Origin of the sequence: Deinococcus depolymerans, assembly GCF_039522025.1 — a bacterium.
In the GTDB taxonomy this organism is placed as follows: Bacteria; Deinococcota; Deinococci; order Deinococcales; family Deinococcaceae; genus Deinococcus; species Deinococcus depolymerans.
Genome location: NZ_BAAADB010000015.1, coordinates 1 through 103,757, shown reverse-complemented (window position 1 = coordinate 103,757; position 103,757 = coordinate 1). Strand labels below are relative to the sequence as shown.

Sequence of the window (103,757 nt, the reverse complement as noted above, 5' to 3'; positions counted from 1 at the left end):
GCGGGGTTCTGACAGACGAAACTCTCGAGTGGGAGCTCTTTTGACACGTCCGGGGATAGGCCCCGGACGCTCCCATTTCAGTGGTGTCGGGCATAGTTCCAGCCAACTACCGCGAAAGGGGTCCGGGGCCGTTTCGCCTGGACCCCTCGCCCTTCTGCCCTTCTGATACGGACTGCCGTTTGTTTCGCCTACAATCCGGAACTTCACCGGATTGCCGACTCCACGTCCGGAACCCGTGTTGCTCCTTCTCTGCGCAGCAGCTCTCCGAGTCCGTATGAGAGCGAATGCCGGTTTTCCCATCTCCTTCATGCGCCGCTCAGGTTAAGATCGGTTCACGATGCTCATGCAGACCGCCCAGCGAACGCTGGGAGCCCTGGCGGCCCTGGTGGCCCTGGGACTTCCCGCCACGGCCCAGTCCTCCGCCGAGCAGCAACTGGTTGCCCGGCTGAACCAGGTGCGCGCCCAGGGCGTCACCTGTCCCGGCAGCGGCGCCCGCCCCGTCGCGGGCAGCCTCACCTTCACGCCCGCCCTGGCCGCCGCTGCGCGCCAGCAGGCCGGGTACATGAGCGCCACCGGCCGCATCACCCACACCGGGACGAACGGCAGCACCCCGCGCATTCGCGCCGCCAGCACCGGCGTGAACGCCGTCAGCGTCACCGAGATCGTGTTCATGGGCGGCAGCCAGAACCCGGAAAGCGCGGTCCGCTGGTGGCTGAACTCTCCCGTCCACTGCTTCTGGATGAACGAACGCCGCTACACCCACGTCGGCGCCGCCGTCGTCCAGGGTTCGCGCGGCACCGCGTACGTGATGGTCCTGAGCAGCCAACCCCGCTGACGGCTGAATGGGGGAGGATGGATGTTGGAACCGTCCTCCCCTCGCTCGGGCGGGACGCGGCGGAGATCCTGAAACTCCGTCCTGCACCCCGCCTCCCGCCCGCGCCTACCGGGCGGTCCAGCCCAGGTCCAGGTCCAGCACCGCGCCGGTCATGCCCCACGCCGCCGGGCTGACCACGTAACTCGCCAGCGCAGCGACGTCTTCCGGATTCAGCAGGCGCTTGATGGCGGCGGGTTCCAGCATCACCTTCTGCTCGACCTCCTGCACCGTCAGGCCGCGCGTGCGGGCCTGATCGGCCATCTGGCCCTCGACCAGCGGCGTGCGCACGTACCCGGGGCAGATGGCGTTCACGGTCAGGCCCTGCTCGCCGGCCTCCAGCGCGGCCGTGCGGGTCAGGCCGATCAGGCCGTGCTTGGCACTGACATACGCACTCTTGAAAGGACTGGCGACGTGACCGTGGATGCTCGCCACGTTCACGATCCGGCCCTGCCCGCTGCGTGTCAGCTGCGGCCACGCGTACCGGCTCAGCAGGAAGGGCGCCGTCAGCATGACGTGCAGCATCGCGTCCCAGGTGTCCTCCGGGAAAGCCGCGACCGGGTCGATGTGCTGGAAGCCCGCGTTGTTCACCAGCACGTCCAGGCCGCCCAGCGCCGCGACCGTCTCGTCCACCGCGCGGCGGCAGTCCTCGCGGCGCGACAGGTCCGCCCCGATGAACGTCAGGTCATGGGCGCGCGCCACCTCACGGGCCTGCGGGCGGTCCAGGTCCAGCACCGCCACCTGCAGTCCGTCCTGCGCGAGGCGCTGCGCGATTGCCAGTCCGATGCCACTCGTGCCGCCTGTGACCAGCGCGGTCCTCCCCTGCGTGTCTTGCGTCATGCGCGGAGTCTAGGTCCCGCGCGTCACGCGGACGTTACTCCTCTCGCGGGCCGCACAGTGCCTGCCACAGCCGTTGCGTGTCCGGCAGGGGCCGCAACCCCAGTTCCGCGAGCGCCGCCTGCAGGGACGCGTACGTGCGGCCCACCGCCGCTCCCCGTCCCAGCGCGTGACTGGCGCGCATCAGCGCCCGCGCGGCCGGCTCGTGCGCCGCGTCGAGGATCAGGGCGCGCTCCGCCGCCAGCGCCGCCCGGTCGGGGCGGGCCACGGCCAGCGCCGCGCCCGCCTCGTCCGCCAGCGCCACCGGCAGCGTGGCCGCGTAGCGCTCCGCCTCGCGGTTCACGGCGTCCAGATCCAGTTCCGCCAGTGCGGCCGGCAGGGGCAGCAGGGCGTCGAGGCGGCCCGGCGTTCCGGCCGGCCGCGACAGCCACGCCCAGGCGTCCAGCAGGTCCACGTGCAGGTCGGGCCCCGGCCGCAGCCGCAGCCAGTCGCCGCGTTCCAGGAACACGCCGCTGCGCGCGCCCTCCTCCAGCACCTGCCCGAGCGCGTGCAGTGTCACGCGGAAATTGCGTTCACCCACGCCGGGCTCGGCGTCCGGGAACAGCGCCTCCTGCGCCGCCTCGCGCGCCAGTCCGTCCGGGTGAACGGCCAGCAGCGCGAGCAGGTCGCGGGCCTTCGCGCGGCCCCACTCGCGCACCCGCCCGTCATCCCGCGTGACCGCCACGCGGCCCAGCACCTGCACCCGCACCTCGAACCCCGGGGTGTCGGCCACGTCCGGCACGTCCGGGTACCCGAGCAGGTGCGCGGCGCCCGTCAGGGACCCGCGGGCCGCCGGAACGGCCGCCCCCAGCCGGGCGAGCAGCGCGGCGCGGCCCGCCCGGGTGCCCACCGGAGCGAACAGCGACGGGCGCCCCAGCAGGAACGGGTACGCGGCGACCGCGCCCGCCGCCTCCAGCGCCAGGGAGGCCGCCGGGACCCCCTCCAGCGCGAACAGTGCCAGCGTCGCCGCCGCCTGACCGAACCGGTCCCCGCATGCCCGGAACAGCGCCTGCGCCTGCTGCAGCCCCGCCGCCGCCAGGGCGGCCTCCGGTCCCTGCGCCAGTCCCAGCGCGGAGGTCAGCACGAGCAGACCCTCCATGTACCCGTCCCCGGCAGTCTGCCCGCGCGCCTCGGCCACCAGGGTCCCGGCGCGTTCCGGCTGACCGGCACGGCCCGCCAGCGCGGCCAGCCCCATCAGCGGCTCGACCCGCAGGCGACCGGTCACGCCCTGCGCCTGCTGCAGCGCCGCCGCGTAGCTCTCACGCGCCGCCCCGAACTGCCCGGCCGCCTGCTGCGCGTGCCCCAGCCGCGCCCGCGCCAGCGACTGCACGAACGGACTTTCCAGCCGCTCTCCCTCCTCGAGGCCGCGCCGGGCGCAGGTTTCGGCCTGCTGCAGCTCACCACGCGCCGCGTGCAGGAAACTGGCCAGCAGCAGGCCCTCACGGTGGTTCTGCGCGGCCCGCGCCCCACCGGTCTCGCCGTCCGCGAGGGCCTGCGCGCGCTCCAGCGCCGCGTCCAGGTCCCCGCAGCGCAGCGCGTACCGGGCGCCGCCGCGCAGGTCGGGTTCCAGCGCGACCGCCTGCGCCGGCTGTCCCGCGTTCAGCAGGTTCTCGGCCCGCAGGCGGCGCACCTCGCGCTGTCCCGTTCCGTCCGGGTCCACCAGTGCGGCCGCCGTGTCCAGCGGCGCCCAGGCCAGCGCCGGCTGCACCGTGTCCAGCGCCAGCCGCACCTCGCCCAGCGCCCGGTCCAGCGCTCCCGCGCGGGCGTACTCGGCGCGGGCCTCGTCGTACCGGCTCGCGAGACGCAGGGCGTCTCCCGCCAGTGCGTGCAGCGCGGGCGTCCAGTCGGGCCGCGGCAGCCGCGCGAGGCTGCGGTCGACCAGCGTCACGCGCCCCTGCGCCAGCCACAGGCCGCCCCACTCGGCCAGCAGCGCCGCCGCCCGCGCCGAGTTTCCCGCCAGCAGGTGCGCGGCCAGCGCCCGCCGGCGCCGCCCGGTCTGCTCGAAGAACGCCGCGCCGCGCGCCGCGATCTCGCGCGCCTCGGCGGGCGGCAGCAGGCCCCGCAGGTGCGCGCGCAGCAGCGGGTGCGCGCGGTACGAATCGCCCAGGCGGGTCAGGAAGGTCCCGCTGCCGGCCAGCGCCTCGAGCAGCGCGCCGGCCTGCGGTTCGGGCAGCGCGGCCTCCAGCAGCGCGGCGCTGAGTTCCTCGAACACGCTGCCGCGCGTCAGCAGGGACCGCAGGCTGGGTTCCAGCGGTCCCAGGACCTCCTGGGCCAGGTAACTGAACAGCGTGCCCAGCGACGTTCCGTTCCCGTCCAGATCGGCGAGGTCCGCCGGGGTGATCCGGCCCTGCGCTGTCGCCTGCGCCAGGAACCGCGCCGCGATCGGCCAGCCCTCGGTCACGGCGTGCGCGGCCCGCACCTGCGCGCCGGACAGCACGAGGCCCTGCGCGGCCCACAACGCCGCGATCTCGGGCGGCGTGAACGCCAGGTCCGCCGCCGACAGACGCCCCGCCCCGCCCGACAGTTCCAGCCGGGTCAGGTCCGGCAGGGGCAGGGCCGTGCGGGACAGCAGCGCCACGCGGCCCTGCCCCGGGTTCAGCAGGGCCCGCAGCAGGTCCAGGCCCGGCGTGCCACTCAGGGCCTGCGCCTCGTCGAGCACCAGCAGCCCGCCGCAGACGTCCAGGGTGTCCGCCGTGAGCGCCGCCACCCGCCTGGGCGAGGCCCCCTGTGCCAGGGCGGCGCCCACCCGCTCCCCGCCGGGCAGGGCGCCCACCGCCAGCGCCAGTCCCGCGGCGCACACCAGCGGATCGGCGTCGTCGGCGTCCAGCGTCAGCCACGCCACCGGGCCCGGCAGGCCCGCCGCGGCCGCCGCGAGCGCTGTGGTCTTGCCGTACCCGGCCGGCGCGGTGACCGACAGCACCCGGGCGTTCAGCAGCGCCCCGGTCAGGCGCGGGCGGTCCACGGCGCCGCGCACGGCCGGTAGCCTCGCGCGGCGCACCGAGGTCAGGTCCCTCCAGTTCAGGGTCACGCCGCGAAATCTACCGCATGTGTCCGCCCGCCGCAGCTCATCCGCACTGCCGTCCGTTTCGTTGGCATCCCGTCAGCGCACCGGGGTGCCAACGCCACGCCCGGAGGGACGCCGCTCTCCTGCTCGCCCTGCGGCGCCGCTCGGCGCGTCCGCTCGGGTTGAAAGAGGTGGCAACCCGTCCAACCGGAGTCCGGATCAGACGGACTCCGGTTGAATGGCTTACAAAGCCATTCAATCCGAGCGAAGCGACTCGGAGAGCTGCGCCGCAGAGGAGGAGCTGGGCGGGTTCCGGACGTGGAGTTGACAGATCGGTGGTGTTCCGATCTGTGAACGAAACAAACGGCAGTCCGGATCACAGCGCCAGGTACGCCGCTCGCACCGCCGGGTCGGCCAGCAGCGCCGCGCCCGTGCCCTCCCTCACCACCTGCCCGTTTTCCAGCACGTACGCGCGGTGCGCCAGCTTCAGGCTGAGGTTGACGTTCTGCTCGACCAGCACGACCGTCACGCCCTGCGCGTTCACGGCCTTCAGGGCCCCGAACACCGTCTGCGTCATCAGCGGCGACAGGCCCAGGCTGGGTTCGTCCACGACCAGCACGCTGGGGCGGGCCATCAGTGCGCGGCCCACCGCGACCATCTGCTGCTCGCCGCCCGACAGCGTGCCCGCCAGCTGCCCCGCGCGTTCCTGAAGGCGGGGGAACAGCGTGTACACCTCGCCCAGCGTCTCGGCGGCGCGCGCCCGCGCCGGGGCACTCATGGCCGCCCCGAGTTCCAGGTTCTCGCGGACCGTCATGTGCGGGAACAGCTCGCGGCCCTCCGGGACGTGCCCCAGGCCCAGCGCCACCACGCGACTCGGTTCGGCCCGCGTGATGTCCACCCCGCCCAGCGTGATGCGGCCCGCGCTGGGCTTCACGACGCCACTCACGGCACGCAGCGTGGTCGTCTTGCCCGCCCCGTTCGCGCCGATCACCGCCACGAACTCGCCCGGCGCGGCGTGCAGCGAGACGTCCCACAGCACCTGCACCTTCCCGTACCCGGCGGCCAGCCCCTCGATCCTCAGTTCCTGCCCCACGTCATTCGCTGTAGGGGACGTCCGATTCAGTGTGTCGGTCATACCGGATTCATCCGATTCCCGACCTTCCGGAACACCACCGGAAGTCCGTCCATCTCCTGAAGTCCGCTCGTCATTGCTTCTCCCTCCGGTCGGGTTCGTCTCCGACTCACCGCAATTCCTGTCATGCGTGCAGCCCCTCTTCCGTGCCCAGGTACGCGCTGACCACGCGCGGGTCGGCCGTCACCTCGCGGTAGGTGCCCTGCGCGAGCACCTGTCCCTGATCCATCACGACCACCCGGTCGGCCAGATCCCGCACGACCGGCATGATGTGCTCGATGAACAGCACGCTCACGCCGCTCTCGCGCACGCCGCGCACCAGAGCGACGGCCTCCTGCGCCTCGCCGGGACGCAGGCCCGCCATCACTTCGTCCAGCAGCAGCACGCTGGGGTTCGTCGCCAGGGCGCGCGCCACCTCCAGCCGCTTGTCCTGCAGCAGCGTCAGTTCGTGCGCGGCCCTGTCGGCGTGCGCGGCCAGTCCGGTGCGTTCCAGCAGCGCCCAGGCCCGCTCGCGCGCCTCCGGCAGGCGCTGACCGGGCTTGCCGAACAGCGCGCCCACCGTGACGTTCTCGTGCACGGTCATCTCCGGGAAGGGCCGCACGATCTGGAACGCGCGGCCCAGCCCGGCGTGACAGCGGGCCTCCATCGGCTGATCGGTCACGTCGCGGCCCATCAGGTGCAGCCGCCCCGCCGACGGGCGGTACACGCCGGACAGCAGGTTCAGCAGCGTCGTCTTGCCCGCCCCGTTCGGCCCGATCACCGCCAGGATCTCACCCTGATGGTGCGTGAAAGACACGTCCTGCACGGCCTTCAGGCCACCGAAGCGCTTGGAGAGGCCCTCGGCGCGCAGCACCTCGGCGCCCTGCGGGACGGGGGAGAGGGCGCCCCCGGATGCGGCAGCGGTCACAGGTCACCTCCGTGTTTCTTGTTGCGGCGCAGGCCCATCAGGCCGCGCGGCAGCCACAGGATGCTCAGCATCAGCACCAGCCCGTACACCACCAGGTACCCGTTCTTCACGCTGTTATGCAGCAGTTCCTCGGCCACGCGCAGCACCGCCGCGCCCAGCACCGGCCCCAGCGTCGTGTACAGCCCCCCGAAGATGGAGGTGGTCAGCGGCGCGATGGAGTTCGCCAGACTGAAGGTCTCCAGCGGATTGATGAAGAAGGTCTTCCCGGCGTACAGCACGCCCGCCAGCGCCGCCAGCGACGAGCTGATGAAGAACGCCAGCAGCTTGAAGCGCACGATGCTCACGCCCAGCACCCGCGCCGTTTCCTCGCCCTGCCGGATCGCGGCGAACGCGAAGTGCAGCCGCGTCAGGCGCACCGCGAGGCTGACCAGCACCGTGAAGGCCAGCAGGCCCCACGCGAGGAAGTACTGCGCGCGGCTGTTCCCGCCCAGCAGCGCGGGCACGAGCAGGCCGGTCGCGCCGCCCGCGACGCCCTCGGGGAGGTTCTGGATGACCGTGCGGACCACCTCCGTGAAGGCCAGCGTGGCAATCGCGAAGTACATGCCGCTCAGGCGCATGGTGACCGCGCCCAGGATCAGGCTCACGCCGCCCGCCAGCAGCGCCGAGGCGGGCATGGCCAGCAGCCACGGCAGGCCCGCTTTCAGCAGCAGCGCGTACCCGTACGCGCCCAGCCCGTAGAACGCCGCGTGCGCGAGGCTCACCTGCCCGCTGCGCGCCAGGATGTCCCACGACAGCGCCATGATCCCGGCCACCAGCGTGAAGAACGCGATCTGCAGCAGGAACTCCGCGCGACTCCCCAGCGGCAGGAACGGAAACAGCGCCGCCAGCAGCAGGAACGCCAGCAGCGGCAGCGCGGCTCCCTGGGTGATCTCGCGGCGTGGAGCCGCGCCCGCAGGCGACCCCTCGGCCTGACGGGCACTCATCGCGCCCCCCGGAAGGACCGCAGCACCAGCGTCCCGAAGATCATCAGGAAGAACACCGCGTCGCTCCAGCCGCCGCCGCCCGGCACGTACGTCTGCACCAGCGCCTCGCTGACGCCCAGCAGCACCGACGCCCACAGCACGCCCGTCAGGTTCCCCAGGCCCGCCATGACGATGATCGCGAAGGCCTTCAGCGCGAACACCAACCCCACGGTCGGCGACGCGAACAGCAGCACGCTGACCAGCACGCCCGCCACTGCCGCCAGCGCGCAACTCACGCTGAAAGCGATCAGGTACACGCGGTCCACGTTGATGCCGATCAGCTGCGCGCCCCGGCGGTTCTGCGCCACGGCGCGCATCTGCCGGCCCAGCGTGGTGCGGTACAACACCCCGTACAGCGCCCCCAGCAGCGCCGCCGCCAGCCCGAACGCCAGCGCCTTCGGGCCGCCCACGCTCAGCTCGCCCAGTTGCAGGCTGCTCGCCTGGTACGGCGTGCTGACCGTGCGGGTGTTCCCGCCCAGCAGCATCAGCGCCAGGTTCTGCAGCAGGATGCCCAGCCCGAAGGTCAGCAGCATCTGGTTCAGTTCCGGGGCCAGCAGCACGTGCCGGATGCTCACCCGGTACGTCAGGGCGCCCACCCCGTACACCGCGACCGCGATCACCGGCAGGCTCAGCAGCGGGTCCAGGCCCAGCAGCGCGCTGCCCGCCCACGCCAGGAACGCCCCGATCATCAGATACTCCCCGTGCGCGAAGTTCACGATGCCCACCACGCCCACCGCCAGCGCCAGCCCCGACGCGACCAGCGCGTACAGCCCGCTCTGCAGCAGGCCGTTCACCAGCGTCTGTGCAAACAGTTCCATGCCATCTCCTCCCTCCACCCACAGAAAAAGCCCTGAGGCCCGAGCCTCCGGGGGGTGCCCCCGGAACTCACGGCCCAGAGCTCAGAGCGCCGGTCTCAGCGGCCGTACACCATCGGCTGCTGCGCGAACTTGATCGGGAAGACCGGCACGCGCGCGTCCCCGAGGTACTGGAAGTGCAGCCAGTTCCCGGCCTTGAAGCCCTGGTACTTGGTTTTCAGGCTGGGCGTGAACGTCAGCGGCCCGAAGGGAGTGGGCACGTTGGTTTTCGCCAGCTCGGCCGCGACCCTGGCCTTGTCGGTGCTGCCGGCGGCGTTGATCGCGGCGGCCAGCGTCTTGAGGTTCACGTACGCCAGCGGCGCGAAGTACTCGTCGGTGACGGTGCCGTACTTCTTGCGGTACGCGGCGACGAAGGCGCGGCTTTCCTTGTTGGGACTGCTCGACAGCCACAGGCTCAGGCCCGCCACGTTGTCCGACAGCTTGTTCTTCTCGAAGCCCACGGGCCAGCTGGGCGGCGTGCCGTACAGCAGGCCCAGCTGCAGGTTCTGCTGCTTGACCTCGGTGGCGAGCGGCAGGGCGTCGGTGTCGTACCCGACCCAGTACAGGATGTCGGGCTTGGCGGCCTTGGCCTTGCTGACCAGCGGCCCGAAGTTGCCGCTGCCGGTCTTGAACTTCTCGGTCATGACGACATTGAAGCCCGCCTTCTTGAACGCCGCGACGGTCGCGTCGATGCCGGCGCTGCCGAAAGGGCCGTCCTCGTAGGCGATGGCGATGTTCTTCGCCTTCTTGTACGTCTTGAGGTACCGGAAGTACCCCAGGATCGCCTCGAAGTTGTAGTACGACCACGGGTGGTAGTGGAAGAAGTACGGGTGGTCCGCGAAGGCGTCCTCGACCGGCACGGCGGCCGCGCCGATCCACGCCATGAAGGTGCCGTACTGCTTGGCGGGGCCGCTGATGGCGATGCTGGTGGCGCTGCTCACGCCGCCCGCCATGAAGTCCACCTTCTCGACCGTCACCAGCTTCACGAACTCCGGCACGGCCTTGGCGGGCGCGCTGCCGTCATCGGCGAACTCGAGTTCCAGCGGTTTTCCCAGCACGCCGCCCGCCCGGTTGATCTCGTCGAGGGCCAGCCCGTAGCCGCTGCGGGCCGCCTGACCCGAAACGCTCCCGGCTCCGCTCAGGGGAAGAAGCACACCGACCTTCACTGCGCCCGCGCCGGACAGCGCGAGCAGGACGCCCGTCATCAGGAATGTTTTCATGTTCGCCCGGCAGTGTAGGCGCGGCGCGTCACGGGCGCGTTACACCCCCCCGCTCCCGCGGCTGTGACCGGCCCGTAACGCCCTGCACCTAGCCTGCCCGGTGATGCGAGACAGTCAGTGGACCTGGACGCCGGGCGCTCCGCCCGGAACCGCCGAACTGCGCGGAGACCTGTGGACCGGGGGAGAGCGGGTTCCCGTGCGACTGGGCGCCCTGACCTGGGGCCGCCTGAACGCCGCGCGCGACAACGCGGTCCTGGTGTGCCACCACTACACCGGCACCATGCGCGCCGCCGGCCCCGGCCCGGACGGCACGCCCGGCTGGTGGGACGCCCTGATCGGTCCCGGCCGGGCGCTGGACACGGAGCGCTTCTTCGTGGTGTGCCTGAACTCGCTGGGAAACGTGCAGGTGCGCGATCCTGGGATCCTGACCACCGGCCCCGCCACCACCCACCCGGACGGGCGGCCCTGGGGGCCCCGCTTTCCCGAGTGGACCATGGCGGACCTGCACGCCGCGCAGTGCGGACTGCTGCGGGCCCTCGCCGCCCCCCGCTGGCACGCGGTCGTGGGGCCCAGCTTCGGCGGCATGCAGGCGCTGCAGTGGGCGGCGCGCACCCCGGCGCTGGCCCCGCGCGTGGCGGCAGTCGTGACCAGCCCGGTCGCGGGCCCGGTGCTGCGCGGCGTGTTCGGGCCGCTGCTGCGTGCCGCCGCGCAGGGCGACCCGGACGGGGCGCTGCACGAGACGCTGCGCCTGATCACCTTCTTCGGCCTGGGAGCGGACGGCATGGACCTGCTGTTCCGCGGGGCGGATGTGGACGCCTACCTGCGCACCCGCACCGCCACGGCCGACCTGCGGCACGTGCTGGACGTCGGCCGGGCCGTGCAGACGCATGACCTGCTGGCAGTCGCCCCGCTGGACGAGCTGTGCCGCCGCTGGCGCGAGCAGGGCACCCGGCTGCTGAGCGTGAACGTGCGCGGCGACCAGTTCTTCCCGGCTGCCGAGATGCGGGACTTCGCCGCGCAGACGCGGGCGGCGGGCGTGGCGCACACCCACCTGGAATTCGACTCGCCGCGCGGACACCTGGGCGGCCTGACCGACACCGCCGCCTTCGGGGACGCCCTGCGTGACCTGCTGGAGACGGCGCCGACGCCGCCCGCACTGGACCTGTCCGGGGTGCGCCATGTCTGAAGCAGGAGCGCAGACCGTGACCCGCACCCTGGTGGCCCTGCACGGCAATTTCGCCTCGTCCCGCTGGTGGGTGGACCTGCGGGACGGTCCGCCCGGCGGGTGGCGGGTGCGGGCCCCGGACCTGCCGGGTTTCGCGGGCACGCCGCACGCGGGACCGGTGTCGGTCGCCGGGTACGCCGACTGGGTACAGGACTGGCTGCGCACGCAGGGCGTCAAGCGGCCCGTGCTGCTGGGCCACTCGCTGGGCGGCGCGGTGGCGCTGGAGGTCGCCGCGCGCGACCCGCAGGCCCTCGCGGGGCTGGTGCTGGCGGCCAGCGCGCCTCTGACCGGCCTGGTCACGCCCGAGGAGAACTACCCGGTGCTGGAACTGCTGCGCTCCGCGCCGCCGCTCCTGGAGGCCAGCCTGGGCGCGCTGTTCCCGTCGGGGCGGCCCGCGAACTTCCGGGACCTGCTGGCGGACGGGGCGAACATGGCGCCGGCGCACTACAGCGGGAATGCCCGCGCGCTGGCCGCGTGGCAGGTGGACGCCGCGCGCCTGACCGGGCTGCCGGCCCTGGTGCTGGGTGGCGAACTGGACCGGCTGATCACGCCGGACATGGTGCGCGCCCAGGCGGCCGCGCTGGGTGTGGAGGCCGTCATCCTGCCCGGCCGGGGGCACGGGTTCCCGCAGGAGGACCCCGCCGCCCTGCGCACGCTGCTGGAGGGGTTCCTGGACACCCTCCCCGCATCCTAACGACCGTTCGTTCTACACTGGAGCCGACATGAACAAGGTGTACCCCGACGCCCACGCGGCGCTCTCCGATATCGTCGCTGACGGCCAGACCATCGCCGTGGGAGGCTTCGGCCTCTGCGGCATCCCGGAGCAGCTGATCCTCGCCCTGCGCGACAGCGGCGCGACCAACCTCACCGCCGTGAGCAACAACGCCGGCGTGGACGGCTGGGGCCTGGGCCTGCTGCTCCAGACCCGCCAGATCCGCCGGATGATCAGCTCCTATGTCGGCGAGAACAAGGAATTCGAACGCCAGTACCTCGCCGGGGAACTCGAACTGGAATTCACGCCGCAGGGCACCCTCGCCGAGCGGATGCGGGCCGGCGGCGCGGGCATTCCCGGCTTCTACACGAGGACGGGCGTGGGCACCCTGGTCGCCGAGGGCAAGGAACACAGGGACTTCGACGGCCAGACGTACATCCTCGAACGCGGCATCGTCGCCGACGTCGCCCTCGTCAAGGCCTGGAAGGCCGACCGCGCCGGGAACCTCGTGTACCGCAAGACCGCCCGCAACTTCAACCCGATGGCCGCCACCTGCGGCAAGGTGACCGTCGCAGAGGTCGAGGAAATCGTGGAGGTCGGTCAGATCGACCCGGACGACGTGGACACCCCCGGCATCTTCGTGCAGCGCGTCGTGCTGAACGCCACCCCCGAGAAACGCATCGAGCAACGCACCGTCCGCGCCGGGTAGGTCCGGCTGCGGACGAGGTCACACTGGAACGTCCGGCCGGTGTGACCTCGACGCCGCCGATGCCCACGCCTATGCCTCCTGCCACCACCCGTCGAAGGGCGTGACCGGCACGGCCCGCTTGTGGCGGGTGACGCGGTACAGGCGTTCGAGCCGCTGCGCCACCTCCGGCGCGACCGGCTTCCCTTCCAGGTAGTCGTCGATCTGGGTGTACGTCAGGCCCAGCGCGACCTCGTCCGGAAGGCCGGGGCGGTCGTCTTCCAGGTCGGCGGTGGGAACCTTCTGCCACGTCTCGGGCGGGGCACCCAGGTGCGCGAGGAGCTGCGCGCCCTGGCGTTTGCTCAGGCCGGTCAGGGGCGTCAGGTCCACGCCCCCGTCCCCGTACTTCGTGAAGAAACCCGTGATGGCCTCGGCGGCGTGATCGGTGCCCACCACGAGGTGGTTCAGCTGCCCGGCCAGCGCGTACTGCGCGACCATCCGCTCGCGGGCCTTGATGTTCCCACGCACGAAATCCCGCAGCTCCCCCTCCGTTCCCGCCCCGGTCAGCGCGGCCGCGGCGGCGACCGAGGCGGCGTCCACCGCCCCCTTGATGTTCACGGTCACGCTGCGGTCCGGGCGGATGAACGCCAGGGCCCGCTGCGCGTCCGCCTCGTCGACCTGCACGCCGTACGGCAGGCGCACGGCCACGAACGTCGCGTCCACGCCCTCCCCGCGCAGGCGCTCGGCGGCCAGCTGGCACAGTCGCCCCGCCAGGGTGCTGTCCTGCCCGCCGCTGATGCCCAGCACGAACCCCCGTGCCCCGGCCACGCGCAGGTACGCGCCCAGGAACGCCACGCGCCGCTCGACCTCCCGCGCCGGGTCAATCTCGGCCTGGACGGCCAGTTCACGCCTGATGGTCTGCTGCATGTTCACGCCGGGCAGTATTTCATGCCCGGTCACGCGGCCGGGGTCCCGGCACACCACATCTTCCGGCACGCCGGGCCGGTATCCGCCCTACACTGACGGGTGTGAACGATCGCCCCACCCGCCTGCGTCTCCCGGACGACGCCGTGGCTGCGCCGCCCCCGGACACCCAGACGGTCGATCAGGTCATCGAACACCTGCGCCTGGGACCGTTCCAGTACCGGTTGCTGCTGATCTGCGGTCTGACCTTCGCCGCGGACGCCATGGCCGTCCTGGTCATGGGATTCGCGTTGCCCGGCGTGCAGGCGCACTTCGGGCTGAGCGCCGGTTCCCTCACGTCCACCCTGCTGACCGTGGCGACCTTCGCGGGGATGCTGATCGGCGCGCCGCTGTGGGGGCGGATGGCCGACCGGCTGGGACGCCGTCCGGTGTTCCTGACCACCGTGACCATGGGAGTCGTGTTCGGGATGCTCGGGGCCTTCGCGCCGAACGTGTGGGTGCTGCTGGCCGCGCGGGTCCTGACCGGATTCGCGATCGGCGGGACCATGCCGGTCGATTACGCCCTGATGGCCGAGTTCATGCCGGCCGCACTGCGGGGCCGGTTCCTGGTGATCGTGGACGGCTGCTGGGTGATCGGCACGGTCCTGCTGACCCTGGTGGCCGCCACCACGGGCGCGTGGTTGACCGCCGGTGACGGCTGGCGCTGGCTGCTGGCGCTGACGGCCCTGCCGGGCGTGGTGGGACTGTTCGTGCGGCTCGGCGTTCCCGACTCGCCCCGCTGGCTGGCCGCGCGGGGCCGCCTGGAGGAAGCCCGCGCCGCGCTGGCGCAGGTGGCCCTCCTGAACCGCCGCGCCCTGCCGCCCCAGCCGCTGGCGCCGCCGCTGCCGGCCTCGCGCCGCGCCTCACGCTTCGCGGCGCTGTTCGGTCCGGCGCTGCGCGACCGGCTGTTCCTGCTGGGCGCCGCCTGGTTCGGCATGAGCCTGGGCTACTACGGCGTGTTCTCGTGGCTGCCGACCTACCTGCGTGCCAACGGCTTCGCACTGAGCGAGACGTACGCCACCACGCTGCTGCTGGCCGCCGCGCAGGTGCCGGGATACCTGCTGTCCAGCCTGCTGGTCGAGTGGGTGGGCCGCCGCGCGACCCTGGTGGGCTTCATGCTGCTCAGCGCGCTGGGCGCCTACCTGTTCCTGCTGGCCGCCACGCCCACGGCGGTGCTGCTGACCTCGGCGCTGCTGTCGTTCTCGCTGCTGGGCACCTGGGGCGCGCTGTACGCCTACACCCCGGAGCTGTTCCCGACGCTGCTGCGCGCCTCCGGGATGGGCATGGTCAGCGCCTTCGCGCGGCTGGGCAGCCTGATCTCGCCGTTCGCGGGGGCGCTGCTGCTGGGCGGGCAGCTGGTGCAGGCGCTGACGGTGTTCGCGGCGCTGTTCGCGCTGTCGGCCGCGTGCGTCTGGGCCGTCGGGATCGAGACGCGCGGGCAGCCGCTGCGGGACCGGGAGACCGCGTGACGCCCACCACGCCACCAGACGTCGCGCCACCAGACGTCGCGCCGCCGGGCGGGACGCTGTTCACGGACCTGTACCAGCTGACCATGATGCAGGGGTACTTCGTGTCGGGCCTGCACACGCAGGACGCCACCTTCGACCTGTCGTTCCGCCGCGCCCCCTACCGGGGCGGGTACGCCGTGTGGGCCGGACTGGAACCCGCCCTGGAGTACCTGAGCGGCCTGCAGTTCCGCGAGACGGACCTCGCGTACCTGGGCGGCCTGGGCGTGTTCCGCCCGGACTTCCTGGCGGCGCTGCGCGACTGGCGCTTCACGGCCCGGGTCACCGCGTTCCCGGAGGGCCGCGCGGTCTTCCCGCACGAGCCGCTCCTGACCGTGAGCGGCCCGCTGTGGGAGGCGCAACTGGTCGAGACGGCACTCCTGAACATCCTGAACTTCCAGACCCTGATCGCCACCAAGGCGGCCCGCTGCCTGCGCGCCGCGCAGGCCGGAGCGCCCGGAAGCGAGATCGTGGAGTTCGGCGCGCGCCGCGCCCAGGGACCCGACGGCGCACTCGGCGCGGCCCGCGCCGCCGTGATCGGCGGGGCGACCGGCACCAGCAACGTGGAGGCCGCCGCCCGCTACGGCCTGCGCGTGACCGGCACGCACGCGCACGCCTGGGTGGAGAGCTTCCCGGACGAACTGAGCGCCTTCCGTGCCTACGCCGCGCTGTACCCGGACGCCACCACGCTGCTGCTCGACACCTTCGACACGCTGCGCAGCGGCCTGCCCAACGCCCTGACCGTCGCGCGGGAACTGCGTTCTGCCGGGCACGAACTGCGCGGCGTGCGGCTCGACAGCGGCGACCTCGCGTACCTGTCTGCCCGCGTGCGCGAGACGCTTGACGGCGCGGGCTTCCCGGACGTGCGGATCGTGGCGAGCAACGACCTGTCCGAGGACGTGATTGAGAGCGTCATCCGCGGCGGCGGGCGCGTGGACGTGTACGGCATCGGCACGCAGCTCGTCACGGGCGGCGGCGACGGCGGCGGCGCGCTGGGCGGCGTGTACAAACTCGTGGCGCTGGGCGGGCAGGACCGCATGAAACTCACGGGCGACCCGGCCAAGACCAGCGTACCCGGCCGCAAACGCGTCTGGCGTGCCCGTGACGGGACAGGCCGGTACGCGCTGGACGTCGTGACCGGCGACGACGAGGCGGCCCCGCGGTCCGGTGAGCGCGTCAGCGATCCCGGCAACCCCCTGCGTTCCCGCCGCGTTCCGGACGGCCTGACCTGGGAGGACCCGCGCGTGGTCGTCATGGACGCCGGGCGGCGCACCCGCCCGCCCGAACCGCTGCCGGACCTTCAGGCCCGCACGCAGGCGGAACTCCGGCGTCTGCCGGACGGCACGCGCCGCCTGCTGAACCCCCACGCGTACCACGTGAGCCTCAGCGCCGCGCTGCAGGGCCGGCGGGACGCGCTGATCGCGGCGCTGCGCGACCGGCACGGACTGTAGAGGCAGCCGTGCCGCCCCCCTCCCGCCCACCCGGCGCGCTCGCCGTGTACATCGGCCGCTTCCAGCCGCCGCACGACGCGCACCTGCACACCATCCAGGCAGCCTTGGACCGGCACGCGCACCTGCTGGTCCTGACCGGCAGCGCGAACCTCGCCCGCTCGGCCCACAACCCCTGGACCGCCCCGGAACGAGCCCGCCTGATCCGCACCGCGCTGCGCGAGTCCGGTCACGACACCCGCCGCCTGAGCGTGCGCCCCCTGCCCGACGAGTTCGACGCCGGGCGCTGGGCCGCGCAGGTGCAGGCCGCCGTGGCCGCTGCCCTGGACCGCCTCGGGCCGCGCCCGGTCGTCCTGACCGGCTTCGAGAAGGACGCCAGCAGCGGTTACCTGCGCTGGTTCCCACAGTGGCAGGCCGACCCCGTCCCCGCCCAGACCGCCGACGGGACGGGCGTGCTGAACGCCACGGACCTGCGCGCCGCGCTGCTGGGCAGGGGAGAGGTTCCCCCGCACGTCCCGCCCGCCGTGCAGGCCTTCCTGCGCGACTTCCTGCACACCCGCACCGCCGCCCGCCTGAGCGCCGAGTACCACGCCGTGCAGGCCACCCGCGCCGCCCTGAACGGCACGCCCACGCCCCGGCACGAACGGCTGGATTTGCACACCGACCCGCACATGGTCTGGCTCACGCGCCGCGCCGGTCCCATCGGGCGCGGCCTGTGGGCGCTGCCCGCCACCCCCCTCCCGCCCGGCGACCTCTCTGCCCAGGCCGCCGTGTTCGCGCACCCGGCCCGCTCGCCGGTGTGGCCCACCACCGCGCACGTCGTCCGCGTCACCGCCCCGCCGCCCGGCACGCGGCCCGTCCCGCTGGCCGCCGCACTGGCCCGCCCGCACGCCTTCTTCGAGGATCACCACGTCATCCTGACCCGCCTGCTGCGCCCCGAATGACCCGCCTGTAGCGGCCCCGTGATGCCCCCCCGGCATCATGACCTCATGCGCGCCGGGTGGGGGGTGCCTGTCCCCGCCGTCCGGTCGGGGCGCTTGACAGGCCCGGCCGGTGCGCCGCAAGCTGCCCCTGACTTTCACAATTTCGCCCCTACTGACTTCAAGGAGGTCACCCATGCCCTGGACCCGAGACGAGATGGCCGCCCGCGCGGCCCGTGAACTGCAGGACGGCTACTACGTGAACCTGGGAATCGGCCTGCCCACCCTGGTCGCCAACCACATTCCCGACGGCGTCAGCGTCATGCTGCAGAGTGAGAACGGCCTGCTGGGCATCGGCCCGTTCCCCACCGAGGCCGAGGTGGACCCGGACCTGATCAACGCCGGGAAGCAGACGGTCACGGCCCTGCCGGGTGCGAGTTTCTTCTCCAGCGCGGACAGTTTCGCCATGATCCGGGGCGGACACGTGAACCTCGCGATTCTGGGGGCCATGCAGGTCAGCGAGCGGGGCGACCTGGCGAACTGGATGATTCCGGGCAAGATGGTCAAGGGCATGGGCGGCGCGATGGACCTCGTGGCGGGCGTGCAGCGCGTGGTGGTCCTGATGGAGCACGTGGCGAAGGGCGACGCGCACAAGATCCTGCGCGAGTGCGACCTGCCGCTGACCGGGCAGGGCGTCGTGAACCGCATCATCACGGACCTGGGCGTGCTGGACGTCACCCCGGACGGCCTGAAGCTGGTGGAACTCGCGCCCGGCGTCACGCTGGACGAGTTGCAGGCGAAGACCGGCGCGGCTGTCCACGCCTGAACCGCTCCTCCCCCTCGGCGCCCCCCGTGTCCCGGTGGATGCGGGGGGCGTGTCATGAATCCCACCACACCCTAACGACCGTTTGTTAGACTGTGGGCAACAATGACCCAGCCAGACACCAGCGCCCCCCCGGCGCCCCCCGCCCGTAGCGCGTGGCAGGATGCCCTGGAACGCCTCGCCACCGACCGCCTGACCGTCCACGCCGGTGGCGGTGCCAGGGCCCAGCAGCGCCAGCACGACAAGAACCGTCTCACCGCCCGCGAACGCATCCGCCAGCTCATCGACGACGGCACTCCCTTCGACGAACTGATGACCTTCGCCGGCTGGGAGATGTACCAGGATGTCGGCGGCTGCCCGTCCGGCGGGACCGTCACCGGCATCGGCCAGATTCAGGGCCGCCCGTGGATGATCATTGCCAACGACGCGACCGTGAAGGCCGGCGCGTTCTTCCCGATCACCGCCAAGAAGGTCATCCGCGCGCAGACCATCGCGCTGGAGAACCACCTGCCGGTCGTCTACCTCGTGGACTCGGCGGGCGTGTACCTGCCCATGCAGGACGAGATCTTCCCCGACCAGGACGACTTCGGCCGCGTGTTCTACCTGAACGCCCGCATGAGTGCGCGCGGCATCCCGCAGATCGCCGCGATCATGGGCAACTGCGTCGCGGGCGGCGCGTACCTGCCCGTCATGTGCGACACCCTGATCATGACCGAGGGCAGTGGCCTGTACCTCGCCGGACCCGCGCTGGTCAAAGCTGCCATCGGACAGGTCGTGGACAGCGAGGAGCTCGGCGGGGCGGGCATGCACGCCTCCATCGCCGGAACCGTGGACTACAAGGAACCCGACGACGCCGCCGCCCTGAAACGCATCCGCGCGCTGGCCGACCTGTACGCCCAGGGCGAAGGCGCCCCCTTCGCCCAGCGCCGCCGCGAGACGCTGCCCGCCCCCGAACGCGACCTCACCGACCTCGTCGGCTTCGACGGCAGCAAGACGTACGACGTGCGCGACCTCATCACCGCCCTGGTCGATGGCGGCGAATTCCACGAGTTCAAAGCCGAGTACGGCGAGACCCTCGTGTGCGGCTTCGCCCGCGCCGGTGGCTACCCGGTCGCGTTCGTCGCCAACCAGCGCACGGTCATCAAGAAGAAACTCAAGAGCGGCGGCGAACCCGGCCTGCGCACCCGCATCGAGGTCGGCGGCGTCATCTACGGCGACAGTGCCGACAAGGCCGCCCGCTTCATCATGGACGCCAACCAGGCCGGCGTGCCCCTGGTGTTCCTGAGCGACGTGACCGGCTTCATGGTCGGCCGCGACAGCGAACAGGAAGGCATCATCCGGCGCGGCGCGAAACTCGTGAACGCCGTGAGCAACACCGTCGTCCCCAAGATCACCATCATCACCGGCGGGTCCTTCGGCGCGGGGAACTACGCCATGAACGGCAAGGCCTACGCCCCCCGCTTCCTGTTCGCGTGGCCCAGCGCCAAGTACGCCGTCATGAGCGGCAACGCCGCCGCCAAGACCCTGCTGGACATCCAGCTCGCCGCCCTCAAGCGCAGCGGCCACCAGCCCGACGACGAGGAACTCCAGCGCCTCTACGACGAGGTCAAGAGCAAATACGACACCGAACTCGACCCCCGCTACGCCGCCGCCCGCCTCTGGGTCGACGAGATCATCCCCCCCAACGACACCCGCGACCGCCTGATCCGCGCCCTCGAAGCCTGCGCCCAGAACCCCCACCAGGACGAATTCCGCGTCGGCGTGTTCCAGGTGTAGGGGGCGGATGGCTGAAGGCAGATGGCCTATGGCCTACAACGCCCCAGCCCCGCCTTCGCCATCCGCTATCTGCCATCCGCCATCTGCCCCCCGAAGGAGCCCACCATGACCAGCACCCTGAACCGTCCCGACGCCCTGAACCCGAACACGCAGCCCATGAACGACGAGCAGCGCACGATCATCAGCGCGCTGAAGAGCTTCCTGAAGAACAAGGTGGAACCCGGCGCGGCCGAGCGTGACCAGACGAGCGAGTTCCCGATGCAGATCGTGCGGGAACTGGGCGAGATGGGCATCATGGGCGCGCAGACGCCCGAGGAGTACGGCGGCACCGGGCTGGACACCGCGACGTTCGCGCAGATCATCGAGGAGATCGCCGCCGTGGACGGCAGCCTGTGCCTGACCGTCGCCAGTCACAACAGCCTGTGCCAGGGGCACATCCTGATCGGCGGGACCGAGGCGCAGAAACAGAAGTTCCTGCCGGCCCTGGCGAGCGCCGAGAAGCTGGGCGCGTGGGGCCTCACCGAGCCCGGCAGCGGCAGTGACAGCGGCGGCATGCAGAGCAACGCCAGGGAGCAGGCGGACGGCAGCTGGATCCTGAACGGCAGCAAGAACTTCATCACGCAGGGCAGCGTCGGCGGCACGTACGTCATCCTGGCCCGCACCGACGCCCCCCGCCCCGGCAAGGGCAAGAACGACGGCATCAGCGCGTTCGTGTTCAACCGCGACGAGGTGCAGGGCTTCTCAATTGGCCGCAAGGAAGACAAGTTGGGCCTGCGCTCCAGCGACACCGCGCAGCTGATCTTCGAGGACATCCACCTCCCCGCTGACGCCCTCCTGGGCGAACGTGGCAACGCCTTCAAGGACGTCATGAAGGTGCTTGACGGGGGCCGAGTCGGCATCGCCGCCATGGGCCTCGGCCTGGGCCGCGCCGCGTTCGAGTACGCCGCCCGCTACGTCAACCAGCGCGAACAGTTCGGCAAACCCATCGGGCACAACCAGAACCTCGCGTTCCGCCTCGCCGACATGGACACCAAACTCGAGGCCGCGCGCCTGCTGATCCGCAAGGCCGCCGACCTCAAGGACGCGGGCATGAACTTCACCGTCCCGGTCGCCCGCGCCAAACTCTTCGCCACCACCGTCGGCGTCGAGGCGTGCGACGAGGCCATCCAGATGCTCGGCGGGTACGGCTACATCAAGGAATACCCCGTGGAACGCATGTGGCGCGACAACCGCCTCACCCGCATCGGCGAGGGCACCGACGAGGTGCAGCGCCTCGTCATCAGCCGCGACGTGCTGAAACGCTTCGCGGACTGAGGCGAAGGGGCCGGGGGCCGGGGGTCAGTCCTCCGGCTCCTCCAGTTTCTCCAGGAACCCGTCGTACAGGAACGCGATCTGGTCCGAGAAGCCGTACCCGAACCCGTCGGCGTTCTTCACGAGGCGTTCCAGCCGCTTGAAGGGAATGTCTTTCAGGTCGAGGGTCGCGGCGCGTTTCAGGGCCGACTCGAAGACGCCCTCCATGCTGCTGTAGTTGTTCTCGGGCCAGTCGCCGTACGCGTGCAGGCACAGCACGCCGGCCTCGACGTAACGCAGTTCCGCGTCCAGGGCCTCGGCGGGCGCGGCGACCTTCAGGTACGCGGTCAGGGCCTTCTTCGCCCCGCCGACCTTCATGCTGGGCAGGCGGCCGGAGGTGCGGAACGCCTTTTCCAGCTCGGTTTCCAGCCGGTCCAGCAGACCACTGTGGTCGCCCTCCAGCAGCGCGGCCAGCTGGCGTTTGTTGTCGGCGCTGGCGCGGTACAGCGTGACGATCAGCTCGCGGAGTTCCGGGGCGTCCATGTCGCCCAGCGTCTGGCGGAGTTGCGTGAGGGTCAGGGCCATGCCGTCAGCGTACCGGCTGGCGGGTGCGACAATCAGCCATGAAAACAGGACGGTTTCTGACGGTCGGTGCGGCGCTGGCGCTGGGTGCGTGGGTCCTCTCGACCAGACGCGCCGCCTCGTACGCCCAGCTGCACCCGGAGTTGCGCTCTCCGTTCGTGCGCTTCCGCTCGCCGCCGTTCACGCCGGGCGTCGTGGCGGTCATGGGGGCATTGCAGGCCCGCGCGAAGGCTCCCGCGCTGCCGGACGGGGTGACGGTGGAGGAGCGGCGCATTCCCGGTCCGCCCGGTGCGCCGGACGTGACGGTGTTCGTGTACCGGCCCCCGAACCTCCCGGCGAACGCGGCGGCGATCCTGAACATTCACGGGGGCGGGTACGTGACCGGCTCGGCGGCGGCGTACCACCCGCAGAGTGCCGCGTACGCGCGGGAACTCGGCGTGCTGGTCGTTGGCGTCGAGTACCGCCTCGCGCCGGGCACGCCGTTCCCCGGCCCGCTGGAGGACTGCTACGCGGCCCTGACGTGGATGGCCCGTGACGCGGACGTGCTGGGCCTCGACCCGGCCCGCATCGCCCTGGTGGGCGACAGCGCCGGGGGCGGGCTGGCCGCCGCGCTCGCGCAGCTCGCGCACGACCGGGGCGAGGTCACGCCCGCCTTCCAGCTGCTGTACTACCCGATGCTGGACGACCGCACCGCCCTGAACGCCGATCACGCCGGGCGAGGCGAGTTCATCTGGCGGCCCGCCTCGAACGTGCTGGGCTGGACGTCGTACCTGGGCCGCCCACCGCGCATGGACGATGCCCCCGAGTACGCCGCGCCCGCCCGCCGCGCCGACCTGACGGGCCTGCCGCCCGCGTGGATCGGCGTGGGCACCCTCGACCTCTTCCACGGGGAGGACCGCGAGTACGCCCGTAGACTCCGGGCCGCCGGGGTGCCCTGCGAGTTCGTGGAGGTGCCCGGCGCGTACCACGCCTTCGAACGCTTCGCACCGGACTCGGCGGTGGCGCGTGGCTTCACGGCCTCCGCCCTGGACGCCCTGCGGCGCGGGCTGGGACTGACGTGACCGTGGCGAAATACGTCCTGACCTTCGAGGACGACTTCAGCGGCCCCGAACTGCACCCCGGGCGCTGGCTGCCGCACTACCTGCCGCAGTGGGCCAGCCGCGAGGCGTCCGCTGCCCGCTACGCCCTGCCGGGCACGGGCCTGCACCTCCAGATCACCGGAGACCAGCAGCCCTGGAACCCCACCTTCGACGGGGCGCTGCGCGTGTCCAGCCTCCAGACCGGGTGCTCCGCCGGGCCGGTGGGCAGCCCGGTGGGCCAGCACCGCTTCCACCCGGGCCTGCGGGTCACCGAGGCGCAACCCGAGACGTGGCTGTACACCCCGCAGTACGGCCGGTTCGAGGTTGCCCTGCGCGCCGACCTGCCCCCCGGGTACCTGGGCGCGTTCTGGATGATCGGCGTCGAGCGGGAACCGGGGCAGTCCGGCGAGATCTGCATCTGCGAGGTGTTCGGCCACGAACGCGACCCCGACGCCTTCCGCGTGCACTTCGGCGTGAAACCCATCCACGATCCGGCCCTCACCCTGGACATGCGTTCGGCCCGGATTTCCGGCAGTCCCGCCGACCTGCACGTGTACAGCGCCGAGTGGACCCCGCACGACGTCACGTTCCGCGTGGATGGGCAGGTCGTGGGCCGCGTACCCCAGTCGCCCGCGTACCCGATGCAGTTCATGCTGAACATCTACGAACTCCCGCACCTGCTGCCCGGCGGCCAGCGGCGCGGCCCCTGGCCGAAGACGCTGGAGGTCGCGTGGGTGCGCGGCTGGCAGCGCGACACGGGAGAATTCAGAGGGGCCCTGGGGTGTCCTCAACGCCTCTGAATCGAGCGGAGGGGGGGAGCGGTTGGAAGTGGAATTGAGGGGTATCTGTTCAGCGCCAGGGTGGAACTGAACACCGCGGTCACAGCGGAAGAGCCACCCGTGGGCGGATCGTGACTTCCTCGCGGTGGCGTTCGATGACCAGCCCCACGTCGCTCAGCGTGACGGTGTCCAGCATGGGCTGGTAGTACTGAATGCGGCGGGCGACGGCCGGCAGGTGGTATGTCCAGTACAGGCCCATCAGCGGGTTGATCCACAGTTCGCTGCCGTGCGTGCGGCTGGTGGCGTGGTGGTCGCCGTACTGCCCGTCGATGGCGCTGACGATGCTGCTGTTCACGATGCTGGTGTAGCGGGGCATCATCTGGAACACGGCCTCGCAGGCGTCCTTGTACTTCTGCACGGGGGGCATGTCGGGGGTGAGACTGAACGCGCCCAGGTACGCGCCACCCCGGGCGAGTTCGGCAGTGGCTTCCAGGTAGTCGGCGTGTGACACGCCATGAAAGTGGTCCACACCGAAGCCCAGGCAGGCGAGCAGCTTCTTCGGGCCGCGCAGTTCGTTCACGGCGACGAGGCTGGTGGCGTCCTCGTGCGGGGTGCCCAGCCCGGACTCGTCCCCGCGCATGAGTGAATCGGTGCCGCCATCCACGAGGATGACCGTGTCGATGTTCAGGTGTTTCACGAGGGCCTCGTAGGCGCTCTTCAGGGGCTGCACGCCCACCTTCCGCAGGGCGTAAACGGTGCCCGGTTCACCCTGCGTGACCAGCCAGCGACTCAGCCAGTATTCCGGGAAGTACTCGCCGGGCTGTACGAACAGGTCCGGCGTGACGGGCACGACCGCGTGCGGCAGCGGGCCGTTCGGGCCGAGACCCAGGCTGGTGAACGAGTAGTTCGCCAGGAACACCTCCTTCCCCTCGGCCTTCAGGGCGAAGTACAGCGGCAGGCCGCAGTACACGTCGAACCCGCCGCCCATGCCCGCGATCAGCACGCGGCGCGAGTCCTGAAGTTCCCGGAAGATGGGTGGCTGGAGGGCGTTCATCTGCACCCATTCTCGCAGGCAGTGGTCCTGCATGTCTGCCGAACGGTGCAGACTGCTGCCAGACACTTGTCAGAGTCTGTCAGACGGATTCCGTTTGTTTCGTTAACAGATTGGAACACCACCAATCTGTCAACTCCACGTCCGGAACCCGTTTTGCTCCCTCTTGCATCCGCTCGGATTGAACGGCTTTGTAAGCCATTCAATCGGAGTCCGTATCAGACGTGGGTCGCCTGCGCTGTTCCGCCTGGGTCGGGACGTTTGTCTGGATTGCGTGCTGCACGGCGCGGCGGGTGTGAGTCCGGGGTGTGAACCCTTCGTAAGCTTCGTGCCATCTCTGTCAGGCCCGGGTCATTACACTGGGAGGCATGAAGGGCCTGCGTGAATTTGTTGACTGGCTCCGCGAGGTGCTGAAAGGCAGCCCGCAACCGCAGCCGGTGCCGATCCCCGTGCGCGTGCGTGACCGCCGCTAGGGGCCTCCTGTTTCCCGCTCCCTGCTCACGGACACTTGACCGCTCACCCGTTTCCGGGTGGGCGTTTTTCATGTGTTGGTGGGGTGGGGCAGGCAGGGCGCTGTGCGCGGCGGCTCATACGGACTCCGATTGAATGGGCTGCAAAGGCCATTCAATCCGAGCGGACTCGTAGAGCTGCGCTGCAGAGCGAGCAGGAGAGAAACGCCCCTCCGGACGTGGAGTTGACAGATTGATGGTGTTCCGATCTGTCAACGAAATAAACGGAATCCGTATCAGGCGCTATTCTGCCGGGCGTGGCTGACGGCGATCATGGCATGAGTGAACTGCGCGCACTGGTGACGACGCGGCCCCCGGCGGAAGTGGAAGGGATCGAGCGGGCGTTCGTGTTCGCGCGGGACGCGCACGCCGGCGTGAACCGCAAGAGCGGCGAGCCGTACATCACGCACCCGGTGGCGGTCGCGGTGATCCTGGCGCGGCTGGGCATGGATACCGACAGCATCATGGCGGGGTTGCTGCACGACACGGTCGAGGACGTGGAGTACGTGACCTTCGAACTGATCGAGCGGGAGTTCGGGCCGGACGTGCGCCGCATCGTGGAGGGCGAGACGAAGGTCAGCAAGCTCTCCAAGCAGGGGTCGCAGGCGGCGGAGGTCAGTGACGCCGGGCGGGACGTGCAGGCCGAGAACCTGCGGCAGATGCTGATCGCCATGACCGGCGATATCCGCATCATCGTGGTGAAACTCGCCGACCGGCTGCACAACATGCGCACGCTGGGCAGCATGAAGCCCGAAAAGCAGCAGCGGATCGCGCGGGAGACCATGGACATCTTCGCGCCGCTCGCGCACCGGCTGGGGATCGGGCAGATCAAGTGGGAGCTGGAGGACCTGAGTTTCCGCTACCTGCAGCCCGACGAGTACGAGTACCTGCAGTCGCGCCTGCGGACCCGGCAGGACGAGCGGGACGCGCTGATCACCCGCGCCGTCCGGGAACTGCGCGAGGCGCTCGAGGACGACCTGGAGTTGCCCGAGTGGGTGGCGGACATCGACATCGCGGGACGCAGCAAGCACCTGTGGAGCATCCACAACAAGATGCAGCGGGAAGGGAAGGCCCTGGAGCAGATTTTCGACCTGCTGGCCATCCGGGTGATGCTGACCCCGCGGGACCTGATCGTGCCGCCCGGCACGGACGACGTGCGCCGCGAGCGGGCCGAGGCGACCCGCGAGAAACGCATCTGCTACCACACGGTCAGCATCGTGCATTCCATGTGGACGCCGCTGCCGGGGCGCTTCAAGGATTACATCGCGGTGCCCAAACCGAACGGGTACCAGTCGCTGCACACGACCGTGATCAGCCAGAGCGGGCAGCCGATCGAAGTGCAGATCCGTTCGCGGCGCATGCATGAGGTCGCGGAGTTCGGCGTGGCCGCCCACTGGATGTACAAGCAGGGTAACCAGCTGGCGCAGAAGGACCGCGAGAACTGGATCTCGCAGCTGCGCGAGCTGCAGAACGAGATCAACGACGCCTCGGACTACATGGACGCCGTGAAGACCGACATCCTGTCGCAGCGGGTGCGGGTGTTCACGCCCAAGGGACTGGCGATCAGCCTGCCGTCCGGCAGCACCCCGGTGGATTTCGCGTACCACATTCACACCCGCATCGGCGAGACGACCGTGGGGGCGCGCGTGAACGGCAGCATCGTGCCGCTCTCGTACCGGCTGGGGAACGGCGACATGGTCGAGATCGTGACCAGCAAGAACGGCCACCCCAGCAAGGACTGGCTGAACTTCACCGTGACCCGCTCGGCCCGCGCGAAGATCCGGCATCACTTCCGGCAGCAGGAGCGGGACGAGGCCCTGCAACACGGGCACGACCTGCTGGAACGCTACCTCCGCAAGCGGCAGCTGGCGGTGCGGCAACTCATGCGCACCAAGCTGCTGGAGGACGCCACCAGCAAACTGCTCGGCACCCGCAACCCGGATGACCTGTACCACGCGCTGCACGCCGGGAAACTCACGCCCAGCGCGGTCGGGCGGGTGCTGTCGCCCCGGCTGGCGCAGGAACAGGCGAGCGCCCCGGCACGCCGCGCGCCCGTCCCGAAAGCGCCGGAACCGGGCGGCGTGTACGTGGAGGGCTTCACCACGAACACCAAACTCAGCCAGTGCTGCAACCCCATCCGGGGCGATCAGGTCATGGGGTACCTGACGCGCGGCCGCGGCGTCAGCGTGCACCGCATCGACTGCCCGAACATGATCCGCCTGCTCAAGGACGAACCGGAACGCTGCGTGGCGGCCAGCTGGGACGCCGGGACGCCCGGCACGACCCTGGTGGACCTCGACGTGATCGGCCCGGACCGCGCGGGCCTGCTGGCCGACGTGCTGGGCATCCTGGCGCGCGAGAAGCGCAGCCCGACCAAGGTTGAGGCCGTGGTGGGCATGGAGGAGGTCGCCGTGATCCACCTGCGCCTGCCTGTGCTGGGCAACAGCGACCTGGAAGCCATCCGCCGCGCCATTCTGACGGTGGACGGCGTCGACGACGTGGTGCGCGTCGGCGGCCGCAAACGCAACGGCGCGGGCAGCTAGCCGCGCGGGCGGCGTTCCGTCCGGGCCGCCCGCGGTACACTGACGCGGATGCCATTCAACGTACCGAGGGCCGCCCCGCCGGAGGGCCCGTGCCGCTGACGCTGCTGCCGGACCTGGGCGACCTGCTTCGCCTGCAACCGCAGTTGAACGCCGGGACGATCGTCGAGGCGCTGCGGGCCCTGGGCGCGCCGGGCCTGCTGTGGGCCAGCAGTCCCGATCCGGACCACCCGCTGCGGGACGCGCTGCCGGCCGCTCGCCTGACCGTCACGGACCTGCCGGGCGACGACTGGACCTGGGCGGACGCCGAGTACGAGCAACTGACGGGTTTCCTGGGGCAGTTCCCGGCCGGCCGCGAGCGCCTGCGGGCAGCCGGCCGGGCCGAGGCGGTCCTCGCGGAACTCGTGACGGCCCCGTTGACGCTGCCCGGCGTGCTGGACCCGGCGTTCCTGGCGCAGGTGCAGGAGCAGACGCTGGCTGTCCGCGCGGCCCTGGACGAGGGGCCCGGCACCCGCTGGCGGGAACGCCGCCTGACCGAACTCGCCGCGCGGCTCAACGCGCACGACGGCGTGGCGCTGGTGCCGCTCGACGACCTGCCGGACCTGCTGTCGCGGCTGCCCGGCGCGGCCCTGCCGGACCTGCGGGCCTTCGGGCCGGGCGAGACGAGTCGCCTGCGCGCCCTGGCAGACCGCGCGTGGCAGCTGAACGAGACCGACGATCTGGGAGGCCTGCTCGCCGCGCTGCACCGCGAGACGGGCGACCCGGTCACGCCCCGCGCGGAACTGGACGCCGCCGCCGCCGGCATTCACCTCGCGGTGGGGGACCTGCCGGAGGCGCGGACACTGCTGGAACGCGCGGCGCACGCCCTGACCGACGATCTGCCGCGCAGCCTGCCCGGACTGGTCCTGGCGCGGCTGGGGCAGGTCCGGGACGCACTGGGAGACCGTGAACTCGCGCAGCGCACCTACCGCGCCGTGCTGGCCCTGAACCACGCGCCGCAGGTGGCGCGTGACGCCGCGACCGCCGGCCTGAGCGAGGCCTTCCGGCTCGAACTGACCTGATCCCCCTGGACCCATACCGACCGCCGTGTGTTTCGTTCACACCCCGCCAACGCACCGGGTTGCAACCTCCACCCACGCCCGGAGGGGCGGTTCTCACCTGTTCGCCCTGCGGCGCAGCGCTCCGAAAAGCCGTTCAATCCGAGCGGATGCGACTCGTAGAGCTGCGCCGCAGAGGAGGAGCTGGGCGGGTTCCGGACGTGGAGTTGACAGATCGGTGGTGTTCCGATCTGTCAGCGAAACAGACGAAATCCGTATCAGGCCGGAGTCCGTGTCAGAGCCCTTCTCCGCATGACGGCACCGGAACAGCAGCCGTCCGGTGCCTCCCTTCTCTGCTCAGCAGCTGGTTCAGTCCGTCCTGCCCGTCCATCTTCACCCGCTCTCCTGCGGAGCGTTCCAAGGCCGCCCGGCCAGACAGGCTGCCTCTTCATGGCCACTGCTCTAGAGCACCCGTTCCAGCCAGCGGGCGCGTACGTCCAGCCGTTCGGCGTGCAGCGCGTGCGGCTCGCCGGTCAGGGTCAGGCCGAGCGGTTCGGCCAGGGTGTTCACGCGCACCTGCGCCTCCGCCCGCCGCAGCGGCCACGCGGCGTGCTCGATCTGCCCGCGGTACACCCGGCCCGCCGGGTCGGCCGAGAACAGGGTCAGGCGGTTGGTCAGCCATCCCTCCAGCGAGTCGCCGGGCACAGTCAGCAGCTCTCCGGCCGGACGGTACGCTCCGGCGAACCGTCCGCCGCCCGGCGTGCCCGGCGCGAGCAGTTCGCTGGCGTAGCGGGTCACGTCGCCCTGGCGGTCCACCCACATGCGGCTGTGCCGGTACGGCAGGTGGAACAGGGTCCGGGCCAGCGCGGCCGCCAGGGGCTGCGTGACGTCCAGGCTGTAGAACCACACGCCGCGTTCGCCGTTCACGGTCACGTAGGTCCGCAGGTTCAGTTCCGGGAAGGCGCTCAGGCCCGGTACGTCCGGCAGGTGCAGCGGCGCGACGCCCGCCATCCGGAACGGCACCACCCCCAGGTAGGCCTGACCGGCGCGGGTGTCCAGCTGCACTCCGCGCGGCAGCGTGCGTTGCAGCGCCTGCGCCGGGACGGCCCAGTGCAGGAAGCACAGGTCGAGCCACTGCATCCGCAGCACGGTCGGTCGGGCGCGGGTCACGGGTGACCGGCGGGACGAGCGGCAGTCAGGGTGGTCATGCCACCCAGCAGAGCATGTCCGGGGGCGCCGGGTGTCCCGGCTCGCCAGTGGGTCATGCGGACTCCGATTGAATGGCTTACAGAGCCGTTCAATCCGAGCGAAGCGACTCGGAGAGCTGCTCCGCAGAGGAGGAGCTGGGCGGGTTCCGGACGTGGAGTTGACAGATCGGTGGTGTTCCAATCTGTGAACGAAACAGACGGAGTCCGTATCAGGTGCAGTTCGTGGGCCGGTGAGGGCAACGGGCGGCCGGACACCCACCGCCTCGGGGTGTGGCGTCGGCCAGTTCGCACCTGCCGGGCAGAGCGCGTCACGGCGCCGGACTCGCACATGTGAATTCGGGCAACCCTGCCCCAACGTCCGGTAAACCCTCCCTTGGTGCGGCTGTCATGTGGACGGGCCGGGCAGCCCGTAGGCTCTGATCGTTGCACCTCCCACCGGCCGGGCTGTTCATCCACCCGTCCTTCCCGTTCCGGCCGGCGGACTTTTTCCCCCCATGACCGGCACGCCCGTGCCGTTCACGCAGACCTTTCAGGAGGCACCACCATGACCATGAACAACGAGACCGTTCTTGACAAACTCCAGTACCTGCTCGGCACCCTGCGCGACGGCGAGAAAGGTTTCGCCGACGCCGCCGAACACGCGACCGACCCGCAGCTCAAGACGCTGTTCACGGAACGCAGCGCCCAGCGCAGCAAGCTCGCGGGCGAGGTGGAAGCCCACATTGCCCGCCTGGGTGACAAGCCCCGCGAGGGCGGCAGCGTCGGCGCGGCCCTGCACCGCACGTGGCTGAACGTCCGTGACGCCCTGACCGGCCGTGATGACTACCAGGTGGTCGCCGAGGCCGAACGGGGGGAGGACGTCGCGGTCGAAAACTACCAGGACGTGCTCAAGGAAACGGACCTTCCGGCCGATATCCGCGCCTTCGTGGAGGGTCAGTTCGCTAAGGTGAAGGCCAGTCACGACCAGATCCGCGACATGAAACACGGCATGCAGGCCAGCTGAGCCGGTAGCCGTCTGCGGGCCTGCACGGGCCTGTAGAGAGCGGGGAGGGAGGCCGTGGACCGCGGCTTCCCTCCCCGCTTGCCCGGCGCCGTTCAGTCGCCAGCAATGACTTTGGACTGTCTGGACCGCGCGTCGTGGCGGCTGACATGTCATACGGATTCCGTTGGTTTCGCTGACAACCCGGAACCCCACCTGCTTGCCGGCTCCACGTCCGGAACCCGCCCGGCTCCTCCTCTGCGGAGCAGCTCTCCGAGTCGCATCCGCTCGGATTGAATGGCCTGTGCAGTCCATTCAATCGGAGTCCGTACCATACGGGCTCCGCTGGAACGGTTGACCAGAACCATTCCAGCGGAGCCCGTATCTTTCCATCCGAGTGCGTGTGGGTGCGCCGGCATTCAGGGGGGCGGCGTCCTCACCTGCGGGGTCAGTTGCGCTTGCGGCGGCGCAGGCGTTCCATGGCGGAATCGAGGCTCAGGCGCATGCGTTCGAGCGCCTGGGCGAGGTCACCGATCTCGTCGTTGCGTTCCGCCTTCACCGGGCGCGAGAGGTCACCCATGCTGATGGCGTCGGCCACGCGAACGAGGTCCTCGATGGGACGCACGACCAGCCGCGCGGCGCGCAGCGCGAGGTAGGTGGCGATTCCCAGCGCCAGCAGCGACACCAGCAGCACCAGCGCCAGCGTGCGCCGCAGCGCGCTTTCCTGGGCGCTGTTCTCGACGCCCACCGCGACGGTGTACAGCACGTCGGCGTCCTCGGCGGCGCGGCCGATGTTCACGCTCCGGCGTGCGCCGTCCTGCACCACCGTGACCTGCTGCACGATGAAGTTCACCTTCGTGACCTGCTGGTTGGCGGGGTCGGCGGCCTGCTGCTGCAGGCGGCTCACGTCGTTCTTGGTGCCGCCCATCTCCTGCATTTCCTTGGCCTGCGCGGCGAACACGTCCGCGGGGCGCAGGCTGGCCTTGAACGCGGAGCGGCCGCCGCTCTCCAGGATGAAGTCGCTGACCCGGGCGTTCAGGATGTTGTTCACGGCTGGCGTCTGACTCGCGAAGTAACGCGATCCGTCGCGCAGTTCGACCTGCACGAAGCCCACGCTGGAGTTGTTCACGAGCGCGTCAAGCTGAGGGGGAATGCTCTGGTACCCGCGGGTCGGGTCGATGTTGCTGGCGACCGCCACCGCGATGGCCTGCGCGTTGCGCTGAATCAGCGACTGCTGCAGGCTCGGGAGGGTCAGGGCCAGCACGCCGAGCGTCAGGGCGCTGCTGAGGCCCAGCGGAACGAGGGCCCCGACCGCCATGCGCCGGCCCAGGCTGCTGCGCCGCTGGGCCCCCACCTCGGCGAGATCCGCGACCGGCGTCACGACCACGGAATCCATCGGGCGCAGCTGCACGTCCGGCGTGGCTTCCGGGGCGGGCGTGGCAGGCATGCTGAGTGCGCCCGTGAAATCGCTCCAGACGTCCGCCGGGGCGGAGGCCGGCGCGCTCACCGCGACGGGTTCCATCACGGCCGTGGTGCCGGCGCCCGGTCCGAAGGGGCTGCCCAGGTCCGCGCCGCCCGGTGCGGGGGCCGCGGGCACGGGGTCCAGGCCCGGGGCGGTGGCGAAGGGATCGACCGGCGCGGCCGGGCTGGGCGGCGTGAACGCCAGGCCGGGCGTGAATTCACCCATGTCGAGCACGCTGGCGGGAGGGGATTGCCAGGCGTTCTGCCAGTCGGCGGTGTCGGCGGGGGTCAGCGGGAACACGCCGGCTGCCTCGGCGTGCGGAACAGTGGCGGCGCTGTCGTCGGCGAACTTCACCTCCGGCCAGATGGCCGAGGCGCGCAGGTCCGCGAGGTCCTGCGACGCGGTCGGTTGCGGGTTGGTGGGGGCCAGCAGCGTCTCGTCGGGCGTCTGGGGGAAGCTGGACGCGCCGGGCGTGCGGCCGCCGGGGGCGACGCCCTGGAAGGGTTCGCTGATGAGGCTGGTCTCCTCGCGGACCTCTTCGAGTGAGACGTTCGCGCCGACGGCCTGGAACATGCTGAGCAGCAGTTCGGCGCGGGGGCGGCCGGTGGGTTTCATCAGCCGTCCCGAACGGCGCGCGCTGAGGCGCTGGGCCTGCTCGCCGTTCAGGCCGAAGCGTTCCATCAGCTGGTTTTCCAGAACCTGACGCATGCTGTCCGCGACGGGTTGCCGGATCACGACGGTGTACTTCATGGTTGTTCCTTGGGCGTGTTCATCGGGTGGGACCTCCGGCGCGGCAGGGTGAAACGGGCGTGGCGGTGACCGCCGGGCTGACTGGGATGAGGAGGGGGGTCACGTGATCCCCCGGTCGCGGAGGTTGCGCGCGAACTGTTGCACGCGTTCGGGCGTGAGCTGCCGCGCGAGTCCGGACAGCAGGGCGCTGAGGGTCGCCTGTGCTCCCAGGTCGTCGAGGACCTCGTCGACCATCACCTCGGCCATCGGACCGATGATCGGCATCAGGCACTGGGTGACCATCGTGGCGGTCTGGTCCGTGACCTGCTGCTCACGCTGGGCGGCGCGGTTGATCCACTGCGCGGCGGCATTCAGGCGTTCGTTCACGTCCGGAACGGTCAGGCCCGCGAGCCGCGCGACTTCCGTGATGTCCCGCACGCCGTCCACCTGGTGCAGCACCCGCCAGATGGTGTAGGGGAGCGGGGTGCTGTCGCTCAGCCCGTCGGGCCACTGCGGGGCGCTCACCGGGACTCCAGGCCGGCGGCCATCCATTCGGGCCGGTCACGCAGGTCCGTGACCGGCAGGTCGATCAGCCGCTGGCCCAGCCGGGCCAGGGTGGCTTCCAGGCCAGCCAGCAGCGCGGGACGGAACTCGCTGACCGGGACCTCGTCGTCCACGCTGAGCACCCCGCCGCTCAGGTGGACGTCCTGCGCGAAGGGGTCCAGGCAGGGGTGCTGCTCGGCCAGACGGATGGTCACCTGCCGCCAGCCGGCGTCGAGGTTCACGGTCCGGTGGATGCGGCCGAGCAGTTCCTGCCAGAAGGCCAGCAGCGCCTCGCGGTTCGCCTCGGTGTTCTGCGAGTACACCTCGCAGGTCGCGCCGGCCAGTGGCAGCGTGCCGCCCAGCACCCGCCCGGACGACCAGAAAGAGCAGTGCGGTCCCGAGACCAGCAGCCCGTGGAAGCGTTCGCGTTCCAGTGCGGGGCGGTGGTCGGGCCAGGCGCCGGGCAGCGCGCGGCCCTGCGCGTCGCGCGTGGACCACAGCAGGTCGCTGAGGGTGGGGGAGAGCTCGGTCAGGCTGATGCTGGCGCGCGGCAGACCCTGCGCGGCCGTCGCCCAGCTGAGGGTCTGCCCGGCGCGGGTGAAGCCGCCCAGCAGTGCGCCGCGCGTCCAGACGAAGCGTGCCCAGCGGGCGCCCTGCCAGGCGTCGAAGACGCCGCTGAACTCCTGGGATTGCCGGACGGCCAGGTCGGCGGTCACTTCCGTCCAGGGATAGTGGTCGGTGCTGATGCCCGTGTACACGGCCGCGTCGGCGGGCACGGGGACCGGGCGGTTCAGCGTCTGTGAGGGAAGGGGAGTAGGCTCAGGCATGAGAATTCCGGTAAGGCGGGATGAGGACTGTCTCGGTTCGGGATGAGGGTCACCGTATGGATACCTCATCATGACATCCCTTGTGGTCTTACGTGCCGCTTACATGTGTCGAAAAAGTCACGTTCAGGTCGCACTCGCCGTGCGCGGGGCCGTCCTTCCGGCCCACAGCAGGCAGCCCGCCGCACACCGCCGGTGAAGGCGGCGGGCGGCGGGCCTGCGTGGAGGGGCCCAGACGGATGGGGTCTGTGGCGTTGACAACCCGGTGGGTTGGCGGGTTGTCAACGCCACGCCCGTCGGTCTGTCCCGCTCCTACTCGCTTTGCCCGGATTGCATGGTTCTGGTCATTCAATCCGGGTCCGCATCAGCCGAGTTCGGTCAGCAGCGCCTGCACGCGGGCCTTCAGGTCACCGCGTTCCTGCGGGGCGCCCAGCTGGTGCAGGCCGCCGTGGTAGGCGTCGGGATCACCGAACAGGCGCGAGAGCAGCTCGAATTCCCGCTGGCTGCGCAGGCTGGCGTCGTCACGGAACATGTTCACGTACTGGTCCTGGAAGGCCCACTCGCTGAGCTGTCCGTCCAGGAAGGCGCGCATCAGGCGGCGGTACGGCTCGGCGTTGTCGTCGGTGGCCACGCTGCCCTGGCCCGCGCGGACCGGGACGTGCTGCGCGAACACCGGCGCGAGCGCCTCGGGCGTGATGTCCCAGTTGTTCACCTCGAAGCGCGGCTGACCGTCCTGGAACAGGATCAGCTGGGGGCTGTGATGCATGATGCCGGTGAGCTGCGCGACGTGGTTGCTGGCCGGACGCCAGTCCACCACCCGGATGAAGCCCACGGGCAGCTCGTGGCGCTGCAGGAACGTTTCGAGCACGCCGAAGCCCTGCATGGTCTTGTGGCAGGTGCCGGCCTTGAACACGGCGGCCAGCGGGTACTCCGTCAGGAACTGATCGACTTCCTCGGGGGTGGTCAGGGGGACAAGCACCTGCGGTTCGTTCTGCGCGGTCTGGGTCATGCCCACAGCATAGCGCCCGCTTTACAAAGCGAAGTGATACCGCTCGCGATTCCCGGGCCGCACGCACCGGTCAGTCCAGGGACCACACGTGCGCTTTGAGGTGCGTCGCGCCCGGGTAATCCTCACCGGCCCCCAGGTGCGCCGTGATGCGCCCCGACCGGCCCGCCTCCTCCAGTCCCGCCCAGGCCAGCCGCTCGAAGGTGCCGGGGGTCACGCCCGCGTGGTTCAGCAGGGCGAGTACCCGCCCGCCCGGCGCGGTCACGCCCGCCGCCAGCGTCATCAGCCGCCCGTAATCCCGCTCGGAACGCCACGTGCCGGCGTTGCTCCGCGCGAAACTGGGCGGGTCCAGGATCACCAGATCGAACTGCGCGCCGCGCCGCGCGAGCCGCGTGAACCACCCGAACACGTCCCCGAACAGGAAGTCGGTGTCGGGCGCCGGCAGGCCGCTCAGGGCGTAGTTCGCCTGCCCCCAGGCCAGCACCTTGCGGGACAGGTCCACGTTCTTCACGACCGCCGCGCCCCCCAGCGCGGCGTTCAGGCCGAACCCGCAGGTGTACGCGAAGGTGTTCAGCACCCGCCCCTCGCCGTGCGCGGCGTGTTCGCGGACCCAGGCCCGCGCCGGGCGGGCGTCCGTGAACAGGCCCACGCTCAGGTCCGCGCCGGGCCGGATCAGGAACGGCACGCCGTTCTCCAGCGCCGTGACCTCGGCGCGCGCCTCACCCCACACGGGTTCCGGGGGGGACAGGTACTCGCGCTCGACGTTCGCGGCGTGCCGGGCCTCGACGGGGCGGCGCTTGAGGTACACGGCCGCCAGTCCCCCGGCGCGGGCGCAGGCGCCGGCCAGCGCGGCCTCCTCGTGCGGCGCGAGCGGCGCGTACAGGCTCAGGATGCCGGCGTCCCCGGCCACGTCCAGCGTGAACAGGCCGTCCGTCTCGGTCTGGTGCGCGGCGCGGTACACGGTGGTTCCCATGGACGGCAGGTACGCCCGCGCTGCGAACAGGCCCGGCAGGGCACGCAGCGTCCCGGCCAGCCGCGCGTCCCCGGCGGGGGTCAAGGGCGCCCGCCCAGAATCCACCAGGTGGCGGCCGTGGCGACCGCCGTGATCACCCAGAAGCGCATGGTGACGTGCGTTTCCGGCCAGCCGACGTCCGCGTGCTCGAAGTGATGCTGGATGGGCGACATCTTGAACACCCGCTTGCCGCGCGTCTTGAACGACACGACCTGAATCACGACGCTCAGGACCGCCACGACCGGAATGATCGCCGCCAGTGGCAGCAGCCACACGTCGGCGTACAGCACGTACGCGCCGGCCGCCACGGCGCCGATCGCGTGACTGCCCATGTCGCCCATGAACACCCGTGCCGGGTGTGCGTTGAACCACAGGAACCCCAGCAACGCCGCCGAGAGCAGCGCACTGACCGGCGACAGCGCCAGCAGCGGCAGCAGCACGATGATCGCCACGCCGCCCAGCAGGCCGTCCAGGCCGTCCGTGAAGTTGAAGGCGTTCACGCTGCCGACCATCACCAGCGTCAGCAGGATCACGTCGGCGACCGGCCCCAGGCTGGGCAGCAGTTCATGCGAGGCCAGCGGCGCGGCGAAGTACGCGAACGCCAGCGACACCACGAACTGCAACGGGAACTTCTCACGGGCCAGCAGTTCCGTGCGTCCCCGCCCGGTCATGCGCGAGCGGATCTTGAGCAGGTCGTCGATGCCGCCGATCACGCCCATCGCCAGCGCCGCGAGCATGATGATCAGTTCGCGCGGCCCGCCCGCGTGCCCGGTCAGGTACAGCGGGAAGAACACCAGTGCCATGGCCAGCACGAACGGCACGCCGCCCGCCGTGGGCGTGCCCTCCTTCACCAGGTGCGTCTGCGGGCCGTCCACGCGCACCTTCTGGCCCCAGCCACGTGCCCGGCTGACCCGCACGAACAGGCCCACCAGGAACCACGAAAGAATCGCCGTGACGACCATCATGGCCGCACCACCCGGACTGGACGCAGAACATTCATCTCAACCGTGGAGCCTACCACGCACCCGGCACGCTCCCGCCCACCCCAGCCGCACGCGTCCGCGGCGAGCATACGGATTCCGTTTGTTTCGCTGACAATCCGGAACTTCACCGGATTGTCAGCTCCACGTCCGGAACCCGTGTTGTTCCCACTCGCATCCGCTCGGATTGAACGGGTTTTGCAACCCATTCAATCGGAGTCCGTATCAGTTGGCGAGGTAGCGGATGAAGTCGCGCATGTCGGTCGCGCAGCCGGACGCGGCCAGCGCGGCGCTGCTGCCGGTCACGGTCCGCAGGACGCCGCTGTCACTCAGGAACAGCTGACTGACGCGGTACTTCACTCCCGACTGCTGGTAGTCGTACGCGGCCAGCACGCCCCAGCTGCCGGCGCGGTCCACCGGCTGCGTGACCACGTTGCTGACGGTCCGTCCCAGCGACGACTGGAGTTTCAGCGCGAAGCTGCGCGCCTCGTCCGGGGAGGTAAAGGTGGGGAAGGCCTGACCGTGGCGTTCCTCGCGCAGCACGCACTCCCCGCGGGCGTCGGCCCAGTAGTTGGCGTCTCCGTTCTGGGGGGTCCAGCCGGTCATGGGAACGATCAGCGCCGGGGCGCGGCCGAGGGAGAGGGTCAGGACGCTCAGGATCAGGAGCGTGGCAGGGGAGAGGCGGGCGCGAGGCATCGTGCCTCCGAGCCTAGCAAACGCATTGTGGCAATCTTGACCCGCTTCTCATGTGCTGTCCCGGTCGCCCGGTCACCCGCCGGTCATCCCGGCCGGGCAGCACGCACGCCGCCACCGCCCCAGCGGACGTTTCCGCGCGCCCACGCTCCCGGCGGCCAGCCGGAACACCGCGACCATCCACCCGCCGGGGGCGTCCGCTCAGGCCGGGCGGTGCAGCCGCGCGAGCAACCCGGCCTTCACCGCCGGCCACTCGGCGGCCAGCACGCTGAACATCACCGAGTCCCGCGTGAATCCGTCCGGTCGGCGCTGGTAGGCGCGCAGCACGCCCTCCTGCACCGCGCCCAGCCGCGCCATGGCCCGCAGGCTGCGTTCGTTGCGGGCGTCCACCTTGAACTGCACCCGCCCGGCCCCCAGCACCTCGAAGGCCCGCGTCATCAGCAGCAGTTTGGATTCCGGATTCACGGCCGTTCCCTGCGCCCCCGGCAGCAGCATCGTGCCGATCTCGGCCCAGCCGTCGGCGGCGTTCACCTCACTGAAACTGATGCGGCCCACCGCCGCGCCGGGCCCCGCCGGGCCGTTCAGGCGCACCGCGAAGTTCACGCGGCGCGGCAGCGCGTTCAGGTGCGCCACGTACGCCGCCCAGGCCTGCGGGGTCGCGTCGGCCGGTCCGCCGCGCGCCAGGAACCGCAGCGTGTCGGGGGTCGCGCCGGCACTCAGGTCCGCGGCGTGCTCCTCGCGCAGCGCCTCGAGCGTCACGGTCCGCCCGGACAGGACCGGCGCGCGCAGCCACTCCGCCTCCGGGAGCGGCTCGGTGGGAAGGACCATGGGGACGGAACCGGCCGGGGGAACGTTCACGCGGTTCATCGTAACGGCCCGGCGCGTACCCTGACGTCGCGCAGGTGCTGACCACGGCCGCGGCGGGTCAGCCGCGGTGGTACGGTTCCCCGGCACTGATGGTGCTCGCCCGGTACAGCGCCTCGGCCAGCACCACCATCGCCAGGTCGTGCGGCAGGGTCAGCAGGCCCAGGCTCCACAGGGCGTGCGCCGAGGCCCGCAGGTCGTCCGTGTGGCCGTCCGGCCCGCCGATCGCGAAGGCCAGTTCCCCCACGCCACCGAGCGCCTGCGCGTCCAGGTAGGCGCTCAGGGCCTCGCTCGTGAACTGCTGCCCGCGCGGGTCGAGCAGCACCAGCGGCGACTTGCCGGCCGCGCGGCGCACCGCCTCGCTCTCCTGCGCCTGCGAGCGGCCGCTCACGCGGGTCACCTGCACCTTGTGGTAGCGCCGCAGCCGCTTCTCGTACTCGTCCCACCCGGCGCGGGCGTAGGCGAGTTTCGGTTCTCCGACGGTGATCAGGTGAAGACGCACGCCCGCCAGGGTACACCCGCGCCCCGCCGGAATCCGGAGGCCCGCACGGCGCGGCGCGCTCCGGCCCGCTAGACTGTCGATCATGATAGGCCCGACGATCCTGGCAGCCTCCCGGTGGCCGACCGGTCCGGCAGGGACCGCGTGAACTACGCGGCGACCCTGGCGGTCCTGGTCGTCCTGGCGTTCTGCTTTCCGCTGACCGTGCGTGTCGGCTCGGCCGTCGGCGTGCCCGAGGCGGTGTCCGTGTCGGTCATGGGCGCGGTCCTGACCTTCGGACTGGCGACCTTCCTGGTGCGCTGGCAGGTCAACCGGCACCGCGTTCACCTGGAGCGGCTGGCGGCCGCACGCGCGCAGGTGGCGGCCGACCCGCAGAATCCCCGTTCCTACTTCGTGGGAGGTGAGCACCTGGGCAGCCTGCTGCTGCGCCTGGACCGCCGCCGCGAGGCCGCCGAGGTCATCGACCGGTACGCCCGTCTGGGCGGAGCCCGCGAATCGGAAATCGTCGCGCTGCGTGAAGCGCTGTCCAGTGCCGAGCGCCGTCAGCGCCGCGCCCAGAGGAGGGAAGCATGAAAGCCTACAAGGGCGTCGTGGAAAACGGCGTGGTCGTCGTGATCGGGGGCCGCCTGCCGGAAGGCACGGTCGTGACCGTCACTGTCGGGGAGGGCGAACTGCTGCGCGCCCGCATCACCAACGTCCTCAAGCGGCCCCGCAAGGTCAAGGTGCGCCTGAAGCCGAACACCGGACTGGCCGCCACCCTGAGCGAGCAGGCCACCCGCGTGGGCGAACAGGCCAGCAGCGCCGCCGCCGGACTCGGGCAGGCCGCGCTCGGGTACGGGCGGGGACCGCGGGTCGCCAATGACTGATCCCCGGACCGGGCCGGCATCCCCGGACCAGACGGACACCGACCTTCCCGGCGAGGACGGCATGGCCGACCCGATCCCGCCGGACGCCGCACCCCTGGAACTCCCGGACGGCGCGCGCGTGTGGCTGGTCCCCACCCCGGTCGGCAACCTGGGGGACATCACCCTGCGCGCCCTGGAGGTACTGCGGGCCGCCGACGCGGTCGCCTGCGAGGACACCCGCCGCACCGGCGCGCTCCTGACGCACCTGGGCATCCGCAAACCGCTGGTGCGGCTGGACGCGCACACCATGCGCCGCGCCCCGCAGGTGCTCGAGAAGCACCCGCGCCTGGCGTACGTCAGTGACGCCGGCACGCCCGGCATCAGCGATCCCGGCGCGGAACTCGTGCAGGCGGCCGTCGCCGCCGACATTCCTGTCGAGGTGCTGCCCGGCGCGACCGCCTTCGTGCCGGCGCTGGTCCTGTCGGGCCTGCCCGGCGGGCGCTTCACCTTCGAGGGTTTCCTGCCGCGCAGTGGCCGGGACCGCAAGGAGCGGCTGTCGGCCATCGCCGCCCGCGCGGAGACCACCGTGCTGTACGAGAGCCCGCACCGCCTGCAGGCCACGTTGCTGGACCTCGCGCAGGCCTGCGGGGAGGGCCGGGCGGCCAGCGTGACGCGCGAACTCAGCAAACGTTTCGAGGAGACGGCGCGCGGCACCCTGCGCGAACTCGCCGCCCATTTCGGCGGCGGCGTGCGCGGCGAGATCGCCGTGGTCGTCGCGGGCCGCAGCGAGGCCGAGGCCGCCGCCGAGGCCGCGCAGGTCGATCACCTGGGGCAGGCGCAGGCCTGGGCCGCCCAGGGCCTGGGGGTGAGGGATATACGTGACCTTCTCGTTTCGCAGGGTTTGCGTAAGAATGACGCATATGCCCTGGCGTTACAGGCAACCGGCACCCAGGCCGGTCCGTCGTCACGCCGCCCATGAAACGAGGCCCCTATGACCGATCAGCATCCCACCCCCGCCCTCACCGCTGAACCCCACCGTCACCCCAACCCCGCCGGTGTGCGCCGCGTCGCCGTCCTCACCAGCGGCGGCGACGCCCCCGGCATGAACGCCGCCATCCGCGCCGTCGTCCGCACCGCCACGTCCGAGGGCATCGAGGTCGTCGGCGTCCGCCGCGGCTTCTCCGGCCTGCACCGCGGCGAGTTGCAGATCCTCGGCCCGCGCGACGTGGCCAACACCATCCAGCGCGGCGGCACCATCCTCCTGACCGCCCGCAGCCACACCTGGCGCACCCCGGAAGGCCGCGCACGCGGCGCACAGCACCTGCGCGACCGCCAGGTGGACGGCCTGATCGTCATCGGCGGGGACGGCAGCTTCCACGGCGCCCACTACCTCCAGCAGGAGCACGGCATTCCCGTGATCGGCGTGCCCGGCACCATCGACAACGACCTGTACGGCACCGACCACACCATCGGGTACTTCACGGCCGTCGAGACCGCCCTGGACGCCGTGGACAAACTCCGCGACACCGGCGCCAGCCACGAACGCATCTTCGTGATCGAGGTCATGGGCCGCCACGCCGGGCACATCGCCCTGGACGTCGCCGTGGCCGGCGGCGCCGAGGAGGTCTTCATCCCCGAGGACGCCAAGGACGTCAGCTGCGTCGTGGACGTCGTCAAGGAAAGCGTCGCCAAGGGCAAGACCGGCAGCATCATCATCGTCGCCGAGGGCTACCCGGGCGGCGCGCAGGGCGTCGCGGACGCCATCGAGGCCGGGACCGGCATGGAAACCCGCGTGAGCATCCTGGGCCACATCCAGCGCGGCGGCAGCCCCGTCAGCAGCGACCGCGTGCTCGCCAGCCGCCTGGGCGAGGCCGCCGTGTACGCCCTGATGGAAGGGCGCAGCGACGTCATGGTCGGCCGCCAGAACCACACCATCACCTTCATTCCCCTGAGCGACACCTGGGAGAAACGCAAGGACGTCAACCGCGACCTGTACCGCTGCGCCAAGACCCTCAGCATCTGATACGGACTCCGATTGAATGGCTTACAAAGCCGTTCAGTCCGAGTCCGTATGAGGGCGTGCTTCCGGCTCCCCGCGCCGCGGGTCAGCGGGCCGGGGCCTGCACCTTGACCGTGGTGCTCAGGGTGGCCCTGGAGCCGCTGAGTTTCATGACGTACAGTTTCGCCTCGCGGCGGTCGCCGACGCTGTTGAAGGCGACCGTGCCGGTCAGGCCCGTGTACGTGCCGCGCCGCACGGCACGCTCGACCTGCTCGCGGCTGGGGGCGCGGTTGCCGTTTGCGCGGGCGGCAGCCAGGACGCCCTGCAGGGCCACGCGGGCCGCGTCGTACCCAAAGACGGCGAAGCCCTGCGGGGCCGTTCCGAAGGTCTTGCGGTATGCCGCCGCGAAGGTCCGGGCGCTCGGGAGCGAGTCGACCGGCGCGGCCGTGGTGGTGTAGTACACGTCCCGCGCGCCGGGACCGGCGATCCTGCTCAGCTCGCTGCTGTCCAGGCCGTCACCGCCGACCACCGGGACCATGACGCCCGCGCCGCGCAGCTGCCGCAGGAACACCCCGACCTGGTTGTACACGCCGCCGAAGTAGATCGCGTCGGGTTTCTGAAGGCGGATCTTGGCGATCACGGCCGTGAAGTCGCTTTTCTCCTCGGTGCCCTCGTTCGTCAGGACCTTCACGCCGTCTGCTTTCAGGCGGCGTTCCACCTCGTTGGCCAGGCCTTCCCCGTAGGCGGTCTTGTCGTTCAGCAGGTAGACCTTCCGGGCCTTCAGGGTTCCGCGCAGGAAGCTGGCCCCGGCGGGTCCCTGCGCGTCGTCGCGCGGCACGATGCGGTTGATGTTCCGCAGCCCGCGGTCCGTGACCTGATTGGCGGTGCTGGCAGAGTTCACCATGACCACGTGGCTGCTGTTCAGGGCGGCGCTGGCGGGGATGGTGACGCCGGAGTTCAGCGCGCCGATCACGGCCAGTACCTGCCGGTCGGCGGCGATCTTGCGGGCGGCGGCGGTGCCGGTGGCGGGGTCGGCCTGATCGTCGAACGCGACGAGTTGCACCTTCAGGCCCAGTTTCGCGAAGGCGGGCGCGGCCTCGGTGACGGCCAGCTGGGTGCCGTTGCGGACCTGGCTGCCCAGGCTGCTGAGTGCCCCGGACAGCGGGGAGAGGGTGGCGATCTTGATGGTGCCCTGGGCGCTGGCGCCGGATCCCAGCAGCAGTGCGGCCAGGGTGACGGTCTTTCGGGTAGCAGACATGTGGAACTCCTCGTGTCGGGCGCATGGGCGGGAAGTGCGAGCGGTGAAGCCCATGTGCGGTCGCCGTTCGAGCATAGGGGCGGTGGACGCGGCCGGAGCGGGATGTCCAGCCAGATGTGCCTGCGTGCCCCCCCGGGCGTCTACACAGGTGCGGGTGCGGCCCGCGGAAAAGACCCGTCCCCGCCGGGTTTGGCGGGGACGCAGGAAGAGCGGGCGCGGTGGGGTGGGCTTCAGCCCTTGACGGCCCCGGCGGTCAGGCCCGAGACGATGTTGCGCTGGAACACCAGCACCAGGATGATCAGCGGCACCGTGACGACGATGCTGGCCGCCATGATCTGCCCCCACGGCTGGTCGAACTGCGTGGCGCCCGAGTAGTTGGCGATCACGACCGGCACCGTGCGGTTGGTGCTGGTGAAGGTCAGCGCGAACAGGTACTCGTTCCAGGCGTTGATGAAGGCCAGCAGGCCGGTCGTGACCAGCGCCGGCATCATGACCGGGAACAGCACCAGGAACAGGGTCTGCAGGGGGCTGGCGCCGTCCACCAGGGCCGCTTCCTCCAGCTCGCCCGGGATGTCGCGCACGAAGCTGGTCAGCACCCAGACCGTGAACGGAATGGTGAAGATCAGGTACGACAGGATCAGGCCCAGCGGGTTGTTGTACAGCCCCAGGTTGTTGATCAGGGTGTACAGGCCCGAGAGCACCGCGATCTGCGGGAACACGCTGACCGCCAGGATCACGTACATGACGATGCTCTTGCCGCTGAAGCGGAAGCGGCCCAGCGCGTACGCGGAGAACGCGCCGAGCAGCAGGCTGATGGCGACCGAGCCGACCGCCACGATCAGCGAGTAGATCAGGCCCCGCTGGAAGTTCGGGTTGGCGAACACGTCCGCGTAGTTGCTGAAGGTCGTCCTGGCACCGATGAATTCCAGCGGCGTGAGGAACAGGTCGCCGGGCGAGCGCAGGCTGGTCAGGACCGCCCAGAAGAACGGGGCGAGCAGGTACACGCCGATCACCAGGACCAGCAGGTAGAAGCCGGCGCGTTGCAGGTAGTACAGGGTGGGGTTGGTGTTTTTCAGGTTCATGGGGTCACCTCCTGGGAATCAGTCGAACTTGACGCGGAAGGCGGTGACGTACATCACGACGATCACCATGATGATCACGAACACGGCGACGCTGACGGCGCTGCCCAGGCCCAGCAGCTGGTTGTCGATCAGCGCCTGGCGGGCGTAACCGGTCATGCTGGTGCTGGCGGCGTTCACGTTCCCCAGCATCACGGACATCACGTCGAACACGCGCAGGGCGTCCAGGCTGCGGAACACCAGCGCGACCAGCAGCGCCGGGCGCAGCAGCGGCAGCGTCAGGCGCCAGAACTGCGTCCATTTGCTCGCGCCGTCCATGTCGGCCGCCTCGTACATGTCGCTGGGCAGGCTCTGAAGGCCGGCCAGGATCAGCAGCGCCATGAAGGACGTGGTCTTCCAGACGTCCACGGCGATCAGCGCCCAGATGGCGCTGTCGGTGTTCGCCAGGACCGCCTGGCCGCCCAGCAGGCCGCGCCCGATCAGGCCGAAGGAGTCGTTGTACAGGTACGCCCACATCTGCGCCGACACGACCGTGGGAATCGCCCAGGGAACCAGCATGGCGGTCCGCAGGAACCCGCGTCCCCTGAACGCGCTGTTCACGACCAGCGCGATGATCATGCCGAACACCGTTTCCAGGAACACCGACACCACGGTGAACAGCAGGGTGTTCTTCACGGCGCCCCACCACTTGGGGTCCTGCAGGAAGCCCAGCGCGACGCCGTCCTCGGTGGTGAACCAGAAGTTCCCCAGCCCGATGAACGTCCGCTGGTCCGGGCTGGTCAGGTTCGCCTCGAACAGCGAGAAGTAGATGGTCCGGTACAGCGGGTACCCGGCGACCAGGGCAATGGCGATCAGGGTGGGCAGCAGCAGCCACAGGGCCGTCCGGGCGCGGGCCGCTTCGATGCCGCGTGATTTCACGGGCGCGGCTGGAACGGGAGTCTTGACGGTCATGGTCGGGTGGCCTCCTTTGGCGCGGGTTCAGGGCGGGGACGTGGGGGCCGGGAACGGTCGGGCGGGCGACGGAAGCCGGAGCGGGCGGGGGCGTGTGGGCAGTGTACGCGCCGCCTGTGGGGGCCGGGTCGGGGGGAACGGCAGGCGGGGGAGACATCCCAGAGTCTGGGCGTCCCCCCCGCTTGGCTTCTCATCCGGAGGCCGTCTGCTTGGTTGATCACTCGGAACTGCGCCGAGTGGCCGATCCCACGCCCGGAAGCCGTGACTCTTCTGCCTGCGTCCGCTCGGATCGGAAGGTCGGTGCTGACCTGCGGGCCCGGGTCTGTATCAGAGGTGCGGGTGTGCGGGGCTTACCAGCCGCGGCCCTTGATGCGGGCGAGGTCGGTGCTGAGTTTCGCCACGGCCGCCTGGCCCTTCATCTTGCCGTTCAGCACGTCGCTGACGGCGGTGCTGAAGGCCTGGGAGACCTGGTTGTACTTGCTCTTGGTGGGGCCGGAGGGACGCGCCACGGCGCTGGTGAACACGCTGTACAGGCTGCCGAAGAAGGGGTTGGCCTTCAGGATGTCCTTGTCCTTGTACAGGGTGGTGATGGTGGGGTTGTACGTGCCCTCGATCGCGCGGATCTTCTGCTCGGCGGGGCCGGCGAGGTAGCGGACGAGGTCGATGGCGGCGGCCTGGTTCTTGCTGTAGTTGCTCACGCCGAGCTGCCAGCCGCCGAGGGTGGCGGCGTTGCGGCTGCCGCCGCTGGGCAGGGGGGCCACGCCGATCTTGCCCTTGACCTTGGAGTCGTCGCCCTGGCCGAGCGCCCAGGCGTAGGGCCAGTTGCGCATGAAGGCGGCGTTGCCGGCCTGGAAGATGCCGCGCGCTTCTTCCTCGGCGTAGGTGGTGACGCCGGCGGGGCTGATGGTCTTGATCCAGCTGGCGGCGCTGTCGAGCGCCTTGGCGGCCTGGGCGTTGTTGATGGTGATCTTGCCGCTGCTGTCCACGATGGTACCGCCGCCGAAGCTGACGACCCATTCCAGGGCGTCGCAGGTCAGGCCCTCGTAGTTCTTGCCCTGCCAGACGAAGCCGGTGAAGGCCTTGTTGGTCTTCTGCTCGCCGTCCTGGATCTTCTTGGCCATCAGGGCCATCTCGGTCCAGGTCTTGGGGGCGCTCTTGAAGCCGTACTTCTGGAGCAGGTCGGTGCGGTAGTACAGCAGGCCGGCGTCGGTGAACCAGGGCATGGCGACCAGTTTGCCGTTCACGGTGTTGGCGTCGATGATGCCCTTGAAGTGCGCGTTCACCTCGGCGGCCGGCACCTTGCCTTTCAGGTCCACGAAGTGCTGGGCGAGCAGGCCGGGCCACACGACGTCAAGCTGGTAGACGTCGATGTCGCTGCTCTTGGCGGCGAGCTGCTGCTGGTACAGGCCCAGGCGGTCGTTGGTGAGGTTGGGGCTCTCGAAGATCTTGACCTCGTTGCCGGTCTTCTTGGCCCAGCGGGCGGCCCCGTCCTTGCAGAGCTGAAGTTCCTGGCCGACGGCCCCGCAGGCCAGGGTCACGGTGACGGCGCTGGCGTTGCTGCTGGCGGCGATGGCGGCGGTGAGGCTCACGAGTGCAATAACTTTCTTCATGCATCCCCCTTGGTGGGTGCTGGACAGGCCCAGCCCGCTTCATCCGGGAAGCGGTTCCACGTGTATTAACTTCAGGTGTCCCAAGCGTACATGTCCCACCCGGCACTGTCAATGGAAACAGTTCCATGCCCCTGCGCGCATCGGGGGTGCAGCCCCGACCACCCACCGCCGCCGCCGCTGCCAGACGACCGGAACGCCCATCTGCACAGGCCTCCCCCTCACCCCCCGCCGCGCGGCCGGATCAGGCGCGCAGTTCGTACGCCGCGTCGCGGGTCCCGCTGCCCAGCTTCCGCAGCAGACCGTCCTGCACCAGCCGCCGTAGGGTCCGCCACGCCTGCTGCGTACTCAGCCCGCAGGCCTCGCGCAGGTCCACGTTCCGCACCCGCCCGCGCTCACGCGCCAGCGCCAGCGCGATGGCGCGCACCTCGGCCGCGCTCGGCCCGGACTCATCACGGGGCGCGCGCGGGGAGCGGCGCGCCGCAGTCCGTCCCCCGGCGCGGGGACCCCGGGCCGGCCCGACGCCGGCCTCCCGCACGCCAGACGGTTCCGGCGCACCCCCACCCGGCGCGGCGCCCGGCTCCTCGCCGGCCGGGACGGGCGCGGCGGGCACCGGCCGCTCACGGCCCAGCGCGCGGCGCACCTCCTCGCCCAGCACGTACGCGATCCCGCGGCCCACCCCGGCCCGGCCGATCAGGCCATGCTCCTCCATCCCGCGCAGCAGGCGGGGCGTGCGGTCCTCCGGCAGCTGCAGGGCGCGCGCCAGGGTCGCGCGGGTGGCCTCGCCCTCGCGTGCCAGCAGACTCAGGACGATCAGCACGTCCAGCGACAGGGTCTGCATCTCCTCCTGCTTGCGGGCCACGAACCGCACGAACTCCGCGTCGAAACCCGGCGAGTGCAGCGCCAGCGTCACCGAGTCCGGGTAGGTCGTGAACTCCGGCGGTTCCTTCCCGTGCCGCAGCATCAGCGAGTACATCTTGTCCACGCCCACCCCGGCCCGCTCGACCAGACCCAGGCGCGCCAGCACCTCGGCCAGCAGCGGGTTGCGGCGCTTGGGCTGGTGGCGCAGGATGTTCCCCGGCGTGATCCCCCCGGGCAGCCCGCCCGGGTTCATGATCTCCAGCCGGTCCGGGAAGTGATGCACATGCACCGCGTCGCGCAGCGTGTAATCCCGGTGCGTCAGCGCGTTCAGCAGCGCCTCGCGGTACACCGCCTCGTCCTGATCCCACACCTCGATGCGGAACAGACCCACCTGCACCGGCGTGAAGCGGTTCCTGGCCTGGATCAGTTCGGCCAGCCGCGTCAGCAGCGCCGGAATGGGCCGCAGCAGGTCCTCCCGGAACTGGAACTCCACGTCCGGCGTGTGGTGATGGTAGAAGCACACCTCCGCCTGCGGCACGTGCGCCCGCAGCGCCGCCGGCGTCCCGGCCAGCAGGATCGCCGCCAGCGTGGGCCGCAGCGCCCCGCCGCTGGGCACCAGCAACCCCAGTTCCTGCAGGAAATCCAGGTCCGGCAGGTTCGACGCGCTCGCCCGGCGCCCCAGGCCACGCAGCCGCGCAACCTCCGCCGGGTCCAGGTCCGCCAGCGAGGCGTCCGGCGGCACGGTCGCCGTGAAGTCCTGATCCGCGACCGGTTCCGCCTCGGACGGCGTGACCGGCACGAGGTGCGCCCCGTCCCAGGCGATCACCGATCCATCCGGCGCCGCGAGCACGTACGGTCCCTGCGGCACGAACACCGCCAGCACCCGCGCGCCCCCCGGCAGCCGGTGGTGCTGCACGTTCACGGTCAGCCGGCCGCCAGACAGTTCGAAGATCGCGTGCGTCACCATCAGCGGATGCAGTTCCCCCGCGTCCCGTTCCGCGCCGGGCGGCAGGTCCAGAACGTCCACGCCCACCAGCACCGTTCCGCCGCGCGCGTTCGCGAGGCCCACGGCGTAGCGGGCGAGGTCCTCGGGAGAGACGTTCAGCGGCAGGTGAATGCACGTCGGCCCGGCCGGAGGCAGCACCCCCAGCGGCGAAATGGCGTCAGCAGCGTCCAGCGTCACAATCGGCCACTATACAGCGCCCGGCCCCCACCTGCGCCCGGTCACCGGGCATCCGTGACGGGCGCCGTCGCCGGCCGCAGCCACCAGCGTTCCACACGCGCGGCCTCCACCCCGGACGCCGGCAGCCACACCAGGGCCACGCGCTGCCCCGCCCCCCACAGCACCGCCGCCTGCCCGAACGCCACGCCCAGCGCCACCACGTCACGCAGCCGGACACCGCCCAGGATCAGGCTGGGCTCCTGCCACTCACCCTCACCGTTCACGCCCTCCCGGAACGCCCAGCGGGACGCCGCCCGCAGCCGCCGCTGCGCGGCCTCGTTCGCCGCGCGGCCCCGCGGCTGCCCGGCCGGATTCCAGGCAGTCACGACGCCCCAGCCGCGCCCCGCCCAGTCCGGTGCAGGCCCCCCGCCACGTTCACGGTCCAGGAACGCACCGGACCCGGCCGTGCCGTAACGGGCCGCCAGGAACGCCGCCCGCAGCGCCGGATCCGGCAGGCCCCCGCCCGGCACGCTCACGCCCCGTTCCAGCGGCACCCGCCCATCACCGCCGTCCACGGCACCCCTGCCAGACGCCGCGTGTCACGCCCGTCCCGCCCGGGGCGGGGGCGTCTGCCCGGCGCGGCCCTCCACCTGCCCTCAGTGCGCGACGGTGGCGCTCAGGTTCACGATCTGCGCGTTGCGGTAGCGCAGCACCAGACTCACCTTCTGCCCGGCCCGGAACGTGCCGCCCAGCACGATGCGGTACCCGGTCGAATCGTTCAGCGTCAGCGTGCCGGGCACCGGCACGGCCGTCACCACCTGACAGCTCGGCGAGCAGCGCATCAGGCGGGCGCGCCCCACACTGCTCCACACGCCCGTCAGTTCATCCGCCTTCGATACCGACAGCGTACCGGTCAGCAGCGCCCCCCCGTGCGTGGGCTTGAGGGTCAGGGACCGGCCGGTCGCGGCCTGCGCCGGCACGGTCAGCAGCAGGGCCGCCGCCCCGCACAGCAGCGGTGTCAGTCTCATTCGGTGTCCTCCAGTGCCCCGGCGTCCTCCGGGTCCCCGTCGGGGCTGCCGGCGGCGTCCACGTCGGTCTTCATGATCTCCCGCAGCACGCTCGTCGCGAAACTCCCGCGCGGCAGGGTGAAAGCGGCCGTGAACCCGTCATCTTCCGGGGTCAGGCTCACGTCCTCCGGGAACACCCGCGTCAGGCGGCGGTCCCCCTTGCGTGACGAGAACATCCCGGCCGACAGGCCCAGCGCCGCCAGCGCCTGCTGCTCCAGCACCCCGGCGTCCAGGGTCAGGGGCTTGACCTTCTTGCCGAACAGCGTACCGGTCGCGCTGACCTCGCCCCGCAGCGCGCGCGGCGTCTCCTGCGCGGCGTCCTCGACCTGAAACACGCCGCCCGTGTCGTGCTTCTTGGCCATGTCTCCGGCCAGCAGCCCGTCGAACACGCCGCGTTCCAGGCGCAGGTTCACGAACCCGTTGAACACCACGCTCTGCAGCGCCGTGGTCAGGAAACGCCGCACGCGCGGATCACGCACCCGCGACTCGCCCCGCACGACCCGCAGGCCCTCCTCGGCGTTCAGGCCGCCCAGCCCGAACCGTTGCGGCCCGAAGTAGTTCGGTACGCCCCGCGCCGCGAGCAGCGCCAGCGTCTGCCGGGCGGCGTCCGCCTGACCGGCCGCGCCGCGCACCCGCACCACGAAACGGTTGGCACGCAGGTGCCCCATGCCCAGCTTGTTCGTGTGCCGCGACACCTGCAGCACCCGCACGCCGTCCAGCGTGAACGACCCCAGGCGCCCTTCCACCTTGCCCGGCAGGCTGATCCACTGCGTGGTGACCGCGTGCCGGTCCTTCAGGCCGGCCACGCCGATGTCACGGTCGCGCACGCCGATCTGCACGCCCAGTTCCCGCAGGACGTGCGCGGTCGTGTGTCCGGTCTTCTCGAACTGCACGAACAGGTGCTCGCCCTCACCGGACGGCAGGTACAGAGGCACTTCCTCCACACGGAAATCGCCGGGTTCCTGGCGGAGGATTCCGCCGGTTCCCGGCCCTTCTGTCAGGGCGCGCAGCGCCGACCAGTCAAACACCAGACTCACGATGTTGCCCACCATACCCCGAGATTCCCGGACGGGCGTGAAAAACCCTGCAAAACCATCAGGGAACCTTCACGCCCGCTTCAGTTCAGGACGCGGGCGTCGGCGCGGTCCGGGGGGGTCCAGTCGGCGCGGAACAGGTGCGGTTCGTCCACCCGCAGCGGCGCGTACCAGACGCGCACGCCGCTGTCCTGCGCGGTCAGCGGCAGCAGCGCCTCCTGACCCGAGCGCAGTTCCAGCAGCGGCCGCCCCCCCGCCTCCCGCACCCGGTACCACGCGTTCAGGCCCGCCGGGGACCAGCCGGCCAGCCGCAGCGCCCGCCCGGAAATGTTCTTCAGGTACGCCCCCTGATCCGTCACGGTGACGCTCAGGTCCGGCCACTCGGGCGTGACCGTGCGGTTCCAGCGGACCTGGAAACCCAGCGGCGCGCGCCGGTGCAGCGGCGTCAGCGCCGCGCCCAGCAGGCCCGCCCCGCCCGCCAGCAGCGCCGAGACGGCCAGCGGCAGCCACGCGGCCCCCGCCGCGCCCGTCCCGCTCCCGCCGGCCAGCAGGCCCGCGCCCAGCACGGCGCTCACCAGCGGCCACCCGGCCTGCTCCCAGCGGCCCGGCAGCTGCGCCGGCGCGGGCCGGAACGCACCGGGCGCGAACTCGGACAGCAGCAGCAGCGCCGCTCCCAGCCCGAACAGCGCCGGCAGGTCCAGCAGCGGCGCAAGCAGCAGCAGCGCCAGCCCCGGCACCGCCCACCACGCCTGCGCGGGCCGCAGGGCCAGCCGCGCCGCGCGCCCCACCCGCGCCAGCCAGTACACGCCGATCAGCGCCAGGGCCAGCAGCAGCGGTCCGCTCAGGCCCGGCACGGTCGCCCGTCCCGGCCGGCGGTCACCGGTCCCCCACGGCTCACTGCGGTCCCTTGCGGTGACGGCCCAGCCCGGCCGCGACGCCCCCACCCGCGCCGGGCTGCGGGGCCGGCGGGAGCGCCGGCGCGTCCGCCGGGGTGTGGGCCGGTGGCGCGGCCAGCACGCCCGGCTGTCCGTGCCGCGTCACCTCGAACGCCAGGTGCCCGATCTCGTCCCGCAGGATGCCTTCCCAGGCGGTCTTCACGGCGTTCAGGCTGCCGGGCACCGCGAACACCACCGCGCCGCGCACCAGTCCCCCCACCGCGCGGGACAGCATGGCCGCCCCGCCCACCTGCTGGTACGACAGCATCCGGAACAGTTCCCCGAACCCCGGGATGGGCTTGGTGATCATGGATTCCACGACCGGGACCGTCACGTCCCGCCCGGTGATGCCGGTCCCGCCGCTCGACAGCACGACCGTCGCCTCGCGCGCGAAGGCCACCAGCGCCGAGCGGATCTCGACCGCGTCGTCGCGCACCACGCGGTACGCGACCACCTCGTGCCCCTGCCCGCGCAGTTCGGCCAGCAGGTACTGCCCGCTGGTGTCCGTCTCGGGTGTCCGCGTGTCACTGACCGTCAGGACCGCCACCCGCACGGACTGAGGACCCGCCGCGCGGTGCGCGTCACTGGACGCCGCGCCGCCCGGCGTCGCGGCAGGCTCGGGGGCACGGGGCGCGGGTTTACTCAGGTCGGTCATGCCGTCACGATACCCCGCTCCCGGCGCGTGAATGCAGGCGGATTCACCCATCCACCCGGTCGGGGGAGACCCGGCCAAGGAACCCTGCCCGGGGCGGCCGGCCTCAGCGTCCGGCGTTCAGGACGCTGCGGGCACTGTCCGGCAGCAGCGAGCGGTCGGACGGGCGCAGCTGCGCCCGCGTGCGCCGCAGCGTGAGCGCCATGAACACGTCCGCCTGCTGCGCCAGGAATTCCCGGTAGCCGTCTTCGTGCCCGCTGCGCACGCACTCCAGCGCCAGCAGGTCCAGCTGCCCCTCGAGCTGCTGCAACGCCAGGAAACGCGCCGCGCCCGCTCCGCTGTCTCCCAGGGTGCCGTGCAGGTCCGGCAGTTTCTCCGGCCAGCGTTGCAGCAGCCGCGCGGCGCGGCGCACGTTCGGGTCGTCCAGGGTCAGCGTGCAGGCCCGGCACGGCTGCTCACGGCTGGCCTCACCGCACACCGGGCACGGACGCCAGCCCTGCTCCTCCCGCCACTTCCGGGCGCGGGTGATCGCCTCGGCGGCCCGCAGCGCCGCGCCCCGGAGTTCGGGGCTGCGTTCGCTCTGCACGCCCTCGACCAGCTGCCGCGCCCGCGCCCGGTCCGGGGCGGGCAGCGGTGCGGGCGTGGGCGCCGCGACCGGGCCCTTCACGGTGCCCACGCTGAAGCGGATCTCGCTGATCGGCTGGTCCGGCATCAGGGCATTGAGCGCCTTCATGAAATGGTGGCGCTGCATGCTCAGGTGGTGGGCGGTGGCGCTGTCACGCACCTCCACGAACAGCGTGCCGCCCTGCTGCGTGCGGGGCCGCGTGAGACGCGCGATCTCCGGTCCGACCGCCTGCGGCCACAGCAGGATGGCGCGCGCCCGCTCGATTCCCCGCGCGATGCGGGCGGTGCCCAGCGTGGCGCCCATGAGGTCCCCGATGGCGCGCGGGCCGCTCAAGCGGCGGCCGCGGGTCACGCGCCCACCTGCACGGGCGCGGGACTCAGGCCGTCCGCGCCGTCCCCGTCTTCGGCCCCGTGCGTGCCCACCTCCTCCGGGCCGGTCCCGTCGGGCAGGTCGGGCGTGAAACGGCCCGACTGCGCCCGCAGCGTCAGCGCCGCGCCCGGCGCGCGCTCGGTGCCGGTCACGATCGCCTGCGGCACGCTGCCCGCCAGTTCCAGCAGGAACGACCGCCGCACCGGGTCGAGTTCCGCTGAGAAATCGTCGATCAGCAGGACCGGCCGCTCCCCGAACCGCTCGGCCAGCAGTTCGAGTTCCGCGCGCCGCAGCGCGAGCGCGACCGTGCGGCCCTCGCCGCGGCTGGCGTACTCGTTCGCCGGGAACTCCCCCAGCGTCAGCAGCAGGTCGTCGCGGTGCGGGCCGGTCACGGTGCTGCCCCGCGCGAGTTCCTCCGCGCGGCGCGCGCCCAGGTCCTGCGCGTACGATTCGGGCGTCGTGGATTCCGTCAGGGTCAGCGTCAGGGATTTGCGGCTGCCGAGCGCGGCGTTCGCCTCGGCCGCCAGTTCGTTCAGGCGCACGAGTGCCCGGCGGCGGAACAGCATGATCTCGCTGCCCAGCCGCACCAGCGACTCGTCCCAGACGTGCATGGCCCACTCCTCGCCGCCGCGCAGGGCCGCGTTGCGCTGCGACACGGTCCGGTCGTACCGCGCGAGCTGCTCGGCGTAGCGGGCGCTCAGGCGCGACAGCAGCGAATCCAGGAATGCCCGCCGTCCCGACGGGGACCCGAACACCAGTTCGCTGTCCTCCGGGCGGATCCACACCGCGCTCCCGCGCGGCAGGTCCCCGGTCCGCACGCGCACGCCGTCCAGTTTCAGCTGGCGTCGCCCGCGGCCCAGCCCGACCTCCTGCACGCTGAGGCTCCCGCCGCTTTCCAGGTCGGCACGGACGTACGCCTCGGCCTCGCCCTGCTGCACCAGCTGTTCCAGGCGGGTCACGTCGGTCAGGCCGGTCAGGGCCAGGTACGCGGCTTCGAGCAGGTTTGTCTTGCCAGCCCCGTTCTCGCCGAACACGCCTGTCACGCCGGCCGGAAACGCCAGGGTGCACGGCGCGAGGTTCCGGTAGTTCAGGGTGGACAACGAATCGAGACGCACCCTCCCATTCTAGGCCGCTGCGGGACCCGCACAGGGGCGTCGGTCACAGGAGCCCGCCCACTGCCGGCCGGGCCGCCGGGAGGAGCGGGGTAGGCTGGGAGGCATGAGCGCCCCCGACCACTTCCCGACCCCGCTGCCCACCCCGGAGGCCCTGACTGCCTTCGGTGCCGGGCGACTGCCCGGCCTGATCGGCATCCGTTTCACGCACGCCGGCCCGGGACTGCTGCGCAGCGAACTGACCGTCCGGCCCGAACTGCTCGCCCCGAACGGCTTCCTGCACGCCGCGAGCGTCGTCGCGCTGGCCGACACCACCTGCGGGTACGGCACGCGGATGCTGCTGCCCGCCGACGCCAGCGGCTTTACCACCATCGAGCTCAAGAGCAACCACCTCGGCACGGCCCGCGAGGGCACCGTCACCTGCGAGGCCCGCAAGGTCCACGCCGGCCGCACCACCCAGGTCTGGGACGCCGAGGTGAGCGGCCCGGACGGCCGGCTGATGGCCCTGTTCCGCTGCACGCAGGCGGTCCTGTACCCCAGGCCCGTGCCGGCCGGAGGGTGACTTGCCGCCCGCCCGCACCTTCCTGACCCACCCGGACCCCCTGACCCGCGAGGTGGCCCGCCACTACGCGTCCGGGGCGTTCCTGATGGACAACGGCGACGGCCTGATGTGGTACTCCGTCGAGAACCGCGCGGTGGTGCCGCTGACCGAGGCGGACGGCCTGCACGTCGCCCGGCGCCTGCGCCGCGACCTGAAACGGTTCGAGCCGCGCGTGGACACGGCCTTCCCGGACGTGCTGGCCGGCTGCCGCGGCGACCTGCCCGGCAGCGCCCCGCGCGACGGCGAGTGGATCAGTGACGAACTCGCCGCCCTGTACCTTCACCTGCACGCGCAGGGCCTGGCGCACTCCTTCGAGGTCTGGCGCGGCGGCGAACTGGCGGGCGGGGTGCTGGGGCTCGCGCTGGGCGGCGCGTTCATCGCCGAGAGCAAGTTCCACCGCGTCACCAACGGCAGCAAGGCCGCGCTGATTCACCTGGCCGCGCACCTGCACGCGCGCGGGTTCATCCTGCTGGACGCCCAGATCCAGAACCCGCACCTGGAGACGCTGGGCGTCCGCGAGATCGGCACCGAGCGGTACGGCGCGCTGCTCGGCGCGGCCCTGCCGCTGGACGTCAGCCTGTAAGGGGCGGGGAACAGGACCGGAAACCGCGCCCAGGCGCAGGCCCCCGCCCCCCCCTCACCCTCCGGTCAGGGCGCCCCACAGCAGGTACCCGTTCAGGGCGATGATGATGCCCGCGAACAGCCAGCCGAGCCCGGTGACGTGCGGGCGGCTGGTCAGGACGCCCATCACGTCGCGCCGCGCGGTGAACAGCAGCAGCGGCACGAGGGCGAACGGCACGCCGAAACTCAGGATGACCTGCGAGAGGATCAGCACGCGCGTGGGGTCCAGGCCCAGCAGGATCACGACGAAGGCGGGCAGCATGGTGATGGTGCGGCGCAGCCACAGCGGAATGCTGAAGTTCACGAAGCCCTGCATGATCACCTGCCCGGCCATGGTGCCCACGGCGCTGCTGCTCAGGCCGCTGGCGAGCAGCGCGATGGCGAAGGCGGTCGCGGCGGCCGGGCCGAGCAGGGGCGTGAGGGTCTGGTAGGCGGTCTCGAGATTCCCGGCGTCCTCGATGCCCTTGCCGTGGAAGGTGGCGGCGGCGACGGCCAGCATGCTCATGTTGATCAGGCCGGCGATGCCCATGGACACGATCACGTCCACGCGGTTGAGTCGGCTCAGCCGGCGTTTCTCGTCGTCGTTGCGGGTGGGGACGCGTCCCTGCGTGAGGGCCGAGTGCAGGTAGATGACGTGCGGCATGACGGTCGCGCCGATGATGCCGACCGCGAGGTACACGCTGTCCACGCCCTGGAATGACGGAATGAATCCCGCTCCGAGCTGCGCGAGGTCGGGCCGGGCCATCACGAACTGCGTGAGGTACGCCACGCCGATCACGGCGACGAACCCCCCGATCACGAGTTCCAGTGGGCGGAACCCGCGGCGCTGGATGGTCAGCAGCCAGAAGGTCAGGGCGCCGGTGATGGCCGCGCCCCAGATGAGCGGCAGGCCGGTCAGCAGCTGGATGGCGATGGCGGCCCCCAGGAATTCGGCGAGGTCGGTGGCCATGGCGACGATCTCGGCCTGCACCCAGTACGCCCACACGACCGGGCGGGGCCAGCGCCGACGGATGACCTCCGGGAGGTTGTGACCGGTGGCGATGCCCAGCTTGGCGCTGAGGTTCTGGATGAGCATGGCCATCAGGTTCGCGGTCAGGATCACCCACAGCAGGCCGTAGCCGAACTGCGCGCCGCCGCTGATGTTGGTGGCGAAGTTGCCGGGGTCCATGTACGCGATGGACGCGATGACGGCCGGGCCGATGAAGGGCAGCAGGCGGGCCAGGCCGCGCCGCCCGCCGCGCTGTTCGAGGATGGCGGCGGCGCGGGCGTTCATGCGGTCGTCCAGGCTGCTGGACGTGGGGCGCGGCGTGGCAGGGGTGTCGCTGGGGACGTGGGCAGCGTCCGGGGAGGGGGGGGTGGACGGCATGCCCGCATTTTAGGTTTACCTAAAAATAGAAGTCTACCCCCCGCCCCGGCCACCCACCCCACCTGAAGAAAACCCGAAGTCCGCACCCTCCCCCTAGCCAAATCCTGCCCGCACCCTCCCCGGACGCTTACCCTCAGAACCATGACCGCTCCCGCACCCACCCCCGAACAGGCCGCCACCCTGCGCGTCCTGATCTGCGACGAGATGAACCCCGGCAACCTCGACCACGCCGGCTTCCAGATCGACTACCAGGGCAACATGGACCGCGCCGAGACCCTGCGCCGCCTGCCCGACTACGACGCCCTGATCACCCGCAGCCGCACCAAGGTCGACCGGGAACTCATCGACGCCGCCGGACCCCGCCTGAAAGTCATCGGCCGGGGCGGCGTGGGCGTGGACAACATCAACCTCGACTACGCCAGCCTGCGCGGCCTGCTGGTCCTGAACGCCCCGGAAAGCAACAACGTCTCGGCCGCCGAACTGGCCGTCATGCACCTCATGGCCGCCGCGCGCGGCCTGACCCGCAGCGACCGCCTGACCCGCGCCGGACAGTGGGACCGCAAGTACCTGGGCCAGGAACTCAAGGACCGCACCCTCGGCATCGTCGGCCTGGGCCGTATCGGCAGCATCGTCGCCGACCGCGCCCAGGGCCTGCGCATGAAGGTCGTCGCCTTCGACCCCTACGTCCCGGACAGCAAGTTCGAACGCCTCGGCGTCACGCGCGCCGCCACCCTCGACGACCTGCTCATTCAGGTGGACGCCGTCACCGTCCACACCCCCCTGACCGACGAGACCCGCGGCATGATCGGCGCCCCGCAGCTCGCCCGACTGCGCAGGGGCGCCATTGCCGTGAACGCCGCGCGCGGCGGCATCATCGACGAACAGGCCCTCGTGGACGCCCTGCACAGCGGTCACCTCTTCGCCGCGGGCGTGGACGTGTTCGTGGATGAACCCCCCACCCCGGACCACCCCTTCCTGGGCGCCCCGAACCTGGGCATCACCGCGCACCTGGGCGCCAACACCTTCGAGGCGCAGGAACGCGTCGGGGCTGAAATCGTCTCCCGCGTCCTCGACGCCCTGCACGGCGACGTCAGCAAGGGCGCCGTGAACGCCCCCGCCCTGGACGCCAAGACCATGGAAGCGCTCGGCGGCTACCTGAAACTCGGCGAGAAACTCGGCCGGGTCCTCTCGCAACTGCTGCCCGGCGCACACGACGTCGAAGTCACCTTCCGCGGCGAATTCCCCGCCGATCCCGCCCCGGTCGTCACCAGCGTCCTCGTCGGGTACCTGGCCGGCAGCACCGACGAGACGCCCAACATGATCAACGCCCGCGCCCTCGCCCGGGAACGTGGCGTGAACATCGCCATCCGCGAGGAAGGCGACAGCCCCGACTACCAGACCGAGGTGATCGTGAAGGTCACGGGCGGCGGGGACGGACAGAAGGAACGCACCCGCACCGTCGGCGGCACCGTCTTCGGCCGGAATCCCCGCCTGACCCGCCTGCGCGACTTCCGCGTGGAACTCGAGCCCGAAGGCTACATCCTGATCGCCAGCAACCAGGACAAGCCCGGCGCGGTCGCCCAGCTCTCCACCCTGCTCGGCCAGTGGGGCGTGAACATCGCCGGCATGGCCCTCGGCCGCGCCGAGAAGGGCGGACAGGCGCTGTTCACCCTGACCCTCGACGACGCCCTGACGCCGGGGCAGCTGGCGCAGGTGCGGGCACTGGACGTGATCGACAGCGCCTACCTGGTCCGCGTGTAACCAGGGCCGCAGCTCAGGGCCGCAGGGGTTCGGGCAGGCAGGCGGGCACGGCCGTCAGGGTGCCCGCCCCCAGATCCAGGGCCAGCAGGTCGCGCGGGCGGATCTCCACGGTGTTGAGGGCCGCGACGCTCCGCTCATTGACCCGCCAGCCCAGCAGCTGCACCGCCGCGGCGCCCGCGGACGTCCTGCTGGGCACCAGGGCCAGAACCTCGTCCGGCGAGCGCCCGGGAATCAGGAGCGTGGCGGCCGAGGCGGTACCCAGCGTCACGGCCGAATCCGGGGCGCGTGGAAACCCCAGGTTGGTATCGCGCGACCGGTACGCCTTCAGTTGCCCCCGGCGGTCTGCCGTGACCGCCCACAGTCCATCCGGGGTCAGGGCGTTGGCGGTGACCTCGTAGCTGTTGAGATTGCGCGTCATCCTGCCCGTCAAGCCGTCCAGTACCCGCAGGGGGCCGGAGCCGGCACCCACCTGAACGAAGCTGCTCGCGCCGCCCCCCAGCAGCCCGCCCTGACGCCAGGACTCGTTGCTCCAATCGCCCAGCACCTCGCCCGTCCGGGCGTCCAGCAGCGCGTAGGTTGAATTGACGTCGTGGACCAGCAGCGTCTGGCCATCGCCGGAGAAAGCCAGGGCGTCAAGGCCGAACGACCACCCGACGCGGCGCAGCACCTCGCCCGTCCGGGCGTTCAGCAGCAGGATCACCGGCCCCGGGTCCCAGCCCGCCACCGCCAGCCGCGCGCCGTCCCAGCTCAGGGCCATGACGCGCAGGCCCCCGCGGGTCAGCCGCAGCGTCCGCTCCGGGCCGCCCGGCCCGCACCAGGCGAGTGTGCCGTCGAGCCCCGCCATGACCGCCACAGGCTGACCCTGGAACAGCCCGATGACGGGACTGAAGGTCCGGGCTGGCCCCGCGACCGGGGCGACGGTGCAGGTACCCAGAAACAGGGCGGACCCCTGCCAGGTCATCCAGCCGAACACCTGGTTCCGGCGGAAGATGACCTGACCGTTGCTCTCGCCCAGCCCGGCCGCGTCCGGCAGGTCCAGGAGTGTCCGGCGCAGCGTCCAGAAATCCTCGGGCACCGCCGGGGCCACGTAGAACGCCCGGTCCTGACAGCGCAGCCCGTACTCCGCGGGCAGCGTCTCAAAGCCGTGGGCCATCAGGTTGGCATCGGGGATGCCCGGTTCATTGAGCTGGAGACTGCCGGGCGGCAGCGGCGTCTCCAGGGCCGCAATCCGGCTGGCCGGGGCGTAGCTGCCGACCGGGAAGTGGTAGCTGGCGGCCAGGCGGTCCACCGGCGTGGTCTGGGCGAGTGCGCTGGAGAACGCCACGGCCGTGGCGAGCAGGAACGTGGTGAAGGACCGCAGGCGTTGCATGGCCGCAGTCTGGCACGCCGCGGGCGCGGCGCGGCGCGAATCACAGGGTCCGCTGCAGCCGGTCGGCGGCCACCAGCAGCACGTCCCACACGCCACTGAAGGGCGGGGCGTACGCGAGGTCCGCGTCGAACAGGTCCTGGGCGGTGGCCCGCTCTCCCAGCAGGGCCGCGACCACGTCCACCCGCTTCACGCTCAGGTGGTTGTGGCCGATCAGCTGGGCGCCCAGCAGCCGCCCGCTGCCGCGCTCGCCGGTCAGGCGCACGTGAATGGGTCTGGAACTGCGGTGGTACCCGGCGTGGTCGGTGCTGGTGACGTCCACGCTGACGGCGTTCAGGTGCAGCGCCTCCGCCTCCGCCTGCGTCAGGCCGGTGCGGGCCACGCCCAGCCCGAAGGTCCTGAAGATCCCGGTCCCGACCACGCCGGGAAAGCGGGCCTCCCCGCCGGCCATGTTCACGCCCGCCACGCGCCCCATCCGGTTGGCCGGCAGGCCCAGCGGGATATGCACGCGGCGGCGCGTGACCCGGTGCAGGCTCTCGGTGTTGTCCCCGGCCGAGTAGACGCCCGGCACGTTCGTCTCCTGCCGGGCGTTCACGGCCACCGCGCCCGTCTTCCCCAGGCGGACCCCGGCGGCCCGGGCCAGCTCCACGTTCGGTGTCACGCCCACCGCCACGATGACCACGTCGGCCCGCACCAGCCCCCGGTCCGTCTGCAGGCCCGTCACGTGCCCGCGGCCGGTCAGGCCCTGCACGGTCACGCCGCAGCGCACGTCCACGCCGCCGCGCTCCAGTTCCTCCCGCACCTGCGCCTGCAACGGCCGGTCCAGCATCCGCCCCGCCACCTCCGGGCCCTTTTCCAGCAGGACCACGCTCAGGCCACGCGCCCGCAGCGCCTCGGCCAGTTCCAGGCCGATGTAGCCGCCGCCCACGATGCACGCGCGTTTCGCGCCCCGCACGCTGGCGTCCAGCGCCTCGCCGTCCGGGATGTCGCGCAGCACATGCACGCCCGCCAGGTCCGTGTGCGCCCAGTCCGGCCGGACGGGGGAGACCCCGGTGGCCAGCAGCAGCCGGTCGTAGGGTTCGGTGGTCGTGCGGCCTGCCGCGCGGTCCAGGACCGTGACCGTCCCGGCGCGCGCGTCCACGTCTGTCACCTCATGCCGGGTCCGTACGCGGATGCCACGCGCCCGCATCTGCGCGGGCGTGCGGGCCACCAGATCACTGAACGCCCCGACCTCCCCGCCGATCACGTACGGCAGGCCGCACGCGCCGTAACTGACGAACCCGCCACGCTCGAACACCACGACCTGCGCGTCCGCACTGAACCGCTGCGCCCGGCTGGCCGCGCTCATCCCGGCCGCCACGCCGCCCACCACTACGATCCGCATGCCCGCAGCGTAGCGGCTCCCCGTACGGCCACCATATCGGCGGCCTTCATGAGGACGCCCGGCCGGCGGGCGGGAGACGGACCGCGCCGGTCTCGTTCACTCCCCGCACCACGGGCCGGTTCCCCACCCGGAACCCGTTGCTCTGCGGCTCGCGCTGCGGCGCCGCCCTGCGAGGCCCATCGGGTTGAACGCCTTCACGCAGCTTTCAGCCGGAGTCCGGACGGGCCGTCACGGCTGCTCAGCGGCCGAAATCCTGAACCCAGTACGTGTTGAAGATGTTGCCGGGGACGCCGTTGCCCATGGCGGCCCCGAAGGCGGTCCAGTCGGGGTTCATCAGCGTCCGGCAGTGGCCCGGGCTGTCCAGCAGCGCCTGGAGTGCCTCCTCGGGCGTCAGGACGTTGTAGGCGGCGTTCTCACCGACCGCCGCGCCGGTGTAGCCGCTGGCGCGGGCGCGGTCCGGGGGTTCGCTGCCGGTCTCGGGATTCACGTGACCGCGGAAGTTCAGGCGGATCATGTCGTTGACGTGCATCTGGGCGCTGCTTGCAAGGCGGTCGTCCCAGCGCAGCGGGCCGGTCGTGCCGAACAGCTGGTCACCGCAGCGCTGCCCCTGACGCCGGGCCTCGTTCGTGATCGCCATGAACCGCAGCATCCACCCGTGCGGGTCGCTCGCCTCGATCTGCGCGGGCTGCACGTATACCAGCGTGGCCCGGCCATCCTGCACGGCGACGCCGTAACGGCTGAATCCCACCCGGTGAGCGCACTGGTTGGCGAGCGCCCCGGCAACCTGGTTCGCCCGCCCGAGCCTGGGCAGGACGAAACTCGCGAAGCGTTTGGCGGGGTAACGCGCGCTGCCCAGCTCGGCCTTCAGCGTGAAGCCCCGCAGGACGCGCCCGGCGATCAGGTCGAGCTGCTCGTCGCGCCGGGCGTCCTGGCCGCAGCTCAGGAAGTCCGCCTGGACGAGTTGCGCGAACACGTCGGCGCTGGCGACCAGCAGGTCCGGGCTGAGGACCGCGCCGCCCGGGAGGGTCACGCCGCTGCCGGTGGCCGGGGCGGGGGGCGTGCCGGCCGGCGCGCTCGGCAGCGGCACGGTCGCCTGCGCCTGCACGCCGGGCGGCAGGAACAGACCGGCGCTCAGGAGGGTCAGGGCGGCCACCAGGGATGAGTGGATCTTCAGCTTCACTCCATGATTCCATCATGAATTCTCTACAGACTTCTCACAACCTGCGCAGGTGAAGGCCCGCTTCCCGGCCCGTCGCACCGCGGGCCAGGCGGGTGTTCCCCACAGGGTGCTGCACAGCGCCCCCACCCCGCCACGCGGCAACGCCTACCATGCGGGACATGAGTGAAGCCCCCGACCGCGCCCACACGCCCCTGAACCGCACCCGCCTGATCGCGCCCGGCCCGGTCGAGGTCGCGCCGGACGTCCTCGCACAGCTGGCGCAGCCGCAGATGCACCACCGCGCCCAGGACGGCATCGAGAAACTCATGGAAGCCCGCGCGAAACTCTCGCAGCTGCTCGGCGACCCCTACGACGCCGTCATCACCACCAGCAGCGGCACCGGCGCGTTCGAGGGCGCCCTGCTCAGCACCACCCCGGCCGGCGCGCGGGTCGTGAACGCCCAGGCCGGCAAGTTCAGCGAACGCTGGGGCGAGATGGCCCAGCGCTTCGGGTACGACACCACCCTGGTCGCCAGACCCTGGGGCGAGGTGCTCGACCCGCAGGAGATCGCGGACGCCACGCGCGGCGCACACACCCTGCTGATCACGCACAGCGAGACCAGCACCGGCGCCCTGCACGACCTGGAAGCCATCGCGCGCGCCGCGAGGGCACAGAACCCGGACCTGATCATCATTGCCGACGGCATCACCTCGTACGGTGTGGCCGAGCTGCGCCCCGCCGCGTGGGGCGTGGACGTGATCGTGTCCGGCAGCCAGAAGGGCACCGCCACCCCGCCCGGGCTGGGCTTCGTGCTGTTCAGCCCCGGGGTGCAGGAACGCCTGATCCGCAACCCGGGCAACGCCTTCTACCTCGACATGACCCGCGAACTGGCCGGGCAGAAGGCCGGCAGCACCCCGCAGACGCCGGCCATCAACCTGATCTACGCCCTGAGCACCGCCCTGGACCGCCTGCTGAGCGTACCGCGCGAGGTGCTGTGGGCCGAGCAGCGCCGCAAGACCGACGCCCTGATCGCCGCCGGAACCGCGCTGGGCGCCCCCGCCTGGGCGCCACGCACCAGCCCGGCCGTGGCAGTCCTGACGCCCCCGGCCGGACTCACGGGCCGGCAGGTGGCCGCGCAGCTGGCCGCCATGGGCCAGCGCGCCCTGCCCGGACAGGCGCCCCACGAGGACACGGTGTTCCGCGTGAGCACCATGGGTTACGCCGACCGCTACGACGCCCTCGGGATCGCCGGCATCCTCGAAGATGCCTTCGCGGCCCTGGGTGTGTCCTTCGAGCGGGGCGCCGCCGTGAACGCCGCCTGGCAGGCCCTGAACGGCTGATACGGACTCCGATTGAATGGGCTGCAAAGGCCATTCAATCCGAGCGGACTCGTAGAGCTGCGCTGCAGAGCGAGCCGGAGAGAAACGCCCCTCCGGACGTGGAGTTGGCAGATCGGTGGTGTTCCGATCTGTCAACGAAATAAACGGAATCCGCATGAAACGGGTTCCGGCTGACCGGGATTCGCACCGTTCAGTCCCCACAGAGAACCGCCCCGGCCTGAAGCCGGGGCGGTTCTCTGTGGGGACAGGTCAGCGGACGGGGGGAGTGCCGCTGGGCGGATCACCGGCGGGCGGATCGCGGCGTTTGGTGCTCGTCACGCCGGCCAGGATGCCGAGGCCCAGCAGCACGACCGCGCCGATCAGGGTGTAGGACTGCGGCCATCCGAAGGCGTTCCCGGCGATGAACAGTGCCACGATCAGCACCACGATTCCGATCATGTAGATGGTGAAGTTTGACATAATGACCTCCTGTTCCGGTAAAAAGACCGGACGCTGATTGCATGGAATGGACGTTCGGTGTTCACGGTCTCTCTCGTGTTCCGGCGGCCCGTTGAATGAGTTCAGTGTAGGGAACAGAATCTGACGCTGCCGCAATGAACTGTTGAACCGACCTTGAAAAGGGCTTTAAGTGCCCTTCAGGTCGGTGGCGTCCCGGGAGCAGCCCGCGAGAACACCCCGTGCCTTACCCTGTCCGGCATGACCCGCGCCCTGTACCACGTTTCCCACGACCTCACGTTCGCCGCGGAGGTCACGCACGCCGCCGGGCACGAGGCGGCGCTGGACGCCACGGCCCTGTACCCGGAAGCGGGCGGGCAGGCGGCCGACACCGGCACGCTGCGCTGGACCGGCGAAAGCGGCGAGCTCCGTGCGGCGACCGTTACGCACAGCCGCAAGGAGAAGGCCAGCGGCCTGATCTGGCACACCCTGGACGGCGACGCCCCCCCGGTCGGCACGCCGGTCCAGGGCGAGGTGGACGCCGCGCGCCGCTGGCGGCACTCGCAGCGGCACAGCGCCGAGCACCTGCTGGCCCAGGCCTTCGTGCGCGTGAACCCGGCGTTCACGGTGGACGCCGTGAACATGACCGGCCCCGAATGCACCCTGGACCTGCGCGGCGACCCGGCCGAAACGCACGTGCGGGCTGCCGGGGCGCTGCTGCGCGAGACGCTGGGCCGCACCGACCTGACCCTCGAAACGCCGGTCGTGCCGGACCGCGACCTGCACCTCTACCCGCTGCGCCGGGAGTCGAAGGTCAGCGGGAACGTGCGCCTCGTGATCTTCCGGGACGGACAGGGCGAACCGTTCGACGTGAGCGCCTGCGGCGGCACGCACGTCCCCCGCGCCGCCATGGCCGCCCCGGTCGTGATCCTGCGCACCGAGCGCGTGAGGGGCGGCGTGACCCGCGTGACCTTCATGGCCGGCGAGGAGGCGGGCGCGTACCTGGGCAGCGTGTATGCCGGCGCCCGTAGGCTGGCCGTGGGGTTCAGCGTGCCGGTCGAGCGGCTGCCCGAACGGGTCGAGGCGCTGACCACCGAACGGAACGCGCTGGCCGCGCAACTCGACGCCCTGCACGCCGCGCACGCCCGCACCCTGCGGGACGCCGCCCCCACCGAGACGCACGGAACCGTGACCCTGCGCGTCGTGACGCTGCCCGACCCGGCTGGCCTGCTGCCCGCCCTGACCGACCTGAACCCCGGCGAGGTCGTCGTGGCGGTCACAGATGCGGGCCGCGTGGGCATCGGCAGCGCCGACCCGGCCGTGAACGCCGGAGCGGTGCTGCGCGCCGCGCTGACCGCCAGCGGCGGCAGGGGCGGCGGCCGCCCGGACCTCGCGCAGGGCAGCGCCCCGGACGTGGCCGCCTTCACGCACGCCGTCCGCGCGACGCTCCTCGCCACCGCCTGACGGTTCACAGCCACCCCGGAACTTGGTAGGCTCAGGGGTCATGAGTATTCACCTGAACGCCGAACCGGGCCAGATCGCCGAAACCGTCCTCCTGCCGGGCGACCCCCTGCGCGCCAAGCACATCGCCGAGACCTTCCTCACCGACCCCGTCCTGCACAACACCGTGCGCGGCATGCACGGCTACACCGGCACGTACAAGGGCCAGCGGGTCAGCGTGCAGGGCACCGGCATGGGCATCGCCAGTTCCATGATCTACGTCAGCGAACTGATCACGCAGTACGGCTGCAAGAACCTGATCCGCGTCGGCACCGCCGGCAGCTACCAGGAGAACGTGCACGTCCGCGACATCGTGCTCGCGCAGGCGGCCTGCACGGACAGCAACATCAACAACATCCGCTTCGGCGCGAAGAACTTCGCGCCTATCGCGGACTTCGACCTGCTGATGCGCGCCTACCAGATCGCCCGCGAACGCGGCCACACCACGCACGTCGGGAACATCATGAGCAGCGACACCTTCTACCACGACGATTTCGACCAGTACAAAATCTGGGCGGACTTCGGCGTGCTGGCCGTCGAGATGGAAGCCGCCGGACTGTACACCCTGGCCGCCAAGCACGGCGTCCGGGCCCTGACCGTCCTGACCATCAGCGACCACCTCGTCACCCGCGAGGAGACCACCGCCGAGGAACGCCAGCTGACCTTCAACGCCATGATCGAGATCGCCCTCGACGCCGCGCTGGGCCAGTAACCCTTCAGGACTGCACCCCAGGCTTCATCGGCCGGGTCGCCGTGTGCGGCCCGGTTTTACACTGCGGGCATGAAACGCGCAGCGGACTGGACGTTCAGTGACCCGGCGGCGACAGGGAGCCGTCTGTCAGGCCGGAGGCTGGCCCGGCTGCGGCTGGCGCTGGGACTGCTGTTCCCGCCCCTGCGCTGGCCCCGGCGGTGCGTGGCGGACCTGCCTGCCCCGCTGCGCGGCGTGGTGTGGCCGGCGGGCGTGACGCCGCTGGGCGTGTACCGCGACCGGGGGTGAGCGCTTCGTGCGTCTGCGCGGCCCGGCCGACCCGCGCGGACAGTGGCGGGCGCTGGCCGGTATTCGCGCCGCGCTGCTGGCGGCCAAATGTGCGCCCCTACCGACCGGGGCTGTGGGCTTCGGCGTCCCAGCGGACCTGTACCGGGTGGGGGAGGAGTCCCTGCTGCTCGTGGTCAGCGCGGGCGGCACGCTGGACCTGCCGCTGCTGCCCCGGTCCGGGCCCGTGGCCGCAGAGCCGGGCCTGAACCTGGGTGCCCCGCCCGGCGTGTCCTGGCCTGAACCGCAGGGTGCGCCGCACGTCCTGTTGCCGCCGGGCACCGACATCCGCGCGGCGTTCACGCACTGGCTGGCGCAGGCGGCCGCGCAGGGCTGGGCGGCGCAGCCCCCGCTGATCGGGCCGGCGCAGGCCTTCACCGTGTTGACGAACGGTGAGCGGGCCGTGACCCTCAGCGCCGCGCAGATCAGCGAGACGCCCCCCGTATGGGCCGCCGCGCTGGAAGGCGACCTGTGGAGTCACCTGCGGCGGCGCGCCGTTCATGGTGGCGGTCAGTAGTCGCCGTCGGCACTGAAGACCGGGCTGGTCAGGATGGCGTACCCGGCAGCGGTCGCGGCGTCGTTGCGGCTACCGAGCGTGCCCATGATCGCCTTCCCGAGCGCCTCGTAGCGGTTCACGCTGGCGTTCCAGCTGACCGGGTCGAACCGCACGTACTCCTCGTCGGCGCCGGGGCGGTAGCGGCGCAGCGCCGCGACGTACGCCGCGTGGTCCGCGCGGGCCTGCGTCACCTGCCGCGCGTACAGGCTGCCGGTCTGGCCACCGAGCGCCGTGCGGGCCAGTCCCGCGAGGCTGGCCAGTTGCTCTTCCAGGAACGCGAAGGACCGGGGCACGGCGTGCGCGTACAGCGTGCCGCCCCCGGCGCGCACGCCCGCCAGTTCGCTCTCGATGGCGCGCATCTCGCGGTACTGTCTTCGCAGCGTGTCGATCCGGGCACTGAGCTTGGGGTTGCCGGTCAGGGTGCGGCGCAGCGCGGCGGCGCGGCACTCGGCCCAGTTGTAACTGGCGTTGTCCTGATCGACTTCAGACCACGCGCTGATCGTCAGGGTGGCGTACGTGCCGCTGTCCACGGCGTTCGCCAGGGCGCAGTTCGCGGGGGTCTGCGCGTGCGCGGCGCCGGGCAGCAGCGTCAGGAGGCTCAGCAGGACGGACCGGCGCAGGAGTGTCATACCCCAGCGTACCCGGCCCCGGTCTGCGCTGCCTACCGCTTACGCCCGGCGCACCATCCGCGCGATGAAGAACCCGTCGATGCCGCCGTCCGGGACGGTCAGCACGCCCGGTCCCGCCGGGACGGTGGGCACCTCGACGCCCGTCACGGGCTGCGCCTCGAAGTCCGGGTGGGCGTCGAGGAAGGCCTGCACGACCTGCGGTCCTTCCTGCGGCGTGACCGAGCACACCGAGTACACCAGCGTCCCGCCGGGCTGCACCAGCGCCGCCGCGTTCGGCAGCATCCGCGCCTGAAGCGCCGCCATCTCCTGCACGGCGTCCGGCGTGAGGCGCAACTTGATTTCCGGGTGGCTGCGTAGCGTGCCGCTGCCGGTGCAGGGGGCGTCCAGCAGCACCACGGCCGCCGGTTCCAGTTGCAGGGGTTCGGTCAGGTCGTGCGTCACGAACTCGGCTTTCAGGCCCAGGCGGCGCAGGTTTCCGCGCGCCGCGTCGTGCTTGCGGGCCACGAGGTCCACGCTGGTGACCTGCGCGCCGCGCGTGGCGAGCATCGCGGCCTTCACGCCCGCCCCGCCCGCCAGGTCCAGCACGCGCACGCCGCTCACGTCGCCCAGCGCGTCCACGCAGGCCAGACTGGCCGGGTTGATCGGCTGCGCCTGCCCGCGTTCATACGCGGCGGTGCGGCGCAGCGGGCGGTCCAGTTCCACGCGGTCCACGCCCTGCACGCCCGGATGCACGACGCTGCCCTCTTCCTCCAGGGCGCGCACGCCCGCGTCCGACAGGCTCAGCCACAGCGGTTGCGGGCGCAGCAGGTCCGCCATGACCGCGCCCGCCTGCTCACCGAACGCCGCGCGGTACAGGTCGGCCAGCCAGCCGGGCAGTTCCGTGCGGGTCTCGTCGGTCGCGTCGGGCAGCGTCACGCGGCGCAGCACGGCGTTCACCAGCGCGGGCGGTCCCAGCCGCGCCCCACGGGCGAGGTTCACGTACTCGCTCGCCACGGCGTGCGGCGCGGTGCCCAGGAACAGTTTCTCGAACGCCCCGGCCATCAGGACGGCCCGCGTCTTCGGGTGCGTCTCGCCCTTCAGCATGGGGCTCAGGGCGCGGTCCAGCGTCAGCGCGTGCCGCAGCGTGCCGTACACGACGTGCGTCGCCAGTCCCGAGTCCCGGCCCGGCAGCCGCGCCTGTTGCAGGGCGTCGTCCAGTGCCGGGGCGGCGAAGGCGTCGCCGTTCAGCACGCGCAGCAGCACCCGCACCGCCACCTCCCGCGCGGGATTGAAAGGCCCCGGCCGGTCCTCACGGGAAGGGCGGGAGCCGGAAGCAGGGCGGGCAGAGGGTCGGCGTGGAGCGTCGTTCACCTTGGCAGTGTACGCGCCGGAAAGGGGGGAGGGTGGGTTGGCAGCAGGGAGTGGCCTTGACAGGGACGGCCGGGCCGCGCGCACGCTGTCGACCATCGACCATCAGGCGGTATTCACCCTGGGCCGGCTGATCAGTGTCCAGATCAGCAGGGCGGTCAGGACGCCGCCGCTCAGGAGGTAGGGGGCGGCGTGTCCGGCGGTCTGGTACAGGCCGGTGCCGATCAGCGGGCCGGTCATGCGGCCCAGGGCGAGGGCGCTGGAGTTCAGTCCGGCGACCGCGCCCTGCTGGTCCTCGGTGACGCTGAGGCTCAGGGCGGCGCTGAGGCTGGGGCTCAGGACGGCGCTGCCGATCCCGATGACGGCCAGGGCCAGCGTGATCGGCCAGAAGCTCTGGCCGGTGGGCAGCAGGAACATGCCGGCGGCCATGATCAGCAGCCCGGCGGCGACCAGCGGCGTGGTGGGCAGTTTCTTCGCGAGGGGCCGGATGGCGCCGCCCTGCACGAGCGCGGCGACCAGTCCGAAGATGGTCAGCATGCCGCCGACGGTGCGGGCCGCGCCTTCCGGGGTGAGCTTCAGGGTGTCCTGCACGTAGAAGCCGATGGTCTGTTCCATGCCGACGCTGGCGAGGGTGCTCAGGGCGCTGATCGCCAGGAACAGCGGGATGGCGCCCTGGCCCAGCAGGGCGCGGCGGCTGCCGGTGGCGGGTTCGGTGCTGCCGGCGCGGCGCGTTTCGGGCAGGGTGCGCCACGCGACCAGCGCAGTGACCAGGCCCAGCGCGGTGCTGAAGAAGATGGGCGCGGTGAGGCTGACGGTGCTCAGGAGTGCGCCGATGGCGGGGCCGAACACGACGCCCAGCCCGAAGGCGGCGCCGATCAGGCCGAGGCTGGCGGCGCGGTCGTTCTTGTCGCTCAGGTCGGCCATCATGGCCTGCGCGGTGGGCAGGGTGGCACTGGACAGCACGCCGCCGATCAGGCGGGAGGCGACCAGCAGCGCGAACAGGGCGGTGCCGCCCAGTGCGCCCTGGAGGCCCAGCTGGGCGAGGATGCCGAACAGGCCGAAGCTGATGGAAAAGCCCACGAGGCCCAGCAGCAGCACAGGTTTGCGGCCCTGGCGTTCGCTGCGGCTTCCCCAGATGGGGGAGAAGATGAACTGCATCAGGGAGTAGCCGGTGGAGAACCAGCCGGTCTGGGTCTCGGTCAGGCCGAGCTGGCGGCCCAGGGGCGCGATGATGGGGAACAGGACGCTGAGGCCCAGCATGGCGATGAAGATGGTGAAGAACAGCGTCAGGCGCGTGCGGCCCGTGGCTGTGGAGGGAGTGGGGGTGGCCGGCATGCGCGGAGTATACGCCGCTCCCTGACCGAGCGGTAAGGACGCCTGTCTCGTGCGCGACGTGCCGGCAGGGGACGCGCGGCGCGTTCCAGGGGCGTGGCACCCGGTGACGTGGCACCGGACGGCGAGGTTGCTGGACGGCATGGGGCGGGACCGAACGAACTGCCCGGATGCCCGGGGGGCTCCCCGCTCTCATGTGTGGAGTATGATGACAGGACCAATTTCCCTGTAGACACCGGTTCCGGTGGCACCTGCGAACGCAGGCCGCCTTCGTTGGACCCGGTGTGGGAATGCATACTTTTGATTGACTGGTACGTTCAATTCCTGAACGGCCCAGGCATTGTCAAGCGGGAGGTGCAGTCCTATAATGTCCGGCGAGCAACCAGAATCAATTCGGCCGAAAGCGCTCGAATCGGCACCTCCAGACGCCTCCTTCCGTGGAAGACTGATGGAACAGGATCAACCCCAATTGGAAGCGGTTCACTAGACCGCCGTCCTTCAAGGAGCCCTATGAAAAAAGCACTGACTGTCCTCTCCCTCGCGCTGATCAGCCAGGCCAGCGCCGCCACCCTGACCGTCTGGACGCACTTCGGCGACGCCGAACTCGCGTGGCTGCGCACCCAGGCCGCCCAGTACAAGGCCAAGACCGGCGACACCGTCAACATCGTCAGCGTCCCCTTCGACCAGATTCCCGACAAGCTGATCCAGAGCGCCCCCAAGGGCCAGGGCCCCGACCTCGTCACCACCCTCCCCCAGGACCGCCTCGGCCAGCTGGCTGCCGCCGGCGTCATCGAGCCGATGGACAAGTACGTCACCAGCAAGACCGACCTCGACAAGACCGCCGTCAACGCCCTGACCTACCAGGGCAAACTGTTCGGCATCCCCATGTTCGCCGAAGCGGTCGCCGTCGTGTACAACAAGAAACTCGTGCCCAGCGCCCCCACCACCTGGAGCGCGTTCCTGGCCACCGCGCAGAAGAACACCGGCAGCGGTAAATTCGGCTACCTCGCCGACCTCAGCAACGCCTACATGCAGTACGGGATCGTCAGCGCCTACGGCGGCTACGTCTTCAAGAACACCGGCGGCACCCTGAACACCAAGGACGTGGGCCTCGCCAACGCCGGCGCCGACAAGGCCAGCGCCTTCCTGAACGACCTGCGCTACAAGTACAACCTCGTGCCCGAGGGCGTGGACGGCGGCGCCGCCAAGAGTGCCTTCGTGGACGGCCGCCTCGCCATGTTCCTCACCGGACCCTGGGACATGGGCGACATCAAGAAGGCCGGCGTCGACTACGGCATCATGACCTTCCCCACCCCTCCCGGCGCCAGCGGCAAGTGGAGCCCCTTCGTGGGCGTGCAGGGCACCATGCTGAACTCCTACAGCAAGAACAAGGCCGCCGCGGCCGCCTTCGCCCGCCAGATCAGCTCCAGTGACGCCCAGGTCGCCTTCAACAAGGCCGGCGGCCGCATCCCCGTCAGCCTCAGCGCCCGCACCAAACTGAAAGCCGACCCCGTGGTCGTGGGCTTCGGCAAGAGCATCAGCGCCGGCACCCCCATGCCCAACGTGCCCCAGATGGGCGCCGTGTGGGGCCCCTGGAGCAACGCCATCGCCCAGAGCGTCCAGAAGCCCAACCAGAACTACGGCCAGATCCTCGACAAGGCCGTGCAGGAAATCAACAGCAACATCAAGTGATCCCCTGCGCAGGGAACGTGACCTGAACCGGCACGTTCCCTGCGTCAGCCGTTGCTGCCCCGCCCGCCGCGCCCACCGACGCCGGACGGGGCAGCCGCTTTTCCTGCCCGCCCCCCGTCGCCGGCGCGCTGCCAGGGTGTAGGCTGCCTACCAACCAGGTCCGTCCCGCCACCCCCTTCTGCCCGCCGCGACGCCGGCGGTTCCACCTGCCCCCGGGCGCAGGGAGGTTACCCCCACCCATGACCCACACCATGCACCCCCCCATTCCCAAACGGTCCGCGACCGTGCCGCCACAGGGAACGCGCGGCGTCTTCGTGGCGCTGCTGATCCTGAGCGCCCTGATCGGCCTGAGTGTCCTGATCGGCTGGCTGGTCGCCGGCCTGACCGCGCAGGTCCTGCCCGGCGCGCCCGCCTACACCATCCTGATCTTCACGCTGCTGGCCCTGCTGATCCTCGCGCCGCTCACCTACCGGCTGTTTCCCTGGATCACGAACTGGTTCTACCTGCTGCCCGCGCTGGTGTTCATCCTGGCGTTCACGGTGCTGCCGGTCATCCTGACCGTGAACTACGCCTTCACCAACTACAGCGGCTCGAACAGCGGCAACCCGGACAGCGCCTCGCGCACCGCCGCGACCCTCAGCGCCGACCGCCGCACCGTGACCCTGCCGGAGCTCGCCGGACAGAGCATGGCCGAGTTCCTGAAGTGCGCCGCGCCCGACTGCGCGGGCAGCACCGTCGTTCTGTACGACGAAGACGCCAGCGTCCCGTACCGGCAGAAGGTCGCCAGTGTCCGTGGCGCGGCCATCACCCTGGCCGCCCCGATGCCCGGCGACGTGAAGATCTCGGGCGCCACCCGCATCAACCGCTACGAGTACGTGGGACTGGCCAACTTCCGCGAGATCTTCGGCAAGGCCAGCCGCGCCCTGTGGCCCGTGTTCCTGTGGACCGTGGTGTTCGCCTTCTCGACCATCGTCATCAACGCGGTCGCCGGACTGATCCTGGGCATCCTGCTGTACAACAAGCGCCTGAAGGGCCGCAACATCTACCGCACGCTGCTGTTCCTGCCGTGGGCCGTGCCCGCCGTGATCAGCGTGCAGATGTGGGTGGCGCTGTTCAACCAGCAGTTCGGGATCGTGAACAAGACCCTGGGGCTGCTCGGCGTCGCCGCCGTGCCCTGGCTGGGCGACCCGCTGTGGGCGAAGGTCAGCATCCTGCTCGTGAACCTGTGGCTGGGCTTCCCGTACATGATGACCGCCACCATCAGCGCCCTGAGCACCATCAACGACGACCTGTACGAGGCGGCCGAGATCGACGGCGCCAGCCGCTGGCAGCAGATCACGACCATCACGCTGCCGCTGCTGCGCACGTCGTTCACGCCGATCCTGCTGTCGGGCTTCGCGTTCAACTTCAACAACTTCGGCATCATCTACCTGCTCACGGCAGGCGGCCCCGCCCAGGAAGGCCGTGAAAGTACCGCCCAGAGCACCGACATCCTGCTCTCGTGGGGCTACAACACCGCGTTCGTGTCCAGCGGCGGGCAGAACTTCGCGCTGGCCAGCGCCATCGCCCTGATCATCTTCTTCCTGACCCTCGCCATTAGCCTCGTGAACTTCCGCGCGGCCGGCGTGTTCGAGGAGGCCCGCAAGTGACCGCCGCACCCAAGACCCCCAGCGACCTGCCGCCCGGCGGGTACGTCCACCGTGAACCCAGCCTGCTGCGCCGCGCGCTGCCCTGGCTGGTCACGGCCGCCCTGGTCATCGCCCTGATCGTGCTGGGGCAGGCGCTCGTGCAGAACATGCAGGGCCGCCAGAAGAGCTTCTCGATCTACTTCGTGGAACGCGGCTGGGTGCGCTTCCTGCTGTTCCTGCTGGCCGCGACCGGCGTGCTGGCCCTGACCAGCCTGCTGGGGCAGCGGATCGGCATGGCCCGCACGGGCCGCCGCATCAGTTACGCCGCCGTGCTGGGTGACCAGCTCACGCACCTGTTCCTGATCCTGGTCGTGCTGGTCGCCGTCTACCCGCTGCTGTACGTGCTGATCGCCGCCTTCGACCCGCGCAACAGCCTGTTCGCCTTCCCGGACTTCGAGAATCCCAACATCCTGTACCGCAGCGGCCTGATGCCCCGCCTGGACGTGCTGAGCACCGAGAACTTCGCCAAGCTGTTCGAGGGCGTCACCATTCCCGGCTGGCAGGTCCTGCTGGCCGGCCTGGGCGGCGCGGCCCTGAGCGCCCTGCTGCTCGTCACACTGCTCGGCCGCTTCGGGCGGGACAGCGTGGGACTGCAACGCACCCGCACCTGGGCGACCCGGATCATGATCGCCGCGCTGGCCGCGCTGGTGCTGTTCATGACGCCCGCCCAGTTCACGGGGTTCAGCAACGAGAGCAAGTTCCTGCTGTCGGTCCGTAACACCCTGTTCGTGTCGGGCCTGACCGGCGTGCTCGCCATCGTGCTGTCCACCACCGCCGGGTACGCCATGGCGAGACTGCGCTTTCCCGGCCGGTTCCAGATGCTGCTGTTCTTCATCTTCATCCAGATGTTCCCGGTGTTCCTGGCGCTCGTCGCCGTGTACAAGCTCCTGACGGACCTGGGCCTGGGCAACACCTTCACGGGCCTGATCCTGGCGTACTCGGGCGGCGCCATCGCCTTCAACACCTGGATCTTCAAGGGGTACGTGGAGAGCCTGCCGGAATCGCTGGAGGAGGCCGCCATGGTGGACGGTGCGACCCGCTGGCAGACCTTCGTGCAGATCGTGCTGCCGCTGTCGGGCGGGATCATGGTGTTCATCTTCCTGAACCAGTTCATCGGCACGTACGCCGAGTTCATCCTGGCGAACGTCCTGCTGACCGGCGTGGAACAGTGGACGGTCGGCGTGATGCTCCGCTCGTTCACGACCGGGCAGTTCAGCACCAAGTGGGGCGTGTTCGCCGCCGCCAGCACCCTGGGCGCCCTGCCGATCATCGCGCTGTTCTACGGCTTCCAGAGCTACTTCGTGGGCGGCGCGGTCGCCGGCGGCGTCAAGGAGTAATACGGACTCCGATTGAATGGCTGACAAAGCCGTTCAATCCGAGCGGATGCGAGTAAGGAGCAAAACGGGTTCCGGACGTGGAGTTGACAGATCGGTGGTGTTCCGATCTGTGAACGAAACAAACGGAATCCGTATAACTCCATCCTGTACGGCAAAAGGCCCCCAGCCGATCAGGCTGGGGGCCTCGCCGTGCGGGGACTCATACGGACTCCGATTGAATGGGCTGCAAAGACCATTCAATCCGAGCGGATGCGAGAAGGAGAGAAGCGGGTTCCGGACGTGGAGTCGGCAATCCGGTGAAGTTCCGGATTGTCGGCGAAACAAACGGAATCCGTATCAAACGGAATCCGTTTTGCTTCCACTCGCTCTGCTTCGCAGCGCTGCGAGTCCGCTCGGACTGAACGGTTTTTGTCAACCACTCAATCCGAGTCCGAATCAGCCCTGCGCGTCCGGGTCGGGCATGCTGGCGGTCACGGCCGGGTCCACGCCGTCCTCGAAGCGGCGGAAGTTCTCGCGGAACATCCGGGCCAGTTTGCGGGCCGTCTCGTCGTAGGCCTGCGGGTCGGTCCAGGCGTCGCGGGGGTTCAGGACGCCAGCCGGGACGCCCTGCACCTCCGTGGGAATCTCCAGCCCGAAGTGCGGTTCGCGCTCGAAGGTCGCGCCGTCCAGTTCGCCGCTCAGGGCCGCGTGGATCAGCCGGCGGGTGTGCGCGATGCTCATGCGCTGGCCCGTGCCGTACATGCCGCCGGTCCAGCCGGTGTTCACCAGCCACACGCGCGCGCCGCTGTCCTGCACCTTGCGGGCCAGCAGGCGGGCGTACTCGCCGGGGTGGCGGGGCATGAACGGCGCGCCGAAGCAGGTGCTGAAGGTGGGGCTGGGTTCGGTCACGCCGTCCTCGGTGCCGGGGATCTTGGCGGTGAAGCCGCTGATGAACTGGTACATGGTCTGCTCGGCGCTCAGGCGGCTGATGGGGGGCAGCACCCCGAAGGCGTCGGCGGTCAGGAACACCACGTTGCGGGGGTGGCCGCCCAGACTGCCGGGCTGCACGTTCGGAATCTGGCTGATCGGGTAGGCGCTGCGGGTGTTCTCGGTCAGGCTGCCGTCGTTCAGGTCCGGGTTGCCGCCCGCGTCCAGCACCACGTTCTCCAGCACGGTGCCGTAGGTGCGGGTGGTGCGGTAGATGTCGGGTTCGGCCTCGGCGTTCAGTTTGATGACCTTGGCGTAGCAGCCGCCCTCGAAGTTGAAGATGCCGGTGTCGGTCCAGCCGTGCTCGTCGTCGCCGATCAGGTGGCGGCTGGGGTCGGCGCTCAGGGTGGTCTTGCCGGTGCCGCTCAGGCCGAAGAACAGCGCCACGTCGCCGTCATCACCGACGTTCGCCGAGCAGTGCATCGGCATGACGCCCTGGTCCGGCAGCAGGAAGTTCAGCACGCCGAAGATGCCTTTCTTGTTCTCGCCGGCGTACTGCGTGCCGCCGGCGATGATCATGCGGCGCGTGAAGTTCATGATGATGAACGTGTCGCTGCGCACGCCGTCGAGTGCCGGGTCGGCGCGGAATGACGGGATGTTCAGTACCGTCCAGTCCTCGTGGAAGTCCGTCAGTTCGGCCGGGGTGGGGCGCACGAACATGTTGTGGATGAACAGCGAGTGGTACGCCATCTCGGTGACCATGCGGCAGCCGATGCGGTAGCGGGGGTCCGTGCCGGCGTACACCTGCTGCACGAACAGTTCCTTTCCTTCGGCGTAGCGGGTCATCTTGTCGAGGAGGCGGTCGAACACCGCGCCGCTGATGGGCGTGTTGAAGCCACCCCACCAGACCTTGTCGCGGGTCAGGTCGTCCTCGACGATGAAGCGGTCTTTCGGGCTGCGGCCGGTCTTGTTGGTGCGGACCGTGAGGGGCCCGCAGGCGGCCTGCTGGCCCTCGCCGAGGCGGATGGCGTGCGCGTACAGTTCGTCGACGCCGGGGTTCAGGTGGACGGTGGCGGTCTTGATGCCGAGATCGGCAAGGGGTGCGCTGGTGGTCAGGCTCATGGGCGGTCCTCCGTGACTGGAAAGCGGAACCGGCTGGGATGACGCAAAAGCCGGACTTCGTGTGTTTTCTTACCCTGGAATCTTCGCCCGGGAAGCGGTTCCAGTCAAAACTTTCGGGTGTCACACTTTCGGGAACAACACACACAAACGTCTCCCGTGCCGGGACACCTGCCCCCTGCCACCAGCATGCGCTCTGCACTTACCACCGCGTTACAGGCAGCCGCACTTCACCGTACGCCTGACAGCCCACCACCCGGCCCCCACCTGCCAGCCGCGCCCTGACCACACAGCGGGGCAGCACCGGAATTCCCGGTGCCGCCCCGTGCACAGCCCTGCCTGCGTCCATCTGCCCGCCTGGCGGACTGGTCCTTCCCGCACATCCCAGCGCCCTCACGCGGGGCGCCGGGCACACGCCGTTCAGCCCTTCTTGCCTTCCTGGCTGGCCGCGCCGCCGGTCTGCTTCGCGCTTTCCTCCGCCGCGGTCCGGGCCGCCGCCGGGGAGTCCGGAGCCACCGCGCCGTAGGCGGAGGCCCCGGTCGTGGCGGCCTGGGTGGACTTCGCGGCTCCCGGCGCCGGGGTCGCCTTGTTCTCCTCGATCCGTTCCAGCCACGCCGTCCCGATCAGGTTCCGGGCGTTGCGGCCCGCCTGACGCAGCGCCTGAGCGGCATCCGGATTCACGGACTCCACGGCGTTCAGGATGCCCTGCCGCGCGGCGGGCACGCGGGCCAGCACGACCGCGCCGGTTCCGATCACGGCCAGCGCGACCAGGCCGCCGGGCGCGCCGCCCCGGTCATCGCGCCGGGCCTGCCGGGCCTGCCGCTCCAGGACCTTCAGCTCACGGGTCAGGTTCTTCTGCAGAGGCGCGACCCGGCGGTCGACCGCCCTCTGCAGCTGCGCGGGCTTCAGGCGGCGACCACCGGACAGCAGGTCCTTCTCGGCGTCCCGGCGCGCCTGACGCAGCGTGCGTTCCAGCCGGCGCTGCCGGGTCTGCGCGCCGTCCGCCGCCTCGTGCAGGGTGCTGCTCACGCGGTCATGCACGGTCGACAGGAGTTCCAGGCCCGCTCCCTGCGCGTCGGCCAGGGTCGGCCCGACGCCCCTGTGCGCGGCACTCAGCAGCTGCCCGGCCCGGCGGCTGCCCTGCCGGGTCACCTGCTGCGCCCCCTCGCTGAGACCGCCGGCCAGGTCGCCTGCCGTTCCGGCCAGTCCGCCTGCCACACTCACGACCTCGTCCACGACGCTGCCCAGCAGACTCGCGGCGCGCGGCACGCCCTCCTCGCGCAGGGTCTGGGCGGCGCTGCTGCCGCGGCGCGCGGCCTCCAGTGCCAGCTCCTGAGAGCGTTCCTGCGCCAGCGCCAGCGAGTGCGCCATGGTCGGCTTCACGGTGTCCTGGAGGGTGTGCTGCGCGCCGCTCCAGACGTCACGGCTGCCCGTGACCAGGGCGCGGCGGGTGTCCTTGTTCAGCGCCAGGGCGGCGAGGCCCCCCAGCATCAGCAGGCTGCGTTTACTCACGCCGCCGGTCATATCGCTCGTCATGTTGCGCTCCTTTGCTGCTCACCCACGTGCCGGGGGCCGGTCTGACCGCCCGGGGTGAACGATGCCGCCATTCTCACCCCCCCCGGACAGGGCAGGATGGGCGCAATGTAATGAGAGTTTCATGTTCGGACCGGCCGCGCGGAGCGGCAAGACCCGCCTGCGCCCCAATCGCCGCCCCCGCCCAGGCATTAGACTCGGCAACGTGACCCGAAAGGCCCGCTCGCGCGACGAGACCACCATCCAGACCGAACCGCTGCCCGCCCCGGGACCGTCCCTGAGCCGCCTGGAGGTCCGGAACCTCGCGACCATCCGCAGGCTCGACCTGAGCTTCCGCGCCGGCCTGAGCGTCTTCACCGGCGAGACTGGCGCCGGCAAGAGCATCATCGTGGACGCCCTGGGCCTGCTGCTCGGCTCGCGCAGCAACACCGACCTGATCCGCACCGGCGAGGACGACCTGCTCGTGACCGGCTTCTGGGGGGACGACGTCGCCAGCCGCCGCGTGACCACGCAGGGCCGCAGCACCGCCCGCCTGGACGGCGAGGTCGTCGCGCTGCGCGAGTTGCAGGACTGGGCGCAGCGACGCCTGACCATCCACTGGCAGCACAGCGCCGTCAGCCTGCTCGGACCCGCCAACCAGCGCGCCCTGCTCGACCGGCAGCTGCCCGACGCACTCGGCGCGTACACGGCCGCGTACCGCGCCTGGGCCGACGCCCGCGCCCGCCTGGAAGCGCTGCGTGCCAGCGAACGCGAACGCGCCCGCCAGCTGGACCTGCTGCAGTTCCAGGCGACCGAGATCAGCGAGGTGAACCCCACGCCCGGCGAGGAGGAACCCCTGCAGGCCGACCTGAACCGGCTGGCGAACCTCGAGAGCATCGCGCAGGGAGCCGCCGGGGCGATCACGCTGCTCAGCGACGGCGAGGAGAACGCCCTGGGCTTCCTGGCCGAGGCGGTCCGGTCCCTGAACGTCAGCGCCCGCTACGACGAGACGACCGCGCAGCTGCAACGCGAACTGCGCGAGGCGCTCGACAGCGTGCAGGCCGTCGTCGGCGAACTGCGCGCCGTGGCCGAGGACCAGGCGCCGGACCCCGAGGAACTCGCGCGGGTCGAGGCCCGCCTGGGCGCGCTGGGCAAACTGCGCGCCAAGTACGGCCCCACCCTGCAGGACGTCCTGACCTTCCACGCGCAGGTCGAGCAGGAACTCGCCGCCCTGACCCGCGACGAGCAGGACGCCGGCACCCTGGACGCCGACGTGGCCGCCCTGCACGCCGACCTCCTGCGCGCCGGGGCAGCCCTCGACGCCGCCCGCCGGGACCGCGCCGCGCCGCTGGCCGCCGAGCTGGTGGCCGTCATCCGGCAGCTCGGCATGCCGCACGCCCGCCTGGAATTCCACCTGAACGCCCTGCCCGAACCGTCCGCGCACGGCCTGAGCGACGTGACGCTGCACTTCACCGCCAACCCCGGCGAGGACCTCGCGCCGCTGGCAGACGTCGCCTCGGGCGGCGAACTGTCCCGCGTGATGCTGGCCATCAGCACCGTGCTGGGCGCCGACACGCCCGCCGTGGTGTTCGACGAGGTGGACGCCGGTATCGGCGGCGGCGCGGCCCTGGCGGTCGCGGCGCAGCTGCGGCACCTCGCGCAGGCGCGGCAGGTGTTCGTGGTCACGCACCTCGCGCAGATCGCCGCGCAGGCCGATCACCATTACAAGGTCGAGAAGAGCGTCGAGGACGGCCGCACCGTCAGCCGCGTGCGCCTGCTGCCGCCCGAGGAACGCCTGCACGAGATCGCCCGGATGCTCAGCGGGAACACCAGTGACGCCGCGCTTCAACACGCCCGCGAGCTGCTCGGCCCCGACCACGCCGCGCCCGCCGGAAGCTGAGCGCGGCGTCACGGGGGCCGAGGTGGGCCTTTGATAAAGGCGACCTTCAGTCGGCGGTCAGACTCGCTGCCTAAGCTGGGCAGCATGACCCGAACCCCACACAAGACGCTCCCCGGTGCCGCGCTCCTCGGCGTCAGCCTCCTGAGTGCCTGCACCATGACCGCCCCCGGTAACCTGCGCGTGCATGAGGCGCTGCTGTACGGCGGCACCCAGGAACGCATCGTGTGGGTGTACGGCACCCTCGGACAGGGCAGCCAGAGCAGCGTGAAGCTCGGCGCGGCCACCGCCGACCTGCGCAGCCAGGTGAACGACCCGCTGGCGCTCGACGGGACCCTCAGCGTGAACGGCAAGGCCACCTACCGCGCCCCCACCACCGCCACCACCCAGAAGCTCAGCGTGACCCGCCGCACCGACGGCACCTTCAACGTGACCCCGCTGCCCGGCGCGGCCCTGAGCGCCGTGTACTTCACGGACGGGCAGACCTGGACGAAACTGAACGGCACCAGCGGCGTCGTGACCGGCACCCGCAGCGACGGCCTGAACGGCGCCGGGCAGCTGAGCAGCGCCGAGGCGACCGCCCTGGGCAAGGCCCTGCTGGGCCAGGGCCCGCTGGCCGTGGGCGTCCTGGAAAGCGCTGGCATTCCCGACCCGGCCCTGACCGTGGAACCCGCCCCCACCGAGTACCAGCGCACGGGACTGTACGTGCTGCCGAACGTCCCCACCCAGACCGCCGTGAGCCCCACCCCCGGCACGCCCCAGCGCCCGACCCTGCCCGGCAGCGGCACCCCGCCAGCCGTGAGCCTCCCAGGAGCCGCCGTGACCTTCACCGAGATTGCCGCCGGATCGCAGGCCACCGCCACGGCCCTGAGCGTCCAGACCGCCCGCACCGACGCCGAGGCCCGCACCCTGTACGCCGCCGCGTACGGCCGTCAGACGGGCGTGCCCACCCCCGCGGCCCTGAACGGCTCGACCCTGGTCGGCGTGTTCCTCGGGCAGCGCGCCACCGGCGGGTACAGCGTGCGCGTCACGGGCGCCAGCGTCAGCGGCGGCACCCTGACGCTGGCCGTGCAGGTCAAGGCCCCGGCACCCAACTCGTTCACCACGCAGGCCATCACCAGCCCCTGGGCGATCGTGCGCGTCCCCGGCAGCTTCACCCGCGTGAACGTCGTCGACGAGAACGGCCAGCCCCTGCGGGCCGAGGGAGGCGGCACCAACCGCTGACCCGCGCACCCGGAAGCCGCCGCCCAGGTCATGGCCTGAGCGGCGGCTTCTCATACGCACTCCAATCGAATGGCTTGCAAAGCCGTTCAATCCGAGCGGATGCGACTCGGAGAGCTGCTCCGCAGAGGAGGAGCTGGGCGGGTTCCGGGCGTGGAGTTCACAGATCGGTGGTGTTGCGATCTGTGAACGAAACAAACGGCAGTCCGTATCACTGTCCCGCGCCGTGCCGGGCACCAGCGGGCCAGCAGAAGGGGGCGACCTCCCTGGGAAGGTCGCCCCGGTCCGGCCGCTGGCCGGTGAGCAGGATTACTTGGTGGGAACCTTGATGGCGCCGCTGATGATCTTGGCCTTGACAGCCTCGACCTTCTGCACCTGGGTGCTGGTGATCAGGTTCTTGTTGTACTGGTCGACCGCGTAGCCCACGCCGCCTTCCTTCAGGCCGAAGCGACGCTCGCCGCCCTTGAACTTGTCTTCCTTGACGTCCTTGATCAGGGCGTAGACGGCGTTGTCGACGCGCTTGAGCATGCTGGTCAGGCCGTGGTTCATGGTGGCGGGGTTCTTGTCGAAGTCGCCCAGGTAGTTCTGGTTGCTGTCCACGCCGATGAAGAACATGGGGCGGGTGTTGCCGGCGCAGGCCTTCTGGTAGGAGGCGCTCTTGGCGAGCTTGGCGAAGTTGTTGGTGCTGAACTTCACGCCGCTGGGCAGGTTCGCGGCCTTGAGGCACTGGGTCTGCTTGATGTAGTCGATCACGCCGTTGCCGGAGGCGCCGGCGGCGCTGAAGATGATGTCGGCGCCCTTGGAGCGCATGCTGCCGGCGATTTCCTTGGCCTTGCCGGGGTTGTTCCAGGCGTCAGGGGTGGTGCCGACGTACTGGGCGATGACCTTCACCTTGGCGTTGGCGGCCTTGGCGCCGGCGGTGTAACCAGCCTCGAACTTGTGGATCAGGGGGATATCCATGCCGCCCACGAAGCCCAGCACGCCGGTGGAGCTGTTCAGCGCGGCGAGGTAGCCGACCAGGTAGCTGCCCTGCTCTTCCTGGAAGACCAGGCTGGCGACGTTCTTCTCGGGGGAGATGTCGTCGATCAGGCCGAAGGACAGGTCGGGGTTCTCCTTGGCGACCTGGCTGATGCTGGCGTTGTTGGCGAAGCCCACGCCGACGGTCAGGTCGAAGCCCTCGTTGGCGAAGGCGCGGATGCCCTGCACGGCCTGGCTGGGATCGCTGGGCTCGAAGTCCTTGGACTGGATGCCCAGGGTCTTCACGGCGCGCTGGCTGCCCTCGTAGGCGCTCTGGTTGAAGCTCTTGTCGAACTTGCCGCCCGCGTCATAGGCGAGACCGACACGGATGGACTGGGCACCGGCGACGCTGGCGCTCAGGGCAAGGGCAATGGTCAGGATCTTCTTCATGGGTGTTCCTCCGGGAAATGGATAGTTGAGTTGCTTGAACAGAGTATACGGAATTCCGGCGCTGTCCACCCCCCGACCACCCCGAGTCTCAAACACGTGGACAGCGCGGACGGATGGGACCGCTCTTGTGAGGTTCTTAACGCTCGCCTTGCCGGCCCCGCGGCTGCCCGTTCCGCCTGCGGCCCGCGCCGTCAACGGTCGATGTGCTCGAAGCCCTGCAGGCCGTCGAACAGCCCACGCAGCGGGTACGAGAGGACCGGGGCGCGCGTGCCGCCCAGACTGAACTGCTCGTGGTTCAGGCGGTCCTCCATCGCAAGGCGTTCCTCGGGCGTCATGCGGCCCAGCAGGCTCTCGGCTCCCATCTGCGTGCCATGCGCCGCCAGGGCCGCGCGTTTGTTCTGCGCGTACGCCGACACGTCCATCCGCACCGCGAAGGTGTCCTCGGACACGCCGTACACCAGCGGGTCCAGCCCCTCGCCCATCCGCGCGATCCCGGCGGCCGACTCGACACTCATGGCCGTGAAGAACAGCCGCCTCGGACCGCCACCCGGCAGGGACCCCGCGCTGAAGAACGCCGCACTGGTCGCGCGGTGAATCTGCAGGTGATCCACGTGCCCGTACCCGCCGTGCGGATCGAAGGTCACCATCACCTGCGGCTGCACCCGCGCGATCAGGTCACGCAGTTTGACCTCCACGTCCAGGGGGTTCACGTTCATCATGGCCTTCGGGTCGTCGTGCCGGGTGCGTTCGTAGCGGCCGGAATCGTGGTAGTCCAGGAACACGGGGTCCGGGATCTCCAGGGCGCGGCAGGCCTCGCGCAGTTCCTGCTCGCGCTGCGCCCCCAGGTCATCCACCGTCATGCCGGGCACCGTGATCTTGCCGGCCTCGCCGCGCGTGGCGCAGGCCAGGACCACGTTCACGCCCCGGCGGGCGTAGTGCGTCAGGGTGCCGCCCACGCTGAAGGCCTCGTCGTCCGGGTGGGCGAACACGGCCAGCAGCGTGGGGTGGGCGTTGACGGGGGCGGGCGCGTCCTGGTGGGTCATGCCGGGCAGTCTACGGGCGGGCGGCGGGACCGGGTGTGCCGGCCTTCCTATTCGCTGCCCGGCCCGGCCTCCTGCGCGGCCAGCCGCTGCCCACGCCGGTAGAAGTCCCACAGGGCGTCCGGCCAGGTGCGGTAGATCAGGCGGCGGTTGGCGGCGTCGGCGGCCTCCAGCGCCGCCCCCAGCGCGCGGTAGAAGCGGCTGCCCTGCTCCTGAAGGGCGCGGGCGGTCCAGTACACCTCGGCGCGTTCCATCTCGGTGAGCTGTTCAGGCGTGATCACGCGCTCCAGCATGTCGCGCCCCGCCGCCACTGAACAGGGGGGCGGCGGGGGCCTGACACGGCCCGCCGGGGGTGTCTGCTACGCTCGGACGCATGACGAAGGTGGTGGCCATCACATCCGAGAAGGGAGGCGTGGGCAAGAGCACCCTGGCCGTGCATCTCGCCGGGGCGGCGCACGCGGAGGGACGGTCGGTGCTGCTGATCGACGAGGACGGCCGGGTGGGCAGCAGCCTGCGCTGGGCCGCGCGGTCCGGCCGCCTGCCGTTCCCGGTGATGGCCGCCGACGACGTGAAACCCAAACGGCTGGCCGCCTTCGACCTGATCATCCTGGACACCGAGGGCCGCCCGCGCCGCAAGGACCTGCGGCAGCTGGCCGAACGCACCGACCGGATCCTGGTGCCCAGCGGCGTGTCCCCGCTGGAGCTGGAAGCCACCCGCGAACTGCTGGATTTCCTGTCCGGCGAGGACGCCGCCCGCAAGACCCGCGTGGTCCTGACCCGCGTGCCCCCGGTCGGCCGCGCCGCCGAGGAGGCCCGCGAGGACCTGCGCGAGGATGGCGTGACCGTCTGCAACGCCCTGGTGCGGCACTACGCGGCCTACCAGAAGGCCGCCGAGCTGGGCATCCTGGCGGGCGAGGTGCGCGACCCGCGGGCCGAGGCGGCCTGGAACGACATCCTGACCCTGGCCCGCGAGGTCCTGTGAACGGCCCGCGCGGGAGGCGCTGACGTGGGCCGCTTCGACTACCTGGAAGGACGCGGCAAGCGCAGGGGAGGCAAACGCGACCGCCCCGCCAAGGTCACGCCGGAACCCGACGGCCGCCAGAAGGGCGAGACGGCCGAACGGGTCGAGGCGGTGTACGTGCGCAAGGAGACCGTGCGCGCGGTGTGGCGGCAGGTGAAGGCCGAGGGCGGCGAGAGCGTCAGCGAACTCGTCGAGGACCTGCTGCTGCGCTGGCTGCGCGAACGCGCCTGAACGTGACTGCATCCGCGCGGTGGGGACGGGCCGCCGGGCTGCTGCTGGCGCTGTGGCTGACCGTGCCGGGCATCCTGAACCCGCTGCGCGGCGACCTGCTGGGCGGCGTGAACCTGGTGTTCCACGAGGCCGGGCACGTCCTGATGATCTGGGCCGGCGAGACCCTGACGCTGCTGGGCGGCAGCGCGGCGCAGGTGGCCGTCCCGCTGGCCTGCGCCGCCGCGTTCCTGTGGCGCGGTGACCGTTTCGCGGCGGGCGTGGTGGGCCTGTGGCTGGCGCACTCGCTGGCCGGCGTGGCGGCGTACGTCCGCGACGCGCCGCTGCGGCAGCTGGACCTGATCACGGGCGACCCGGACACCCACGACTGGTGGCAGCTGCTGGGCGGCTGGAACCCGCAGGCGAACGCCCTGCACCTCGCGGACCCGCTGGGGCGTTTCGTGGCCTTCCTGGCGCTGGCGACCCTGATCGTGTCGGTCGTGCTGGCCGTGTGGGACGACCTGCGCTAGAACAGAGGCCGGAATGGAGACGGTGCGCGGAAACCCGGGAACAGCTGGAGTGGTGGGCCGCTACGCGCCGAGCCCCACCGGGGCCATGCACCTGGGCAACGCCCGCACGGCGCTGCTGGCGTGGCTGCACGCCCGCGCGCCCGGCGGGCGGCACCTGCTGCGCTTCGAGGACCTGGACACTGGGCGGGTGCGTCCCTGGGCCTACGACCTGATCCGCCGTGACCTGGAGTGGCTGGGCCTGGACTGGGACGCCGAGAGCGTGCAGTCGCGGCAGCTGGACCGCTACCGCGAGGCCGCCGCGCGCCTGGACACCTATCCCTGCACCTGCACCCGGCGCGAGGTGCTGGCCGCCGTGCAGGACAGCGCGGGGGCGCCGCACGGGGCGGAGCCGGTGTACCCCGGAACCTGCCGCGATCCCGCGGCGCGGCACCCGGAGCGGCCGGCGGCGCTGCGCTGGCGCGTGCCGGACGCGCGGGTGTGCGCCCGGGACCGGCTGAGTGGGCAGACGCTCTGCCAGGACCTGCGCGCGGACGTGGGTGATCTGGTGCTGCGCCGCAACGACGGCGTGTACGCCTATCACCTGGCGGTGGTGGTGGATGACGCGGCGGCGGGCGTGACCGACGTGCTGCGCGGCGCGGACCTGTGGACTGCCACCCCGCGGCAGGTGGCCCTGCAGGCGGCGCTGGGCGTCCCGACGCCCCGCTACCTGCACGTGCCGCTGATGACCGATTACCGGGGCGAGCGGCTGGCCAAGCGCGGGGGGGCGCCGCCCGTGTCGGCACTGCGCGAGGCGGGGGAGAGCGCCGCGGGGGTGCGGGCGCAGCTGGCCCGCAGTCTGGGCTGGGCGGTCCCGGACGAGGTGGAAGCGGCGGACCTGCTCCCGCTGTGGCGCGCGGCGCTGGAAGGAACGCCGGTGCGGCTGGCGGGCGGATAGCAGCGCTTCTCACGGTCCGGGCCGGGTGTCCGGGCCTGTCAGACGGAAACGGCCTGGAGTGCCCAAACTTAGACGAGTTGTCTAAGTTTGCCTAACGGCCGTTCGGAGCGGCAGTTCTACCCTGCGTTCATGTCCCTGACCCTTCCCACCTACCCGCAACCCGACGGACGTGGCCGCTTCGGCCGCTTCGGCGGGCGGTACGTGCCCGAAACGCTCATTCCCGCCCTCGACGAACTCGAACGTGCCTACGCCGCCGCCAAGGTGGACCCCGAGTACCTGAACGAACTCGACCGGCTGCTGCGCGACTTCGTGGGCCGGCCCAGCGGCCTGTACCTCGCCGAGCGCCTCACGGCCCACGCCGGCGGCGCGAAGATCTACCTCAAACGCGAGGACCAGAACTACACCGGCGCCCACAAGATCAACAACTGCCTCGCGCAGGCCCTGCTCGCCAGGCGCATGGGCAAGCAGCGCGTCGTCGCCGAGACCGGCGCCGGCCAGCACGGCGTCGCCAGCGCCACCGCCGCCGCCCTGCTCGGCCTGGACTGCGTGGTGTACATGGGCGCCGAGGACATCCGCCGCCAGGAACTGAACGTGTTCCGCATGAAACTCCTCGGCGCCGAGGTCCGCGCCGTCACCAGCGGCACCAGCACCCTGAAAGACGCCACCAACGAGGCCATCCGCGACTGGGTCACGAACGTCCGCGACACCTTCTACATCCTGGGCAGCGTCGTCGGCCCGCACCCGTACCCCGCCATGGTCCGCGACTTCCAGAGCGTCATCGGCGAGGAAGTCAAGGTGCAGCACCAGGCCCTGGAGGGCCGCCCCGTGCCGGACGCCATCGTCGCCTGCGTGGGCGGCGGCAGCAACGCCATCGGCATCTTCGCGCCGTTCGCGTACCTGCCGGAAGGCGAGCGTCCCCGGCTGATCGGCACCGAGGCCGCCGGTGAGGGCGTGGATTCCGGCCGGCACGCCGCGAGCGTCGCGGGCGGCCGCGTGGGCGTCCTGCACGGCGCCATGATGTACCTGCTGAACGACGACGAGGGCCAGATCGTCCCGCCGCACTCCATCAGCGCCGGCCTGGACTACCCCGGCATCGGCCCCGAACACTGCCTGTACTCCGAGACGGGCGTCGCCGAGTACGTGCCCGTCACGGACGCGCAGGCCATGGACGCCCTGCAGCTGTGCACCCGCCTCGAGGGCATCATCCCCGCGCTGGAAACCGCGCACGCCCTGCACCACGCCGTGGAACTCGCGCGGACCATGCGCCCCGACCAGACGGTCGTCGTGAACCTCTCGGGCCGCGGCGACAAGGACGTGGCCGAGGTCATGCGCCTGCTGTCCCTGCCCGCCGGTCAGAGCAGCACCCCCGGCACCCTGCACGCCCGCCCGGAGGTCCAGGCATGAGCGTCCCCACCCCCACCACAGCCACCACTCCCGGCGCCGCGCGCCTGCACGCCGCCTTCGCCCGCGCCGCGCAGCAGGGCCGCGCCGCCTTCATTCCCTTCATGACCGCCGGCTACCCCACCGCCGAAGGGTTCCCCGCCGTCGCGGACGCCCTGCTGGCACGCGCCGACATCCTCGAGGTCGGCATTCCCTACAGCGATCCCCTCGGCGACGGCCCCACCATCCAGCGGGCCAGCGAGCAGGCGCTGGGCGGCGGCACCAGCACCCGCCACACCCTGCGGCTGGTCCGGGACCTGCGCGCCCGGCACGACACGCCCATCGTGATCATGACCTACGTGAACCCCATCTACGCCGTCGGGCCGCGCGAGTTCATGCGGCTGGCCCAGGAGGCCGGCGTGGACGGCCTGATCCTCCCGGACCTGCCGCCCGACCAGGACCTGGAAATCGCGGACCTCGCCGCCGAGCACGGCATCGCCGTGACCTTCCTGATCGCCCCGACCAGCACCCCCGAACGCGTGAAACTCGTCGCGGAGGCCTGCACGGGCTTCCTGTACGCTGTCAGCGTGACCGGCGTGACCGGCGCCCGCGAGGGCTCCGCGCTGGGCGAGGTGCCCGCCATGCTGGCCCTGGCCCGCCAGTACGCCCGCGTGCCGGTCGCCGTGGGCTTCGGCGTGAACGACGCCCAGACCGCCCATCAGGTCGCGCAGGTCGCGGACGGCGTGGTCGTCGGCAGCGCCTTCATCAACGCCGTGCGCAACGGCCAGGATGTCGGCGCGCTGGCTGCCAGCATCGCGGACGGCTGCCACAAGGGCTGAACGGCAGTCCGTAGCAGAAGCAGCCGGGCTGCCGGGGCGTATCCCAGGTGGCTTCCGGCTGCTGGGGGGCGTGCGGTCAGGCCGGCGCGGCGCGGGCCGCGCGGCGGTTGGTCCAGGTCATGACCGCGAACCCCAGCAGGGTCAGCGCGGCGCACACCACGAACACGCTGCGGTACCCGAAGGTCTGGGCGACCACGCCGGACGTGACGCCGCTGAGCATCCCGCCGACGCTGCCCGTGTTGGCGAACAGCGTCGTGGCGGCACTGAACCGGCCGGGCATCAGCGTCTGGAAGTACGTCATCCCCAGGCCCGCCAGGATGGCCAGCACGACCGCGCGGATGACCTGGGCGGCGATCAGGGCCGGCAGGCCGTGGGCGAGGACGATCAGCGCGAAGTGCAGCACGAACAGGCCCATGCCGGCCGCGATCAGGGTGGGCACGCCCGGCAGGCGCCGCACCGTCACCAGCGCCAGCATCACCGGAATCTCCAGCAGGGCGCACAGGCCGACCAGCAGCCCGACCTCGCCGGCGGTGCCGCCCAGCGTCTCGGTGACGAACAGCGGGAACATCGCCATGCCCATCTGCATGCTCATGCCGTACAGCACGAAGGCCAGGGCGCCCAGCGCGACAGCGCGCCGCGCGGCCGGCCGGGGCGTGTCCGGCAGGTCCGGCGTGATGCCCGGCGTGGGCTGGGGCCGGCGGCCCGGCACGCGGATCAGCGGCAGCGCCGCCAGCGCGAAGCAGGCGGCGGCCGCGAGGAACACGGCGTGATAGTCGTTCTCGCCGAGCAGCAGGGCGCCCAGGCCGGGGCCGACCACCCACGACAGGCTGAACACGCTGCGCAGCACCGTCATGGCCCGGTCGGCCAGTTCGCCCGGCGTGTCGTTCAGACTGGCGCGCGCGAACGAGAACACCTGCGGGAATGCGGCGGCCCCCAGCGACAGCAGCAGCGAGCCGATCAGCAGCAGGCCCGCGAAGTGCGGCGTGACGCTGATCAGGGTGTACGCGGCGGCCCCGGCGGCCAGGGTGGCCATCACGATGGGTTTGCGGTTGGGCAGCCGGTCGCTCCAGCGGGCCAGGAGCGTGGCGACCACCACGGCCGACACGGCGTTCAGCGTGAGGAACACCCCGATCTGGAAGGGGGTCATGCCGGCGCGGTTCACGGCGTACAGCGCGAGGTACGGCACGGCCAGCGACAGCCCGAAGCCCAGCAGAAAGACGCTCAGCGCCAGGCCCGTGGCGTGCGGGAGGCGCAGCATGGCGCCCAGGCCGGGTCGGGCGGGGGGCGCGGGAGAGGTCAGGGGGGTGGTCATGCGGGGGGCCGTCCGTTCATCCGGACCACTGTAGCCGCCCTGCGGCCGGCGAGACCGTGAGGAGGTGCTAGCCTCCGGCATGACCCCTGAATCGATCAAGGAGCTGCCGCGCCGGCAGGACGTTCCCCGCGAGCAGACCTGGGACATCGAGGCCCTGTACGCCACGCCCGACGCCTGGGAGGCCGACGAGGCGGGCATCGCTGCCGGCGTGGACGCCCTGGCCGCCCACGCCGGACGCCTCGGCACGCCGGAGGGCCTGCTGGCGTACCTCGCGGCAGCCGACGAGGTCGAACTGCGCCTCACGCGCTTCATGTCGTACGCGGGCATGACCGCCAGCGTGGACGGCCGGGACGCCGTGGCCGCCGCGCGCCGCGACCGCGCCAGTGGCCTGGGCGCCCGGTACGGCAGCGTGACGGCCTTCTACCGCCCGGAACTCCTCGCGCTGGACGGGGCCATGGTGCGCGGCTGGCTGGACCGCCCGGACTTCGCGGACCAGCGGGTGCGGCTCGAACGCATCCTGCGCGGCAAACCGCACGTCCGCAGCGCCGAGGTCGAGGAACTGCTGGGCGCGGTGCAGGCGCCCTTCGCGTCCGAACGCGGCATTCACCCCACCCTGGCGAACATGGACCTGCGTTTCGGCACGGCGGGCGGCGAGAAGATCACGCAGGGCAACGTGGACCGCCTGACCTCCCACCCGGACCGCGAGGTGCGCCGCGAGGCCTGGGAGAACTACGCCGACGCGCACCTCGCCGCGCAGCACTCGCAGGCGGCCATGTACGCCACGAACATCCGCCAGAGCGTGTTCCTGGCCCGCGCCCGCCGCTACCCGGACGCGATCACGGCGTCCCTGGCCCCGGACCGCATCCCGACCGAGGTGGTCACCACCCTGCTCGACACGTACCGCGCCAACACCCCGGTCTGGCACCGTTACTGGCGGGTGCGCCGCGAGTGGCTGGGCCTGAACGAACTGCGCGAGTACGACGTGAAGGCCGCGCTCGTCGAGCCGCGTCAGGTCAGCTACGCGCAGGCGGTGGACTGGATCTGCCAGGGCATGGCCCCGCTGGGCGAGGCGTACGTGACCGACATGCGCGCCGGCCTGACCACCGAACGCTGGGTGGACTACGCCGAGAACGACGGCAAACGCCAGGGCGCGTACAGCAACGGCGGCGGGCGCGTCAAACCCTTCATCTTCATGACCTGGAACGGCACCATGAACAGCTACAGCACCCTGGCCCACGAGATCGGGCACTCCATGCACTCGCTGCTGTCCATGCGCGAGCACCCGTACTCGGTGCCGCGCTACACGCTGTTCCACGCCGAGGTCGCCAGTAACTTCGATCAGGCGATGGTGCGCGCCCACCTGCTGAAACAGGCCCGTGAGAGCGGTGACACGACCTTCGAGGTGCAGATCATCGAGGAGGCCCTGTCGAACTTCCACCGGTACTTCTTCATCATGCCGACCCTGGCCGCCTTCGAACTCGAAGCGTACCGCCGCATCGAGGCGGGCGGCACCCTGAGCGCCCCGGACCTGAACACCCTGACCGCCGACCTGCTCGCCCAGGGCTACGGGGACGGCGTGACCATGGACCGCGAACGCAGCGGCAGCCTGTGGGCGCAGTTCAGCACGCACCTGTACGCCAACTTCTACGCGTACCAGTACGCGACCGGCATCAGCGCCGCGCACCAGCTCCTGGAGACCTTCGCGGGCGACCCGGACGCCGCCCGTGAGAACTACCTGCGCTTCCTGCGGTCCGGCGGCAGCCAGGACCCCATCGACGCGCTGCGCGAGGCCGGCGTGGACATGCTGAGCCCCGCGCCCGTCCAGGCGACCTTCCGCACCCTGGAAGGCTACGTGGCCCGCCTGGAAGAACTGCTCGCCGCGCGCCGCTGAGCGCACTGCAGGAGCGGGAGGAGGGGGCAGGGAGAGGGGCGGGGGCTCCCGCCACCCGCCTGGCGTGCGGATGGCAGTGCCCGCCAGACGACGGCCAGACGACGGAAAGAGGAGGAAGGGCCGGGAGGGCAGGAGAAGCGGCGGCGAAAGCCCCCCACCGGGGGGAACGGCCACCGCTTAGCGGGGGAATTGTATTGACCAATTTGATGAACATAGAATGAAGGGGCTTTGAGCTTCAGAGAGGAGAGTCCCATCTTGGAAACCCTGCGTGTCTCCGGCACTTCACGTCCCAACGCCATCGCTGGTGCCATCGCTGCGCTGCTGCGCTCGCAGGGGCAGGTGGAGATGCAGGCCATCGGCCCGGCCGCCGTGAACCAGGCCGTCAAGGCCCTGGCCATCGCCCGCGGATACCTGACCGGGGATCTGCTTGATCTGGTCGCACAGCCGGAATTCGTGAAACTCGAAACCCCGCAGGAGGAACGCACCGCCGTCAAGTTCACGGTGCGTGCCATTCCGGCCCCTCCTGCCTGAACCGTCCAGTCCCGCGTGCCCGGTGTCCTGCCGGGTGCGTTTTTCAATCCGAGCGGACTCGGAGAGCTGCGCCGCAGAGCGGGCAGCAGAGAAACGCCCCTCCGGGCGTGGCGTTGACAGCTCGGTGGGGTTCCGCGCCGTCAACAAACAGACGGCAGTCCGTATGGGGTGGGGGGTGATCCGGGCCGCCGAACTCTGCCCTCGTCCTGAGCTGCGTCTCATAAAATCTGAGTGCGTGGCGCTTAGATTGAGGGCAGGAGGAAGTGCCACATGGAACTCTTAGGCCCCTACACCCCCCTGATCCTGCTCGTGTTCGTGGCGTCCATGCTGATTCAGGGCTACCTGACCCGCACGTACAGCCGCTGGAGTCAGGTCCGCAACCCCCGCAACCTGACCGGCGCCGATGTGGCCCGCCTGATGCTGGACGCCAACGGCCTGGGCCACGTGCCCGTCAACGCCGTTCCCGGCCACCTCAGCGACCACTACGACCCCATCCGCAAGACCGTGAACCTCAGCGAGGGCGTGTACGGCGTCCCCAGCGTGAGCGCCATGGCCGTCGCCGCACACGAGGTCGGACACGCCATCCAGGACCGGGTCCGCATGCCCGCCCTGCTGCTGCGCGGCCGCCTCGCCGTGCCCCTGAACCTCGGCATGAACCTCGCCCCGTGGCTGCTGATGGCCGGGATCGCCCTGCAACTCACGGGCCTGATCTGGGTCGGCGTGATCCTGTTCGGAGCGGCGCTGCTGTTCCACCTGATCACCCTGCCGGTCGAATTCGACGCCAGCCGCCGCGCCCTGGCGTACCTCCAAGCCGGCAACCTGACCGGCAGCGCCGAAGGGCACAAGGGCGCGCAGGCCGTCCTGACCGCCGCTGCCCTGACCTACGTCGCCGGGTTCGCCATGGCCCTCGCGCAGTTCCTGAACGTGCTGGGTCTGGCCCGCAACCGCAGCTGACCCCCCCCACACGAGAAGCCCCCGACCTCTGGTGTCGGGGGCTTCCTGCTACAGGTCGGTCCGGATCAGACGGATTCCGTTTGTTTCGCCGACAATCCGGAAGTTCACCGGATTGCCAGCTCCACGTCCGGAACCCGTTTTTCTCCTGCTCGCATCCGCTCGGATTGAATGGTCTTTGCAGCCCATTCAATCGGAGTCCGGATCAGACGTTGAAGCCGAACATGCGCATCTGGCGCTTGCCGTCGTCGGTCATCTTGTCCGGACCCCATGGCGGCGTCCACACGAACTCCACGTTCACCTCGGTCACGCCGTCCAGGCGACTGACGGCCATCTCGGCGTCCGCGCGGATCAGGTCCTGCACCGGGCAACCCACGCTCGTCAGGGTCATGGTGATGTCGATCAGTCCGCTCTCGGCGATGTCCACGCCGTAGATCAGGCCCAGGTCCACCACGTTCACGGGAATTTCCGGGTCCTTGACGACCTTCAGGGCCTCCAGGACCTGCGCCTCGGTGGGCAGCGTCACTGGCGGACCTCCGGGCCGGTCGCGGTGGGCAGCCCCTCGTTCACCCAGGCCAGGGTACCCCCGGCGAGGTTCACGACCTGCGCGTACCCCTGCGCCTGCAGGTACTCCCCGGCGCGGGCGCTGCGGGCGCCGCTGCGGCAGATCATGACCAGTTCGCGGTCCTTCGGGAGTTCCGCGAAGCGCGCCTCGAACTCACTGAGGGGAATCAGCGTGGCGCCGTCGGCGTGCACTTCCTCGAACTCGTTCGGCTCGCGAACGTCCACCAGCAGCGCCCCGGCCTGCACGCGGCGCTGCCCTTCCTGCGGAGAGATGTCTTCCATGCGGGCCAGCATAGCCGAGTGCGGGCCCGTGAATGTGCCCGCCACCCCCGAGCCCGCCCCGCGCCCCCCTATGCTGCGGGCATGACCCCGCCCGCCCCCCCGCCCTCCTCGCTGCCCGACGGCGTGACCCTGATCGACCTGCGCCCCGAGGCGTTGCGTTCCCCGTCCCTCGCGGACCTGACCGGCCGGCCCGTGCGTGTGCTCAGCCTGGACGACATCGAGAACGGCACGCACGGCCTGACCCGCGACCTCGGGCCGCTGCTGGTCCTGTGCGAACGGGGCGTGCGCAGCACCCTGGCCGCCCGCTACCTGAACACCGACGGTCTGGACGCCCGCGCCTACCCCGGCGGCGTCCCGGCCCTGCTGAGGGCACTGCCACCGTCCGGGTCCTGAGGGCCGGGCGGGACGCAGGCGGCGCGTCTCACGGCTCACGCGGCTAGACTGCGTCCCATGTCTGTTCTGCCCCCCGGTTTCATCACGACCAGCGACGTGCTCGAAGGGCGCCTGAGTGGCGCCGACGTGCGCCGCCTGGAACTCGCGCACGGCAACGAGGAACTCCTGTACGGCCTGGACGTGCTCGGCCTCGCCGGGCCGTTCAGCCGCGTCACGCCCTGGGAACTGGAGGACGAGCGGGGCGTGCGCCGCATCAACGCCAGCGGATACGCCGCCACGCCCTTCGGGGACATGCCGCCCGCCATCACGGAGTTCATGCAGGCGTTCCTGCGCGAGAACCGCGCCATGAGCCTCCCGCAGCAGAGCACCGGCCCGTGGCGCGCCGCGCTGGAAGCGAACCTCGTGCGGCTGCTGGCCCGCGAACTGCCCAGCCACGCGGACAGTCAGGTGTTCTTCTGCTCCAGCGGCACCGAGGCCGTCGAGGGCGCCCTGAAATTCGCCAAGGCCTGGAGGCCGAAAGCGAAATTCCAGATCTCGTTCGCCAGCGGGTACCACGGCAAGACGCTCGGCAGCCTGAGCCTCACGCCGAACCCCGAGTACCAGGACATCTTCCGGCCGCTCGTGCCGGGCGCACTGACCAGCCCCTACGGCGACCTGGACGCCCTGCGCACCCTGATCCGCCGGGTCGGCCCGGACAACGTGGGCTGCGTCGTGATTGAACCCATCCAGGGCGAGGGCGGCGTGAACATCCCGCCCGCCGGGTTCCTGCGCGGCGTCGGCGAACTGTGCCGCCAGCACGGCATCACCGTCATCGCCGACGAGATCCAGACCGGCCTGGGCCGCACCGGCCACTGGTTCGAATCGGCCGCGCAGGGCCTGGACGCCGACATCATCACGCTCGCCAAACCGCTGGGCGGCGGCATGACCGCCGTGGGCGCCACCATCGTCCGCGCGCCCATCTACAAGAAGATGCTGGGCGGCCTGAGCAGCAAACGCCACAGCAACACCTTCGGCGGCGGCTCCCTCGCCATGGCCGTCGGCATGAAAAGCCTGGAGTACCTCATCGAGAACGACCTGCCCGCCCGCAGCGCCCGCCTGGGCGCAGAGGGTCTCGCGCGCCTCCAGGCCCTCCAGGTACGCTTCCCGAAACTGCTGCAGGCGGTGCGTGGGCAGGGCATGCTGTTCGCCCTGCAGTTCCAGCCGATGGTCGGGGTGCCCCTGCCCGGCGCCCTCAAGGAACTGGTGTTCGAGGCGACCGCCATCCTCGCGCTGCGCGAACTGCACGGCGCGGGCGTCATGGCGAACCTCAGCCTCAGCAGCAAACGCACGGTGCGCCTGACCCCGGCACTGGACATGCCGCAGGACGTGTTCGACACCATGATCGGCCGCGTGGAGGCCTTCGTGCAGACCCACCCGAACGCCCGCGACCTGCTGACCCGCACGCCCCCGCAGGTCACGGCCCGCCTCGCCGCGTTCGCCGCCAGCAAACCCAAGAAACGCACGCCCAGCGACGGGTAATACGGACTCCGATTGAATGGGCTGCAAAGCCCGTTCAATCCGAGCGGATGCGAGAAAGAGAGAAACGGGTTCCGGACGTGGAGCTGGCAATCCGGTGAAGTTCCGGATTGTCGGCGAAACAAACGGCAGTCCGTATAAGACGGACTCGGATGGAATGGTTTGCAAAAACCGTTCCATCCGAGCAGATGCGAGTAGGAGCAGGGCGCCCCTCCGGGCGTGGAGTTGGCAACCCGGTGCCCTGCCGGGTTGTCAACGAAACAGACGGAATCCGTTTTACAGGTACTGCCGCTTTACAACCCGCGTTCCAGCGCCGTGTCCAGCCGCTCCAGCAGCAGCGTGACCTCGCCCGTTGTGATGCTCAGGGGCGGCCCCAGCAGCAGGTGGTCGCCGCGCACGCCGTCGAGCGCGCCGCTGCCGGGGTACGTGAGCAGCCCGGCGTCGCGGGCGGCAGCGGCGACCCGCTCGGCCACGCCGGGGGTGGCATGTGGCTGCCCGGTGGCGGGGTCACCCAGGATCACGCCCAGCAGCAGGCCGTGCCCGCGCACCTCCAGCACGCCGGGGTGGCGGCCCTGCAGGGCGCGAAGGCCGTCAAGCAACTGCTTGCCGCGTTCCTGCGCAGCCCGCACCAGTTCCTCGCGCTCCACGATGTCCAGCACGCTCAGGCCCGCCGCCACGCTGACCGGATGCCCGGCGTACGTGAAGCCGTGCTTGAACGCGCCGCTGCCGTTCATGACCGTGTCGAACACCTGCGCGGAGGCCATCACGCCGGCCAGGGGCGCGTACCCGGCGGCCAGTCCCTTGCCGAGCACCACGAGGTCCGGCGTGACCTGCGGGTCGTGCAGGCGCACGGAGAGCGGCGCCCCGCAGCGGCCCATGCCCGCCATGACCTCGTCCGCGATGAACAGCACGCCGTACTCCCGGCAGATCTGGGCAATCCGGGCGTGATACCCGGCGTTCGGGGCGAGCGCCGCGTCCGACGCGCCCACCACCGGCTCGCACATGAACGCCGCGACCGACTCCGGTCCGACCTTCTCCAGCAGGGCCCGCAGACGTTCGGCGTCGGCCTCGCCGCTCAGGGACGGGTCGGGTTTCGGCAGTTTCGGCCACGCGTCCGGGCGCATCAGTGGGACGTACACCTCGCGCCGCGCACCCATGCCCGACGCGGCCAGCGCCCCCAGGCTCGCGCCGTGGTAACTGGGCACGCGCGTGACCACCCGGAAGCGCCCCGGTTCGCCCCGCTCGACGTGGTACTGCCGCGCGAGCTTGATGGCACTCTCGTTCGCCTCGGACCCGCCCGACACCGCCCAGAAGCGGTAACCGGGCAGGTTCAGGAACCCGGTCAGCCGCGAGGCGTACGTTTCGAGCACGTCACTGGAGAACTGCGAGCCGTGCACGAACGCCAGCCGCGCCGCCTGCTCCGCCATGGCCTGCGCCACCTCGGTGCGCCCGTGCCCCACGTTCGCCACGAGCGCCCCGGACGACCCGTCCAGGTACGAGCGACCCTGATCGTCCTGAATGAACACCCCGCCCGCGGAAACGGCGGTCGGGTACGGCTTGCGGCTGCGGTAGAACACGTTCGACATGGGCTGGGTTCCTTGTGCGCAAAGAGAGAGAGTGTCTGGAAGGAGGGGAGGTCAGCGGCCGGTGTGGCCGTGCCCGCCCGTGCGGGTGGGGGCGCTGCCGTCGTCACCGTCGGCCAGCAGGTATGCGCTGAAGACGCCCTGCGCGAAGCGGTCCCCGGCCTGCGCCGAGTACGCCTCGTCGCCCAGGTTGTGCAGGGCGATACGGATGTTCCCGTCGTTGCCGGGATTGCCGTGGAAGTCCGCGTCGATGATGCCGACCGTGTTCGTGATCATGACCGCCCGCATCCCCACCGACGAGCGCGGGTAGATGGACAGCACCTCGCCCGGCCCCATGAACGCCTTCACGTCCGTGGCGACCACCACGCGCCCGCCGGGCGGCACCGTGAACGCCACCGGCGTGAAGAAGTCGTACCCGGCCGCCTGCCGCGACCCGCGCCGGGGCAGCGTGATGGGCGCGTCCGGGTGAACGCGGTGCGCGGCCGCGACCACCTCGAAGCCACGGGTGCGGGCGGGCCGGGCCGCCTCGACCGGGGCCGTCAGTACGTCCGGGCTGCTCACCACGTGTCGCCCCCACCGGCGGGCGGCCACGCCCCCAGCGCCTGCCGGACCGTCACGACCTGCCCGAAGTGATGCGCGGTGTGCAGCGCCATGTCGGCCAGCAGTTCCCCGATGGTCTCCTCGTGGTTCACGGGGTTCGCGAGGTCCGGCCGGGCGGCGTGCGGGTCGATGCGGGCCAGCAGCTCGTAGAACTCGTTCTTCACGCGCGGCCAGTCCTCACTGGCCACCACCGGCCACGTTTCGGCGGCGTGTTTCGGGTAGGGTTGCGCCTCGCCCATCTCGATGATGTCCAGCATCCAGCGGTTCCACCAGTTCACGTGCGCCACGAGTTCCGCCACCGAGTGCGGCAGGCCCGCCGGGCGGGTGGTGGCCATGTCGGCGTCCAGGCTGCTCAGGGACGCCTCGACGCCCACGAAGGCCTGCCCACCCCGGAACAGTTTGGGCAGCAGGCGCGCGAAGGCCATCTGGGTTCGTTCGGTACGGTTCGGATCAGTCATGGGGCCTAGTGTTCCAGAAAATGCGCGGGGCAGAGGTCACGGGACGGCCGCATAGTCCTCACCCGCAGCGGACCGGGCCTGCCGCTGCGGATCAGGCGCCGCACGCCCCGGTCAGTACCGCTGGGCGACGGTCTTGGTCTGCAGGAACCAGAACAGGTAGTCGGGGCCGCCGACCTTGGCGTTCGTGCCGCTCATGCCGTACCCGCCGAAGGCGTGCGTGCCGCTCAGGGCGCCCGTGCACTTGCGGTTGATGTACAGGTTCCCCACGTGCATGTCCCGGCGGGCCACCGCGATCTTGTGCGGGTCGCGCGAGTAGAACGCGGCGGTCAGGCCGTACTCGGAGTCGTTCGCCAGTTCGATGGCGTGTTCCCAGTCGCGGGCGCGGGTGAAGGTCAGGACCGGCCCGAAAATCTCCTGCTGGAACAGCGGATCGGCCGGGTCCACGTCCGCGAACAGGGTGGGGGAGACGTAGCCGCCCACGCGGTCCCCGGTGTCGGGCGTGTCTCCGCCCAGCACCAGCCGCGCGGTCGTGCGGCCCGCCTCGACAAACTGCGCGATGCGGTCGGCGCTGCCCTGATGGATGACCGGGCCGATGGCGGCGTTCTCCTCGGGCAGGCCGACCGTCAGGGCGCGGGTCTTCTCGGTCACGCGGGCCAGCAGGTCGTCGTACACGCTGTCTTCCGCGATCACGCGGGAGCAGGCGCTGCACTTCTGGCCGCTGTACCCGAACGCGGCCTGCACGATGCCGGTCGCGGCGGCCTTGATGTCCGCGTCCGCACACACGACCGTGGGGTCCTTGCCGCCCATCTCGGCGATCACGCGCTTGAGCCACCGCTGGCCCGGCTGCACCCGCGCGGCCCGCTCGTAGATGCGGCAGCCGATCTCCTTGCTGCCGGTGAAGGCGATCATCCGCACGCCCGGATGGTCCACCAGCGGGTCGCCCAGCACGTCGTCCGTGCCGGTCAGGAACTGCACGGCGTTCCGGGGCAGGCCCGCCTCGAACAGCAGTTCGACCATCAGGTACGACGAGAGCGGCGTCTCCCCGGCAGGTTTCCACAGCACCGTATTCCCGGCGGCCAGCGCGCCCAGCGCCATGCCCAGCGGAATCGCGCTCGGGAAGTTCCACGGGCTGATGCAGGCCACCACGCCCAGCGGCTCGTACACGGTGGTCACGTGCTCGTCCGGCATGGGGTACACGGCCTTGCCCTGCGCCCAGCGCAGCGTTTCACGCGCGAAGACCTCGAAGTGATCCACCGACTCGGCCACCTCGCCGTCCGCCTCGGCCCAGTTCTTGCCGTTCTCCAGCGTCATGACCGCGTTGAATTCCATGCGGCGGGCGCGCAGCAGATCGGCGGCCCGCTTGAAGATGCTGGCGCGTTGCAGCGGGTCGGTGCGGCGCCACTCCAGGAAGGCGGCCTGCGCCGCCGCCACGGCCTGCTGCAGCTGCGCGGGCGTGGCGTTCTGGAAGTGCCACAGCGTCTCGCGGGTGTCGGCGGGGTTGCGTACGGCGAAGGTGCCGTCCCCCTGGACTTCCTGTCCAGCGACGATCAGCGGGAAGGTGCGGCCCACGTACGCCTCACGCACGGCCCGGAAGGCGTCGCGCTGGCGGGCGGCGACCGCCTCGTCCTGAAAGGCGTGGTACGGTTCGTGCTCGAAAGGCAGCAGGCCTTCCAGATGGGTGGTGGTCATCGGTCTCCTTTGGGTCGTGCGGGTTGAAGTGCCGTGAGGCTAACACGCCGCAAGGGGGACCGTAAACACGCTGTCAGACGGCAGAAAACTGGCCCGGCGGCCTGAGCGGCAGTCCAGAAGTGGCCCGGAAACCTTGCAATTGAAAAGTGGCGTGAGGGGGCTGATGACCCGCAGTCACGCGCCAGTCACGCCCTGCCCGCCACCATGACCCCGTCACCCCACCCCCGACAGGAGGTTCCCGCATGCCCATCCCTGCCCTGCACGTCCCCACCCTGCCCAGCGGCACCCACCCCATCGGCAACTACCACGTGCAGCCGGACCCCGGCAGCGGCCGCTACTGCATTCAGGTTCAGTGCGCCGGCCACTGGCACCCCGTCACCACGCCGCCGGGCGAGGAACGCCTGCTGGTCACGCTGCTTCAGGCCCCGTTCCCGACCGTGCAGGACGGCTGGATCGTCGCCGCCCGCTCACCCCTGGGCGGCCCCACCTGACGCGCCTGCCCACAACGCCGCGCCGATCAGTCCCGCGTCCGCGCCCAGCGCCGCGTGCACCAGCTCGGGTCGGTACCGCTCCGGGAAGGCCTCCAGCGCCGCGCGCACCTGCCCCAGGAACCCGGCGCGCAGGCCCACGCTCCCGCCGAACGCCACCCGCGTGACGCCCAGCAGCGCCGCCACGTCCGCGCACTTCCAGGCCAGCAGCGCCGCCGCGCGGCCCGTCACCTCCAGCGCCCGCCCATCCCCGGCGTCCGCCGCGTCGCACAGCGCCCGCGCGTCCCCGAAGCCCAGCGCCGCCGCCTGCGCGCCCAGCGCCGTGCCACTCGACTCGAACTCCAGCGGCCCCAGCCGCCCCAGCCCCGGCACCTGGGCGCCCGGCCCCCACGCCGCCGGCACACTCACGAACCCCAGCTCGGCGTCCAGGCCGTTCCCGGCCAGGTGCAGCCGCCCACCCAGCACCAGTCCCGCGCCCACCCCGGTACTGACCGTCACGAACATGAACTCGTTCACGCCGCGCCCCGCCCCGGCCCGCGCCTCACCCCACGCGGCGGCCCGCGCGTCGTTCAGCGCCGCGCACGGCAACCCCAGCCCCAGGCCCAGCCGCGCGGCCAGCGGCACGTCCGTCCAGCCGGGAAAGGTGTGCGCCGCCGTCGCCGTGACCCGCCCGGCAGCCACCGCGCCCGCACAGGCCACACCCACCGCGCCCGCCTGCCCGGCCAGCGGCGCGGCCAGTTCCGTCATGGCCGCCAGCACCGCGTCCGGCGTGGCCGGGCGGGGCGTGCGGGTTTCCAGCCGTTCCAGCACACGCCCGCCCGCCTCGACCAGCGCCGCCCGCATGCTGGTGCCGCCGATATCCAGCGCCAGCAGCGGAGAGGCAGACGGCGTGGTCAGGGCAGACATGATGCGGTCGTGGGTCACGCGGGCATTGTGTCACGGGCCGCCAGAACGCCGGGCCTCAGGCGCCCGCCCAGAAGGCCGATCCGCCGCCCACGCCCGCAACCCGTCATCCGGACGGCCGTCTGTTCCGTTCGCACCCCGCCAACCCACCGATCTGTTAACCAAGAGTTTCCACTTCCCTGCCGATGTCGTGTCACGCGGCCTTAAGCAGGAGTCCGTCCTGCTCCATCCCGGTCAGGACGTACTTTTCAGCATTCTGAGCTGCCTGCCGT

The 103,757-nt window shown here is 71.1% G+C and carries 96 protein-coding genes and 1 pseudogene; 44 read left to right on the top strand and 53 right to left on the bottom strand.

Annotated elements, in window-relative coordinates; translation table 11 throughout:
• Nucleotides 1-337 precede the first annotated feature (337 nt).
• Entirely contained in the window at nt 338-835 is a 498-nt protein-coding gene (locus ABDZ66_RS09955; protein WP_343758334.1) for a CAP domain-containing protein, read from the top strand.
• Between the two features lie 105 nt (nt 836-940).
• Here ABDZ66_RS09955 and ABDZ66_RS09950 read toward each other — a convergent pair whose 3' ends face one another.
• The 7 genes from ABDZ66_RS09950 to ABDZ66_RS09920 form a co-directional block, all read right to left on the bottom strand.
• On the bottom strand, nt 941-1,711 hold the full coding sequence (locus ABDZ66_RS09950) for a 3-hydroxybutyrate dehydrogenase (protein ID WP_343758332.1): 771 nt from the start codon (nt 1,709-1,711) through the stop codon (nt 941-943).
• A gap of 34 nt (nt 1,712-1,745) precedes the next feature.
• Nucleotides 1,746-4,775: an AfsR/SARP family transcriptional regulator gene (locus ABDZ66_RS09945; RefSeq protein WP_343758330.1), complete on the bottom strand. Its 3,030-nt coding sequence runs from the start codon at nt 4,773-4,775 to the stop codon at nt 1,746-1,748.
• Nucleotides 4,776-5,127: 352 nt separating this feature from the next.
• Nucleotides 5,128-5,844 (bottom strand): ABC transporter ATP-binding protein, encoded by a 717-nt coding sequence (locus tag ABDZ66_RS09940; protein WP_343758328.1) that lies wholly within the window; start codon nt 5,842-5,844, stop codon nt 5,128-5,130.
• A 163-nt stretch (nt 5,845-6,007) separates the two neighbouring features.
• Nucleotides 6,008-6,790, bottom strand: a complete 783-nt coding sequence (locus tag ABDZ66_RS09935; protein ID WP_343758326.1) for an ABC transporter ATP-binding protein — start codon at nt 6,788-6,790, stop codon at nt 6,008-6,010.
• The gene (locus ABDZ66_RS09930) at nt 6,787-7,773 is read right to left on the bottom strand and encodes a branched-chain amino acid ABC transporter permease (protein ID WP_343758324.1); all 987 of its coding nucleotides are present in this window, start codon (nt 7,771-7,773) and stop codon (nt 6,787-6,789) included. Before ABDZ66_RS09930 ends, ABDZ66_RS09935 begins: the two co-directional genes overlap by 4 nt.
• Complete coding sequence (locus ABDZ66_RS09925; protein ID WP_343758321.1) at nt 7,770-8,630, bottom strand: branched-chain amino acid ABC transporter permease; 861 nt, start codon at nt 8,628-8,630, stop codon at nt 7,770-7,772. The genes ABDZ66_RS09930 and ABDZ66_RS09925 overlap by 4 nt, the downstream gene beginning before the upstream one ends.
• Before the next feature lie 95 nt (nt 8,631-8,725).
• The gene (locus ABDZ66_RS09920) at nt 8,726-9,886 is read right to left on the bottom strand and encodes an ABC transporter substrate-binding protein (RefSeq protein ID WP_343758319.1); all 1,161 of its coding nucleotides are present in this window, start codon (nt 9,884-9,886) and stop codon (nt 8,726-8,728) included.
• Nucleotides 9,887-9,989: 103 nt separating this feature from the next.
• Between ABDZ66_RS09920 and ABDZ66_RS09915 the strand changes: the two genes are divergently transcribed.
• Genes ABDZ66_RS09915 through ABDZ66_RS09905 form a run of 3 tightly spaced genes read left to right on the top strand, consistent with a single transcriptional unit; the run spans nt 9,990 to nt 12,532 of the window.
• Nucleotides 9,990-11,072: an alpha/beta fold hydrolase gene (locus ABDZ66_RS09915; protein WP_343758317.1), complete on the top strand. Its 1,083-nt coding sequence runs from the start codon at nt 9,990-9,992 to the stop codon at nt 11,070-11,072.
• Entirely contained in the window at nt 11,065-11,805 is a 741-nt protein-coding gene (locus ABDZ66_RS09910) for an alpha/beta fold hydrolase (protein WP_343758314.1), read from the top strand. The genes ABDZ66_RS09915 and ABDZ66_RS09910 overlap by 8 nt, the downstream gene beginning before the upstream one ends.
• 28 nt (nt 11,806-11,833) lie before the next feature.
• On the top strand, nt 11,834-12,532 hold the full coding sequence (locus ABDZ66_RS09905; RefSeq protein ID WP_343758312.1) for a CoA transferase subunit A: 699 nt from the start codon (nt 11,834-11,836) through the stop codon (nt 12,530-12,532).
• 69 nt (nt 12,533-12,601) lie between these two features.
• On the opposite strand, the gene nadE is transcribed toward ABDZ66_RS09905, so the two are convergent.
• Complete coding sequence (nadE, locus tag ABDZ66_RS09900; protein WP_343758351.1) at nt 12,602-13,435, bottom strand: ammonia-dependent NAD(+) synthetase; 834 nt, start codon at nt 13,433-13,435, stop codon at nt 12,602-12,604.
• Between the two features lie 101 nt (nt 13,436-13,536).
• Here nadE and ABDZ66_RS09895 point away from each other — a divergent pair, with 101 nt between their 5' ends.
• From ABDZ66_RS09895 to ABDZ66_RS09870, 6 genes are all read left to right on the top strand, one after another.
• Nucleotides 13,537-14,940, top strand: coding sequence for an MFS transporter (locus tag ABDZ66_RS09895; protein ID WP_343758310.1), 1,404 nt, complete (start codon nt 13,537-13,539; stop codon nt 14,938-14,940).
• An 83-nt stretch (nt 14,941-15,023) separates the two neighbouring features.
• Nucleotides 15,024-16,427 (top strand): nicotinate phosphoribosyltransferase, encoded by a 1,404-nt coding sequence (locus ABDZ66_RS09890; RefSeq protein WP_425544421.1) that lies wholly within the window; start codon nt 15,024-15,026, stop codon nt 16,425-16,427.
• 8 nt (nt 16,428-16,435) lie between these two features.
• On the top strand, nt 16,436-17,368 hold the full coding sequence (locus ABDZ66_RS09885; protein ID WP_343758305.1) for an ADP-ribose pyrophosphatase: 933 nt from the start codon (nt 16,436-16,438) through the stop codon (nt 17,366-17,368).
• 172 nt (nt 17,369-17,540) lie between these two features.
• Entirely contained in the window at nt 17,541-18,170 is a 630-nt protein-coding gene (locus ABDZ66_RS09880; RefSeq protein ID WP_343758303.1) for a CoA transferase subunit B, read from the top strand.
• A 102-nt stretch (nt 18,171-18,272) separates the two neighbouring features.
• The gene (locus ABDZ66_RS09875) at nt 18,273-19,943 is read left to right on the top strand and encodes an acyl-CoA carboxylase subunit beta (protein ID WP_343758301.1); all 1,671 of its coding nucleotides are present in this window, start codon (nt 18,273-18,275) and stop codon (nt 19,941-19,943) included.
• A gap of 105 nt (nt 19,944-20,048) precedes the next feature.
• Nucleotides 20,049-21,257, top strand: coding sequence for an acyl-CoA dehydrogenase family protein (locus ABDZ66_RS09870; protein ID WP_343758299.1), 1,209 nt, complete (start codon nt 20,049-20,051; stop codon nt 21,255-21,257).
• A 24-nt stretch (nt 21,258-21,281) separates the two neighbouring features.
• On the opposite strand, the gene ABDZ66_RS09865 is transcribed toward ABDZ66_RS09870, so the two are convergent.
• Nucleotides 21,282-21,818 carry a hypothetical protein gene (locus ABDZ66_RS09865; RefSeq protein ID WP_343758296.1) on the bottom strand — a complete coding sequence of 179 codons (537 nt, stop codon included), beginning with the start codon at nt 21,816-21,818 and terminating at the stop codon, nt 21,282-21,284.
• Between the two features lie 38 nt (nt 21,819-21,856).
• Between ABDZ66_RS09865 and ABDZ66_RS09860 the strand changes: the two genes are divergently transcribed.
• On the top strand, nt 21,857-22,876 hold the full coding sequence (locus ABDZ66_RS09860) for an alpha/beta hydrolase (protein ID WP_343758294.1): 1,020 nt from the start codon (nt 21,857-21,859) through the stop codon (nt 22,874-22,876).
• Nucleotides 22,873-23,694, top strand: a complete 822-nt coding sequence (locus ABDZ66_RS09855; RefSeq protein WP_343758292.1) for a glycoside hydrolase family 16 protein — start codon at nt 22,873-22,875, stop codon at nt 23,692-23,694. Before ABDZ66_RS09860 ends, ABDZ66_RS09855 begins: the two co-directional genes overlap by 4 nt.
• A gap of 79 nt (nt 23,695-23,773) precedes the next feature.
• Here the strand turns inward: ABDZ66_RS09855 and ABDZ66_RS09850 are convergent, their stop codons facing one another.
• The gene (locus ABDZ66_RS09850; protein ID WP_343758290.1) at nt 23,774-24,793 is read right to left on the bottom strand and encodes a DUF1152 domain-containing protein; all 1,020 of its coding nucleotides are present in this window, start codon (nt 24,791-24,793) and stop codon (nt 23,774-23,776) included.
• Nucleotides 24,794-25,511: 718 nt separating this feature from the next.
• Between ABDZ66_RS09850 and ABDZ66_RS09845 the strand changes: the two genes are divergently transcribed.
• Together ABDZ66_RS09845 and ABDZ66_RS09840 are read left to right on the top strand one after the other, a co-directional pair.
• The gene (locus tag ABDZ66_RS09845; protein ID WP_343758348.1) at nt 25,512-27,776 is read left to right on the top strand and encodes a RelA/SpoT family protein; all 2,265 of its coding nucleotides are present in this window, start codon (nt 25,512-25,514) and stop codon (nt 27,774-27,776) included.
• Nucleotides 27,777-27,865: 89 nt separating this feature from the next.
• Nucleotides 27,866-28,834 (top strand): hypothetical protein, encoded by a 969-nt coding sequence (locus ABDZ66_RS09840; protein WP_343758288.1) that lies wholly within the window; start codon nt 27,866-27,868, stop codon nt 28,832-28,834.
• Nucleotides 28,835-29,272: 438 nt separating this feature from the next.
• Here ABDZ66_RS09840 and ABDZ66_RS09835 read toward each other — a convergent pair whose 3' ends face one another.
• Complete coding sequence (locus ABDZ66_RS09835) at nt 29,273-29,980, bottom strand: YqjF family protein (RefSeq protein ID WP_343758286.1); 708 nt, start codon at nt 29,978-29,980, stop codon at nt 29,273-29,275.
• A 582-nt stretch (nt 29,981-30,562) separates the two neighbouring features.
• On the opposite strand from ABDZ66_RS09835, the gene ABDZ66_RS09830 reads away from it, so the two are divergent.
• Nucleotides 30,563-31,021 (top strand): PA2169 family four-helix-bundle protein, encoded by a 459-nt coding sequence (locus ABDZ66_RS09830; RefSeq protein ID WP_343758284.1) that lies wholly within the window; start codon nt 30,563-30,565, stop codon nt 31,019-31,021.
• Between the two features lie 424 nt (nt 31,022-31,445).
• On the opposite strand, the gene ABDZ66_RS09825 is transcribed toward ABDZ66_RS09830, so the two are convergent.
• The 9 genes from ABDZ66_RS09825 to ABDZ66_RS09785 form a co-directional block, all read right to left on the bottom strand.
• The gene (locus tag ABDZ66_RS09825) at nt 31,446-33,209 is read right to left on the bottom strand and encodes a HAMP domain-containing protein (protein WP_343758282.1); all 1,764 of its coding nucleotides are present in this window, start codon (nt 33,207-33,209) and stop codon (nt 31,446-31,448) included.
• Between the two features lie 99 nt (nt 33,210-33,308).
• A complete protein-coding gene (locus ABDZ66_RS09820) occupies nt 33,309-33,713 on the bottom strand; it encodes a DUF8082 domain-containing protein (RefSeq protein WP_343758280.1) in 405 nt (134 codons plus the stop codon).
• Nucleotides 33,710-34,558, bottom strand: a complete 849-nt coding sequence (locus tag ABDZ66_RS09815; RefSeq protein ID WP_343758278.1) for a hypothetical protein — start codon at nt 34,556-34,558, stop codon at nt 33,710-33,712. Before ABDZ66_RS09815 ends, ABDZ66_RS09820 begins: the two co-directional genes overlap by 4 nt.
• Nucleotides 34,559-34,919: 361 nt before the next feature.
• Nucleotides 34,920-35,564: a monothiol bacilliredoxin AbxC gene (gene abxC / locus ABDZ66_RS09810; RefSeq protein WP_343758276.1), complete on the bottom strand. Its 645-nt coding sequence runs from the start codon at nt 35,562-35,564 to the stop codon at nt 34,920-34,922.
• Nucleotides 35,565-35,634: 70 nt separating this feature from the next.
• Complete coding sequence (locus tag ABDZ66_RS09805) at nt 35,635-36,534, bottom strand: class I SAM-dependent rRNA methyltransferase (RefSeq protein WP_343758346.1); 900 nt, start codon at nt 36,532-36,534, stop codon at nt 35,635-35,637.
• Nucleotides 36,535-36,614: 80 nt separating this feature from the next.
• On the bottom strand, nt 36,615-37,538 hold the full coding sequence (locus tag ABDZ66_RS09800; RefSeq protein WP_343758274.1) for a phospho-N-acetylmuramoyl-pentapeptide-transferase: 924 nt from the start codon (nt 37,536-37,538) through the stop codon (nt 36,615-36,617).
• A gap of 240 nt (nt 37,539-37,778) precedes the next feature.
• The gene (locus tag ABDZ66_RS09795; RefSeq protein ID WP_343758272.1) at nt 37,779-38,249 is read right to left on the bottom strand and encodes a hypothetical protein; all 471 of its coding nucleotides are present in this window, start codon (nt 38,247-38,249) and stop codon (nt 37,779-37,781) included.
• A gap of 198 nt (nt 38,250-38,447) precedes the next feature.
• Nucleotides 38,448-39,104 carry a GNAT family N-acetyltransferase gene (locus tag ABDZ66_RS09790; RefSeq protein ID WP_343758270.1) on the bottom strand — a complete coding sequence of 219 codons (657 nt, stop codon included), beginning with the start codon at nt 39,102-39,104 and terminating at the stop codon, nt 38,448-38,450.
• Between the two features lie 67 nt (nt 39,105-39,171).
• Nucleotides 39,172-39,612, bottom strand: a complete 441-nt coding sequence (locus tag ABDZ66_RS09785; RefSeq protein ID WP_343758268.1) for a 23S rRNA (pseudouridine(1915)-N(3))-methyltransferase RlmH — start codon at nt 39,610-39,612, stop codon at nt 39,172-39,174.
• Between the two features lie 141 nt (nt 39,613-39,753).
• Here ABDZ66_RS09785 and ABDZ66_RS09780 point away from each other — a divergent pair, with 141 nt between their 5' ends.
• From ABDZ66_RS09780 to pfkA, 4 genes and pseudogenes are all read left to right on the top strand, one after another.
• Nucleotides 39,754-40,182, top strand: coding sequence for a hypothetical protein (locus tag ABDZ66_RS09780; RefSeq protein ID WP_343758266.1), 429 nt, complete (start codon nt 39,754-39,756; stop codon nt 40,180-40,182).
• Nucleotides 40,179-40,361 (top strand): annotated as a pseudogene (locus ABDZ66_RS17275) (hypothetical protein); the annotation flags it as partial. The gene ABDZ66_RS09780 and the pseudogene ABDZ66_RS17275, both read left to right, overlap by 4 nt.
• A gap of 175 nt (nt 40,362-40,536) precedes the next feature.
• Nucleotides 40,537-41,433: a 16S rRNA (cytidine(1402)-2'-O)-methyltransferase gene (gene rsmI / locus ABDZ66_RS09770; protein WP_343758344.1), complete on the top strand. Its 897-nt coding sequence runs from the start codon at nt 40,537-40,539 to the stop codon at nt 41,431-41,433.
• A 12-nt stretch (nt 41,434-41,445) separates the two neighbouring features.
• On the top strand, nt 41,446-42,477 hold the full coding sequence (gene pfkA / locus ABDZ66_RS09765) for a 6-phosphofructokinase (protein WP_343758264.1): 1,032 nt from the start codon (nt 41,446-41,448) through the stop codon (nt 42,475-42,477).
• 82 nt (nt 42,478-42,559) lie between these two features.
• Here pfkA and ABDZ66_RS09760 read toward each other — a convergent pair whose 3' ends face one another.
• From ABDZ66_RS09760 to recF, 12 genes are all read right to left on the bottom strand, one after another.
• Nucleotides 42,560-43,711, bottom strand: coding sequence for a branched-chain amino acid ABC transporter substrate-binding protein (locus ABDZ66_RS09760; protein WP_343758262.1), 1,152 nt, complete (start codon nt 43,709-43,711; stop codon nt 42,560-42,562).
• A gap of 230 nt (nt 43,712-43,941) precedes the next feature.
• Nucleotides 43,942-44,793 carry a carbohydrate ABC transporter permease gene (locus ABDZ66_RS09755; RefSeq protein ID WP_343758260.1) on the bottom strand — a complete coding sequence of 284 codons (852 nt, stop codon included), beginning with the start codon at nt 44,791-44,793 and terminating at the stop codon, nt 43,942-43,944.
• 18 nt (nt 44,794-44,811) lie between these two features.
• Nucleotides 44,812-45,741: a carbohydrate ABC transporter permease gene (locus ABDZ66_RS09750; RefSeq protein WP_343758258.1), complete on the bottom strand. Its 930-nt coding sequence runs from the start codon at nt 45,739-45,741 to the stop codon at nt 44,812-44,814.
• Between the two features lie 350 nt (nt 45,742-46,091).
• On the bottom strand, nt 46,092-47,351 hold the full coding sequence (locus ABDZ66_RS09745) for an ABC transporter substrate-binding protein (RefSeq protein ID WP_343758256.1): 1,260 nt from the start codon (nt 47,349-47,351) through the stop codon (nt 46,092-46,094).
• 241 nt (nt 47,352-47,592) lie between these two features.
• Nucleotides 47,593-49,392, bottom strand: coding sequence for an ATP-binding protein (locus ABDZ66_RS09740; protein WP_343758253.1), 1,800 nt, complete (start codon nt 49,390-49,392; stop codon nt 47,593-47,595).
• Between the two features lie 41 nt (nt 49,393-49,433).
• Complete coding sequence (locus ABDZ66_RS09735) at nt 49,434-49,946, bottom strand: DUF3293 domain-containing protein (protein ID WP_343758251.1); 513 nt, start codon at nt 49,944-49,946, stop codon at nt 49,434-49,436.
• An 81-nt stretch (nt 49,947-50,027) separates the two neighbouring features.
• The gene (locus tag ABDZ66_RS09730) at nt 50,028-50,399 is read right to left on the bottom strand and encodes a hypothetical protein (protein ID WP_343758249.1); all 372 of its coding nucleotides are present in this window, start codon (nt 50,397-50,399) and stop codon (nt 50,028-50,030) included.
• Nucleotides 50,396-51,490 carry a tRNA pseudouridine(13) synthase TruD gene (gene truD, locus ABDZ66_RS09725; RefSeq protein ID WP_343758247.1) on the bottom strand — a complete coding sequence of 365 codons (1,095 nt, stop codon included), beginning with the start codon at nt 51,488-51,490 and terminating at the stop codon, nt 50,396-50,398. The genes ABDZ66_RS09730 and truD overlap by 4 nt, the downstream gene beginning before the upstream one ends.
• Nucleotides 51,491-51,555: 65 nt before the next feature.
• The gene (locus ABDZ66_RS09720; protein WP_343758245.1) at nt 51,556-52,326 is read right to left on the bottom strand and encodes a hypothetical protein; all 771 of its coding nucleotides are present in this window, start codon (nt 52,324-52,326) and stop codon (nt 51,556-51,558) included.
• Between the two features lie 40 nt (nt 52,327-52,366).
• A complete protein-coding gene (locus ABDZ66_RS09715) occupies nt 52,367-53,062 on the bottom strand; it encodes a MogA/MoaB family molybdenum cofactor biosynthesis protein (protein WP_343758244.1) in 696 nt (231 codons plus the stop codon).
• 103 nt (nt 53,063-53,165) lie between these two features.
• Nucleotides 53,166-54,035: a DciA family protein gene (locus ABDZ66_RS09710; protein WP_343758243.1), complete on the bottom strand. Its 870-nt coding sequence runs from the start codon at nt 54,033-54,035 to the stop codon at nt 53,166-53,168.
• A complete protein-coding gene (gene recF / locus ABDZ66_RS09705) occupies nt 54,032-55,168 on the bottom strand; it encodes a DNA replication/repair protein RecF (protein ID WP_343758242.1) in 1,137 nt (378 codons plus the stop codon). The genes ABDZ66_RS09710 and recF overlap by 4 nt, the downstream gene beginning before the upstream one ends.
• A gap of 103 nt (nt 55,169-55,271) precedes the next feature.
• Between recF and ABDZ66_RS09700 the strand changes: the two genes are divergently transcribed.
• Both ABDZ66_RS09700 and aat read left to right on the top strand, forming a co-directional pair.
• Entirely contained in the window at nt 55,272-55,727 is a 456-nt protein-coding gene (locus ABDZ66_RS09700) for a PaaI family thioesterase (protein WP_343758240.1), read from the top strand.
• Nucleotide 55,728: 1 nt separating this feature from the next.
• Nucleotides 55,729-56,349: a leucyl/phenylalanyl-tRNA--protein transferase gene (aat, locus tag ABDZ66_RS09695; RefSeq protein WP_343758238.1), complete on the top strand. Its 621-nt coding sequence runs from the start codon at nt 55,729-55,731 to the stop codon at nt 56,347-56,349.
• Between the two features lie 54 nt (nt 56,350-56,403).
• On the opposite strand, the gene ABDZ66_RS09690 is transcribed toward aat, so the two are convergent.
• Nucleotides 56,404-57,660 (bottom strand): Nramp family divalent metal transporter, encoded by a 1,257-nt coding sequence (locus ABDZ66_RS09690; RefSeq protein WP_343758342.1) that lies wholly within the window; start codon nt 57,658-57,660, stop codon nt 56,404-56,406.
• Nucleotides 57,661-57,894: 234 nt separating this feature from the next.
• Here ABDZ66_RS09690 and serA point away from each other — a divergent pair, with 234 nt between their 5' ends.
• On the top strand, nt 57,895-59,514 hold the full coding sequence (gene serA, locus ABDZ66_RS09685; protein ID WP_343758235.1) for a phosphoglycerate dehydrogenase: 1,620 nt from the start codon (nt 57,895-57,897) through the stop codon (nt 59,512-59,514).
• Nucleotides 59,515-59,527: 13 nt separating this feature from the next.
• On the opposite strand, the gene ABDZ66_RS09680 is transcribed toward serA, so the two are convergent.
• The 3 genes from ABDZ66_RS09680 to ABDZ66_RS09670 all read right to left on the bottom strand — a co-directional run bounded on the left by ABDZ66_RS09680 (nt 59,528) and on the right by ABDZ66_RS09670 (nt 63,444).
• Nucleotides 59,528-60,883 (bottom strand): WD40 repeat domain-containing protein, encoded by a 1,356-nt coding sequence (locus ABDZ66_RS09680; RefSeq protein ID WP_343758233.1) that lies wholly within the window; start codon nt 60,881-60,883, stop codon nt 59,528-59,530.
• A gap of 40 nt (nt 60,884-60,923) precedes the next feature.
• Entirely contained in the window at nt 60,924-62,264 is a 1,341-nt protein-coding gene (locus ABDZ66_RS09675) for an FAD-dependent oxidoreductase (RefSeq protein ID WP_343758231.1), read from the bottom strand.
• A gap of 238 nt (nt 62,265-62,502) precedes the next feature.
• On the bottom strand, nt 62,503-63,444 hold the full coding sequence (locus ABDZ66_RS09670) for a CAP domain-containing protein (RefSeq protein WP_343758229.1): 942 nt from the start codon (nt 63,442-63,444) through the stop codon (nt 62,503-62,505).
• A gap of 158 nt (nt 63,445-63,602) precedes the next feature.
• Between ABDZ66_RS09670 and ABDZ66_RS09665 the strand changes: the two genes are divergently transcribed.
• Nucleotides 63,603-64,763 (top strand): aminotransferase class V-fold PLP-dependent enzyme, encoded by a 1,161-nt coding sequence (locus tag ABDZ66_RS09665; protein WP_343758227.1) that lies wholly within the window; start codon nt 63,603-63,605, stop codon nt 64,761-64,763.
• Nucleotides 64,764-65,012: 249 nt separating this feature from the next.
• Here ABDZ66_RS09665 and ABDZ66_RS09660 read toward each other — a convergent pair whose 3' ends face one another.
• The gene (locus tag ABDZ66_RS09660) at nt 65,013-65,222 is read right to left on the bottom strand and encodes a hypothetical protein (RefSeq protein WP_343758225.1); all 210 of its coding nucleotides are present in this window, start codon (nt 65,220-65,222) and stop codon (nt 65,013-65,015) included.
• Between the two features lie 237 nt (nt 65,223-65,459).
• Here ABDZ66_RS09660 and ABDZ66_RS09655 point away from each other — a divergent pair, with 237 nt between their 5' ends.
• From ABDZ66_RS09655 to ABDZ66_RS09640, 4 genes are all read left to right on the top strand, one after another.
• Entirely contained in the window at nt 65,460-66,662 is a 1,203-nt protein-coding gene (locus ABDZ66_RS09655) for an alanyl-tRNA editing protein (protein ID WP_343758223.1), read from the top strand.
• A gap of 40 nt (nt 66,663-66,702) precedes the next feature.
• The gene (gene deoD, locus ABDZ66_RS09650; protein ID WP_343758221.1) at nt 66,703-67,410 is read left to right on the top strand and encodes a purine-nucleoside phosphorylase; all 708 of its coding nucleotides are present in this window, start codon (nt 66,703-66,705) and stop codon (nt 67,408-67,410) included.
• 69 nt (nt 67,411-67,479) lie between these two features.
• A complete protein-coding gene (locus ABDZ66_RS09645; protein WP_343758219.1) occupies nt 67,480-67,695 on the top strand; it encodes a hypothetical protein in 216 nt (71 codons plus the stop codon).
• A gap of 7 nt (nt 67,696-67,702) precedes the next feature.
• Nucleotides 67,703-68,248: a hypothetical protein gene (locus ABDZ66_RS09640; protein WP_343758217.1), complete on the top strand. Its 546-nt coding sequence runs from the start codon at nt 67,703-67,705 to the stop codon at nt 68,246-68,248.
• Here ABDZ66_RS09640 and ABDZ66_RS09635 read toward each other — a convergent pair.
• From ABDZ66_RS09635 to ABDZ66_RS09625, 3 genes are all read right to left on the bottom strand, one after another.
• Entirely contained in the window at nt 68,242-68,916 is a 675-nt protein-coding gene (locus tag ABDZ66_RS09635; protein ID WP_343758215.1) for a hypothetical protein, read from the bottom strand. The genes ABDZ66_RS09640 and ABDZ66_RS09635 overlap by 7 nt on opposite strands.
• A 39-nt stretch (nt 68,917-68,955) precedes the next feature.
• Entirely contained in the window at nt 68,956-70,164 is a 1,209-nt protein-coding gene (locus ABDZ66_RS09630) for an RsmB/NOP family class I SAM-dependent RNA methyltransferase (protein WP_425544420.1), read from the bottom strand.
• A gap of 204 nt (nt 70,165-70,368) precedes the next feature.
• Nucleotides 70,369-71,598, bottom strand: a complete 1,230-nt coding sequence (locus tag ABDZ66_RS09625; RefSeq protein WP_343758213.1) for an MFS transporter — start codon at nt 71,596-71,598, stop codon at nt 70,369-70,371.
• Nucleotides 71,599-72,105: 507 nt separating this feature from the next.
• Here ABDZ66_RS09625 and ABDZ66_RS09620 point away from each other — a divergent pair.
• The 3 genes from ABDZ66_RS09620 (at nt 72,106) to ABDZ66_RS09610 (ending at nt 76,312) form a co-directional block, all read left to right on the top strand.
• Nucleotides 72,106-73,287: a sugar ABC transporter substrate-binding protein gene (locus ABDZ66_RS09620; RefSeq protein WP_343758211.1), complete on the top strand. Its 1,182-nt coding sequence runs from the start codon at nt 72,106-72,108 to the stop codon at nt 73,285-73,287.
• A 239-nt stretch (nt 73,288-73,526) separates the two neighbouring features.
• Entirely contained in the window at nt 73,527-74,936 is a 1,410-nt protein-coding gene (locus ABDZ66_RS09615) for an ABC transporter permease subunit (protein WP_343758209.1), read from the top strand.
• Complete coding sequence (locus ABDZ66_RS09610) at nt 74,933-76,312, top strand: sugar ABC transporter permease (RefSeq protein ID WP_343758207.1); 1,380 nt, start codon at nt 74,933-74,935, stop codon at nt 76,310-76,312. The genes ABDZ66_RS09615 and ABDZ66_RS09610 overlap by 4 nt, the downstream gene beginning before the upstream one ends.
• 435 nt (nt 76,313-76,747) lie before the next feature.
• Here the strand turns inward: ABDZ66_RS09610 and pckA are convergent, their stop codons facing one another.
• Together pckA and ABDZ66_RS09600 are read right to left on the bottom strand one after the other, a co-directional pair.
• The gene (pckA, locus tag ABDZ66_RS09605; RefSeq protein WP_343758205.1) at nt 76,748-78,340 is read right to left on the bottom strand and encodes a phosphoenolpyruvate carboxykinase (ATP); all 1,593 of its coding nucleotides are present in this window, start codon (nt 78,338-78,340) and stop codon (nt 76,748-76,750) included.
• Nucleotides 78,341-78,757: 417 nt separating this feature from the next.
• Nucleotides 78,758-79,873 (bottom strand): alginate biosynthesis protein AlgP, encoded by a 1,116-nt coding sequence (locus tag ABDZ66_RS09600; protein WP_343758203.1) that lies wholly within the window; start codon nt 79,871-79,873, stop codon nt 78,758-78,760.
• A 202-nt stretch (nt 79,874-80,075) separates the two neighbouring features.
• Here ABDZ66_RS09600 and ABDZ66_RS09595 point away from each other — a divergent pair, with 202 nt between their 5' ends.
• Nucleotides 80,076-81,749 (top strand): DNA repair protein RecN, encoded by a 1,674-nt coding sequence (locus ABDZ66_RS09595; RefSeq protein ID WP_343758201.1) that lies wholly within the window; start codon nt 80,076-80,078, stop codon nt 81,747-81,749.
• A gap of 84 nt (nt 81,750-81,833) precedes the next feature.
• Nucleotides 81,834-82,970 (top strand): protease complex subunit PrcB family protein, encoded by a 1,137-nt coding sequence (locus ABDZ66_RS09590; RefSeq protein ID WP_343758199.1) that lies wholly within the window; start codon nt 81,834-81,836, stop codon nt 82,968-82,970.
• Between the two features lie 306 nt (nt 82,971-83,276).
• Here the strand turns inward: ABDZ66_RS09590 and ABDZ66_RS09585 are convergent, their stop codons facing one another.
• The 3 genes from ABDZ66_RS09585 to ABDZ66_RS09575 all read right to left on the bottom strand — a co-directional run bounded on the left by ABDZ66_RS09585 (nt 83,277) and on the right by ABDZ66_RS09575 (nt 85,707).
• Nucleotides 83,277-84,374 (bottom strand): BMP family lipoprotein, encoded by a 1,098-nt coding sequence (locus tag ABDZ66_RS09585; protein WP_343758197.1) that lies wholly within the window; start codon nt 84,372-84,374, stop codon nt 83,277-83,279.
• A gap of 191 nt (nt 84,375-84,565) precedes the next feature.
• The gene (locus ABDZ66_RS09580; RefSeq protein WP_343758195.1) at nt 84,566-85,417 is read right to left on the bottom strand and encodes a PIG-L deacetylase family protein; all 852 of its coding nucleotides are present in this window, start codon (nt 85,415-85,417) and stop codon (nt 84,566-84,568) included.
• Between the two features lie 47 nt (nt 85,418-85,464).
• On the bottom strand, nt 85,465-85,707 hold the full coding sequence (locus ABDZ66_RS09575; protein WP_425544419.1) for a hypothetical protein: 243 nt from the start codon (nt 85,705-85,707) through the stop codon (nt 85,465-85,467).
• Between the two features lie 80 nt (nt 85,708-85,787).
• On the opposite strand from ABDZ66_RS09575, the gene ABDZ66_RS09570 reads away from it, so the two are divergent.
• From ABDZ66_RS09570 to trpA, 6 genes are all read left to right on the top strand, one after another.
• Nucleotides 85,788-86,396 carry a nucleotide-binding protein gene (locus ABDZ66_RS09570; protein WP_343758194.1) on the top strand — a complete coding sequence of 203 codons (609 nt, stop codon included), beginning with the start codon at nt 85,788-85,790 and terminating at the stop codon, nt 86,394-86,396.
• A 24-nt stretch (nt 86,397-86,420) separates the two neighbouring features.
• Entirely contained in the window at nt 86,421-86,666 is a 246-nt protein-coding gene (locus ABDZ66_RS09565; protein ID WP_343758192.1) for a hypothetical protein, read from the top strand.
• Between the two features lie 2 nt (nt 86,667-86,668).
• On the top strand, nt 86,669-87,172 hold the full coding sequence (locus ABDZ66_RS09560) for a hypothetical protein (RefSeq protein WP_343758190.1): 504 nt from the start codon (nt 86,669-86,671) through the stop codon (nt 87,170-87,172).
• A 13-nt stretch (nt 87,173-87,185) separates the two neighbouring features.
• On the top strand, nt 87,186-88,106 hold the full coding sequence (gene gluQRS, locus ABDZ66_RS09555) for a tRNA glutamyl-Q(34) synthetase GluQRS (RefSeq protein WP_343758188.1): 921 nt from the start codon (nt 87,186-87,188) through the stop codon (nt 88,104-88,106).
• Between the two features lie 129 nt (nt 88,107-88,235).
• Nucleotides 88,236-89,510, top strand: coding sequence for a tryptophan synthase subunit beta (gene trpB, locus ABDZ66_RS09550; RefSeq protein WP_343758186.1), 1,275 nt, complete (start codon nt 88,236-88,238; stop codon nt 89,508-89,510).
• The gene (gene trpA / locus ABDZ66_RS09545) at nt 89,507-90,325 is read left to right on the top strand and encodes a tryptophan synthase subunit alpha (RefSeq protein ID WP_343758184.1); all 819 of its coding nucleotides are present in this window, start codon (nt 89,507-89,509) and stop codon (nt 90,323-90,325) included. The genes trpB and trpA overlap by 4 nt, the downstream gene beginning before the upstream one ends.
• 76 nt (nt 90,326-90,401) lie before the next feature.
• Here the strand turns inward: trpA and ABDZ66_RS09540 are convergent, their stop codons facing one another.
• A complete protein-coding gene (locus tag ABDZ66_RS09540) occupies nt 90,402-91,637 on the bottom strand; it encodes an MFS transporter (protein ID WP_343758182.1) in 1,236 nt (411 codons plus the stop codon).
• Nucleotides 91,638-91,716: 79 nt separating this feature from the next.
• Between ABDZ66_RS09540 and pepF the strand changes: the two genes are divergently transcribed.
• The 3 genes from pepF to ABDZ66_RS09525 all read left to right on the top strand — a co-directional run bounded on the left by pepF (nt 91,717) and on the right by ABDZ66_RS09525 (nt 95,013).
• Nucleotides 91,717-93,528, top strand: coding sequence for an oligoendopeptidase F (gene pepF / locus ABDZ66_RS09535; RefSeq protein ID WP_343758180.1), 1,812 nt, complete (start codon nt 91,717-91,719; stop codon nt 93,526-93,528).
• Nucleotides 93,529-93,783: 255 nt separating this feature from the next.
• Nucleotides 93,784-94,059 carry a stage V sporulation protein S gene (locus ABDZ66_RS09530; protein WP_343758178.1) on the top strand — a complete coding sequence of 92 codons (276 nt, stop codon included), beginning with the start codon at nt 93,784-93,786 and terminating at the stop codon, nt 94,057-94,059.
• 270 nt (nt 94,060-94,329) lie between these two features.
• Nucleotides 94,330-95,013 (top strand): zinc metallopeptidase, encoded by a 684-nt coding sequence (locus tag ABDZ66_RS09525; protein WP_343758176.1) that lies wholly within the window; start codon nt 94,330-94,332, stop codon nt 95,011-95,013.
• A gap of 202 nt (nt 95,014-95,215) precedes the next feature.
• On the opposite strand, the gene ABDZ66_RS09520 is transcribed toward ABDZ66_RS09525, so the two are convergent.
• A complete protein-coding gene (locus ABDZ66_RS09520) occupies nt 95,216-95,536 on the bottom strand; it encodes a metal-sulfur cluster assembly factor (protein ID WP_189063855.1) in 321 nt (106 codons plus the stop codon).
• Nucleotides 95,533-95,856, bottom strand: a complete 324-nt coding sequence (locus tag ABDZ66_RS09515) for a rhodanese-like domain-containing protein (protein WP_343758172.1) — start codon at nt 95,854-95,856, stop codon at nt 95,533-95,535. Before ABDZ66_RS09515 ends, ABDZ66_RS09520 begins: the two co-directional genes overlap by 4 nt.
• An 81-nt stretch (nt 95,857-95,937) precedes the next feature.
• On the opposite strand from ABDZ66_RS09515, the gene ABDZ66_RS09510 reads away from it, so the two are divergent.
• Together ABDZ66_RS09510 and ABDZ66_RS09505 are read left to right on the top strand one after the other, a co-directional pair.
• Complete coding sequence (locus ABDZ66_RS09510; RefSeq protein ID WP_343758170.1) at nt 95,938-96,249, top strand: rhodanese-like domain-containing protein; 312 nt, start codon at nt 95,938-95,940, stop codon at nt 96,247-96,249.
• A 57-nt stretch (nt 96,250-96,306) separates the two neighbouring features.
• Nucleotides 96,307-97,767 carry a class-III pyridoxal-phosphate-dependent aminotransferase gene (locus ABDZ66_RS09505; protein ID WP_343758168.1) on the top strand — a complete coding sequence of 487 codons (1,461 nt, stop codon included), beginning with the start codon at nt 96,307-96,309 and terminating at the stop codon, nt 97,765-97,767.
• Nucleotides 97,768-98,057: 290 nt separating this feature from the next.
• On the opposite strand, the gene ABDZ66_RS09500 is transcribed toward ABDZ66_RS09505, so the two are convergent.
• The 4 genes from ABDZ66_RS09500 to ABDZ66_RS09485 all read right to left on the bottom strand — a co-directional run bounded on the left by ABDZ66_RS09500 (nt 98,058) and on the right by ABDZ66_RS09485 (nt 102,094).
• Nucleotides 98,058-99,350, bottom strand: coding sequence for an aminotransferase family protein (locus ABDZ66_RS09500; RefSeq protein ID WP_343758166.1), 1,293 nt, complete (start codon nt 99,348-99,350; stop codon nt 98,058-98,060).
• 51 nt (nt 99,351-99,401) lie between these two features.
• Entirely contained in the window at nt 99,402-99,908 is a 507-nt protein-coding gene (locus ABDZ66_RS09495; protein WP_343758164.1) for a dCTP deaminase/dUTPase family protein, read from the bottom strand.
• Nucleotides 99,905-100,405 carry a DinB family protein gene (locus ABDZ66_RS09490; RefSeq protein ID WP_343758162.1) on the bottom strand — a complete coding sequence of 167 codons (501 nt, stop codon included), beginning with the start codon at nt 100,403-100,405 and terminating at the stop codon, nt 99,905-99,907. The genes ABDZ66_RS09495 and ABDZ66_RS09490 overlap by 4 nt, the downstream gene beginning before the upstream one ends.
• 111 nt (nt 100,406-100,516) lie before the next feature.
• A complete protein-coding gene (locus ABDZ66_RS09485) occupies nt 100,517-102,094 on the bottom strand; it encodes an L-glutamate gamma-semialdehyde dehydrogenase (RefSeq protein WP_343758160.1) in 1,578 nt (525 codons plus the stop codon).
• Nucleotides 102,095-102,336: 242 nt separating this feature from the next.
• On the opposite strand from ABDZ66_RS09485, the gene ABDZ66_RS09480 reads away from it, so the two are divergent.
• Nucleotides 102,337-102,585 carry a hypothetical protein gene (locus ABDZ66_RS09480; RefSeq protein WP_343758158.1) on the top strand — a complete coding sequence of 83 codons (249 nt, stop codon included), beginning with the start codon at nt 102,337-102,339 and terminating at the stop codon, nt 102,583-102,585.
• Here the strand turns inward: ABDZ66_RS09480 and ABDZ66_RS09475 are convergent.
• The gene (locus ABDZ66_RS09475; RefSeq protein WP_425544418.1) at nt 102,562-103,506 is read right to left on the bottom strand and encodes an ROK family protein; all 945 of its coding nucleotides are present in this window, start codon (nt 103,504-103,506) and stop codon (nt 102,562-102,564) included. The two genes, ABDZ66_RS09480 and ABDZ66_RS09475, sit on opposite strands and share 24 nt — an antisense overlap.
• Nucleotides 103,507-103,757 lie beyond the last annotated feature (251 nt).

Coding starts and splice junctions, on each gene's coding strand:
- ABDZ66_RS09750 (WP_343758258.1), bottom strand. CDS start 45,741: ATGACCGTCAAGACTCCCGTTCCAGCCGCGCCCGTGAAATCACGCGGC.
- ABDZ66_RS09905 (WP_343758312.1), top strand. CDS start 11,834: ATGAACAAGGTGTACCCCGACGCCCACGCGGCGCTCTCCGATATCGTC.
- ABDZ66_RS09880 (WP_343758303.1), top strand. CDS start 17,541: ATGCCCTGGACCCGAGACGAGATGGCCGCCCGCGCGGCCCGTGAACTG.
- ABDZ66_RS09660 (WP_343758225.1), bottom strand. CDS start 65,222: ATGTCAAACTTCACCATCTACATGATCGGAATCGTGGTGCTGATCGTG.
- ABDZ66_RS09925 (WP_343758321.1), bottom strand. CDS start 8,630: ATGGAACTGTTTGCACAGACGCTGGTGAACGGCCTGCTGCAGAGCGGG.
- ABDZ66_RS09675 (WP_343758231.1), bottom strand. CDS start 62,264: ATGCGGATCGTAGTGGTGGGCGGCGTGGCGGCCGGGATGAGCGCGGCC.
- ABDZ66_RS09525 (WP_343758176.1), top strand. CDS start 94,330: ATGGAACTCTTAGGCCCCTACACCCCCCTGATCCTGCTCGTGTTCGTG.
- ABDZ66_RS09745 (WP_343758256.1), bottom strand. CDS start 47,351: ATGAAGAAAGTTATTGCACTCGTGAGCCTCACCGCCGCCATCGCCGCC.
- ABDZ66_RS09655 (WP_343758223.1), top strand. CDS start 65,460: ATGACCCGCGCCCTGTACCACGTTTCCCACGACCTCACGTTCGCCGCG.
- ABDZ66_RS09500 (WP_343758166.1), bottom strand. CDS start 99,350: ATGTCGAACGTGTTCTACCGCAGCCGCAAGCCGTACCCGACCGCCGTT.
- ABDZ66_RS09715 (WP_343758244.1), bottom strand. CDS start 53,062: ATGACCGACCTGAGTAAACCCGCGCCCCGTGCCCCCGAGCCTGCCGCG.
- ABDZ66_RS09805 (WP_343758346.1), bottom strand. CDS start 36,534: ATGGGAACCACCGTGTACCGCGCCGCGCACCAGACCGAGACGGACGGC.
- ABDZ66_RS09645 (WP_343758219.1), top strand. CDS start 67,480: ATGAAACGCGCAGCGGACTGGACGTTCAGTGACCCGGCGGCGACAGGG.
- ABDZ66_RS09910 (WP_343758314.1), top strand. CDS start 11,065: ATGTCTGAAGCAGGAGCGCAGACCGTGACCCGCACCCTGGTGGCCCTG.
- ABDZ66_RS09510 (WP_343758170.1), top strand. CDS start 95,938: ATGACCCCGCCCGCCCCCCCGCCCTCCTCGCTGCCCGACGGCGTGACC.
- ABDZ66_RS09600 (WP_343758203.1), bottom strand. CDS start 79,873: ATGACGAGCGATATGACCGGCGGCGTGAGTAAACGCAGCCTGCTGATG.
- ABDZ66_RS09795 (WP_343758272.1), bottom strand. CDS start 38,249: ATGCCTCGCGCCCGCCTCTCCCCTGCCACGCTCCTGATCCTGAGCGTC.
- pfkA (WP_343758264.1), top strand. CDS start 41,446: ATGACCGATCAGCATCCCACCCCCGCCCTCACCGCTGAACCCCACCGT.
- ABDZ66_RS09950 (WP_343758332.1), bottom strand. CDS start 1,711: ATGACGCAAGACACGCAGGGGAGGACCGCGCTGGTCACAGGCGGCACG.
- ABDZ66_RS09870 (WP_343758299.1), top strand. CDS start 20,049: ATGACCAGCACCCTGAACCGTCCCGACGCCCTGAACCCGAACACGCAG.
- ABDZ66_RS09890 (WP_425544421.1), top strand. CDS start 15,024: ATGATGCAGGGGTACTTCGTGTCGGGCCTGCACACGCAGGACGCCACC.
- ABDZ66_RS09635 (WP_343758215.1), bottom strand. CDS start 68,916: ATGACACTCCTGCGCCGGTCCGTCCTGCTGAGCCTCCTGACGCTGCTG.
- ABDZ66_RS09590 (WP_343758199.1), top strand. CDS start 81,834: ATGACCCGAACCCCACACAAGACGCTCCCCGGTGCCGCGCTCCTCGGC.
- ABDZ66_RS09825 (WP_343758282.1), bottom strand. CDS start 33,209: ATGAAGTACACCGTCGTGATCCGGCAACCCGTCGCGGACAGCATGCGT.
- ABDZ66_RS09730 (WP_343758249.1), bottom strand. CDS start 50,399: ATGAGACTGACACCGCTGCTGTGCGGGGCGGCGGCCCTGCTGCTGACC.
- ABDZ66_RS09815 (WP_343758278.1), bottom strand. CDS start 34,558: ATGCCTGAGCCTACTCCCCTTCCCTCACAGACGCTGAACCGCCCGGTC.
- abxC (WP_343758276.1), bottom strand. CDS start 35,564: ATGACCCAGACCGCGCAGAACGAACCGCAGGTGCTTGTCCCCCTGACC.
- nadE (WP_343758351.1), bottom strand. CDS start 13,435: ATGCAGCAGACCATCAGGCGTGAACTGGCCGTCCAGGCCGAGATTGAC.
- pepF (WP_343758180.1), top strand. CDS start 91,717: ATGACCCCTGAATCGATCAAGGAGCTGCCGCGCCGGCAGGACGTTCCC.
- ABDZ66_RS09915 (WP_343758317.1), top strand. CDS start 9,990: ATGCGAGACAGTCAGTGGACCTGGACGCCGGGCGCTCCGCCCGGAACC.
- ABDZ66_RS09680 (WP_343758233.1), bottom strand. CDS start 60,883: ATGCAACGCCTGCGGTCCTTCACCACGTTCCTGCTCGCCACGGCCGTG.
- ABDZ66_RS09570 (WP_343758194.1), top strand. CDS start 85,788: ATGACGAAGGTGGTGGCCATCACATCCGAGAAGGGAGGCGTGGGCAAG.
- truD (WP_343758247.1), bottom strand. CDS start 51,490: ATGGTGGGCAACATCGTGAGTCTGGTGTTTGACTGGTCGGCGCTGCGC.
- ABDZ66_RS09480 (WP_343758158.1), top strand. CDS start 102,337: ATGCCCATCCCTGCCCTGCACGTCCCCACCCTGCCCAGCGGCACCCAC.
- ABDZ66_RS09505 (WP_343758168.1), top strand. CDS start 96,307: ATGTCTGTTCTGCCCCCCGGTTTCATCACGACCAGCGACGTGCTCGAA.
- pckA (WP_343758205.1), bottom strand. CDS start 78,340: ATGAGCCTGACCACCAGCGCACCCCTTGCCGATCTCGGCATCAAGACC.
- ABDZ66_RS09865 (WP_343758296.1), bottom strand. CDS start 21,818: ATGGCCCTGACCCTCACGCAACTCCGCCAGACGCTGGGCGACATGGAC.
- ABDZ66_RS09875 (WP_343758301.1), top strand. CDS start 18,273: ATGACCCAGCCAGACACCAGCGCCCCCCCGGCGCCCCCCGCCCGTAGC.
- ABDZ66_RS09620 (WP_343758211.1), top strand. CDS start 72,106: ATGAAAAAAGCACTGACTGTCCTCTCCCTCGCGCTGATCAGCCAGGCC.
- ABDZ66_RS09860 (WP_343758294.1), top strand. CDS start 21,857: ATGAAAACAGGACGGTTTCTGACGGTCGGTGCGGCGCTGGCGCTGGGT.
- serA (WP_343758235.1), top strand. CDS start 57,895: ATGACCGCTCCCGCACCCACCCCCGAACAGGCCGCCACCCTGCGCGTC.
- gluQRS (WP_343758188.1), top strand. CDS start 87,186: ATGGAGACGGTGCGCGGAAACCCGGGAACAGCTGGAGTGGTGGGCCGC.
- ABDZ66_RS09580 (WP_343758195.1), bottom strand. CDS start 85,417: ATGACCCACCAGGACGCGCCCGCCCCCGTCAACGCCCACCCCACGCTG.
- ABDZ66_RS09515 (WP_343758172.1), bottom strand. CDS start 95,856: ATGGAAGACATCTCTCCGCAGGAAGGGCAGCGCCGCGTGCAGGCCGGG.
- ABDZ66_RS09930 (WP_343758324.1), bottom strand. CDS start 7,773: ATGAGTGCCCGTCAGGCCGAGGGGTCGCCTGCGGGCGCGGCTCCACGC.
- ABDZ66_RS09920 (WP_343758319.1), bottom strand. CDS start 9,886: ATGAAAACATTCCTGATGACGGGCGTCCTGCTCGCGCTGTCCGGCGCG.
- ABDZ66_RS09585 (WP_343758197.1), bottom strand. CDS start 84,374: ATGAAGAAGATCCTGACCATTGCCCTTGCCCTGAGCGCCAGCGTCGCC.
- ABDZ66_RS09625 (WP_343758213.1), bottom strand. CDS start 71,598: ATGCCGGCCACCCCCACTCCCTCCACAGCCACGGGCCGCACGCGCCTG.
- ABDZ66_RS09485 (WP_343758160.1), bottom strand. CDS start 102,094: ATGACCACCACCCATCTGGAAGGCCTGCTGCCTTTCGAGCACGAACCG.
- ABDZ66_RS09540 (WP_343758182.1), bottom strand. CDS start 91,637: ATGACCACCCCCCTGACCTCTCCCGCGCCCCCCGCCCGACCCGGCCTG.
- deoD (WP_343758221.1), top strand. CDS start 66,703: ATGAGTATTCACCTGAACGCCGAACCGGGCCAGATCGCCGAAACCGTC.
- ABDZ66_RS09955 (WP_343758334.1), top strand. CDS start 338: ATGCTCATGCAGACCGCCCAGCGAACGCTGGGAGCCCTGGCGGCCCTG.
- ABDZ66_RS09615 (WP_343758209.1), top strand. CDS start 73,527: ATGACCCACACCATGCACCCCCCCATTCCCAAACGGTCCGCGACCGTG.
- ABDZ66_RS09575 (WP_425544419.1), bottom strand. CDS start 85,707: ATGCTGGAGCGCGTGATCACGCCTGAACAGCTCACCGAGATGGAACGC.
- ABDZ66_RS09845 (WP_343758348.1), top strand. CDS start 25,512: ATGAGTGAACTGCGCGCACTGGTGACGACGCGGCCCCCGGCGGAAGTG.
- ABDZ66_RS09665 (WP_343758227.1), top strand. CDS start 63,603: ATGAGTGAAGCCCCCGACCGCGCCCACACGCCCCTGAACCGCACCCGC.
- rsmI (WP_343758344.1), top strand. CDS start 40,537: ATGGCCGACCCGATCCCGCCGGACGCCGCACCCCTGGAACTCCCGGAC.
- trpA (WP_343758184.1), top strand. CDS start 89,507: ATGAGCGTCCCCACCCCCACCACAGCCACCACTCCCGGCGCCGCGCGC.
- ABDZ66_RS09760 (WP_343758262.1), bottom strand. CDS start 43,711: ATGTCTGCTACCCGAAAGACCGTCACCCTGGCCGCACTGCTGCTGGGA.
- ABDZ66_RS09690 (WP_343758342.1), bottom strand. CDS start 57,660: ATGAACGCCCGCGCCGCCGCCATCCTCGAACAGCGCGGCGGGCGGCGC.
- ABDZ66_RS09800 (WP_343758274.1), bottom strand. CDS start 37,538: ATGATGGTCGTCACGGCGATTCTTTCGTGGTTCCTGGTGGGCCTGTTC.
- ABDZ66_RS09755 (WP_343758260.1), bottom strand. CDS start 44,793: ATGAACCTGAAAAACACCAACCCCACCCTGTACTACCTGCAACGCGCC.
- ABDZ66_RS09490 (WP_343758162.1), bottom strand. CDS start 100,405: ATGACTGATCCGAACCGTACCGAACGAACCCAGATGGCCTTCGCGCGC.
- trpB (WP_343758186.1), top strand. CDS start 88,236: ATGTCCCTGACCCTTCCCACCTACCCGCAACCCGACGGACGTGGCCGC.
- ABDZ66_RS09700 (WP_343758240.1), top strand. CDS start 55,272: ATGAGCGCCCCCGACCACTTCCCGACCCCGCTGCCCACCCCGGAGGCC.
- ABDZ66_RS09830 (WP_343758284.1), top strand. CDS start 30,563: ATGACCATGAACAACGAGACCGTTCTTGACAAACTCCAGTACCTGCTC.